101 protein-coding genes and 2 pseudogenes (2 of these 103 running past the window's edge) are annotated in these 115,343 nt (G+C 62.8%); 51 read left to right on the forward strand and 52 right to left on the reverse strand.

Features of this window, described 5'->3' with window-relative positions:
* The 3 genes from hisD to hisC form a co-directional block, all read left to right on the forward strand.
* Positions 1-202, forward strand: the final stretch of a protein-coding gene (gene hisD, locus HG800_RS06050; protein ID WP_169974835.1) for a histidinol dehydrogenase. Its footprint begins 1,190 nt before the window's first position; the window shows 202 of its 1,392 coding nt (coding positions 1,191-1,392); its start codon lies off the left edge, out of view; the stop codon is at positions 200-202.
* A 213-nt stretch (positions 203-415) separates the two neighbouring features.
* Entirely contained in the window at positions 416-916 is a 501-nt protein-coding gene (locus HG800_RS06055; RefSeq protein ID WP_169974837.1) for a GNAT family N-acetyltransferase, read from the forward strand.
* A 77-nt stretch (positions 917-993) separates the two neighbouring features.
* Positions 994-2,046 (forward strand): histidinol-phosphate transaminase, encoded by a 1,053-nt coding sequence (gene hisC / locus HG800_RS06060; protein WP_315851981.1) that lies wholly within the window; start codon positions 994-996, stop codon positions 2,044-2,046.
* A 7-nt stretch (positions 2,047-2,053) separates the two neighbouring features.
* Here hisC and HG800_RS06065 read toward each other — a convergent pair whose 3' ends face one another.
* The 9 genes from HG800_RS06065 to HG800_RS06105 form a co-directional block, all read right to left on the reverse strand.
* Positions 2,054-2,980: a DUF1559 domain-containing protein gene (locus HG800_RS06065; RefSeq protein ID WP_169974838.1), complete on the reverse strand. Its 927-nt coding sequence runs from the start codon at positions 2,978-2,980 to the stop codon at positions 2,054-2,056.
* 2 nt (positions 2,981-2,982) lie between these two features.
* Positions 2,983-3,411: a hypothetical protein gene (locus HG800_RS06070; protein WP_169974840.1), complete on the reverse strand. Its 429-nt coding sequence runs from the start codon at positions 3,409-3,411 to the stop codon at positions 2,983-2,985.
* On the reverse strand, positions 3,408-3,938 hold the full coding sequence (locus HG800_RS06075; RefSeq protein ID WP_169974842.1) for a hypothetical protein: 531 nt from the start codon (positions 3,936-3,938) through the stop codon (positions 3,408-3,410). Before HG800_RS06075 ends, HG800_RS06070 begins: the two co-directional genes overlap by 4 nt.
* Complete coding sequence (locus HG800_RS06080; RefSeq protein ID WP_169974843.1) at positions 3,935-4,408, reverse strand: type IV pilus modification PilV family protein; 474 nt, start codon at positions 4,406-4,408, stop codon at positions 3,935-3,937. Before HG800_RS06080 ends, HG800_RS06075 begins: the two co-directional genes overlap by 4 nt.
* Entirely contained in the window at positions 4,405-5,547 is a 1,143-nt protein-coding gene (locus HG800_RS06085; RefSeq protein WP_169974845.1) for a type II secretion system F family protein, read from the reverse strand. Before HG800_RS06085 ends, HG800_RS06080 begins: the two co-directional genes overlap by 4 nt.
* Before the next feature lie 129 nt (positions 5,548-5,676).
* On the reverse strand, positions 5,677-6,786 hold the full coding sequence (locus HG800_RS06090) for a type II secretion system F family protein (RefSeq protein WP_169974848.1): 1,110 nt from the start codon (positions 6,784-6,786) through the stop codon (positions 5,677-5,679).
* A 238-nt stretch (positions 6,787-7,024) separates the two neighbouring features.
* Positions 7,025-8,092: a type II secretion system F family protein gene (locus HG800_RS06095; RefSeq protein ID WP_169974850.1), complete on the reverse strand. Its 1,068-nt coding sequence runs from the start codon at positions 8,090-8,092 to the stop codon at positions 7,025-7,027.
* A 169-nt stretch (positions 8,093-8,261) separates the two neighbouring features.
* Positions 8,262-9,497, reverse strand: coding sequence for a GspE/PulE family protein (locus HG800_RS06100; protein WP_169974852.1), 1,236 nt, complete (start codon positions 9,495-9,497; stop codon positions 8,262-8,264).
* Positions 9,498-9,505: 8 nt separating this feature from the next.
* Complete coding sequence (locus tag HG800_RS06105; protein WP_169974853.1) at positions 9,506-9,856, reverse strand: phasin family protein; 351 nt, start codon at positions 9,854-9,856, stop codon at positions 9,506-9,508.
* A gap of 210 nt (positions 9,857-10,066) precedes the next feature.
* Here HG800_RS06105 and HG800_RS06110 point away from each other — a divergent pair, with 210 nt between their 5' ends.
* Positions 10,067-10,612, forward strand: coding sequence for a PaaI family thioesterase (locus HG800_RS06110; protein WP_169974855.1), 546 nt, complete (start codon positions 10,067-10,069; stop codon positions 10,610-10,612).
* A gap of 9 nt (positions 10,613-10,621) precedes the next feature.
* Here HG800_RS06110 and HG800_RS06115 read toward each other — a convergent pair whose 3' ends face one another.
* The 3 genes from HG800_RS06115 to HG800_RS06125 form a co-directional block, all read right to left on the reverse strand.
* Positions 10,622-12,451, reverse strand: coding sequence for a MutS-related protein (locus tag HG800_RS06115; RefSeq protein WP_235963355.1), 1,830 nt, complete (start codon positions 12,449-12,451; stop codon positions 10,622-10,624).
* Positions 12,452-12,686: 235 nt separating this feature from the next.
* Positions 12,687-13,379: a TIGR04283 family arsenosugar biosynthesis glycosyltransferase gene (locus HG800_RS06120; protein WP_169974859.1), complete on the reverse strand. Its 693-nt coding sequence runs from the start codon at positions 13,377-13,379 to the stop codon at positions 12,687-12,689.
* Positions 13,379-14,698 (reverse strand): hypothetical protein, encoded by a 1,320-nt coding sequence (locus tag HG800_RS06125; protein ID WP_169974861.1) that lies wholly within the window; start codon positions 14,696-14,698, stop codon positions 13,379-13,381. The genes HG800_RS06120 and HG800_RS06125 overlap by 1 nt, the downstream gene beginning before the upstream one ends.
* Before the next feature lie 102 nt (positions 14,699-14,800).
* Here HG800_RS06125 and HG800_RS06130 point away from each other — a divergent pair, with 102 nt between their 5' ends.
* Positions 14,801-15,718 (forward strand): UvrB/UvrC motif-containing protein, encoded by a 918-nt coding sequence (locus HG800_RS06130; RefSeq protein ID WP_235963357.1) that lies wholly within the window; start codon positions 14,801-14,803, stop codon positions 15,716-15,718.
* An 84-nt stretch (positions 15,719-15,802) separates the two neighbouring features.
* Here HG800_RS06130 and HG800_RS06135 read toward each other — a convergent pair whose 3' ends face one another.
* The 8 genes from HG800_RS06135 to HG800_RS06165 form a co-directional block, all read right to left on the reverse strand.
* Complete coding sequence (locus HG800_RS06135) at positions 15,803-16,696, reverse strand: dihydroorotate dehydrogenase electron transfer subunit (protein ID WP_169974863.1); 894 nt, start codon at positions 16,694-16,696, stop codon at positions 15,803-15,805.
* Between the two features lie 263 nt (positions 16,697-16,959).
* A complete protein-coding gene (locus HG800_RS26905; protein WP_206352146.1) occupies positions 16,960-18,276 on the reverse strand; it encodes a pseudouridine synthase in 1,317 nt (438 codons plus the stop codon).
* A gap of 5 nt (positions 18,277-18,281) precedes the next feature.
* Entirely contained in the window at positions 18,282-18,533 is a 252-nt protein-coding gene (locus HG800_RS28155; protein WP_206352147.1) for a hypothetical protein, read from the reverse strand.
* Positions 18,534-18,835: 302 nt separating this feature from the next.
* A complete protein-coding gene (locus HG800_RS06145) occupies positions 18,836-19,012 on the reverse strand; it encodes a YegP family protein (RefSeq protein WP_169974865.1) in 177 nt (58 codons plus the stop codon).
* 105 nt (positions 19,013-19,117) lie between these two features.
* Complete coding sequence (locus tag HG800_RS06150) at positions 19,118-19,951, reverse strand: hypothetical protein (RefSeq protein ID WP_169974867.1); 834 nt, start codon at positions 19,949-19,951, stop codon at positions 19,118-19,120.
* A gap of 35 nt (positions 19,952-19,986) precedes the next feature.
* Positions 19,987-20,160: a DUF1328 domain-containing protein gene (locus tag HG800_RS06155; protein WP_169974869.1), complete on the reverse strand. Its 174-nt coding sequence runs from the start codon at positions 20,158-20,160 to the stop codon at positions 19,987-19,989.
* A 159-nt stretch (positions 20,161-20,319) separates the two neighbouring features.
* Positions 20,320-20,706, reverse strand: a complete 387-nt coding sequence (locus tag HG800_RS06160; protein WP_169974871.1) for a hypothetical protein — start codon at positions 20,704-20,706, stop codon at positions 20,320-20,322.
* A gap of 202 nt (positions 20,707-20,908) precedes the next feature.
* The gene (locus HG800_RS06165) at positions 20,909-21,586 is read right to left on the reverse strand and encodes a DUF7901 domain-containing protein (RefSeq protein WP_169974873.1); all 678 of its coding nucleotides are present in this window, start codon (positions 21,584-21,586) and stop codon (positions 20,909-20,911) included.
* Between the two features lie 297 nt (positions 21,587-21,883).
* On the opposite strand from HG800_RS06165, the gene HG800_RS06170 reads away from it, so the two are divergent.
* Positions 21,884-24,010, forward strand: coding sequence for a serine/threonine-protein kinase (locus tag HG800_RS06170; RefSeq protein WP_169974875.1), 2,127 nt, complete (start codon positions 21,884-21,886; stop codon positions 24,008-24,010).
* Between the two features lie 68 nt (positions 24,011-24,078).
* Here the strand turns inward: HG800_RS06170 and HG800_RS06175 are convergent, their stop codons facing one another.
* Positions 24,079-24,687 carry an RNA polymerase sigma factor gene (locus HG800_RS06175; protein WP_169974877.1) on the reverse strand — a complete coding sequence of 203 codons (609 nt, stop codon included), beginning with the start codon at positions 24,685-24,687 and terminating at the stop codon, positions 24,079-24,081.
* 394 nt (positions 24,688-25,081) lie between these two features.
* Here HG800_RS06175 and HG800_RS06180 point away from each other — a divergent pair, with 394 nt between their 5' ends.
* The 4 genes from HG800_RS06180 (at position 25,082) to HG800_RS06195 (ending at position 28,657) form a co-directional block, all read left to right on the forward strand.
* Positions 25,082-25,618, forward strand: coding sequence for a peroxiredoxin family protein (locus HG800_RS06180; RefSeq protein ID WP_169974879.1), 537 nt, complete (start codon positions 25,082-25,084; stop codon positions 25,616-25,618).
* A gap of 168 nt (positions 25,619-25,786) precedes the next feature.
* On the forward strand, positions 25,787-26,971 hold the full coding sequence (locus HG800_RS06185; RefSeq protein WP_169974881.1) for a Re/Si-specific NAD(P)(+) transhydrogenase subunit alpha: 1,185 nt from the start codon (positions 25,787-25,789) through the stop codon (positions 26,969-26,971).
* 3 nt (positions 26,972-26,974) lie between these two features.
* Positions 26,975-27,256 carry an NAD(P) transhydrogenase subunit alpha gene (locus tag HG800_RS06190; RefSeq protein ID WP_169974883.1) on the forward strand — a complete coding sequence of 94 codons (282 nt, stop codon included), beginning with the start codon at positions 26,975-26,977 and terminating at the stop codon, positions 27,254-27,256.
* Positions 27,257-27,259: 3 nt separating this feature from the next.
* A complete protein-coding gene (locus HG800_RS06195; protein ID WP_169974885.1) occupies positions 27,260-28,657 on the forward strand; it encodes an NAD(P)(+) transhydrogenase (Re/Si-specific) subunit beta in 1,398 nt (465 codons plus the stop codon).
* Positions 28,658-28,777: 120 nt separating this feature from the next.
* Here HG800_RS06195 and HG800_RS06200 read toward each other — a convergent pair whose 3' ends face one another.
* Entirely contained in the window at positions 28,778-30,886 is a 2,109-nt protein-coding gene (locus tag HG800_RS06200) for a thioredoxin-like domain-containing protein (protein ID WP_169974887.1), read from the reverse strand.
* Between the two features lie 255 nt (positions 30,887-31,141).
* On the opposite strand from HG800_RS06200, the gene HG800_RS06205 reads away from it, so the two are divergent.
* From HG800_RS06205 to HG800_RS06215, 3 genes are all read left to right on the forward strand, one after another.
* Positions 31,142-32,206 (forward strand): ribose-phosphate diphosphokinase, encoded by a 1,065-nt coding sequence (locus HG800_RS06205; protein WP_169975455.1) that lies wholly within the window; start codon positions 31,142-31,144, stop codon positions 32,204-32,206.
* A 109-nt stretch (positions 32,207-32,315) separates the two neighbouring features.
* The gene (locus tag HG800_RS06210) at positions 32,316-33,743 is read left to right on the forward strand and encodes a sigma 54-interacting transcriptional regulator (RefSeq protein WP_169974889.1); all 1,428 of its coding nucleotides are present in this window, start codon (positions 32,316-32,318) and stop codon (positions 33,741-33,743) included.
* A gap of 57 nt (positions 33,744-33,800) precedes the next feature.
* On the forward strand, positions 33,801-34,943 hold the full coding sequence (locus HG800_RS06215) for a VWA domain-containing protein (RefSeq protein WP_169974891.1): 1,143 nt from the start codon (positions 33,801-33,803) through the stop codon (positions 34,941-34,943).
* A 17-nt stretch (positions 34,944-34,960) separates the two neighbouring features.
* Here the strand turns inward: HG800_RS06215 and HG800_RS06220 are convergent, their stop codons facing one another.
* The 12 genes and pseudogenes from HG800_RS06220 to HG800_RS06275 form a co-directional block, all read right to left on the reverse strand.
* Complete coding sequence (locus HG800_RS06220; RefSeq protein WP_182830352.1) at positions 34,961-36,364, reverse strand: hypothetical protein; 1,404 nt, start codon at positions 36,362-36,364, stop codon at positions 34,961-34,963.
* 70 nt (positions 36,365-36,434) lie between these two features.
* Positions 36,435-37,520, reverse strand: coding sequence for a selenide, water dikinase SelD (gene selD / locus HG800_RS06225; RefSeq protein ID WP_390622619.1), 1,086 nt, complete (start codon positions 37,518-37,520; stop codon positions 36,435-36,437).
* 78 nt (positions 37,521-37,598) lie between these two features.
* Positions 37,599-37,793, reverse strand: a pseudogene (locus HG800_RS06230) (Rdx family protein); the annotation flags it as partial.
* A gap of 108 nt (positions 37,794-37,901) precedes the next feature.
* Entirely contained in the window at positions 37,902-39,050 is a 1,149-nt protein-coding gene (locus tag HG800_RS06235; protein WP_169974896.1) for an AI-2E family transporter, read from the reverse strand.
* A gap of 206 nt (positions 39,051-39,256) precedes the next feature.
* A complete protein-coding gene (locus HG800_RS06240; RefSeq protein WP_169974898.1) occupies positions 39,257-39,853 on the reverse strand; it encodes a nitroreductase family protein in 597 nt (198 codons plus the stop codon).
* 106 nt (positions 39,854-39,959) lie between these two features.
* Positions 39,960-42,098 carry a LamG domain-containing protein gene (locus tag HG800_RS28160; RefSeq protein WP_169974900.1) on the reverse strand — a complete coding sequence of 713 codons (2,139 nt, stop codon included), beginning with the start codon at positions 42,096-42,098 and terminating at the stop codon, positions 39,960-39,962.
* A gap of 24 nt (positions 42,099-42,122) precedes the next feature.
* Positions 42,123-43,169, reverse strand: coding sequence for a hypothetical protein (locus HG800_RS06250; RefSeq protein ID WP_169974902.1), 1,047 nt, complete (start codon positions 43,167-43,169; stop codon positions 42,123-42,125).
* 33 nt (positions 43,170-43,202) lie between these two features.
* Positions 43,203-45,092 (reverse strand): hypothetical protein, encoded by a 1,890-nt coding sequence (locus HG800_RS06255; RefSeq protein WP_235963361.1) that lies wholly within the window; start codon positions 45,090-45,092, stop codon positions 43,203-43,205.
* 150 nt (positions 45,093-45,242) lie between these two features.
* Positions 45,243-46,235 carry an AAA family ATPase gene (locus HG800_RS06260; protein ID WP_169974904.1) on the reverse strand — a complete coding sequence of 331 codons (993 nt, stop codon included), beginning with the start codon at positions 46,233-46,235 and terminating at the stop codon, positions 45,243-45,245.
* A 141-nt stretch (positions 46,236-46,376) separates the two neighbouring features.
* A complete protein-coding gene (locus tag HG800_RS06265; RefSeq protein WP_169974906.1) occupies positions 46,377-46,856 on the reverse strand; it encodes a DUF4404 family protein in 480 nt (159 codons plus the stop codon).
* A gap of 58 nt (positions 46,857-46,914) precedes the next feature.
* Positions 46,915-48,150 (reverse strand): FG-GAP repeat domain-containing protein, encoded by a 1,236-nt coding sequence (locus tag HG800_RS06270; protein ID WP_169974908.1) that lies wholly within the window; start codon positions 48,148-48,150, stop codon positions 46,915-46,917.
* A 155-nt stretch (positions 48,151-48,305) separates the two neighbouring features.
* The gene (locus HG800_RS06275; RefSeq protein WP_169974910.1) at positions 48,306-48,512 is read right to left on the reverse strand and encodes a carbon storage regulator; all 207 of its coding nucleotides are present in this window, start codon (positions 48,510-48,512) and stop codon (positions 48,306-48,308) included.
* Between the two features lie 297 nt (positions 48,513-48,809).
* Between HG800_RS06275 and HG800_RS06280 the strand changes: the two genes are divergently transcribed.
* The 3 genes from HG800_RS06280 to HG800_RS06290 all read left to right on the forward strand — a co-directional run bounded on the left by HG800_RS06280 (position 48,810) and on the right by HG800_RS06290 (position 53,009).
* Positions 48,810-51,347, forward strand: a complete 2,538-nt coding sequence (locus tag HG800_RS06280; RefSeq protein ID WP_169974912.1) for a hypothetical protein — start codon at positions 48,810-48,812, stop codon at positions 51,345-51,347.
* Between the two features lie 50 nt (positions 51,348-51,397).
* The gene (argC, locus tag HG800_RS06285; protein WP_169974914.1) at positions 51,398-52,420 is read left to right on the forward strand and encodes an N-acetyl-gamma-glutamyl-phosphate reductase; all 1,023 of its coding nucleotides are present in this window, start codon (positions 51,398-51,400) and stop codon (positions 52,418-52,420) included.
* Between the two features lie 142 nt (positions 52,421-52,562).
* Entirely contained in the window at positions 52,563-53,009 is a 447-nt protein-coding gene (locus HG800_RS06290; protein WP_169974916.1) for a hypothetical protein, read from the forward strand.
* Positions 53,010-53,176: 167 nt separating this feature from the next.
* Here HG800_RS06290 and HG800_RS06295 read toward each other — a convergent pair whose 3' ends face one another.
* The 7 genes from HG800_RS06295 to polA all read right to left on the reverse strand — a co-directional run bounded on the left by HG800_RS06295 (position 53,177) and on the right by polA (position 62,853).
* Complete coding sequence (locus HG800_RS06295; protein ID WP_169974918.1) at positions 53,177-53,911, reverse strand: sulfite exporter TauE/SafE family protein; 735 nt, start codon at positions 53,909-53,911, stop codon at positions 53,177-53,179.
* A gap of 63 nt (positions 53,912-53,974) precedes the next feature.
* Positions 53,975-55,393 (reverse strand): 30S ribosomal protein S1, encoded by a 1,419-nt coding sequence (locus HG800_RS06300; RefSeq protein WP_169974921.1) that lies wholly within the window; start codon positions 55,391-55,393, stop codon positions 53,975-53,977.
* Between the two features lie 138 nt (positions 55,394-55,531).
* Positions 55,532-56,203: a hypothetical protein gene (locus tag HG800_RS06305; RefSeq protein WP_169974923.1), complete on the reverse strand. Its 672-nt coding sequence runs from the start codon at positions 56,201-56,203 to the stop codon at positions 55,532-55,534.
* 85 nt (positions 56,204-56,288) lie between these two features.
* Positions 56,289-56,786, reverse strand: a complete 498-nt coding sequence (ribH, locus tag HG800_RS06310; RefSeq protein WP_169974925.1) for a 6,7-dimethyl-8-ribityllumazine synthase — start codon at positions 56,784-56,786, stop codon at positions 56,289-56,291.
* A 96-nt stretch (positions 56,787-56,882) separates the two neighbouring features.
* On the reverse strand, positions 56,883-58,682 hold the full coding sequence (rho, locus tag HG800_RS06315) for a transcription termination factor Rho (protein WP_169974927.1): 1,800 nt from the start codon (positions 58,680-58,682) through the stop codon (positions 56,883-56,885).
* A 214-nt stretch (positions 58,683-58,896) separates the two neighbouring features.
* Positions 58,897-59,712, reverse strand: coding sequence for a dephospho-CoA kinase (coaE, locus tag HG800_RS06320; protein WP_169974928.1), 816 nt, complete (start codon positions 59,710-59,712; stop codon positions 58,897-58,899).
* Positions 59,713-60,147: 435 nt separating this feature from the next.
* Complete coding sequence (gene polA, locus HG800_RS06325) at positions 60,148-62,853, reverse strand: DNA polymerase I (RefSeq protein WP_169974930.1); 2,706 nt, start codon at positions 62,851-62,853, stop codon at positions 60,148-60,150.
* Positions 62,854-63,246: 393 nt separating this feature from the next.
* On the opposite strand from polA, the gene HG800_RS06330 reads away from it, so the two are divergent.
* Entirely contained in the window at positions 63,247-63,993 is a 747-nt protein-coding gene (locus HG800_RS06330; protein ID WP_169974932.1) for a carbohydrate-binding family 9-like protein, read from the forward strand.
* Positions 63,994-64,011: 18 nt separating this feature from the next.
* On the opposite strand, the gene HG800_RS06335 is transcribed toward HG800_RS06330, so the two are convergent.
* A complete protein-coding gene (locus HG800_RS06335; RefSeq protein ID WP_169974934.1) occupies positions 64,012-64,824 on the reverse strand; it encodes a DUF1186 domain-containing protein in 813 nt (270 codons plus the stop codon).
* A gap of 80 nt (positions 64,825-64,904) precedes the next feature.
* On the reverse strand, positions 64,905-66,296 hold the full coding sequence (locus tag HG800_RS06340; protein WP_169974936.1) for a DUF1501 domain-containing protein: 1,392 nt from the start codon (positions 66,294-66,296) through the stop codon (positions 64,905-64,907).
* Positions 66,297-66,530: 234 nt separating this feature from the next.
* Here HG800_RS06340 and HG800_RS06345 point away from each other — a divergent pair, with 234 nt between their 5' ends.
* The 3 genes from HG800_RS06345 to HG800_RS06355 all read left to right on the forward strand — a co-directional run bounded on the left by HG800_RS06345 (position 66,531) and on the right by HG800_RS06355 (position 69,764).
* Positions 66,531-67,415, forward strand: a complete 885-nt coding sequence (locus HG800_RS06345) for a phytanoyl-CoA dioxygenase family protein (RefSeq protein ID WP_169974938.1) — start codon at positions 66,531-66,533, stop codon at positions 67,413-67,415.
* A gap of 304 nt (positions 67,416-67,719) precedes the next feature.
* Positions 67,720-68,781: a glycosyltransferase family 2 protein gene (locus HG800_RS06350; RefSeq protein WP_206352149.1), complete on the forward strand. Its 1,062-nt coding sequence runs from the start codon at positions 67,720-67,722 to the stop codon at positions 68,779-68,781.
* A 26-nt stretch (positions 68,782-68,807) separates the two neighbouring features.
* The gene (locus HG800_RS06355; RefSeq protein ID WP_169974940.1) at positions 68,808-69,764 is read left to right on the forward strand and encodes a sulfotransferase family protein; all 957 of its coding nucleotides are present in this window, start codon (positions 68,808-68,810) and stop codon (positions 69,762-69,764) included.
* A 78-nt stretch (positions 69,765-69,842) separates the two neighbouring features.
* Here HG800_RS06355 and HG800_RS06360 read toward each other — a convergent pair whose 3' ends face one another.
* Positions 69,843-70,805, reverse strand: a complete 963-nt coding sequence (locus HG800_RS06360; protein ID WP_169974942.1) for a fumarylacetoacetate hydrolase family protein — start codon at positions 70,803-70,805, stop codon at positions 69,843-69,845.
* Between the two features lie 241 nt (positions 70,806-71,046).
* Here HG800_RS06360 and HG800_RS06365 point away from each other — a divergent pair, with 241 nt between their 5' ends.
* The 3 genes from HG800_RS06365 to zigA all read left to right on the forward strand — a co-directional run bounded on the left by HG800_RS06365 (position 71,047) and on the right by zigA (position 73,506).
* On the forward strand, positions 71,047-71,391 hold the full coding sequence (locus tag HG800_RS06365; protein WP_169974944.1) for a hypothetical protein: 345 nt from the start codon (positions 71,047-71,049) through the stop codon (positions 71,389-71,391).
* Positions 71,392-71,614: 223 nt separating this feature from the next.
* The gene (locus HG800_RS06370; protein ID WP_169974946.1) at positions 71,615-72,253 is read left to right on the forward strand and encodes a hypothetical protein; all 639 of its coding nucleotides are present in this window, start codon (positions 71,615-71,617) and stop codon (positions 72,251-72,253) included.
* A complete protein-coding gene (zigA, locus tag HG800_RS06375; RefSeq protein WP_169974948.1) occupies positions 72,250-73,506 on the forward strand; it encodes a zinc metallochaperone GTPase ZigA in 1,257 nt (418 codons plus the stop codon). Before HG800_RS06370 ends, zigA begins: the two co-directional genes overlap by 4 nt.
* Here zigA and HG800_RS27935 read toward each other — a convergent pair.
* Entirely contained in the window at positions 73,498-73,626 is a 129-nt protein-coding gene (locus HG800_RS27935) for a hypothetical protein (RefSeq protein WP_261345894.1), read from the reverse strand. The two genes, zigA and HG800_RS27935, sit on opposite strands and share 9 nt — an antisense overlap.
* 286 nt (positions 73,627-73,912) lie before the next feature.
* Here HG800_RS27935 and HG800_RS06380 point away from each other — a divergent pair, with 286 nt between their 5' ends.
* A complete protein-coding gene (locus HG800_RS06380) occupies positions 73,913-74,548 on the forward strand; it encodes a PDZ domain-containing protein (protein WP_169974950.1) in 636 nt (211 codons plus the stop codon).
* Between the two features lie 185 nt (positions 74,549-74,733).
* Here HG800_RS06380 and HG800_RS06385 read toward each other — a convergent pair whose 3' ends face one another.
* On the reverse strand, positions 74,734-75,591 hold the full coding sequence (locus HG800_RS06385) for an oxygenase MpaB family protein (protein ID WP_169974952.1): 858 nt from the start codon (positions 75,589-75,591) through the stop codon (positions 74,734-74,736).
* Between the two features lie 313 nt (positions 75,592-75,904).
* Here HG800_RS06385 and HG800_RS06390 point away from each other — a divergent pair, with 313 nt between their 5' ends.
* The 6 genes and pseudogenes from HG800_RS06390 to HG800_RS06415 form a co-directional block, all read left to right on the forward strand.
* Positions 75,905-76,876: an RNA polymerase sigma factor gene (locus HG800_RS06390; RefSeq protein ID WP_169974954.1), complete on the forward strand. Its 972-nt coding sequence runs from the start codon at positions 75,905-75,907 to the stop codon at positions 76,874-76,876.
* Positions 76,877-77,347: 471 nt separating this feature from the next.
* Complete coding sequence (locus tag HG800_RS06395; protein ID WP_169974956.1) at positions 77,348-78,553, forward strand: hypothetical protein; 1,206 nt, start codon at positions 77,348-77,350, stop codon at positions 78,551-78,553.
* A gap of 114 nt (positions 78,554-78,667) precedes the next feature.
* Positions 78,668-78,931, forward strand: a complete 264-nt coding sequence (locus HG800_RS06400) for a UPF0175 family protein (RefSeq protein ID WP_169974958.1) — start codon at positions 78,668-78,670, stop codon at positions 78,929-78,931.
* On the forward strand, positions 78,928-79,452 hold the full coding sequence (locus tag HG800_RS06405; RefSeq protein WP_169974960.1) for a DUF3368 domain-containing protein: 525 nt from the start codon (positions 78,928-78,930) through the stop codon (positions 79,450-79,452). The genes HG800_RS06400 and HG800_RS06405 overlap by 4 nt, the downstream gene beginning before the upstream one ends.
* Before the next feature lie 95 nt (positions 79,453-79,547).
* A complete protein-coding gene (locus HG800_RS06410; RefSeq protein ID WP_169974962.1) occupies positions 79,548-79,829 on the forward strand; it encodes a DUF433 domain-containing protein in 282 nt (93 codons plus the stop codon).
* A gap of 36 nt (positions 79,830-79,865) precedes the next feature.
* Positions 79,866-80,198, forward strand: a pseudogene (locus tag HG800_RS06415) (DUF5615 family PIN-like protein); the annotation flags it as partial.
* 613 nt (positions 80,199-80,811) lie between these two features.
* Here HG800_RS06415 and HG800_RS06420 read toward each other — a convergent pair.
* Entirely contained in the window at positions 80,812-81,963 is a 1,152-nt protein-coding gene (locus HG800_RS06420) for a Gfo/Idh/MocA family protein (protein ID WP_169974964.1), read from the reverse strand.
* Positions 81,964-82,118: 155 nt separating this feature from the next.
* On the opposite strand from HG800_RS06420, the gene HG800_RS06425 reads away from it, so the two are divergent.
* The 11 genes from HG800_RS06425 to HG800_RS06475 all read left to right on the forward strand — a co-directional run bounded on the left by HG800_RS06425 (position 82,119) and on the right by HG800_RS06475 (position 93,670).
* The gene (locus tag HG800_RS06425; protein ID WP_169974966.1) at positions 82,119-83,243 is read left to right on the forward strand and encodes a cellulase family glycosylhydrolase; all 1,125 of its coding nucleotides are present in this window, start codon (positions 82,119-82,121) and stop codon (positions 83,241-83,243) included.
* Positions 83,244-83,820: 577 nt separating this feature from the next.
* Positions 83,821-84,909 carry a hypothetical protein gene (locus HG800_RS06430; RefSeq protein ID WP_169974969.1) on the forward strand — a complete coding sequence of 363 codons (1,089 nt, stop codon included), beginning with the start codon at positions 83,821-83,823 and terminating at the stop codon, positions 84,907-84,909.
* Between the two features lie 56 nt (positions 84,910-84,965).
* The gene (locus HG800_RS06435; RefSeq protein ID WP_169974972.1) at positions 84,966-86,054 is read left to right on the forward strand and encodes a DUF1559 family PulG-like putative transporter; all 1,089 of its coding nucleotides are present in this window, start codon (positions 84,966-84,968) and stop codon (positions 86,052-86,054) included.
* Between the two features lie 147 nt (positions 86,055-86,201).
* Positions 86,202-87,317, forward strand: a complete 1,116-nt coding sequence (locus HG800_RS06440) for a ferrochelatase (protein ID WP_169974974.1) — start codon at positions 86,202-86,204, stop codon at positions 87,315-87,317.
* A gap of 140 nt (positions 87,318-87,457) precedes the next feature.
* A complete protein-coding gene (rfbB, locus tag HG800_RS06445; RefSeq protein WP_169974977.1) occupies positions 87,458-88,525 on the forward strand; it encodes a dTDP-glucose 4,6-dehydratase in 1,068 nt (355 codons plus the stop codon).
* The gene (gene rfbA / locus HG800_RS06450; RefSeq protein WP_169974980.1) at positions 88,522-89,418 is read left to right on the forward strand and encodes a glucose-1-phosphate thymidylyltransferase RfbA; all 897 of its coding nucleotides are present in this window, start codon (positions 88,522-88,524) and stop codon (positions 89,416-89,418) included. Before rfbB ends, rfbA begins: the two co-directional genes overlap by 4 nt.
* Positions 89,415-89,978 (forward strand): dTDP-4-dehydrorhamnose 3,5-epimerase, encoded by a 564-nt coding sequence (gene rfbC, locus HG800_RS06455; RefSeq protein ID WP_169974982.1) that lies wholly within the window; start codon positions 89,415-89,417, stop codon positions 89,976-89,978. The genes rfbA and rfbC overlap by 4 nt, the downstream gene beginning before the upstream one ends.
* A gap of 40 nt (positions 89,979-90,018) precedes the next feature.
* Positions 90,019-90,912, forward strand: a complete 894-nt coding sequence (locus HG800_RS06460) for a hypothetical protein (protein ID WP_169974984.1) — start codon at positions 90,019-90,021, stop codon at positions 90,910-90,912.
* A 110-nt stretch (positions 90,913-91,022) separates the two neighbouring features.
* On the forward strand, positions 91,023-92,102 hold the full coding sequence (locus tag HG800_RS06465; RefSeq protein ID WP_169974987.1) for an NHL domain-containing protein: 1,080 nt from the start codon (positions 91,023-91,025) through the stop codon (positions 92,100-92,102).
* A gap of 75 nt (positions 92,103-92,177) precedes the next feature.
* Positions 92,178-93,353, forward strand: a complete 1,176-nt coding sequence (locus HG800_RS06470) for a YheT family hydrolase (protein ID WP_169974989.1) — start codon at positions 92,178-92,180, stop codon at positions 93,351-93,353.
* A 17-nt stretch (positions 93,354-93,370) separates the two neighbouring features.
* Positions 93,371-93,670, forward strand: coding sequence for a hypothetical protein (locus HG800_RS06475; protein ID WP_169974992.1), 300 nt, complete (start codon positions 93,371-93,373; stop codon positions 93,668-93,670).
* A 36-nt stretch (positions 93,671-93,706) separates the two neighbouring features.
* Here HG800_RS06475 and HG800_RS06480 read toward each other — a convergent pair whose 3' ends face one another.
* On the reverse strand, positions 93,707-94,972 hold the full coding sequence (locus HG800_RS06480; RefSeq protein ID WP_169974995.1) for an MFS transporter: 1,266 nt from the start codon (positions 94,970-94,972) through the stop codon (positions 93,707-93,709).
* A 242-nt stretch (positions 94,973-95,214) separates the two neighbouring features.
* Here HG800_RS06480 and HG800_RS06485 point away from each other — a divergent pair, with 242 nt between their 5' ends.
* The 5 genes from HG800_RS06485 (at position 95,215) to HG800_RS06505 (ending at position 101,715) form a co-directional block, all read left to right on the forward strand.
* On the forward strand, positions 95,215-96,813 hold the full coding sequence (locus tag HG800_RS06485) for a DUF4070 domain-containing protein (protein WP_169974998.1): 1,599 nt from the start codon (positions 95,215-95,217) through the stop codon (positions 96,811-96,813).
* A 242-nt stretch (positions 96,814-97,055) separates the two neighbouring features.
* The gene (locus tag HG800_RS06490; RefSeq protein WP_169975000.1) at positions 97,056-97,820 is read left to right on the forward strand and encodes a hypothetical protein; all 765 of its coding nucleotides are present in this window, start codon (positions 97,056-97,058) and stop codon (positions 97,818-97,820) included.
* A gap of 215 nt (positions 97,821-98,035) precedes the next feature.
* On the forward strand, positions 98,036-99,037 hold the full coding sequence (locus HG800_RS06495; RefSeq protein ID WP_169975003.1) for an ABC transporter ATP-binding protein: 1,002 nt from the start codon (positions 98,036-98,038) through the stop codon (positions 99,035-99,037).
* Positions 99,024-99,974: an ABC transporter permease gene (locus HG800_RS06500; protein WP_235963363.1), complete on the forward strand. Its 951-nt coding sequence runs from the start codon at positions 99,024-99,026 to the stop codon at positions 99,972-99,974. The genes HG800_RS06495 and HG800_RS06500 overlap by 14 nt, the downstream gene beginning before the upstream one ends.
* A 73-nt stretch (positions 99,975-100,047) precedes the next feature.
* Positions 100,048-101,715, forward strand: coding sequence for an N-acyl-D-amino-acid deacylase family protein (locus HG800_RS06505; RefSeq protein ID WP_235963365.1), 1,668 nt, complete (start codon positions 100,048-100,050; stop codon positions 101,713-101,715).
* Here the strand turns inward: HG800_RS06505 and hisG are convergent.
* The 3 genes from hisG to hisS all read right to left on the reverse strand — a co-directional run bounded on the left by hisG (position 101,700) and on the right by hisS (position 105,455).
* Positions 101,700-102,749 carry an ATP phosphoribosyltransferase gene (hisG, locus tag HG800_RS06510; RefSeq protein WP_169975007.1) on the reverse strand — a complete coding sequence of 350 codons (1,050 nt, stop codon included), beginning with the start codon at positions 102,747-102,749 and terminating at the stop codon, positions 101,700-101,702. The genes HG800_RS06505 and hisG overlap by 16 nt on opposite strands.
* A complete protein-coding gene (locus HG800_RS06515) occupies positions 102,746-103,993 on the reverse strand; it encodes an ATP phosphoribosyltransferase regulatory subunit (protein ID WP_169975009.1) in 1,248 nt (415 codons plus the stop codon). Before HG800_RS06515 ends, hisG begins: the two co-directional genes overlap by 4 nt.
* Positions 103,994-104,060: 67 nt before the next feature.
* Positions 104,061-105,455, reverse strand: coding sequence for a histidine--tRNA ligase (hisS, locus tag HG800_RS06520; protein WP_169975011.1), 1,395 nt, complete (start codon positions 105,453-105,455; stop codon positions 104,061-104,063).
* A gap of 255 nt (positions 105,456-105,710) precedes the next feature.
* Between hisS and HG800_RS06525 the strand changes: the two genes are divergently transcribed.
* From HG800_RS06525 to HG800_RS06545, 5 genes are all read left to right on the forward strand, one after another.
* Positions 105,711-107,039: a metal-dependent hydrolase family protein gene (locus HG800_RS06525; RefSeq protein ID WP_169975013.1), complete on the forward strand. Its 1,329-nt coding sequence runs from the start codon at positions 105,711-105,713 to the stop codon at positions 107,037-107,039.
* Positions 107,040-107,339: 300 nt separating this feature from the next.
* Positions 107,340-108,899, forward strand: a complete 1,560-nt coding sequence (locus HG800_RS06530) for a formylglycine-generating enzyme family protein (RefSeq protein ID WP_169975015.1) — start codon at positions 107,340-107,342, stop codon at positions 108,897-108,899.
* Between the two features lie 341 nt (positions 108,900-109,240).
* Positions 109,241-110,917: an energy-dependent translational throttle protein EttA gene (gene ettA, locus HG800_RS06535; protein WP_169975017.1), complete on the forward strand. Its 1,677-nt coding sequence runs from the start codon at positions 109,241-109,243 to the stop codon at positions 110,915-110,917.
* Positions 110,918-111,122: 205 nt separating this feature from the next.
* Entirely contained in the window at positions 111,123-113,744 is a 2,622-nt protein-coding gene (locus HG800_RS06540) for an amino acid adenylation domain-containing protein (protein ID WP_169975019.1), read from the forward strand.
* A 16-nt stretch (positions 113,745-113,760) separates the two neighbouring features.
* Complete coding sequence (locus HG800_RS06545; RefSeq protein ID WP_169975021.1) at positions 113,761-114,483, forward strand: class I SAM-dependent methyltransferase; 723 nt, start codon at positions 113,761-113,763, stop codon at positions 114,481-114,483.
* 9 nt (positions 114,484-114,492) lie between these two features.
* On the opposite strand, the gene HG800_RS06550 is transcribed toward HG800_RS06545, so the two are convergent.
* A protein-coding gene (locus HG800_RS06550) for a quinone oxidoreductase family protein (protein WP_169975023.1) crosses the window boundary here: on the reverse strand, positions 114,493-115,343 show its 3' portion. The gene runs 151 nt beyond the window's last position; the window shows 851 of its 1,002 coding nt (coding positions 152-1,002); its start codon lies beyond the right edge, outside the window — the gene reads right to left on this strand; the stop codon is at positions 114,493-114,495.

Consider the following 115,343-nt stretch of genomic DNA (forward strand, 5'->3'; position numbering starts at 1 on the left):
CCCGACCGGCGGCACGGCTCGATGGGCCTCGGGCCTGGCGTCCAACGATTTCCTGAAGCGGACGAGTCTCATTCACGTCGATCGTCGAGGCCTGGAACGACTCGCCCCTGATGTTCGACTGCTTGCCGACAAGGAAGGACTCACCGCCCACCGCTACAGCGTCGACGTTCGTCTGAGTGATGAGAATCCCGAAGCTCCGTGACCACCTTTCCGTGGGTGTCGTGTCCTTCGATCAACCCTTTTGTCCGCTGTTGTGGTGCGGGAGCGGCCGGTGAGTCCACTTCTCCGTCTCGAAACCGAGACCGGAATCCGGGTATCATCTCCTCGTCAAACGCGAGATCGAGTACGGCAACCTTCCTGAGACGATCGCGTCCGACCGAATTCCTCCCTCCTTCCTTGGTTCGATCGACCCCCCATGACCGCCACCATCCGACCCGCCCGACCCGACGACTGTGAGACGATTGTCGAATTGATTCGGGAACTGGCCGACTACGAGCAGTTGCTTGAACATGCCAAGGCAACCCCCGAGGATGTTCAACGCGGTCTGTTCGGGCATCGCCCCTTTGCCGAAGCCCTGATCGCCGAGTGGGATGGGCATCCGGTCGGCCTGGCCTTGTTTTTCCACACCTTCTCGACGTTCCGAGGGCAAGCGGGCGTGTATCTGGAAGACCTGTTCGTTCGGCCGAGCCATCGCGGGAGGGGGATCGGCAAGGCCTTGCTCTCCTCGCTCGCAAGGCTGGCCGTCGACCGAGGGTGTGGCCGCCTGGAGTGGTCAGTCCTGAACTGGAACGAGCCGGCCATCGGGTTCTATCAGGCGATGGGAGCCCGACCGATGGATGAGTGGACCGTCTACCGGATCGACGACGAACCGTTGCGGCGGCTCGCTTCGCACACGACAACCCCTTCCGTCGTCTGATCTGACTCGACTTCACTTGACATGATCTGTGTTCTCGACCTCGGACCCGTACGTCTCGACCTTAAAGGACCCCTCCCGTGCTGCCGCACATCGACCGGATGGCCGGCTACATTCCCGGAGAGCAGCCGCGCGATCCGGGCGGCATCATCAAGCTGAACACGAATGAGAATCCCTACCCACCCTCTCCCCGGGTGGCCGAGGCGATTCAGACGGGCCTCGCCGACGGTCGTTTGCGGCTCTATCCCGACCCGTCCGGAACTGCCTTTCGCCAGGCGGTGGCCCGGCGTCACGGGGTCACTCCCGACATGGTCCTGGCCGGCAACGGATCCGACGATTGCCTGACGATCCTGACCCGAGCGTTTGTCGGACCGGGCGATCCGCTAGCTTACCCGACTCCCAGCTACATCCTCTATCGCACCCTGGCCGAGATCCAGAATGCCCAGCCGGTCGAGGTCCCGTTCCTGCCCGATTGGACCCTCCCGGCCGACGCCTTTTCCTCCACCGGCGCCCCGCTCGCCTTCCTGGCGAACCCCAACAGCCCCTCCGGCACGATGCGACCCCCCTCCGAGGTTGCCGCGATTGCCCGCCAGTTTTCGGGCACCCTGGTTGTTGACGAGGCCTATGCCGACTTCGCCGACGAGGATTGTATCGGTCTCGTTTCGGAACTGCCCAACGTGATCGTCTCCCGGACCTTGAGCAAGGGCCTGAGTCTCGCCGGTTTGCGGATTGGCTACCTGATCGCCCGGCCCGAGGTGATTGAAGGATTAAACAAGGTCAAGGATTCGTATAACTGCGATGCCCTCAGCTTGCTCGGAGGGACCGCGGCAATCGACGATGCGGAGTACACCCGGTCGATCAGGAGCCGTGTCGTCACCACTCGCCGTCGCTTGACCGAAGCCGTCCGGGCACTCGGTTACTCGGTTCCCGAGAGCCAGGCCAACTTCGTCTGGTGCGAGGGTGGACCACCGGCCGAAGAGATGTACGAATCCTTGAAAGCGCAAAAGATTCTCGTCCGACTGATGCGTTATTCCGGTCACCAACCCGGTCTGCGAGTGACCGTCGGGACGGACGAGCAGATCGACCGCTTTCTGGAAGTCATCGGCACAATTCTCGGAAAGCGTTCCCGCTGAACATCAATTAATAGGAATTGTCGCTGATCACCTCGCCATCAGCCCGATGGCCGAGGTAACGGAATACCGATCGATCGATGGTGTCCTTGACGAACCGGACCGATCCATCGCCGAAGGCAAAATTTGCTCCCCCGGGGTGGTTGCTCCCGAATCCGCCGACGAGGAACGCAGCGGGCGGAATGTTCTCCGGGAGATCGAGTTCCGCTGGCTCCTCGATCGGATCGAGACCCTCGTCATCCAGTCCATCCGGGTTCATGCCCACGGGGAAACGAGCTGACCAGTTCGGCGGAGTCCCTGTATTGCGCAGAGTCGCCCGCGTACCCGAGGCCCATCCGAGTGTGGGGACCCCGGTGCCTCGAAATTCACCGAAGAAGATCGTGTTCGAGAGACCGTCGGGAATTCCCTGATGGCTGATGGCACTATTTAAAAAAAATGCTCCGTGGTTCGTCTCGTCGATCGGCGCTTCGACATCATGATGGCACCCGGCATAGCTGGACTGTCCCAATGGGGAGGGGCCGCCGGAGCCAATTCGCCCATCGGAGGGACACAGGAAGATGCGTTTCTCAATCGCTCGGATCGTGTCGTTGGCTGGAGCATAAAGGCCAGTCTCAAAATTCAGCTTGGCAAAGGCATTCCGCTCCTCAATGAATGGGAGAATTTGCGTGGCCCACCCATAATGCTTGCCGATTGGGAGATTCGGGATCGGTCCCGAACCCGGATCGTCGAGCACACCGGGGGGAAACACCTCGTGCGACGATGCATAATTCTGCGAGGCCAAGATGATCTGCATCAGGTTATTGGTGCACTGCACCCGCCGGGCCGCCTCCCGGGCGGATTGAACCGCGGGCAGCAAGAGCGCGATCAAAACCCCGATGATCGCGATCACGACCAGCAACTCGATGAGCGTAAACGCATGTCTCTGAACCAATCGCATGTTCACTCTTGTGTTCCTTTGTTCAAGATGGAATGCGTGATTCTGAAGGTCTTGCTGCGGCGGACCCGGTCATCGGGTGGGCCATCGGACGGGTAATCCGCTCGGACGTGAACGCGACTCGAATCACCCTCACCCTCCGCGACGGTTTGGACCGAGAGAACCACGGTGGCTGGTCGACGTCCCAACGACTCGGCCGGAATCGTCCAGATCTCCCCGTTGTAGCTCGGGTCGGTTGTGATTCGGGCAACTGCACGTTCGAGCCCCGCCTCAACGAGCCAGTCAGCCTGACAGCCCCGCTCGATCAGGCGGAGTTGATCAGCCCGGGCCTTACTCACTCGCAACAGACCCACGAGGACCACACCGATCACACTCAGGCACACCAGAGCGATCAGGGCGGCTCCTCCTCGACGGCGATCTGCCTGAGCCTTCATGAGTTGTCCTCCTCGAAGCGATGGTCGCGACCAAGAGTCGATTCGATCCGAACGGACCTCCGATCCCCTTCAATCGTCCCCGGAACCTCGAGCACCAACGAAATCACAGGGAACACATCCGAGTCCTCTCGCTCCCAGCGAACGACTGTTCCAGGACGGAGACGATACCGTTCACGCCGCTCGGGCTCGTCAGGCCAAAGCGCTTTACGGATCAACGAACGTTCCTGCCTTCGATAGGTCGTCTTCCGATCGCCAGGTCCGATCAGGACGATCTGATCAGGATCGTCTTCTTCCACTTCTACGCGTGTCGCCGCATGAACATCCGCTCGGAAGTCCGAGGCAAGGGTTCCCTCGGTCATGGTTGCGGCCAGGTCATCACGGCCGAGTCGTTCGAGACGGAACATCAGGGCGGTCAGGCTCGCCGTGGTTCCGAACAGAACGGAGATCACGGTCATCGCGGCGAGAACCTCGATGAGCGACGCCACGCCCGATCGTTGACCCCTGCGACGGTTCAGCCGGGAGATCATGGTGCGGGCTCCCCAGAGGATGAGTCCTTGGACTCCTTGTTTCGCACGATCCAGGTACTCAGTCGGACGGCGGAGGCAGGTACACCGGGGCGGTCTTGATAGCGAAGGGTCACAGTGATGTGTTGCATTGTCACGCCGCCCTGCGCTTCATCGACCCGATCGACCAAGATCGTCCCATCGGGAAGTGCCTGTTCTCCTTCCGAAGAAAGGACAAGGGGAACATTCGGATTGGCACCGGATCGGACCAGACGATCCAGCAGGTGTTCGGTTTCCCGGATCGCCATCGCGCGGCGGTCGAGCGACTGACGCTCCCGAGCGATCCACGAAACAGCTTGCAGCGTGGTGGTCATGGCCACCATCAATAACACCACGGCAACCGTTGCCTCGATGAGGGTAAACCCCCTCCGATGACACCCCAATTGGTGACACACAGGTGACGCGGTCCGACCGTTGAAAAAATCATGCGTCATGAACCCATCGCCTGAATGATGGTCACGAGGGGAAGAAAATAGGTGAGCACGAATACGACAACAGGAATCGCAAGCGCGATTACAGCGACGGGATAAAGCAACTGACACCAGACCATGACACGGTATCCAAACCGACGGTCGAGTCCGTTTGCCTGATGCTCAAGGCACCACGCAAGATTCCCCGCCCGCGAGGCCGCATCGAGAACCGCGCCGTCACTCGGCCTGATCAACCCTGTCGACATCAGCGATTGTGTCCACGGCTGGCCTCGAGCGACACGAGCCGCCGCCCATCGGAGGCGTCGTTGCACTGATCGACTCGGATAAGCCTGGGCGATCCGCTCCAGGGCCTCCGGCATCGGTCGGTTCAGCGCCACTTCGCCAGCAAGGGTTCGTAGCACAGTCGCCCCGTGCCGCTTCATCAAGAGCCGATCGACCGGAGCGAAGCCCCAATCCAAGGGATCAAACGCAACGACAGCCAGGAACGGCAAGGCGGCCAGTTGCAGGAGAAACATGCCCGCAACCATCGGTCCGAAGGCAGGATGCCGGGTCAGGCCGAAGGTCCACTGGGTGATCGGCGGGAGTTCGACACCAAAATCCAACGAGATGGCTTCAAGTTTCGGACCGACCCATCCCATCATGAAAAGAACTACGACCTGGATCATCAAAAGCGTCCAGATCAAGTAGGTCAACCTTGATCCGATCAGTGCCTGGAATGGTTGCCACTCCGAACGGCGGAGACTCAAGGCCCGAAGTGCTTGCCCGAGCACCGGGCCATCCCATCCCATGCGCAGATACACCAAACCCGATTTTGGGAACGATCCTGGAATACGAGCAAAGGCCTCAGACATGGGCACGCCTTGCTCCATGAGTGAGGCAACTGCCTGGGATCGCCGACGCAAGGAACCTCCGCAGAGTGCGCCGCAGGCCTCGATGCCGGGTTCGAGAGGTAAGCCACGCTCAACGGCATACGAGACGACCCGGAGCATCGGTTCCGCTCGAATCGATCGGCCCCGGACAAGCATGGCGATTCCCCCTACCATGCCCGCCAGAACGGCCACGATCACGAGGAGAATCACGATCCCCAGGCCTGCCGGGATGGCAAGCCGAACCACGACCGCAACGACCACGATGAGGATCATCGCGTCTCGTAACGTCATTGTCCGTGATTGAGGAAGAGGTCGTCCCGGTTCGTCCGTCGGGATAAGCCCTGGCGGAAGTCGCTTCGCCTCTTGAGATCCTGGGTTCGAAAATCTGCTCATCTGTGCAAATCACCACAACGCGCTAAATGGTCCGCCTGTCAATGCCGAAAGCAATTTCAACGACGGGAGGTAGAGGCCGAGCACGATGAGAATCACACCGATCAGGACAAAGCCCACGACTGCCGCCGAGAGAAACACGCCCAGGAGCGTGGTCTGCGACCGGGCTCGTGCCAGGTAGATGTCTGAGGCGAGTCGGAGCGCGTCGGGGAGGACCTGATGAGTCTCGGCCCAGGTGAGCAACCGGTCGAAGCCGGTTGGGAACAGTCGGTATTGGCGAGCGGCGTCGAGGAGCGATCGGCCTTGCTCAACCTCATGTGATGCGCCAAGACATGCTGACATCAGATCAGGATCGCAGACCCCCCGCGCCGCTAGGAGAAGTGCCTCGGGCATGGTCAGTCGCCCTTCGAGGAGAATCGCCAACAGCCCCGAGAACTCGGACATTGCAGCGTTCCTCCAGATTCTCCCAAACAGAGGAATGCCGTTGGCAATTCGCTTTCCGCCGCGAAGGCCGGCCCCTTGCGCGAATCGCCAGACCAGCAGGATCATCAAGAGCGTTCCCATGGGAAGCGCCCATCCTACCGAATTAATCCATCGAGAAAGTTGAATAAGTGTTTCGGTCAGGGCAGGGAGTCGAACGCCAAAGTCTTCGTAAACCGCCACAAGATCCAGGGTGACGAATCGGGCAATCACCTGGAAAACGATGGCGAAGGCGCAGAGAAGGATCGTGGGATAGGCCAATCGGATGAGAAGATGCCGGGCCAATTCGTGATGGATCCGTTCGAATCGAATCGCCTCCAGAAGGAGTTCCTGCGGGCGGCCGGAGCGCTCTGCGGCAATCACGATCCCTGGGAGATGAGCCGGCATGTGATCACGTTCGGCCGTGACCGCTTCTCCGAGCGATGCACCTTGATCGATGCGCTCGGCCAATCGAGAAAGGCTGCGTTGGACGCGGGCCGACTCGGATTCATCGGCCAGAGCTCGCAGTCCTTCTGGCAAGGCAATCCCCGCCCCGACCAACCCGCTCACGGCCTCAGCAAGTTCGGCCGCCTCGCGTCCGCTCAACGGTTTGCGCGTTGCGGGAGAGTCGGGATCGAGGGGATCGGAGCGGGGGTCAGTCATGCATCGTGTCCGAAAGGGACGTCTTGATTCAGGCCAGCGAGGGCGGCCGTACGACAAAGACTCGGAAGTGATGATCTCTGGATTTGGAGCTCGCTTGCGAGTCCGGAGCGAAGGAACTGGCTTCGAATGATCAAAGGCTCTGCTCCGCGTTCCGACGCAAGCAAGGGCGAGAATTGCGTGCTGGAGCTATGCATGTCTCCGTTTCCCGAGCTGATAATGCGGCCACACAAGAACCGCATTACTGGACGGTTTCCAGGAGTTCCGTGAACGGTACGAATAACGTCAACCCGTAAAGGAGAACCGCGGTTCCTCCAATCCCGATAAGTAAAAATGTGGGAATGATGAGACGTTGGAGTTCAACTCGCGAGGCCGCTCGCTCTCGATAGTTCCGGGAGGCACTACGGAGGGCCTGGGACAGATCTACCTGGATCGATCCCGAACAGATCAACCAACGCAGCATTGGTGGAAACGTTTGAGAGATCTCCGGAGAGAATGCATTCTGCAATCGCTCGCCGCGTTGAATGGAATCGGCCAGCAGGTTGCTTGCCTCCCGCATCTTCGAATCCCCAATCACCCGGGATGAGAGGCGCAGCGCGTCGGGCATCGGAACTCGGTTCTCAAGAAGAAGCGCGAGGAGTTCTGCAAATAATCCGCTTCGGGTCAGTGCGACCACCGTTCCGACCGCGGGAAAGAGGAGTCCTGGCACTCGGTCGCCCCTCGGCTCCAGCACCGACACCCGACCAGATCGCATCCACATCGTGGCGAACATGGCGAGGATTGCAATGCCGATCGGTCCCCAAATCCAGGCCCATTTGCCGATCTTGCTGAGCAATGAAATGGCGGTCGACGAAGCTCCAAGCGATTGAAATTCCGGTGCCAGCCGAGGCGCCAGGACTGTCACAAAGACGATAAACATCCCATAGGCCAGAACCACGAGAATCGCAGGATAGAGCAGGGCAATGGAGAGTGTTCGCCGCAACTCGATCTGAGTTCGAACGAACATGGTCAAACCTTCCAGTGCTGCCGTTAACCGGCCCGAGCGTACTCCTGCTTCGATGATGGCTCGGTAGAGGTCGGGCAACGGGCGGGATTCCTCTGCCATCGCCTCGGACAAAGAACACCCTTCGGCCTCCATCCGATGGCCAATTGCACTCGCAACCCGGCCGAGTCGTCCCTTCCAGTCACCACCCAATCCGATCAGCCCCCGCTCGATCGGCAATCCGGCGCGGACGATCGCCACGATTTCCTCGTTCAGCGCGATCAGTTCCTCAAGCGAAAGCCGATCTACCTCGCCCCTGCTCGACATCGTCGGCAGTCCTCTTCCGATTGGCCGGATGATCGAAACTCATCGGATTCTACGACAGTTGTCACAGGTTGTCGAGGGGGTGACGAGAAATTCTAATTCGGTATCAAGAGGTATCACAATTGCTCTTGTTACGATCTTGCCATCTGTGGGGCAAGCGAGGCAAGGATGCTCAGTCGTTTTCATTGGGAGTCTGCAACCCGAGCACCCGGCGCACTTCGGCGGGGCTGGTCATTCCTGAAGCGACCGCCATGCTCGCTCGATTCCAGAGACGAACCATGCCCGACGACACGGCGGCGGCTTCGATCCGATCCACATCGGCCCGATCGAGCACGGCGCGAGCCACAGCACTCTGACCGGGAAGGAGCAACTCCGCGATCGGGATTCTCCCCTGATAGCCGGTTCCCCGGCACGCATCGCAGCCCAAGGCAACGCGGGCAGATGCAAGCGGAAGGCCCAGCATTTCCGGATCGTCGGCGTGAATCGATCGGGAGCAGACGTGGCAGAGCCGCCGGACGAGGCGCAGTGCGAGGACGGCTCGAAGCCCACTGCGCAGCAGATAGGGCTCGATCCCCATTTCGGCTAGTCGACCGATCGCGCCGCTTGCGGAACCGGCGTGAAGGGTGGTCAGGACAAGGTGCCCGGTGAGAGCCGCCTGGAACGCCATTTCGGCGGTCGAAGGGTCTCGAATCTCGCCGACGGCGATCACTTCCGGGTCCTGTCGGAGCAGCGATCGCAGGCCCGACTCCAGGGTCAAGCCGGCTGTGGGGTTCACCTGGGCTTGCACGACCCCCTCGACGGCGGCCTCGATCGGGTCTTCCAGCGAGACCAGGCATCGGTGCCCGGCAGAAGAGTTCGCCAGCGCTCGCAGACAGGCATACAGGGTCGTCGTTTTCCCGCTCCCGGCGGGGCCGGAGAGGACGATCAAGCCAGATGTTTCCACCAATGCAAATTGGAGCGATTCGAGAAGATCGTCGTGCAGGCCAAGCTGATCGAGATCGAGCAATCGCCCTGGCTCTGCAAAGAATCGCACGACCACCCGTTCCCCCAGGAGCGTCGGAAACGTGCTGACACGACACTCGGCCTGACCCGGCTGGGAGGGGATTCGGCCTTCCTGGGGAACGTCGGTACGGTAGGTGAGCAAATGTGCAAGAACCTTGAGCCGGGCCACGATGTTCGGCGCGACCTTGCTTGGCAAGAGAGCCATCGGCTGTAACACGCCGTCCATTCGATGGCGGATGTCCAGTCCTTCAGCCGTCGGCTGGACATGCAGGTCGCTGGCCCCGACCGACCGAGCGGTCGAGAGCAGCAAGGCGACCGCCTCCGTCGCGAACTGCGGGGAGGCGGGATCGAGCCCTGCAAGGGCCAGGTTCAATTCATACGATCCTCGATGCGAGGAGATGGGCATTGCGGCGATTAGCTATCGTTGTCCGAGCCGGAGTCCAGCTCGTCCGCACTCAGGCGAGCCTCAAGGGCTTCGAGCCGGGCCGACAGGGCCGCAACCTTGGCTGAGAGCGTGGCGGTTTCTTCGGCCCGAGCCAGGCCCAGTCGTTGCGTGACCTGCTCGACGCGCCGGTCGATCTCCGCTTGAAGATCCTCTTGCGCCGTTGACGCTCGATGTTCGAGTTCGGCCTGGAATTTGGCTGCCTCAGCTTCGCTCAGGTCGGCCTGGCGAGCGACCTCCTTGCCGAGTTCTTCGAGTTTCTCCTTGGTCATCGCCGCAAGGCCGACGCCGGTGAACAGGGTTCGCTTCACAAGTTCGAACATCGCTCCATCCTTTCGCGTAATTGTCCGTGGATTGAATCCAAGTCGGTTCAATCCTCCGGCAATGGTCGACCCCGCCGAGGGGCGTGATCGTGGTCCCGAGGCCGCCGAGGCGGATTCCGAACCAATCATGATTGTCTCATTTCGGTACGATCGACGCGAGAGGTTGGTTCCCGACGAGAACGGTGTGAACTCTTCTCGGGAACTCGTAGAATGGCCTCGATCCCCGCCGAACCGCGCCCGACCGACCGCCTCACCAAGGATTCCCTTATGGCGTTTCCCGAGGACTCACCGACTCCCGATCCCTCTGCCTCCCGCGTTCCCTCCGACCTCTCTTACGGAGGGTTCTGGGAGTTGCTCGGAATGGTTCCCCTGGCTCCGTCACGTCCAGGAGGACCGGGGCGAGTGATCCTTCGCGTCGGAGAGCAGCACCTGAGGAGCCTCGGCTTGATGCACGGTGGTGTAACAGCCTCAATGCTCGATTCGTTCATGGGTCGAGCGGCCTTTGCCCACTCTCCGCCGGGGCATCATCTGGTGACCTTGCAGCTCAATGTCCACTTCATCCGCGCGGTTCGAGCGGGAGAGACCCTCATCGCCGATGGCGAGGTCCAGCACAACGGTCGACGGACGGCGGTGGTTCGCAGTGAGCTGCGAACCGATCAAGGAGCGCTGGTTGCTACGGGAACCGGTACCTTCATGCATTTGCCGACGGAGTCTGAGGGAACGTCGAACGACGGCCCCTCCTCAGCCCGGTTGTGAGTGGTTCGATCAGACCTCCAGCCCCACGGCTCGCATTAACTCGAGCGCGTTGCTTTTCTGGACAACACCGGGCCGCATGATGTAATCAAAGCGCATCTGACCGTCTTCGAGATGGTCTTCGAAGTGGACGTTCTCGGCCCGATGGCCGAGTCCAGCGACAATCTCGGCAAGCGCAAGGTCGTGCGTGGTGACCAGACCAATGGCTCCGCGGTCAAGCAATCCTTTGACCACTCCTTGCGCTCCCGATCGCCGATCGTGCGAATTGGTGCCGTGGAGAATTTCATCCAGCAGAAAGAGCAGGGGGGGCGGGGTCGAAGCCAGATCGACCAGGGTCCGCAACCGCGTGATTTCGGCATAGAACCGCGATCGACCCGCTTGAAGCGAGTCCTGGACCCGGAGCGTTGATCCCACGCTCATCGGAGAGAGCCGCAGCTGATCGGCCCGCACCGGCGCACCGGCCAGGGCCAAAACGACGTTCACACCCACGGATCGCAACAAGGTGCTCTTGCCCGACATGTTCGAACCGCTCACGAGCAAGACCCGAGGGCCTTCGGCCCCTCCCAGCGTCACGTCGTTTCGGACGTTCTGGTCGTCCGGGATCAGCGGATGGCCCAGGGCCTTCGCCTCGACGACGGGGCCTTCCGACTCGGAGACAATCTCGGGGAACGGGTCGTGCGGACGTTCGAAGGCGTAGGAGGCCAGCGCGCAGAGTGCTTCAAACTGGCCCACGGCATCGAGCCAGCGCTCGATCGATCGGCCCGATTGGTTCCTCCACCGCTCGATCGCCAGGCCAAGATGGACTCCCCAGAGCAAGAGAAACGCCAGTGGGGCAAACAACTGGTTGCGGCGGAAGTCGAGCAGCATGACCAGGCGGGCCAGCCGGGCAATCTGTTGGGAGGGCGGCTGATGGTCGTTGCTCTGGGTGTCCCGGATCGCCAGAAGACGCGCTGAGGTGAACGGCTCGTGCTCGATCCGAGCAAGCAGCGCTTCGAGGAGGCGGAGCTCCTCGGCCCGTTCGTCCACCGCGCCGAGGATTTGCACCAGGTCGTTTCGAATCGATCGAGAAAAGATCAAGGTCGCCGCAACGGTCGCCATCAGGGGGACAGGCCCCAGACCGACCGTCCAGGCGATCAGGGCGACCATGTTCAAGACGGCCAGCAGGGATGCCCCAATTCGAACGACGCGAGATTGCAAGACGGGCGGCGCGTCTCCCCAGGCAATCAGCGTGGTGGGATGCAATCCTTGCTCAACGTCGTCTCCCAGCAAGGCGAGATCTTCCCGCAAATCGAGCCGGTCTCGAAGCTCTGCCACTGCTTCGTGTCGGGCTCGGATTTCGTCCACGCTGGCCGGATGATGCAGCCAGGATGCAAGCGTGGTTTTTCCGGAGCCGGTCCGAGCGGTGCAAAGCCGCTCGAAGACTGATCCGGGGCCGAACAAATCGAGATCGGCGTCGAAGGGGTGATCGGTCTTGAGGAAGCGATTTCCCGGATCCCCGCGTCCGGCCCAACGGCTTTCGAGCCTTGCCAGGCCAGCCTCGTAGAAGGCCACCCGACGTTCGGCCCGACGATGCAGACGCCCGACCGCGTCGTAGGCAATGACCAGACCGGCGAACACGATCACAGGAACCAGCAACCACCAGGCTGATCCCCATCCCAGGCCCAACGTGCCGACGGCAAGGGCCAGTCCCAGGGCGAAGACCAGCAACCGTCCATCGGCAATCCTTCCATGACGCTCGCTGAGCCGGTTCGCATCATCACGTCGGGCATCTCGGCGTCGGAGGTATTCGGCATGCGGGTCTGATTTCTCGGATGGAGACGAGTCAGAGGGACAGTCGGCCAAGGTGCAAACTCCCAGAGAATGCTGCTCCGAAGCCATGACCCCAACATGACCGGCTCATGCCTGATGCAGCGCAGATGATGAACTCGACCCCGACATCACCCGAATCGTGTCGAGCGACGACAGCAAGAGTCCACTATCTTAACAGGACCAACGATCCCGTGGGATGCCCGCTTTCGCCGTTGCGCTTCGATTGTTTCGCGGTATCATTCGATACTGGTTTGGCTTGCCCGACCGGTCAGCGAACCACAGGATAAAACCGTGCCAGCGTTCTGGTTGAGATCCCCGCCGCGGCCCCGGCCGTCAACGCCCAGTTGCGAACGCTCTGGGCGAGGATCCCTTGGTTTCGCCATCGTCTCGGAGACACCTGGATCGACCTCGGAAGCAGGGCGATCCGTCCCAGCCTCCGCAATCGGAGCATGAGGAACACGTCTTCCATCAGAGGGAGTTCCGGGAATCCGCCGACCCGATCGAACGCCCATCGAGGGACGAACATCCCCTGGTCGCCGTAGGGCACGCCCAGGACCCCCGCACGCAGGTGTGCCGCCGCGTCGATGGCGCGGAAGGCCCATTCCGAAGCATCGACCCGCATCCGGAAGCAGCCGCCTGGAACCTTCGGACACCGAGCGACAAACCGCTTCAATACGTCGATCGCTCCGGTTTCCAGGCGGCAATCGGCATGAAGAAACAGCAAGACGTCTCCCGACGCCTCCGAGGCTCCTCTGTTCTGCTGAACTCCTCGACCCCTTGGAGCGGCCACGACCCGAGCCCCAGCCCGATTCGCCAGCTCAGCCGTTCCGTCAGGGCTCCCGGCATCGGCCACGATCACCTCATCGACCGATTGGCCGGCGAGATGATCGAGGCACGATCCGATCGTCGAGGTCTCGTTAAGCGTCGGAATGACAACCGAGACACGCGGCAGCATGGCCATCAACGCTGCAGGTCGTAGAGGTCCCGGGGAGAGTCGTGCAGGATCTGCTGGAGCAATGCCGGTAGATCCTCCTCTCGGGCAAAGCCGGACTTGACCTGATGAGCCAGGGCCGAGGCAATCGCCCGTTTGATGACCTGCAACTTGCCGTACGCCCACTCAACCGAATATGAGTCGCTCAGGTAAGCGCAGAACTTGGTCATCGGCACGACCTGCGACCGCAACGCGAACTGTCGCTCGATCAAGGACGGAAAGAAGGTGTGCCACCAGTAGCCCGACGTGTACACGTTCGGAAACTGCCGGGCGAGCACGGCGATCTCCTGCGAGAGCACGTCAGACGCCATCATGATGTCGAACCGCGCGGTGCCGAAGTGGTGGAAGGTCCGGGCCATCTCGCTCGTCCAGTTCGGCTGAAACCGCGGGATACTTTTCCCGTCACAGATGAAATATTCGGCACCCACGGCAATTTGCACGGCCTTCTGGTGCTCGTGGTGCCATTCCAGAATTGCCCAGGTCACGGCATCGACCAGGGTGTCAACATCGGCTTCCGTCTGATCATTCGTCGGCTCAATGCGAGAGAGGATGGCGTCAACCGTGGCCGGATCAGGCCGCCGAAAGCGTTGCTCGATGGGAATGAATGTGTTGGTGAACCGGACCGGGCCGGTCACAGTCCGATCGAGCCAATCCTTGACCGATCGCGACAGCTCCGCCGAGGAACCTGGCTGTACACCGAGAACCTGACACAGCGCCTCGAAATAGTCGAGTTTCCGGGTTCTGCCCGTGAAGTACGGGTCGAGGTCGGTGGCCACGCCAGGACAGAACAGGTAGTGCGCATCGAGCATGAACAGCGCATCCGAAGCAATCGTACTCGACGCATTGCCTCGGTTGCCCAGGCTGGTGACAAAGGTCTGAATGTTGCAGCGTTCGCGGAGGACGTGGGCCGGCCATTCCGGGTCCTTCCCCCTGGCCTCGACCCGGTCGAGCAGGTCGCGGTAGTTCGCTTCCGTGACTTCCGGTTCGCTAAACTCGTACAGGTCCCAGAGGATCCGGTAAACGCACCACGACATCGCCGTGTTCCGCATCCGCTTCAGGTACGGAATCATCCGTCGAATGCGCTCGTCGGTCGGCAAGGCCGGGTTGAGGTCTTCCTTCGGCATCCCGACAGCGATCAACTCCGTCTGGACCCAGTGGTAGCCGAACAGGGCGGTCAAATCCGTCGCCGCGGGCCGGTCGCAATGGATGTGCGTGTGAGGGTCGATGATCGGCGTTTTGTCGATCAGGCGTTCAATGGACTGGGCTAAACCGGGAAGGCTCGTGAACATGAGGGCGTTTCCGTGGGATCGGGCCGGCTCGAATCGACATCCGTTGCGAGGGCCGCGAGCATTCTCGGACGATCCCCTTTGCCTGTCAACGAGACCCCGGCGATGCCCCGGGCGAGCCGATCCGCTATAATGCAATGGGAACGCTCCAGCGCCCGCCCACGGACCCGGACCTTTTTCTCAGTCGCCGAACCGGGAGCGATTATGCGGCGCGATATTGACGAGGCCCTTCGGGGCTGGCCCTACGATCCAGAGTTTGACGAGGTCGAAGCCCGAGAAATCCTGGCGCGTGACGGTCGAACCGTCCTCCAGATCCGGGTCGATCTCGGCGTCCTCCAGATGGAACTCGACGGCCGACCCGACGGCGCACGACCCCGCGGCTTCTTGACCTACCTCGATTACCTGCGTCATCGCTCCAAATTCCGGAGGCGACGACGATCACAGGCCGCCGCCGACCCCGGCCCGGTCGGCTGGTCGATGTCGCCCGAACATTGCGCCGAGGCGGACCGCGAACTCGTACAGTTCTATCACCGTCGGGTGGCCTTCCTGACGCTCCAGCACTACGAGCGTGCCCTCCGCGATGCGGAACACAGCCTCAACCTGATGGACTTCATCGCCGATTTCGGCCCGACGCCGGAATACGTCGAGCGTCACGAGCGCCTCCGAGCCGGAATCCTCTTCGACCGGACTCAGGCCTCTGCCGCCCTCGCCTTGGAACGGACCAGCCCCGAGGAAGCGATCGACGCCATCCGGGAAGGGGTCGACCGTCTCGAACGTCACGCCCGGACGCTGTTGGAGATGGACGATCTCGACGACTTCGAGGCGCTCGAACTGCCTCCCGGTGAACTCGAAACGCCGACCGTCGCCTACATCGAGCGCCTTCGCCGCCTGGAAACCGAAGTCCGGCACCACTTCGAGGTGCCGAAAACCCTCCGCGAACAACTCGACGAGGCGGTCGAACACGAAGACTACGAACGCGCCGCCCGGCTCCGTGACCAGATCCGCTCCCGGAGTCGGTCCTGACGCCCGATGCCCAGCAGACCAAGGGGACACGTGGATCGACTGGCGGTCCACTTCTGTCCCCTTGGCCGACGCGATCCGATCCGGTCAATGCGCGCTCCCGAGCGGCCAGGCGACGTCCGCCGCCCGCACAATCGGCCCTTCCACACAGACCCGTTTCAGGTCGACCGATCCATCGGCCTGCCGCATCGGGACAACACAACTGAAGCAGGCACCAAAACCGCACGACATCTGATTTTCGAGCGAAACATCGCACGGAATCCCTTCCCGATCGGCAATTCCCGCCAGGACGGTAAGCATCGCCGGAGGTCCGCACCCCACGAGCTTGCTCGGCCGGTCTCCCGCTTGCAATCGCTGCTCCAGGAGTGTCGTGACGAATCCGTGAAATCCGGCCGAGCCATCATCGGTGGCCAGCGACACACGGATTCCAGCCCGCTCGAAGTCCTCGACCCCGGCGGCGAGCCCCGCATTGCGGACCCCGTAAAGCAGCTCCGTCGAGGAGGCGACCGGCCCGTCCCAGGCAGTTGGCTCGGCTCCATAGGATTGCTGGCCGGTCCACCATCTGCCGAGAGCAAGAAACGGGGTCTGCCCGATCCCCCCCGCCACGAACGTCACCGGGCCACCGTCCTCGGGAGGAGGGCCGAAGCCGTTGCCAAGCGGTCCCCAGACCTCCAGGGTTTCCCCTGCCCGACGCTCGGCGAGGGCGGCCGTCCCCCGACCGATGACGAGGTAGACGATGTCGATTGCCTCATGGGTTCCCGAGGGTCCAGTCACCGTGTCATAGAGCGCAAAGGGTCGGCCGAAGAACGGGTCGGACGTCCCCGGACGCGTCGGACGAATCATCAGGAACTGTCCCGGCAGGATGCAACGCGCCATTTCCGGAGCCAGCAACCGGATGCGATACGTCCCCCGGGCGATCGAGACGTTCTCAAGGATCTCCACTGATCGATGCATCGCACAGGTCGGTACGACCGCGTCCATCTGTCGAATTCCTCCGAACCCTGGCCACCCTGGGCAGCCACCCTGAATCTCGATCCCGCTCCGGGATCCTTCGGGTTTCGTTGTGTCCGCGGCGCGGACCGGTCGATTTGGTGAGAGAATTTCTCACCGCGGAGCCTGAGGAAATCCCAACCCGCTCCTTTCCTTCGGGAGGAGCGGGTGGCCAAAGGCCAGAGGAAGGGCGATGGGCTCGACTCGATCGAAATCACCACGTCAATCGAGTCGATTCCGACCCTCCGCTCCGATCACTCGTTCTCCGAAGACTTCGAGCGTCGCGACTTTGGCAACGGCTTCGGCCGACGCTTGGCCATCTGACCAGGGGGCTTGAGCGCGGGCCGTCGTCCCCCGGAAGGACCATTGCCGCCGCCGACTTGCGGCCCTCCGGGACCTCCGGAACTCCGTCGTTTCGCGCCAGGTCCCGAGGTGCCTCGGTTTCGCGACGGTCCTCCGCTGGCAGAGGGGCGTCCGGCCGGTGGTCGCGATCGAGGCCCCGCGGGTCGAGGCGGCCGCCCGGCAGGAGGAGGCCCGCCAAGGTCGCCGCTGGAGATCGGAGGGATGAGAATCTCATCCGGTCCGTCATCGAGATGAGCGGAACGACGCCCTTTCGATCCGCTCGGGGGCGGAGCGAACGAACCAACGGCTCCTCGCCTCGGAACGCCTCCCGGTCGTCGGCTCCCCTGGTCCCGATCCCGACCGCCCTGCGGTGGAGGCCCGGTCGGGCGTTTGCCCTTCGGTCCACCACCGGCGGATCCAACCAGATGGCCCATGCCCGATCGCGGACCTGCGGAGGCCGGACCTCCTTCAGACTTTCGCCGAGGAGCTTCGCGACGCCTGGAATCGCGGGGCCGCACCGACTCTCCCGACGCCACCCGGCGAAGCATCGCAACTTCTTCCGGTTCCAGGTAGCGCCATTGACCGGCCGAGAGCCCCTTGAGCGTCACCGGTCCGACCGAAACCCGGGTCAGGCGCATCACCTTGTGACCGAGCTTCGCCAGCATCCGCCGCACTTCGCGGTTCTTCCCCTCGGCCAGGGTCAGCTCGATCATCGTGGCTTCGCCGTGATTCGATTTCTCGTTCACGAACCGGGCCGATCGCGCCCTTGCCTTACCTTCGGCGAGCCAGACCCCTTCGACGAGCCGGTCAATCACCTCCGGCCCCGGCTTGCCGGCGACCAGAACGCGATACACCTTCTCGACCCCGAACTTCGGGTGTGCCAGTCGATTGGCCAACTCGCCGTCGTTGGTCAACAGAATCAGTCCCGTGCTGTCCTCGTCGAGCCGACCGATCGGATAGACCCGCTGCGGCAAGTCGGGCACGATGTCGATCACCCGAGGCCGACCAGCCGGGTCGGAATTGGTCGTCACGAATCCCTTCGGCTTGTACACGGCGAGGTAGACGATCTTCTCCTGTCGGATCCGTTCTCCATCCACCGTGATCGTCGCCTGCGTCGGATCAACCCTGGTTGCCAGGTCACGCACGACCTGACCATCGACCAGCACGCGCCCCTGGAGAATCAACTCCTCCACCGCTCGCCGAGAACCAAGCCCGGCTGCGGCGAGCACTTTATTCAGGCGCTCCCCCTCACTCGACGCTCCCGACCGTGATGAGCCACGACCGTCTTCCGACGATCGACGCGGTCCGGACGACGGCCGTGGGCCGGTCGGAAGGCCGGCGGGGCGGGGTTTCCGGTGCGGTTGCGGACCCGAACCGGACGATGAGCCGGCGCGGCGGGGAGGCGGGCCACCGCCTCGGCGGGGTGGTCGAGGGGCCATGAGAAATCACTTCCTGCGTCGGCGGACGCGAATCGAAGGGAAAGCACGATGCGGAGCGCCGCCGAGAAAACCAAAAGACCGGCGGATCGTTCATCACTCGTTGGTGTATCGAGTATACGATCGGTCCGGCCAATGGTTCTAGGGAATTACCGAGAAGTCCCTGGTTTTGATGTCGTCATTGGCGTGGCAAGCCTGAACCTCGTACCGGATGCTCAACGACCCGAAGTCGGACCTCGCCGTGTCCTTGGAAATCGGCGAGATCCCAATCGTTCCGGGGTCGAGCGAAATAGGAGCACGCAGTCGCCCTGGAACGTCTCACTGAGGAGATGAAACCGGACCCGGCCCAGTGTCATTCCTCGACCGTCTCCGCAGTGCCGCAATACTGCTTGACGTCGGCGATCCCGTCGAGGCACTTCTGCTTCGAGGAATACCCCTCACCGGAGTCGGCAATGATCCGTCCGTTCGGAGCCACCAGCCGCCAGCGGAACTCCCCGGCCTGGTCTTTGTAGACGTGAAACTTGCCCATCGAAGCGCTCCTGATTCAAAGGGTTCTGGTGCGTTGAAATCTCTTGAGAAGCGACGAGGCTCGGACGACCGAGTCTCCTGGGATTGGGGGACCGGCGACTCCTCCTCAGCCCGAAGTCAGACCGCCGGTCGGGTCAGCGGCAAAGCGGATTCGGGCTGGATCGCCGGCCTCGGACGGAGGGAGCGACGGCCTCTCGTGATCATCCGTGGTTGGCGGGGAGTAGGAGGTGCTCCTGACTGAGGCCCCAGCCATTCCTTGCTCCAGGCGGACCTGACCGGACCGGCCAATGTCGTCGAAGAAGTGCCCTGTCACCTGCCACGCGTCATTGATCCGGCGGAACTCGAAGGTCGCCGCCCCGGAGAAGCGGCGGGACATAATGCCAATCCCCTCCCGCCGAGGCAGGTCTTCCTCGAAGGTGTACATGAAGCGGAGCGTGACGATGCCGGCCATCATGCCAACGTGGAGGCTCCCCAGGTCGCTGTGGACCCGGACCTGGCCGCCGCTCTCCGCCTCTCGCTCAACCATCACGCTCATCTGTTCCCAGGTCTGGCTGATCTTCATGAAGTAGCCCGTGCGGAAGACCGATCCGGACTCCGACGCCGAGTGCAGCTCGATCGTCCCGTGGTAGTCGCCGGACAGGTCGGTGGGGGCCGGCAGCCCGGCCAGCCGGAACATCCACGTCCCCAGCTCGGTTCGCCAGACGTATGCATCAAAAAGATTGATCAGCACGCCGAAGAGGATCAGCGCGGTGAACCCACCGAAGAAGAGCGCTTTCTCGGCAAGGTCCCAGTTATCCCCCCCGTAGCGTCGAATCAGCACGAGGACACCGTGCTGGGCCAGCGGGGTCAGGAAGGCGGTGATCAGGGCCAGCAGCGCGTACATCCGTGCCCGGCCTCCCGGGCCGCTGCTGTAGATCGTGTAGTCGTGGCCCTCGATCATGGTCCAGGCCTCATCGTTCAGCGGAGTCCAGAAGCTCAGAGCCCGGTCGACGGTCCCTTGCGCCCCAGGATCAGCGAGACGACGAACAGGACCAGGAAGACGAAAAAGAGGATCTTGGCGATCCAGGCCGCATCCTGCGCCAGTCCGCCGAAGCCGAAGACGGCGGCCACAATGGCCACGACGAGGAAGATCAACGCATAGCGGATCATGGGTGCCTCACGGAACGATGGGGAGGATTGGGAACGGGTCGGTAGAACGATTGACGAACGCAACGAGGGCGGAAAAACACCCGATGACCTGGCCTGTCAGGAAGTGAGCGTGGCCAGGCCACCCGGTTGTCGAGCCATTGAGGCGTCCCGCATAGGTTCTCAGCGGTTGCTATCCGGCTCACCCTTGATCGCCTTGCCGGCCCCCTCGACCGCCTTGCCGGCGGCGTCGGTGTCGGAGCGGGCCTCCTCGCCAATTCCCGGGGCTGCGTCCTCGATCTTCTGGCCCGTATCCTCCAGGCCGACGGCCTCGGCCGCCTTGCCGACGGCATCGACGGTGCCCTCGGCGGCGCCGCCAACGGTATCGGCCGAGCCCTCGATGGCCTTGCCGGTCGCCTCGACCGCCCCGCCCATCATGTCGCGGGTCCCGTCGACGGCACCTTCCACGGCCTGCCCGGCCGCGTCCATGTCCGCCTCAAATTCCTCCTTCGAGCAGCCGGCAACCAGCGCCAGCACCATGGCCAGTCCGGCCATCATCGGTCGATTCATCGGAAGATGCTCCTGAGTTTCAAGCGGTCACGACGGGTGGCGAGCACACGCGGCTCGCCTTCCCGTCGCATTGATGATGAGGGATCGTGAGTGGTCACATCAAGCGAAATACTGGGCCGATAATCCAATCCCGGCGCAAGCGAGAACCCCCGGCCACGATGCTGGGGGTGCTCCAGGTGAATCGAGGGTTGGCTCCCTTGCGTCAACTCTGGCTTCGGCGTCGCTGCCGGTACGCGCCGAGCCCGATCAGCACCACAGCCATGCCGCTCATCGCCAGCGTCGAGGGCTCGGGAACCGCCGTCAACTCGAAGGCGCGATCGCCTTCAGAGGAGGTGCCCCAGCTCGGGTTGAGAAGGCTCCGGCCGAAAAGGCTCCCGGTCTGGTTGGCCCCCGCCCACCCCCAAGCGTTGATTGCCGAAGTGTCGTTGACGATGGAAAGGTAGTAAGTGGTCCCCGCGTTCAGCAACACGCCGGCGGATAGGTCGGCGTCGTACCGGTAGATCTGGGTTCCCTCGTCACTGATCAGCCCGGTCAGCGTGCGCGTCAAGTTCACCGGCGAAAGGGTGACAATCGGGTCATCTTCGGGCAGGCCGCTTCCGTTGTCGGCGAAGAAGCGGATGGTGAAGTTGTCGTCCGGTAGAGTGTTGGGATTGGAGGTGTACCCTCCCCACCAGTGGACGTCGGTGATGGTGACAGAGGCCGCGAGGCTGAAGTTGTCCGCCACTTGCCGCTCGGCCTGGTCATCACTCAAGAACGAATCGGTTCCATCGACGGGCGGCTGAGAGTAGACAATCATGCCTGCCCGGGCGACGGGCCCCATGCCCAAAATCATTCCCAGAGCCAGCAACCCGACGACTCTGGCTGTTGCTCGAATGGTCATTTTGCACCGTTGTCGAGAACCAAGGAGGAATCAGCGGGGGCTCGAGAGCCCGTCCCACGCTCTCTCCTTGGGGAGAACGGTCCGAAAGTTAGCACCCACGGTGAAAAATATTTTCGGAGACACTCCTCGAACAGACTTCCAAGCACTAGAATGTGTTCCAATGGGCCCCAGGCAGGATGCAACGAAGCGATCAGCCCCCGATCGCCCGAAATCCCAGTCTTGAAAACCAGATCCGTCAACGAGCCGGGTGAACCCGATGGTCGTGCCGGAGGTTTTTGAGATCTCTGGAGGGACATCGTGAACCCAACGGACACCTGCCCCGATCCGAGCCGCTGGGAACGGTTTCTGGCCGACGCAGTCGACGATCGGGAACGAGACGACCTGGAAACGCACCTCGACGCGTGCGAAACCTGCCGCGATCGGCTCGCTCTGCTGGCCGAATGGCCGTCGGTGGCCGAGGTGACGTCGAAGCCCGATCAGGATCCCTCGCAGTCGTGGCTCGATCGGCTCGAACGCATCGACGGCTGGGCGGCATCAGATGCCGATCGGGAACCGGCCATGCTTCCAACGCTGCCGGGATTCGACGAACTCGAAGAGCTCGGCCGGGGTGGCATGGGGATCGTGTACCGCGCCCGACAGGTGGGCCTGGACCGGTCGGTGGCGATCAAGGTCCTCTCCTCCGCCGGTCGACTCGCACCCAAGGCCCGCTCCCGAGCATTCCGCGAGGCGAGGGCACTCGCTCGACTCAATCACCCGAACATCGTCAAGGTCCACGACATCAGCGAGTTCGACGGCCTTCCCTCCATCGTCATGGAGTGGGTCGAGAGGGGCGACCTGAGCCATCGCCTGGAGCACGGCCCGCTCCCGCCCCGAGAGGCCGCCGAGCTGGCCCGGACCCTCGCCCTGGCCCTGGCCGCCGCCCACGAGCAGGGGATCATCCACCGCGACATCAAGCCCCGCAACGTCCTGATCGCCGCCGACGGCTCTCCCCGGTTGACCGACTTCGGCCTGGCCCGGGACGTCGATTCGACCGATCGATTGACCTCGACGGGGCTCGCCATCGGCACCCCCGGCTACATGGCCCCCGAGCAGATCGACTCGACCCTCGGCCCGGTCGGCCCGCCGGCCGACATCTACGCCCTGGGGGCGACCCTCTACGCCATGCTCACCGGCCGGCCCCCGTTCCAGGCGGCCAACGAGGCCGAGTCGCTCCGCCAGGTCGTCGAGCTTGATCCGGTCCCGCCCCGCAGGCTCGACGACGCCATCCCCCGCGACCTGAACACGATCTGCTCCACCTGCCTGGAGAAGCGGCCCGAACGCCGCTACGCCTCGGCCGATGCCCTGGCGGCCGACCTGGGCCGGTTCCTCGACGGCGTGCCGATCAAGGCCCGGCCGATCGGCCCGATCCGGTCCTCGCTCCGACGAGCCCGGCGGCATCCGAAGCAGGCCGCCTTGGCGTGTTCGGTGGCCATCTTACTGCTGACAATGGCCCTCGGCGGCCTGCTGTTCGCCCGAGAGCAGTCGCGACTCCGCTCGATCGCCGAGGACCGCCGCCTCCTCGCCGTCGAGCGCGAGAGCGACGCCCGCGCCAGCGCCGACCACGCCCGGCGTGTGCTCCAGGTCATGGCCGAGGGCATGGGAGCGTCCGCCAAAGCCATCCGGACGATGAATACCTCGTCGCAACCGGAGCTCCGTCGCATCTCCTCGAAGCACCTGGCCGAGGTCACCTCGATCTATGCCCGCTACTTCCAGGAGCACTCCGCCGAGACGCCCTGGATCGCCAGCGAGGTCCAGATGCTTGAGACGCTCGCCGAGCTTCGCGAACTCGAAGGATCTCCTGACAAGGCCGATCGCCTCCGTCGGAAGTGCCTCGAAGAAGGGCGATTGCTTCTCGATCGGTCCCCCGACGACGCCCCCTTGCGGCGATCGCTGGTCGAATCGGCGACCAAACTCGCCCTGCGGCGGGAACAGCAGAGCGGACCCGAAGCCGCGATGCCCGACTTCAAGGTCGCCTACCAACTCGCCAGGGTGATTGCTCCGGAGGAGGCCAGCGACACCGAGCCTTTCTTTCTCCGGGCGATGGCCGCCAGCAACCTCGCGAGCACCTACTATCGCCTCGGGCACTTTGACAAGACAGCCACGGTGCAGACTGAGGCCCTCGAGTTCTCCCGAGAGGTTCTTGCCCAACGGCCCGACGATACGACTGTCGCGGCCTTTGTGATCGAACACCTTTGCGGGCTCGCGACCGCTCGGATCGACCAGGGCGAATCGGATGAAGCGTCTCGCCTGCTCCTTGAGGCCGATTCCATGCTCGACTCCCTTCGGGACGTCGGAGTCACCTCTCCCGGACGCGATCCGGAAATTCTGCGAGCGTGGATCGAGGAGGAACGGGAACGACTGCCAAAATCCCTTGCCGGCCGATGATCCCTCGCTCGACACCTCACGATCTCCCGAACCGTTGGAGATCAGTCCGAGGACTCGAAGCCGACCACTCAGTTCCTTCCTTCGATCTCGGAACGGGCGATCTCAAGCCTGATGAGCCGCTGGACCTTGCAACGCGCGGCGAAGGCCGAACCCCGCTTCATGCCGAGTCGAACCGCCGCCTCCTGCCCGGACAAACCTTCAAGCGCTAAGAGTCGAAACGCTTCCCAGGTGTGTGGCTCGACCCGAGCCCGAACGCTCCGCATCGCCTGATCGAGTTGTTCCTGATCTGCCTCGGGCTCAATGCGGTCGGAGGATGCGTTCCGATCGGCAATCCGTTCAAGGAGCCGAAGGACCGCCGTGTCCCCCGTCCCCGAGTGCCAGGGCCGCTGCCGCTCAACCCAGTCGCACCAGGCCGCGTGCGTGAGTTTTCTGAGGTAGCCCCGGAATCGTCGAGACGGATCGTAGCGGAATCGCGTGGCCTGTCGGGCGAAGCACAAGAAGACCTCTTGCGTCACATCCCGGGCATCTTGCTCCTGCAGTCCCTTGCCACGGCACCAGTTCAACACCATCGGACCGTAGGTCGTCACGAACTGTGACCAGTCCGACGGGTTGCTTGCGGGTTCGCTCAGCTTCCGGAGGAGGGAGATTCTGGTGTTTGGCTCAAGCGATTGCATCATCACGGTTCCAGAGGTTGGTGCCAATCGCCGACCCGTTAACTTTACCCGCGTTCCCCGAGTCCATGTCAACCAGTGATCGTCATCAGTGTTGAACCTCGTGATCGTCCGAGAACCTTTCCAAGACCGGAATTCGACGCGGAACGGGCTGCTGAGACTTGATGGGTTCAAGGGGCTCCCTCGATTGACATCCCAGGCAAGCCATCGAAAAAAAGACCCTGATCGGAAAATTCTCGCAGATCATCCGGTTGAATCGCCTGCGACGGCTTGATATGACGAGAAGGCCCGGCTCTGTCGGAATCACCGATTCCAAACGGCGCAACGAGAGCCGATCACTCCTACCTCCATTCGATTCGATTCGATCGCACCCTACCCATTCCCAGGGAGTCGACTGCTCATGACACGCATCCTTGCCTCTGCCCTGGCCCTGTTCGGTCTGACCCTCGGCCTCACGTTTTCGGCCGCCGCTCAGGAAGGCTTGAAGGTCGGCGACAAGGCCCCCGACTTCACCCTGAAGGCTTCCGACGGTAAGACCTATTCCCTCTCCGACTTTAAAGGCAAGAAGGCGGTGGTCATTGCCTGGTTCCCGAAGGCGTTCACCGGCGGTTGCACCAAGCAGTGCACGGCCTATGCCGAACAGGGCGATCAGCTCAAGGATCTGAACGTCGCCTACTTCACCGCCAGCACTGATACCGTCGATGAGAACACCCGCTTCGCCCAGTCGCTCAACGCCGATTACCCGATTCTCAGCGATCCCGACGCTTCGGCCGCCAAGGCGTTTGGTGTCCTCATGTCCGAGCGCCCGCTCGCCCGCCGCGTGACCTTCTACATCGACAAGGAAGGTGTCATTCAGGCGATCGACTCACAGATCAACACCGAGAACGCCGGCGCCGACACCGCCAAGAAGCTCAAGGAACTCGGCATCGCCGAGTGACCGCCTCAACCCGAGGCAACGCGACCTGAGTTCACTGACTGATCGAGGGGGAGCGTCCGGTCCAGGCCGGGGCTCCCCCCGTCTCATCCCGGCGGGGTCTTGAGTCGCTCGACCGCTTGGGTGATGCTACGACTTCCAATGACTGCAGGACTCGAAGGCGGAGCAATCATGATCGTTGGCGTCGTCAAGGAAACCTTCCCGGGGGAACGTCGTGTCGCGTTGATCCCCGCGTCGGTGCCCCTGCTGAAGAAGGCCGGCTGCGAGGTCCTGGTCGAGGCCGGCGCCGGCTTCGAGGCAGGCTATCCCGACCTGACTTATGAGCAGAAAGGGGCGACGATCCTCTCGTCACGGGACGAGATCTTCGCCCGGTCCGAGATTCTCCTGCAGCTGCTCGGCCTCGGTGCCAATCAGACCGCCGGGCGCGACGACCTGCCGCGCTACCGACCCGGCCAGACTGCCATCGGCTTCTTCCGGCCGCTCGGTGCCCCCGAAACGGTTCAGGAGGTGGCCGCGACCGGAATCACCGCCTTCTCCATCGAAATGCTCCCCCGAATCACCCGCGCCCAGAGCATGGACGCCCTGTCGTCGATGGCCACGGTCGCCGGTTACAAGGCCGTCCTGATCGCCGCGGACACGCTCCGCCGCATGTTCCCCATGATGATGACTGCCGCGGGCACCATCTCTCCCGCCCGGGTTCTCGTCCTGGGTGTCGGCGTGGCCGGGCTCCAGGCCATCGCCACGGCGAGACGCATGGGGGCGGTCGTCTCTGCCTTCGACGTCCGACCTGCGGTCAAGGAGCAGGTCCAGAGCCTCGGCGCGAAGTTCGTCGAGCTTCCCCTTGAGGCTGCTGACGCCGAGGACGCCGGCGGCTACGCCAAGGCACAGGGTGAAGACTTCCTCCGCAGGCAACGAGAGTTGATGGCCAAGGTCGTGGCCGAGAGCGATGTGGTCATCACGACCGCCAACGTCCCCGGCCGAAAGGCCCCGGTGCTCGTGACCGCCGAGATGGTCGAGGCGATGACGCCCGGCTCGGTCATCGTCGATATGGCCGCCGAACGCGGCGGCAACTGCGAGCTGACCCAATCCGGCGAGGTCGCCATCACCCACGGCGTCAGCATCGTCGGCGCGGTCAATCTGGCCGGGAAGGTCCCGTATCACGCGAGCCAGATGTATTCGAGTAACATCACCACCCTGTTGCTTCATCTGATGAAGGACGGGCAGCTCGTGATCGATCCGAGCGACGAGATCACGCGAGAGACGCTCATCGCCCAGGGCGGCGAGGTCGTCCACCCCCGGGTCCTTGAGGCCCTCGGGATCACTTCCAAAGTTCCAGACGATGCAGGGAGATCGTGATCGATGGAAACCCTTGTCTTCTCCCTGACGATCTTCGTGCTGGCAATTTTCGTGGGTTTCGAGGTCATTACGAAGGTCCCCCCCACCTTGCACACCCCGTTGATGTCCGGGTCGAACGCGATCTCAGGGATCACCCTGGTGGGGGCGATCCTCTCGTCGGGCTTGCAGTATTCGACCCTGACCTCGGTCCTGGGAGTGCTGGCGGTGGCGCTGGCGACGATCAACGTGGTGGGCGGATTCCTCGTCACCCATCGCATCCTCGGGATGTTTCGACGGAAGAGCTGAACCGTGTCCACATCGCTGATTAACCTGGCCTACCTCGTCGCCTCGGCCCTGTTCATCCTGGGGCTAAAAGGCCTCAGTCATCCCCGGACCGCCGTGCGCGGCAATCTGATGGGGGCGACCGCGATGCTCATTGCCGTGGTCGTCACACTGCTCAATCAAGAAATCATCGGCTATGGCGGGATTCTCATCGGGCTCGCCCTCGGCTCACTCGTCGGCGCCGTGTTGGCCGTTCGAATCCCGATGACCGCGATGCCGCAGCTCGTCGCCCTGCTCAACGGCTTCGGCGGGGGCGCGTCGATCCTCGTCGCCGGCGCAGCCCTGGTCGAGGCCGTCGGCCTGACCGATCGGGAAGTCACGTCTCAGCTCACCGTGGCCACGGCCGCCTCGGGACTGATCGGCGCCGTGACGCTCGCCGGGAGCTTCGTCGCATTCGCGAAGCTCCAGGAGCTGATTTCCGGCAATCCGATCCTCTTTCCCGGCCGCCACGTCGTGAACGCGGCGCTCCTGATCGCCACCCTTGGCCTGGCGGCGATGGTGGCGGTTCAGCCTGACGAGCCGCTTGCCTACTGGGGCCTGGTGATCGTCGCCTCCGTGCTCGGCGTGCTGGCGGTCATCCCGATCGGCGGGGCCGACATGCCGGTCGTCATCGCCCTGTTGAACTCCTACTCCGGCCTGGCTGCCTGCGCCACCGGCTTCGTCTTGAACAACACGATGCTGATCATCGCCGGATCACTCGTCGGCGCCTCGGGCCTGATCCTCACTCGAATCATGTGCGACGCGATGAACCGATCGCTCACCAACGTCCTCTTTGGCGGCGTTGGTGCGGTCGCCTCCCAGCCGGGAGGAGGCAAGGGAGACGAGGTCTACGCCGGTCGCGTCAAGTCGGCGGGTCCTGATGAAATCGCCATGATCCTTGAGGTCGCCCAGCGGGTGATGATCGTTCCCGGCTACGGCCTCGCTGTCAGCCAGGCCCAGCATTCCGTCCGCGACCTGGCCAACCTGCTCGAATCACGCGGTGTGCGGGTCGATTTCGCCATCCACCCCGTCGCCGGCCGGATGCCCGGCCACATGAACGTCCTGCTCGCCGAGGCCGATATCCCCTACGAAAAGCTCCTCACGATGGAGGAAGCCAACCCCCAGTTCGAGCAGACCGACGTGGCCATTGTCATCGGTGCCAACGACGTCGTGAACCCCGACGCCCGCACCGACCCTACCGGCCCGATCGCCGGCATGCCCATCCTCGACGTCGACAAGGCTCGCACCGTCATCGTCGTCAAGCGCTCCCTTTCCCCCGGCTTCGCCGGCATTCCCAACCCCCTGTTTGCCGCCGACAACACCCTGATGTACTTTGCCGACGGAAAGAAAGCCCTTGTCGACTTGATTACCGCACTGCAGAGTTGAAGTTCCGCCACCCGTACGATTCTCCAGGTGTTTCTCAGGTGACGAATGATTGGGAAGGCTGGGGTCGTTTCGACCCCAGCCGATGAAGCGATGCCTCTTTCCGTCTGCCAGGGTCGAGACTCAAGGTGTCTCCTCGGCCGATGGCGGGGTCACGAGGATGGCCTCGCCTCCGGCCTCGGCAAACGAGACAGGGACCGTCCACTCATACTGCTTGACGGTGCAGAAGCCGCCGACCTCAGCACAGGCGAATATGGAGGCCGAGACCTTTAAGGTCAGCTCATCCCCCGCTTCGAACGATCGAGCCAGGGGGACAGGGATGGGGATCGAATCCCCCTCGGGCAGTACCGTCTCGCCCGTGTCGGACACACCCTTCGAAAGAGCGTCGGGTGCGTCGGGAGCCTCGACGAGGAAGAGGACGGGAGAATCAGGCTGAAGCTTGAAGCCAGGAATGTTCAGAGCCAGATCGATCGTAAAGGCTTCGCCGGGTCGAATCTCCGCCTTCGGCACGTCGATGGCAGTGGCGTTCGCGAAGGTCGGCTTCTGCTTCGGGGGTTCGGGAGGACCGATCCCCTCGATTGACAGGGTCCGGACCTCCTTCGACTCCAGGTCGTAGGCGCGGATGGCGTGGTTGTTCGTGTCGGCGATGTACAGCGTCGAACCCGCCAGGGCGATGCCACCGGGCTGGTAGAAGTTCGGCTCCGAGTCGGACGACCCGGGCTCCCCTGTCCCCACCAGCGAGGTGACAGAACGATCATCTGGGTCGCATGCCTTGATCTTGTTGTTGTACGTGTCGGCGATGTAGAGCGTGCCATCGTCGTATGCCAGTCCGAGGCAGTGCTGGAGTCGAACCTCGTCACCAGTGCCGTCGATATCGCCGAACTCAAAGAGACCCATGCCGACGACCGTATCGACCTGCGGTTCCTGTTCTCCTGAGAGCGAGACGCGCCGGATGCCCGAGACCTCCGAGTCGGCCACATACAGATACGTGCCATCAGTCGCAAGGCCGCTCGGCTGGGCAAAGGCTCCGGTGTCGTACGAGCCGTCGGTAATGTCCTCGCGGCCCGACCCAGCCCAGACGGACACCGTGTTCGTTTCCAGGTTTAGCTTCCAGAGTTGATGCGGTCCGGCCATGGCGATGATGAGCTCCGACGTCCCGGGGACCTGGATCAGGTCCCAGGGACTATTGAGTCCCTCATCCGTCCCCTGGAATGACCCGTTGCGTCGATACGACTGCTCGCCGTTGCCGGCGATGGTCTCGACCGTCTGGTTCGTCAGGTCCACCTTGCGGATCGCGTGGTTCTCGGTGTCGGCCACGTACAACGCACCATCGACCAGTCGCGTCCCCTGCGGCCGATTGAATCGGGCTGAGGCGAAGTCCCCATCTTCGAGCCCAAGCTGACCATTGCCGATGACGAACTGACCCTGCCCGTTCAGATCGGTGACAACGATCCGGTGGTGACTGGTGTCGGTGATGTACAGTCGGTTGTTCTCGGGATCGGCCGTAACCTTGCCGGGGAAGAGCAGGGGGCCGTCGCTTGGGCGGTCGCTCTCGGCGTAAACGATGAAGGGCGTCTCGTCCAGCTCCCCCTTCTCACGGTGCTGAGCCGCGAGCTTGCCGATAATCTCATCCAGCGTGTCGTAATGCCCCTCGCCGCTGATCGACCCTCGGAAGTTCCCCTTCGCGTCGATGAGAGCGAGCGTCGGCCAGGCTCGTACGCCGAAGCGCCGCCAGATCGCCATGTCGGCATCATTGACGACCGGGTGTTTGACCTGATATTCGCGTACCTTTTGACGGATGTTTTCCGAGTCGCGCTCGGCTTCGAACTTGGGCGAGTGCACGCCGATGACGACCAGCTCGTTGGGGTACTTCTTCTCCAGCTTCTCCAGGTCAGGGATGATATGGTGGCAGTTGATGCAGCAATAGGTCCAGAAGTCGAGCAAAACGATCTTGCCGACAAGGTCCTGCGTGCTGATCGGCTTGGCCGTGTTGAGCCAGTCGACACCCCCCGCAAACAGGTCTTGCGTGGCTCCAGGACCGAGTCCTTTCTCGTCCTGCACTCGCAATGCGGCGGCGTTCACCGTGGCTCCTTGCTCTTGAGGGGGATTGGCTCCCGGAGTCGTTCCGGCCTTCGGGACCGCATAAATGGCGACTCCAGCGGCGATGGCCAGGGTCGCGGCCATGGCCGCGACGGTTCGGGGTGCTGAGCGAATAACTCTCCGTGTGGTCATCGTCTGCGGCCTCTCCTGGTGCTCGGTCTCAATCGGCGACTCGTCTGGCACGTCGCGTGGCCTTCTGTCACCACTTGATTGTAGCGGTTCAGGTCCCAGGTATCATCGGTTTGATCGAGAATCGAGGCCTGGCTCCGCTGGTTCTCCCGGCAGGCCGGGGGTATACTCAAGCCTGTTCGTTCAGCCCCCGTGTCGCTGTATCACCGGGCGGTCTTTGCTCCCTTCGGTCGGCTCTCTCGCGAGGTTCCTCCCGTCATGGACCGCTCCTTGATCTGCACTTCCTCCAAGGACCGCGACCCCTACGGAGAGATGAAAATCTTCGCCGGGTCGGCAAGCCGGGGCCTCGCTCGGGCAATCTGTCGGCACCTCGGCGTCCCGCTCGCTCAGTCCGAAACGAAGATCTTCAGCGAGGGAAACATCTTCGTCCGCGTCCTCGAAAACGTCCGGGGGCGCGATGTCTACATCGTTCAAGGGACCGAGCAGCCCGTCAACGACAACCTGATGGAACTCCTCTTCTGGATCGACGCCTTCAAACGAGCCAGCGCCACGCAGGTCACGGCCGTCATCCCCTTCTTCTCCTACGCCAAGGGAGACAAGAAGGACGAGCCTCGCGTCTCCATCCGCGCCCGGGTGATTGCCGATGCCCTCGAAGCCGTCGGGGCTGACCGTGTCCTGACGATGGACCTACACAGCCCTCAGATCCAGGGCTTCTTCAAGATCCCCGTCGACCACCTCTACGCCGGACCCGTTCTCACCGCCTATTTTCGCAAGCTAAAGCTCCCCAACCTTGTCGTTGCCGCTCCCGATGTCGGATTCGCCAAGGCCGCGCAACGCTATGCCGACATGATGGGGTGCGATCTCGTCATCGGGAACAAGAACCGACCCGACCACGAGGAACGTGCCGAGATCCTCGATGTCATCGGAAACGTCAAGGGGAAGAACGTCCTGCTCGTCGATGACTTTACCATCTCCGGCGGTACCCTGATCGAGATGGCCCATGCCTGCAAGGCCCGTGGAGCGCTCGACGTGTACGCCTGCGTCTCCCACGGCGTCTTCTCCCGAGGATCGGCCGAGAAGATCCGCAACAGCCCGCTCAAACAGCTGGTTCTGACCGACACCATCGGCCACTGGCCCGAGCCCCTGGCCGAGAACTGCCGGCGGATCAGCGTCTCTCGCCTGTTCGCCGAGGCCATCCTCTCCATTCACCAGCGCGAGAGTGTGAGCCGGTTGTTCGATACCGAAGTCGAACCCGAACTGGTTGAGGTCTGCGACGATACCGAGACGACCCTGGACGATCGCTCGATCGCCGGTGCTCGTTGACGCCCCGCGATGCCCTGCCTAGCATGTCCTCTGGGAGTGTTGAGTGTCATCTGAACCCTCCGCCGTCCCGCATCGCCCTCGCTGAGTTGACCTCAAGGACGCAGCATCCATGGCATCTGACCGACCCCGGACCCTGGGCGAGCTGAAGCAGAGCGGTTACCGTGTCGAGTCAGTCAAGGACGAGATGCGCCGCAACCTCATCGCCATGATTCGCAGAGGGGAGCCGCTCTTCCCCGAAATTCTCGGCTACGAGGAGACCGTCGTCCCTCAGATTCAGAACGCCATCCTCTCAAAGCACGACATGCTGTTCCTCGGCACAAGGGGACAGGCCAAGACCCGGATGCTTCGGCAGCTTGTCCGTCTGCTCGATGACACCATCCCGATCGTCGACGGCTCTGAGGTCAACGACCACCCCTATCACCCCGTCAGCCGAGAGGCCCGCGACAAGCTCGATACAATGGGCGACGCCACACCGATCGCCTGGGTCGGCCGCGAGCAGCGTTATCAGGAGAAGCTCGCCACCCCAGACGTCACCATTGCCGATCTGATCGGCGAGATTGACATGATCAAGCACGCCGAGGGGCGCTACCTCTCCAGCGAGCTGACCATGCACTTCGGCCTTATTCCCCGCACCAACCGCGGCATCTTCTGCATGAACGAGTTGCCCGACCTCTCCCCCAAGATCCAGGTCGGCATGTTCAACGTGCTCGAAGAGCGAGACGTCCAGATCCGGGGCTACCCGGTCCGACTGGAACTCGACCTCTGCATGGTCTTCTCGGCCAACCCGGAGGACTACACCAACCGCGGACGCATTGTCACCCCCTTGAAAGACCGGATCGGCTCGGTCATCCGCACGCACTATCCGCTGACGCGGGATGTCGGCATCTCGATCAACGACCAGAACGCCTGGGTCGATCGCGCCGGGGAACAGGTGGCCGTCCCGTTCTTCGTCAAGGAGGTGGTCGAGGAGGCCGCACGCCTGGCCCGCACCTCCTCGCACGTGAACCAGGCGTCGGGCGTCTCGGTCCGCATGTCGATCGCCAACCTGGAGAACGTCGTCTCCAACGCCGAGCGCCGAGCCCTGGTCAACCAGGAATCCTGGGTGGTCCCCCGGGTCGGCGACCTCTCCCACGTCGTCCCCAGCACCCGCGGGAAGATCGAATTGACCATGGCCGATGACGACGGCTCGGAGGATGTGCTCATCGGTCGCATTGTCGGTGAAGCGATCAAGAACGTCTTTTCCGAGCGCTTCAACCCGAAGGAATTTCGCGCCGCCGTCGAACACTTTGATAATGGCGGAGGTGTGGAATTGACCGATGTTTTGCCGACGCGAGAACTGCTCAATCGCATCGAAAAAATTCCCGGCCTGCTCAAGAAGGCTGAGGACCTCGCCAAGGATTCGTTGCCCAACCTCTCCGACCCCGACCTGCATCACGCGGCCATTGCCGCCTCGGCCGAGTTCATTCTCGAAGGTCTTCATGTGCACAATCGTCTGAACAAGAGTGTCAAGGCGGGCGTGGCGTCCTACGAACGTTGATCCGAATCGGCCTGCGTCCCCGACCCTCCCCTTCGGCCACGGTCCATCGAGGCCCTCATGCCCCAGTACGAATATTCCAAATGGGACGGGTCGCAGGAGTTTCGCCCTCAGTCGGCCGAGAAGGCGTTTGACGAACTGAGCGAGTATCTGCTGCACTACGGGGACCAGGTCCTCCGCCAACTTGACCGCTTCGATGACGATGACAACCCGGAAATCGTCGAGTTGCTCCAGCAGGAAGGGTTGATCGAACGGGACCGTGAAGGAAAGTTCGTCGTCGCCCCCAAGGGGCTGCGACGCATCCAGCAAAGTGCGCTCACCGATCTGTTCCAGACCTTCAACCGGGATGCGATCGGCAAGCATGACTCTCCCCACAAGGGGGATGGCACCGTCCGACACGAGGACTCACGTCCTTATGTTTATGGTGATTCGCTGGCCAATTTGAACCTGCACGAGACGATCAAGAATGCCTACACCCGTCAGGGAGGGGGCGTGCCGATCCGGGTCGAGCGCGATGACTGGGTTGTGTATGAAACCGAGCATCAGACCCGTGCCGCCACCGTCGTCCTGATCGATATGAGTGGATCAATGGGGCGGTACGGCAAGTACGGTATGACGAAGAAGGTCGCGCTGGCGTTACAGGCGATGGTCCGGGCGCAGTACCCGACGGATTCGCTGGGAATGGTCGGGTTTTATACGCTCGCGAGCAAAATGACCGAGCGCGAATTATTGAATTCGGCCCCCAAGCCGGTCGGGCTGTTTGACCCTCGCGTGCACCTGCGAATCAGTCTGGATGCTCCACTCCCTCGGCAGGTCCAGCACTTCACCAACATCGACGCCGGCCTAAAGCTTGCGCGCAACATGCTGAACAAGCAGGCGGCCGAGAACAAGCAGATTATTGTCATCACCGACGGCGAGCCGACCGCCTACATCGAAGGACGCGAGGCCGTGCTCATCTACCCCCCCGCTGAGAAGACCGCCGCCGCCACCCTGGCCGAGGCCCGCCGGTGCGCCTCGGCCGGAATTCGCGTCTCGTCGTTCGCCCTGATCGAAGATTACTTTTATCTGGGCCTGGTGAACTTTGTCGAGGAGATGGCCCGCGTGACCCAGGGGGTTGCCGCGTACTGCTCGGCCGACGACCTGGGCAAATACGTCTTCGACAGCTTCGTCGGCGGCCGGAGGCAGCGGAAGATGACCCGCTGACGGATGCTCCGCTGGGATCACTCCCAGGGGTTCGGCTTCGGATTGGCCACGGGGGCGCGGATGAATCCGGAATCCTCGGGGGCCTCGTAATCAATCGCGGCAAGCTCCGGTGTCTCGATCCGCACCGAGCCGCGGATGCGGCTCTCCAGGGCCACGTCGAGGATGCCCCCGGTCAGTTGCGTGCGCTCGGCGGGGTAGGGGGGCTGGCCAGTGCGGAAAAAGTCCTCGATCCGCAGCACGAGCGGCGTGAAAAAGTCGGCGCCGGGTGGGGCAGGAAGATAGACAAGCGTGGACACGTCGGTGGGAATTCCGTCGTTATTCACGACCCGGCTAGCGATGGTTGTGTCATCAACGTGCCCGTTGAGGATCAGGACGGTCCCCTGGAAGCCGTCGGCGTACTCGACCAAGAAGGCGACCGGCTGGAGAAAGGTCGGTCGGCCGGCGGGGTGGACAAAGTCCTTGGTATTCTGCCGGACGTCGCCGGGATTCCGGGTGTAGCTGCGGCTGAGGGCCTCGTCGAGCAGTTCCCAGGACCAGCGGCCTGTGTCTCCGGCCTCCCAGACGGCGTCCCCTTCCAGATAGGTTACGGCCACGACCCCTTGAGGCTTGCCGCCCCGGTCGCGCCGCTCGACCATGCACTGGAGCGTTTCCAGGGCATGAAATCCAAAGATCTCGATTTCTCCCCGAGATGCCACCAGGGCATCCTGCCAGGTCTTGCCGAGCGGGACCTCCAGGTGGGGGATGCGCCAGGTGACCGGCAGGCTCGAACCGGCCATGAGGGGCACGCCCAGCTCGCGGGCGGAGGCGATCATCTCGGCCGCTTCGGACCGATCGTAAGAGAGGTGTTTGTCGATGAAGACCGGCACTCCGCGGCCCGAACGCCGGACCACGTCGAGCACCTCCCGGAAGTAGGCACCCCTCGGATAGCGCTTCTGGAGCTTCTCGTTGAGCGGATAATCGCCGTGCTCGGCGATCAGCAAAATCGCGTCGACGGCCAGGTCTCCCGAGCCGAGCGTCAGCGCGTCCTCGATCGTCGGGCTCAGTCGGACGCCGTGCTCGGCGGCCTTGGCCCGGCCCAGGTCACCGACCCCCGAGGGGGCGACCCCGTCCGGGAACTGTTCGATGTACAGGCTGCTGATCTCGACATCGGGCCGGTAGTGGCCCCGCCCGTCGTGGACGACGAACCCGTCAAGGAACCTTCCGACGATATGATACGCGTGGGAAAGATAATAATACGTCGACGCGAGTGCGGCGACCTTCAGGCGTCCTTGCTTCGGCTCGGGAAGCGGGCCGCCGAGGGCGTGGGGGATGGCGGCCGGGCTGGGGCGATCGGCTGCGGAAACGGCGGCTCCTCCACCGGGCAGCATGACCGACAGGCTCGCGGCGTTCAGGAATCCTCGGCGGGTCAGGTCGTCTTGCATCACCCTCTCCAATCGTCCGGGATCAATCCGTCGTTGTGATTCACGACGATCGGCTCTCGAATCGTCCACGTCAAGCATCGACCGACGGAACGGGAGCGGATTGGCCGAGCCGTAACGCGATTCCCTCGACCCGAGGGATCACTCGGCCAATGACGGCCGCGGCCAGTGTCTCCCGTTGCCTCAATTCCCTGATCAAGGCATCGAGATGTGCCGGATCAACCGCAACGAGCAATCCGCCGGAGGTTTGAGCGTCGAACGCAAACTCGACGCGCTTCGAATTGGCCTCCGGCGCGATGTCCAGTCGTCCGGCCAGGAATGCCCGATTGGTTGCGCTGGCCCTCGTGAAGTTCCTGGGGATGGCCAGCGGCTCCGCCCCTTCGATCACCGGCAGTGCGTCGAGATCCAGCTCAATGGTTACGCCCGATCCATCGGCCATCTCGGCGGCGTGCCCTGCGAGACCGAAGCCGGTTACGTCGGTCAGGGCATGGACGCCCCCGGCGGCTCTCCCCGCCTCGCTCGCATCGGCGTTCAGGCGGATCATGCTCGCGATGGCCCGTTCGAGCACAACGCTCGGACATCGGTTGTTCTTGGCCGCCGTGGTCACGAACCCGGTCCCGAGTGGCTTGGTCAAGACAAGCACATCGCCCGGCCTGGCTCCTGAGTTGGTCAGGACGTCGTCGGGATGGACCAGCCCGGTAACACTTAGTCCGAACTTGATCTCGGAATCTCTCACCGTATGGCCACCTACGACCGACGCCCCGGCCGCCGCCACGCGTTCCCCCGCCCCGGCAATGATTTGCCCGAGAATCTCCAGGGGCAATTGATCGTCGGGGAAGGCGGCGATGTTCAATACCGTCAACGGCCGGCCGTTCATCGCATACACATCTGAAAGCGCATTCGCCGCCGCAATTTGGCCGAAGATGTACGGGTCGTCGACGAGCGGGGGGAAGAAATCGACGGTTTGCACCAGCGCGACATCGGGCGCAATGCGATACACGCCTGCGTCATCGCACGTTTCGGTGGCGACGAGCAAGTCGGCGGGTCGGGGGGGTGTCGGCAAGCCGCGCAGAACCTGCGCGATCCCCTCGGGGGGAAGTTTGCCTGCTCACCCGGCACAGTTGGCGTAGTCGGTCAGGCGTTTCTGTCGTCCGAACATGCTGAACACGGGCTCCGCGGCCGGTCGTTCCGGCTGTGTTGCTGGTGGAGTCTTCTGATCGGCCGCGAGCATCCTGGCTCAGCCCTGAAGCAGGCTACCGATCTCCTCGATCAGCCTGGCCTCGTCCGGGAACTGCCCTGTTTTGAGTTTCGAGTAGACGAGGGTTGTGCCTACCGTCAGCTCGAAACATCCTCCCTTGGAGGGGATCAGGGTGAACTGGCCGATCTTCTGCTTGAATCGAGGAAGGAGTTTTGCCGTCAAACTGACAGCCTGGGGTTCGTAGTTTCAAAGAGCGCAATATTCAAGAGTAATGTCCACTGGACGTATTTCCTGGGTTCGAGAAGGGAGTTAAGCCACCTGCGTTTTGTGTGAATATGTGATTCAGTTCGAATTCGACCTCCTGGCCAAGAGCCATCGGCGCGGAGCAGAGAGCTCTCCTGGTGTTTCCGGTGTCACCGAGGGTTCGGGCGTCGATTCTGCCAGGCTCATGAGATCGGCCCAGTGGCGAAGCGACGGTAAGTGCTGAAAGACCAATTTCAGGCTCACGGTGATCGGAATGGCGAGGATCAATCCCATCAATCCCCAGAGGAACCCCCAGAACAGGCAGGCGATCAGGACCGTCGTCCCGTTCAGGTCGAGCGATCGACCCATGACGTAGGGCATGACCAGATACCCCTCGACGGTCACGATCACCAGGAAAACTGAGGCGACAATCAGGCCGTCGGCGATGGAGCCCCGCTGACCCAGGGTGATCAGCACCGACAACGCCCCGGCTGCGACATTGCCAAGATAAGGGATATAGTTCGTCACCGCGGCGAATACTCCGAGTGCCACGGCAAAATCGATCCCCAGCAGCATCAAGGCGACCGCCGTGGCCACTCCGAGCCCGATGTTCAACACGGTCCGGGCCAGCAAGTAGGCGCGAATCTTGCGGGTCAGGTTCTTCAAGGTCCGCTCGACTGCCTTCGACTCGCCCGACTCGACTGAGATCAGGTGCACCAATCGAGGGACAAGCGAGTCCCCCTCGGCGAGGAGAAAGAGGACCAGGAACAGAACGATCAACCCGTACCCGACCCAGGTTGTCAGGTCCGAGAGGCGATAGTTCAGTGAGTTGACCAGTAGCTCGCGATTCGTGTAGCCGAGGATGTCGATCGTCCCCGGCTCAGGCAGGATGTTGGCCAGATAGGGATGATCTTTACCGGCGTCGTTGACCAGATCGCTGACCTTGGAGGCCAGCCTTTCCACATCGGCAGGGAAGGTGGCGGCGGCTCGAACAAGGCTCTCGGCTGTCAGACTTGCGCCGTAAAGTCCGGCCACGGCGAGCAGGAGAAAGAGAATCACCGCCGCTCCGACCGGACCCACCGGCAACAGTTTTCTCAGCAGATGGGTGGCCGGAGACAGCAAGCAGGTCAACAGAATCGAGAGGGCAATCGTGATCAGGATCGGCTTGAGTAAATAGAGCGCGGCAATCAACCCAAGCGTTGCCAGGATCGTGAGCGATGAACTGGCCGGTTTGGCTGATGATTCCATCCGGCCTCCTCCCGCTCGGACCTTCTGGGTAAGCCACTCGCTGACTTCACAATTCAATCTTCGGGAAGACGGGCCGGCAAGACAAGAGTTCCCTGGAGAGTTCGCAGGTTCTTCCGCGTCGATTGGCCCGATCACCCGGCTTGAATGGACATGGGTAGGTTCTCGCCGAAGATCGTCGTTTTCCTCGCCCGAGGCAGTCTCAGACGTCAGAACGCGAACGGCCCTTCGCAGATGCTCTGTTCAATGGGACGGCGGTTCGAGGGCACCTCGCGCTGACGAAGATCGTCGGGCAAGCGCTCCGGGTCGCCCGGCCTACCGAGGGCGATCATCGCGGCCACCTCATACTCCTCGGGGACATGGAGCGCCGTCCTTGCCGTCTCGTAATCAAACCCGGCCATCCCGTGAACCACCAGCCCCATAACTGCTCCTTGCAAGGCCAGGTTTTGCCAGGCGGCGCCGGCGTCGTACAGGTGAACCGGGTTGGGTGCCCCGGTGTTCGAAAAGAACTTGTGCGCGACCACAACAACAAGCACGGATGCCTTCGTGCACCATCCCTGGTTGCCTGGAACGAGCAGGTCAAAGAACGTCTGCCAGTGCTCCGAGCCCTGATGGGCGTAGAGAAAGCGCCACTCCTGCTCGTTGCGGGTCGAGGGAGCCCAGCGAGCGGCTTCGAAGAGTCGTTTGAGCTCCCCATCGGAGATCGGCTCTCCACTCATGGCACGGGGGGACCACCGCTTGAGGAAGATCGGCTCAATCGGATGATCAGCCTTTCGCACGGTCAACGGGTTCGGATGCTGCCCCATCAGTGGATCGACTCATTCAAGGGGATGGGATGACGAGGAGGCGGGCTCCCTTGCCTCGCCTCATCGTTGGGATTGTACGCGGTTCGTGCCCGAGGGCGTAGGATCGTTAGTCTGCATGCTCCGAAGTCGTTGCTTCAAAGAGGGATCCAGCCTCTTCGGCCGACAAGGCCCGGTCGAACACAGCGACCTCGTCGAGCTTCCCTTCGAGACCGGCGAACCGGTCGGTTCGTCCTCCGAAGACGAGTGTCGCCTTGTGGTCGGGGCGGGTGACGGGCAACTCGGCATCGATGTCTGGCTGAGTCTCGCCGTTCAGGAAGACCCGGACACGATTCCCCTCGCGGACCAGGACAACATGGCACCATTCCCCTCGGGGAAGCTCGCTCCGGCCGACACGAATGTCGTTGGCGTGATAGCCGTTGAAGACGAACAGCCGACCGGGCTGAACATCGTGATGAGTCCCGCCGATCCCCAGGTGATCGCCAGGTGCTTCGGAGTCGCCCTCAGGACCGATCGATGCCAGATAACCGGTCACCGCCCTGGCGTCGGAGGGCAGACCGTTCCAGAACCAGAAGGCGAGACTGTAGGCGTCGTTCAGTTCGATCGCCTCGGCCACGAGTCTCCCACCCGCGCAATGAATTGCGCGGTTCGATCCCTCGTTTCTTCCGACGAGGGCGGGGCGATCGGGGCCAGGCAACGCGAGCGCGACTCCCGGCTCGACGCGAGCGGAAGCCCCCTGCATCAGGTTGGCGGGTTGAGAGCCATCGAGCTCGTCCAGTCGGAAGTAGGCGATGGGACCCAACTCGACGACCGACTCGGCGTAGGAACCCCCTTGAGGACGAATCGGCCGTCGAGATGCTCCTGAAACTTGCTCAAGCAGTTCCACCAGGGCCGCGACAATCTTCGGTTCGGCCTCGACCTCCAGCCCAGCGGTCCGCGCGGGCCACGTGGTGTACCCCCCCAGCGCGTGCTGTTCGGGAGGGGGGATATAGCCATCCGCGCCGTTGGCCAACTCAATGTTCATGGTAATAGGCAGGGGGCTGGCCGCTTTGAGTTTCAGGCCGGTGATCCCGTATACCTCATTCGGAATGGCGGTGATCCCGAGTTCTCCGATCCTGATGGCCTGGAGCTTCAACTCGCGCTCAGGAACGTCGAGCAGGTGGAATTGTTCCAGGGCGTAGACTTCCGGAATGGCACGCGGCTCCTCTCCCTCCATTTGCGATCGCACCGAACGTGCCCAGGTCTGACGCTCCTCGTCGGGCAACCGTCGTCCGAGGGTCAAGGTGGTTTCGGCCATGGCCAGGGTCACATCGTCGCGATAGGTGATGCCTTCGAGGGCACCGAGTGCAACCTCGGCGACAGCATCGGCGTAGGAGATCACATCGCGATCGGGGGCGGGAGCCCCGTAGTCCATCCACATCAGGTCACCGCTGGTCCCCTGCGACATCGAGACGACCAGCCCTTCGCCGCCGCCGAGCGCCTCGGCCACGGTGGTCGAGAACCGGCCGAAATAGTCGGCCGAGATGGCCTCGGTTCCGTAATAGTGCATCGAGTAATTCGCCAGGACACCCATTGGCGAGCCGTCCGCGGCCTGGATGGCGAGGAGCGAGAGCGCCGGGTCGACCGGGCCAGAGGGGCCGATTGTGTCGGGGTTCTGGTGCCCCGGGTGCATGTTGGCCCGGACGGTGCGCAGGCCGAAAGGATCGGTCAGCATCCGATCGGAGCGATAGATCCATCGCCGGCAGAAGGTATGCTCGAAATCGTCGACGACCGCACCACCCACCCTGGCCGGTTCGAGCCGACTGGCCGCCTCGACGATCGCCTCGGCGAGTTTCGAGGGGAGCGAGGCGGCATAGGCCGGGTCGACCGGGCAGCCGAGGCACCCCATCGCCGCCGGGGCCGTATGGGTGTGGGTCGCCGAGACCATCATCCGGTCGGTCGGGATGCCCGCGCGGTCGGAGGCGAGCGCCTTGGCTTCGTCGATCAGCTCGCGAGGCATCATGCACGTATCGACAACGCAAAGCGCGATTCGAGTCTGGCCGTCATCCAGCACGAAGGCCCGGGCGAAGAGCGGGTCGCGTACCTGATCGGCGTCCCTGCGAAGGAACCCGCCATTGATGATGGCAGGGAGGGTCTCCGGAGAGATCTCGACCGCTGCGACCCCAGCCCGGAATCCTTCCGCCCCGGCCTGCGACCGAAGCCCGCCGAGGCAGGCGGCAAGCACCGCGAGAGAAACACCATATCGCACTGTTACGCTCCGATCATGAAAACATCAGCCTGCGATTCCTGGTCGGACGACGGGAACCTCGCCGGGTTCCTCGGAAAAGCTGTCAAGGCATCTGCGTAATTCTGGGGCAAGAGCATCGAATCGCTTCGATTCGAGCGTAAACTTCGTTTCGTAATCGAAACGACCTCCCTGGAAGCGTCGTTCGAGCACTGTCATTGAAAACGAGCCTCGCTGCGTGCGGACGACCGTTTGTACCGCCTTGCCCACTCCGGGCTGGTCAATGACTTCACACGAGAGCACCTCGCAGCCCGGCTCCTCGCGTTGTAACAATTCCGGGATTTCCAGCACCAAGCGATCCGGATCGAACCGAGCGGATGGTCGGGCGATTACCAGGAAGTTGTCCGACCAGATGCCGAAGGCCGGCCCATTGGCAAAGAGCAACGCGAGCTGGCTAGGGGCCAATGCCGGCTGCCAATGTTCGGGGAGATCGATCGCAAAGTTGAATTCATTTTGAATCCAGCGGTTTGCGTCGTCATTCGCGTCTCGGGTCGCCCCGGTGTCGGGCGGGGAGAAGGTGGCCTCGCCGATCATGGACTCGAACGCGACCATCGTCTCCGCATGGGATGGATCTTCGAGATCGAGGTTAATCTTGAAGACATACATCTGCCGATGGGCGACTCGGCGAACGGTGGTTTCTCTCCAGGTGCCTCCGAAGGGAGGGCGGAACTCGGTGACGGTGATCAGGCGGGGCGCTCCCTCATGCTCGATCAGTTCGTTGCGGATCAATTCGCCGGGAATCCTCCCTCGCTCGGCGTTCGCATCGATGCGGGTCCGGTATTCATCGAGCGATTCGGGCGCAAGGGCGAGTTCGCAGCCGACCGCCGCGGGGCGCTCCGGATCGCGTTGGGGAACCCGGGCCACGAAAATCAGGTCGTCTCGCTCGCGGATGACGACGTCCCAGTTTGCGGCAAGAGGACACGTGATTCCATATTTGTCCGAGGAGAACGATTCGTTTGTGGTGTGAGGCTTTCCTTCGTCCGCGATCGTTGCCAAGACAAGAACGACCGCAAGCCCTCCCGTGATTGTCCCCATCTGTTCCCCCTGTTGATGTGGGCTCCGCAGTCCTTACATGTCTCTGATGAAGTCTGCCGCATACGAGCGGACATGTTTGCCATTGAGCACGTGAAACGTACGCAGGCGTTCTAGAAGCTGTCCGCTGAACCGTTTGATCGGGAGATGGATCAGCTTGCGTCCATGACGCCGTGCCAGGCGTCGCCACGAGGCCGGCGGCGGCTTGGGGCTGACCAGCGCGACATGCCGTTCCTTGCTGTGCAAGAGAGCCCCGCCGAGCAAGCGTTCTTCCAGCGTTTCGAGGCGGTCGAGTCGCGGGTCTTCCCAGACGTCCGGGATCAATCGAGGAGGATAGAGGAACAGGGCACCGCCGTATTCCGCCTGGGCGATTCCCGGCCCGATCAGGTTTTGCATCGGGTCGGTCGCGAAGAAAGCCAGGGTCGATTCCTCGGCGTGCTCTGCGAACCAGGTGGCACGATGGACGTAGACTGCGGGATCGGCCGGCACGTCGAACAGGAAGACGACCGCGTCGATCGACCCCCGGCTCGGCGGGATGACCTTGACATAAAGATCACCCTTATGAAAATTTCTCAAGGTTTCGCGAATGTCGATGCCATCGCGGACGCTCGTGGTAAATTTCTCGGAGCGAGCGAGGTCGGCTCCCAGAATGGCCTTCGCTTGCTCGGCTACATGGCGCTGGAAGCTCTCGATGCGGTGGTCTTCCGGAGGCCACGAGCACATCCCGTAGGGGTCCCATCGCTGCTTCCACTTTTTTTGATCCGGCTCGTCGGGTTTCGGGCGCAGTTCGCACGATCGCCAGGAAATCGCCTGACCGGGCAATCGGCTCGTCATGGTCGCAGTGCCCCAGGCCGGGACCTCGGCACGACCGTCTCCCATGCGGAGGTTCGGTTCGTTCCACCACCAGGGGCGTTCACCCCGATCGAACGTGTCGGCGTAGGGATAGTTGCGGGCTTCCTCGCCGATTGCCAGCGCGAAGTCGTCTCCCGCCGTCTGCTTCGCCGCGATCACCAGCGAATAGAGATCCGGCGTCAACCTTCGTTCGATGAGGGAAAGATTGCGGACATAACGGATGTAAACCGAGAGCAATTGCGGGGTGATCCGGTTCGCGACCTTCGGGCGATCCTTCGAGAGCCGTTCCCGAGCGGCCAGGGCCATCTCCTTCACGCCATCGACCGACAGGTTCTCGTCGTCGGTTAACTCGCGCCGACCGCGCTCGTAAAGCCCAGTGATAAAGGGCAACTCCCCGAGCAGGAAGATCAGGGTTTGGGGGTCTACCTGGCAGGTTCTCATCTGAGGCAAGAACCATTCCGGTTGGGGTGACTCGACGTTACGGTGATAAGCGTCCCGCACCCAGGGCCAATCCATGAGCGAACAGACGAACAGAATCGATTCGTGCTGATGTTCCAGTTCCCTGAGCTTCGCCGCCATCCAGGCAAAGCGAGCCGCCTCGGAACTGTCCGGGTCGGGTGGGGGAACTGCCGGAAGCATTGCCGCGGCGAACCCTTCGATGCGGACCCGCTTCAGGGCGTACGGGTCGGGGTAGTCGCCGGTTCGTCCTTCGAACCGAGGAGATTCTCGATCGATGAACGCTCTCGGAATCCGCTCTCCCATCGCCGTCCGGATGGCCGCGATCACCGGCTGGCACGGGTCGATTGGAACATGCGTAAATCCGTCGGACTCACCTTCGGCGTCGCGTTGCAAGACGATCGAGATCGACGGCAGGGCGTCGACCGCCTCCTCCACCTCGTCCCGGAAGGACGGAGGTAATGGAATCGCCACGCAATCATACGGGTGCGCGAGCAATTCTTCCCGGACCCGGATCGCGCAGTCTCCCGAGCCGTGGATGATCGGCAGGGCCCGGACCTTTGGCCCGATGGAAAGCACGTCGTTGGGCAGCGATCGGTCGTCGGGAGGCTTCGTCAACGGGACCGGCTCCGCTCTTGGTGTCGCGTTTCGTGCTGACTCGGTCAAAAATGCACGCAGGTTGAGGAGGAACTCCAGCCGAGAAGAGTCGGTTGGGGGGAGGCCGGGTGGTCCTGATGGTCGTCCGTCGGAGGAAGGTTCGGGCGGGACTTAGTAAGCATCGTCGTCGTCCTCCTCGTCCTCCTCGTCCTCGAAATCGGCGTCGGGGTGGAGCGGATCGTCGGGGGAGAAGAAGAGGTCGCCGAGGCCCATCGGGGTGGCCTGGCCGCCGAGGGAGCGGCGGCGGCGGTGGGCGAGGGCGTCGAGGTCGGCCGCTTCTTCACCAAGAACGCAGAGGATCGACTCGGCCCAGGCGCGATCGCGGCCGAGGGGGTGGTCGGGGTCCTGGGCCATCCGTTTGATGGCGAAGCGGAGGATGTTGATGCCGTCCCTCGGGGAGAAGTCGAGCCGAAGCTCGTGGGCTTTCTGCAGGAAGTCGACGGTCATCTCCAGCAGCTCGGAGGCGGCGAAGGGCAGGTGATACTTGAGGATCGCCATCTCGTCGTCGCGCTCGGGGAAGCCGAGGGCGAGTTGCGGCTGGAGCCGGCTGAGGATGTAGTCAGGGACCTCGTAGGTCGACTCGTCCTCGTTCATCGTCACGCAGCAGCGGAAGTCGGGATGGGCCTTGATGGTGATGCCGGCGATGATGCTCTCGACGTAGCGGCGATGGTCGAGCAGGGGGGCGAGGCTCGCCCACGACTTCTCGTTCATCCGGTTCCCCTCGTCGAGAACGCAGACTCCCCCGACGATCATCGCCGTGACCAGGGGGGAGGCGTGGTAGGCGATCTTCCCTTGCTCGGAAAGGACTGGGGTCACGAGCAGGTCTTCCGGCCGGGTGTCGGCCGTGCACTGGTTGATATAAAGCGGCTGCGTGCGCAGCTTGGCGGCGGCCATGGCCAGCGTGGTCTTGCCAATGCCGGGCGGTCCCACGAGTCGGGGAGATAGGGGGAGATCCTTCGGGTCGACCATCAGCCAGCAAGCCGACAACTGGCGGAGAATCTCGTCCTGGCCGATCCACTCCTGCTCGGTGGCGTCGGGAACGCTCAGGTGCAGGGTCACGCCGCCGATTTCGACTGTTTTGGCCTGCTGGGCTGATGCCGCCATGCGCCGATCGTCCCTTCGTCTCGTCTTGCGGCCGGCCCCGGCCGATTGCCCTATGGTGCGGTGCACGTTGATGCTGAGTTGCAGTCTAACGGAGGATTCCGCGACGGGCGAGCGCCGGGTTCAGGCAAATCGACTCGGCGATCAGATGCCAATCTGTGCCAGGAGATCGAGGAATCGCCGGACGACCTGCGTGGCGAAGGGGGCCTCGGCCTCGGCGTGAGCGGCGGCCTCGTCGAGCCGGGCTCGGGTGGTCGAGAGGAACCCTTCGTCACGGTGCTCGTGGAGGGCTCGGGCCAGGGCCGAGGCGCTGGTGGCCAGATTGGCCGCGGTTTCCGGGGGAGCGTTCGGGTCGAGTGCCTGGCCCAGTTCGTCGATCAGCTCGGCCAGGCGGCCGCGTTCCTCGGGGTCGAGGTGGTGCGCGTCGCGCAGCAGTTTGGCCGATTCCATCAGGTTCGCCCGGAGCTGGTCCAGGTGTTCGGGTTCGGCGGGGGGCGGGGTTTCCTGAGCCATTGCGGGAGCGTCCTCGGAGCGGGGGCAAACCGATGCGGTGGCAAACTCCACCGCCGTTCGCTCCATTATTGATTCATCGCCGGGGATGATGAACCCCCGAGCCGTCGTCATTCCGTCGATCCGGCGTCTCAGGTAGCTCAAGCTGTCCTGAGGGTCGAGCCAACGCGGATCATCTGCGCTGCTGATTCAGACCCGGATTTTCGTACCAGATCACTCCCAGGCCATCGGTTTCTTCACAGGTCAAGACGTCGAGATCGCCGTCGCCGTCGAGGTCGATCAGGCGGACGAGGTCGAATTTCGTCCCCTCCTGTACGCCGCTGATTGTCCGCAGGCGTACTGGGCCTCCGATCTTGTTGCCGGTCCAGGTGATCTGGACGAGGCCATGCTTCCCCCGGGCGTTCTCGGTGGAGACGACCAGGTGGAGCCAGCCGTCGCCATTAAGTTCGCCGACGGCCACCGCCTTGCCGGTCCCGATCGCATCGCCGAGCGGGATGCGATACGATCGCCAGGCCTCATCTCCCTGACGGAAGATCAGGACGCCCCGATCGCGGGTGGCCACGAGGATGTCCTCCCGACCGTTGAGGTCGGCCACGTCGAGGAACATCACCTCGGCGTCCTCGCCGCCGATCGCGTGCTCGACCCACTCGGCCGAGTGCGCCGTCCCCTGGCGTTCGAGCCAGAAGACGCCTCGGCGATCGCCGCGACGGTCGGAGCAGATCAGGTCAAGGTCGCCGTCGAGGTCCAGATCCCTCGCCACGATGGACATGATCCAGCCGACCGGGCGGATCGGGTGCCACCGCCAGGCACTCAGGTCGCGGGCGTTCTCCGGCGCTTCGAGCCAGCCGAGGCTCGCCCCGTCGTTCTTGCCCGCAACGACCAGATCGACGCCGAAGCGGCCATCGACCTGCATTGGCTCGCACCACATCCACTGCTGCTTCCCGACGGTTGCGGGAATCGGTTCGGTAGTCCAGGCGTCGGGATCGAGCAAGGCAGCCGGGTCGCCCGGGTTCCAGTGGACGAAGACGGTCCGGGTGTTCCCCTCGCACGAGCTGACGACATCCGGGAAGCCGTCCCCATCCAGGTCGACGATGACCGCGTCTTCGGGAGTGACAACCTGACCAACGGTGACAGCCGGCCACGGAGCCTTCGCCCGATCGGGACCAGGGTTCAGGTATACGCGAACGATCCCCCCTTCTTCCCAGCCGGTGGCAAGGTCGAGCAGGCCATCGCCGTTGAGATCGGCCAATCGAACGCCGTCGGCCCCCTGTGAGGAGCGGTCGATCGTATGGTGGAGCCAGCCTTCAGCCTCGTAGTCGTACGTTGTGGCAATCGCGATGTCGCCACTGTTGACCGTCAGGCAAATTGTGACGAACCAGGCCAGGGGAAGAGGCATGAGCAAGGGCATGGCGGGTGGTCTCGTCCGGGTAGATCGGTCCTGCCGTCCTTGGGTAACGTCCCCAAGGCGAACGGGGCGTTCGGCTCCGATCCTAACGTAACCGGGACAACCATCTCGATGCCGTGGTGCTCTGGCAGTTCACAATCGTCGGGCGACCCGAGCGATCACGCCCACTGAGTAGAGGAGGACCGGGCGTGCGCGGAGTCCTCGTCCAGCGGCTCGCGGGTGAGCAGTTCTTCCCGATAGATCATCTGACCATCGGGAGCTTCCACACCGATGCGGATGGAGTTGCGGTCGATCCGGACGATGGTCAAGCGGATGTCCTCGCCGATCTGAAAACGCTGACCTTGTTTGCGGCTCAGAACCAACATGGCGGACTCCTTTCCCTCTTTCGGTACGGTTCGCGAGAGGGTGATGGTCTTGGTTGGAATGGGCTTCCTGCCCTTGAACCGAAGCAATTGCAGCCTTCGTGCCGAATTCGAACGATTCCCGAACGTTGACCTGTTTGTGGTTCTAAGTCATTGCTTTATCGTGAGTTTCGCGGGGAGGTCGTTTCGGAAGGCGAGGGATTCGATCCTCGGATCAAGGAACTTGAATCACGACTTACAATCAAGCCGTGCAGGTCGGTGCGTCGATCCTGTAAAGTTTACCGATCATCCGAGAACGGGTTGAGGAGCGGCAATGTGGTCAATGGGATGATCGGATCGGGGATTGCCAGGGGCCTGGGCCCAGTGTTGCTCTGCGCCCTGATGCTGGCGTGGCTCTGGCCGATCGGAATCGGTGGAGCGATGCCGGTCGGCGGCGACGTGACCCAGTTTCAGATGGGCCTGATGAGCGTGCTCGGCGAGGCGATCCGCGCCGGTCGCTTGCCGCTCTGGAACGATCGCTGGGGCTTCGGATTTCCGAGCCTGGCCGAAAGTCAGATGGGGGTTTATTACCCGCCGCACTGGGTCTGCTTCGGACTCTTGCCGGTCGAGGCCGGATACACGGCAAGCATGGTGTTGCACTTGCTCTGGGGAGCCCTCGGAGCCTTCTGGGCGGCCCGGCGATTCGGGGTGTCCTCCTGGGGGGCGACCCTCGCGGGAGGAGCCTGGGGGGCCTCCGGCTTCTTTCTCATTCACCTACCGCACCTCTGGGCCCTGAGTGTTGGAAGCTGGACCCCCTGGATCTGGGGTTTGGCGTGGTCGATCCTCTCGGGGAGAGGTGGACGCGGAGCCCCCTGGCTGCTGGCGGCAGCCGTGACGGTTCAGGTTCTCCCCGGACATTTCCAGCTTGCCTTCTGCACACAGGTGAGCGTGGGGGTGATGGTGCTCGGGGCTCTGGTGATAGGCAAGTCCACGCGCTGGGAAATGACGCTGCGATCGATCCTTGTGCTACTGTCCTTGCTGGCGATCGTGCCAATGGCCGCCTGTCAGATCGTGCCGACGGCGCAACTGGCCCGGCTCGCGGAAACACAACGCGACTTCGAGTACCTCTCCGGCTTTGCGGCCACCCCGGTGCATCTGGTCAATCTTGTCGCTCCTGATCTCTATCACCGTTCTCCGCTTTGGCGGCCGGTCATCTGGGACCCGTTTCACACCTCTCCGGAAGAGCTTCGGCTTTACGTCGGCCTGATCCCCGCCTTTCTGGCCCTGATGGCGCTTTGCCGACCAGGCCCGCACGCCGGGATTATTCGCGTACTGTTCCTGGTGCTGGCGGTCGGTTTGTTCCTGAGCCTCGGCCCGTACGTGCCGGGCTTCCGGGTCTTCAGTCAGTGGCCGGGTTTTTCATTCTTCCGGGCACCAGCGCGATGGGGAATGATCGTCTCGCTTGCCCTGGCAATCCTCGCCGGCTTCGGCTTCGACGCGATCCAAGACGGCCGCCTCCTTCGGCCCGGTCGGTGGCTTGTCGGCTGTGTGCTGGGAGCTGTCCTCTGGATCGGGGCCGTGATCGGCCTGTTCGAGCTTGGCTTGAATGCGACCGGGAGCCCTGGAGCTTCGAGCATCGTCGGCCTGTACGAGCGGGCCTTCGAGCAATTTCCGTGGACCAACGATCCTCCCGTCACCGAGGTCTTCGCCCGGGCCCGACGCCCGCAGGCCGATCTTCGCGTGATTGCTGCCCAGGAGAGAGAGGGACTCGGTCCCGTGCCGACCGGCGGCTTACGGCTCGATCGAGAACGATGGCGAATCTATCGCGCCGAACTGGGAACGACCGTCACCCTGTTGATGAGTGTCGTGCTGCTCGCTCCGCTGGCCAGGCGACGAACGACGCTGATGATCGGGCTCGTCGTGCTGACAATCGTGGACCTTGGCCTGATGGCTCGCCGTCGTCCGGTGGATGCGGCACCAATCCGCCCGCTCACGGAACAGAGTCGCGTCCTGGGACGCCTCGCCGAGCTTCCCCAAGGAACCCGCTCGATCGACCCGATGCGCAACCTGACGATGGTTTCGGGCGCGGCTCCGATCCAAAGCTACCGAACACTCGACTTGCCGATTCATCCCGAACTCCGCGGCCTTGCTGACGCCATCCCCCGATCGGCTCAGGAGGTCGAGGCGATCCTCGACGCTCAACGCAGCCTCGGCGCGCGAGTCCGAGTAATCGGGCCGATCGGCCCCGGCATCGAGCTTCTCCGCGACCGCTTCACCGAAACCGGACGCATCGAGTCCTCCGAGATCCTCGATGACCCCAGCCTGACTTCCTGGCTCCTCGGGCCTGGATTCGCCGAGACCGACGAAGGGCGGGCCGGGCGCTACCTGGTCCTCGATGCCGGGGCGGCTCCTCGGGCCTGGTTCCTGCCGACCGACGCCTCTGATCCGATCGAACGCTTCCGCAACGACCCGGGCGATCCGATGCGGATCCCGGAACTGCTCGACGACGCCCGTCCGCTTGACCTGCTCATGACGGTCCCCGAGCGCCTGGAACTGTCGATTGAGACGGACGGCCCCGGTCTTGTCCTTGTGACGCAGCTCGATTATCCCGAGTGGACTGCCTCGGTCAGCGATGCCGAAGGGGTGGCGAACCCGGCCCCGGTTCATAGCGTCCTGGGGGGATGGCAGGGCATTGCGTTGCCCGGTCCCGGATCGTGGACGATCCGGCTTTCCTACGAGGGACGCTTCGAGCGACTGGGGCTGCTGCTCTCCTCGATGTCCTGGGTGGCCTGGCTTGCCGGACTGCTCATCACTCTGCGTCGTCACCGAGCAACATCGCTCCATCCGATTGAAGGCTGATCGAACCTGCCGCTGACTCTCTCTCCTCGCTTCCGCTCAAGGACCTTCCGATGACCGACGTGGCGATTGTGGGCGCCTCAGGATATACCGCCCGGGAATTGATTCAACTCCTGCTCCGGCATCCTGGTTCCCGGATTCGCATGGCAACCTCTCGGAAGGACGAAGCGCCGAAGCTCGATGCACTTCATCCCTCGCTCGCCGGTCGGATCGACCTTGCCTGCGAACCGTTCGATCCCGATCGCGTGGCCGAGGTTGCTCAGGTCGCGTTCCTTGCCTTGCCTCATGGGGCGAGCATGGCGGCGGTTCCCGAACTCCGACGTCGAGGGCTCCGCATTATCGACCTCAGCGCCGATTATCGCCTGAACGACGAAACCGTCTACGAAGATTGGTACGACCATCCCCATACCGATCCCTCCGGCCTTCGTGAGGCGATTTACGGGTTACCCGAACTCTATCGAGATGCGATTCCTTCCGCCCCTCTGATCGCCAATCCTGGGTGTTACACCTCAACCGCAATCCTCGCCCTGGCTCCGCTCGTTGCCCAGAACCTGATCGAGCGATCGGGCATCATCATTGACGCCAAGAGCGGCGTCTCAGGCGCGGGGCGATCACCGAAGCTCACCACCCACTACCCCGAATGCAACGAAAGCCTCTCGGCTTATGGCGTCGGTCGCCACCGACACACACCAGAGATTGAGCAGATTTTGACGGATGTTGGTCAGGCCGTGTCCAGCGACCCCGTCGAGGTCATTTTCACCCCCCATCTGGTCCCGATGGACCGCGGCATCCTTGCCACGATTTACGCGCAGCCCCGGAGGGCGGTCACCGAGCTCGATCTCCTTGATCTCTACCGCGCGTTTTATCGCGAGTCTCCCTTCGTCCGGGTCCTCAGTCGGTTGCCTGCAACGAAAGACTCAGCCTTCTCGAATTTCTGCGATCTGACCGTTCGAGTCGTCCGAGGAAAGGTCCTCGTCATTGCCTGTCTCGATAACCTGCTCAAAGGGGCTTCAGGGGTGGCCGTTCAGAACTTCAACCTCTTGACTGGCTATCCAGAGACCACCGCACTGCTGTAAGCCGTTGGAACGTCGGCAGCCCGGTGCCCGGTCGACGGCGTGTCGGCAGATCCGATACGATCAAGAAGGAAGGTTCGGCCACCCGCAACGGGTCGTTTCCCGGAGTGCGGGGGGTCAGGTCTGCTGTTGGGGAGACGAGACGATGAACCCGTCGATCCGTACGACCTTGCTCGCCGTGACCTGCCTGGCTGCCCTGGGAATCGTCATCGGCGGTGTCCAGGCGCGTTCGCAGGGGGAAGCACCTCAGGACCGCACGCTTTCCATGTTCATGCAGGCCAAGCTCGACCACTCGAAGGACGTGCTCGAAGGCCTGACTGTGGCGGATTTCGAACAGATCGTCCAGGGTGCCCAGGCTCTCCGGCAACTGGCCGAGAATGAACTCTGGCGCGTCAGTCCGAATATGACCTACGTCCGCTATACCGAGGAATTCATTCGCCTCACCGAAGCCCTCGAAGAACAGGGGCGCGCGAAAAACATTGATGGTGCCACACTCAATTATGTGAACTTAACCATCAACTGTGTCAATTGTCACAAGTTCGTCCGCGATCAGCGCGTGACCTTCCTCGACCCCGAAACCCTCCGCCGCTGATCTGGTGTGAACCGAACACCATACAGAACTTCCGTGGCGTGAGTGGTTCCAGTTTGCTCCTTACCACAACCCCATCCTCGCGCTTCACCCGGCCTTCGTCCACCCTGTCGCCCATCGAGGGGAAGAAGGCCGGGGAGAGGCGCTTCAGTAGGCGATCGAGACCCAGTTCAGGTGATGAACAACCTGATTCCGGCGGCGACGAGCACGACGGCCAGCACCCGGCGCAGCATGGTCGGGTTCAGTCGATCGCGCCCCGCCCGCGCCCCGATCATTCCGCCGACAATCGCTGCCGGTGCCCAGAGCACCAACCCGATTGGCAAGTGCGGCGTCGAGCAAAGGTAGCCGGTCAGCCCGGCGATCGAACTGACGAGCACGAACGGAGCGACCAGCCGAGCGGCTTCCTTCGGGTCTGCCCACCCGAGCAACTGGAGGGCCGGAAGGAGAAAGATTCCTCCTCCGGTGCCGGTCAATCCCGCGGCAAGACCGATGACCGCGCCCAGCGCAATCCCCGCACCGATCGGAATGCGCATTCCGCCGCGATCCTCGCCCTCATCACCGGTCGGCCAGACCAACCGCACCGCCGAGAGAATCAATAGGCTTCCCACGACCGGCAGATAGATTTCAGCCGGTACGTGGATCAATCCTCCGAGGAAGGCCATCGGCACCGCCGGAAGGGCGATCGCCGCAACGGTCTTCAATCGATCCCATGAGCCCGAGTGAAAGACCCAGGTCCCGACCAGGGCGACGAAGCCGTTGAGCAGCAACGACGCCCCTTTCATCGCGAGCGGATCGACCCCGAACAACGCCAGCACCGCCAGATAGCCCGACGCCCCGGCGAGCCCAACACTCGCATACAGGGCGGCGACAATCGCGATGAGCAAGGCCAGCACCACGGGTTCCATCAGCGGTTCCCCCGCAGAGTTGGCCTGCTCGCTCCCAGGGTTTCAGAGGCTTCATGTTGGCGATCAACCGCCGAAGAGCGGCGCGTCGCGATCGCCGAGTCCTCCCTTCAAGGGAACCTTCCGCTCTTTTTTGGGTCGAGGAGCCTCCTCCTCTTCCTCGGCAACGGCGGGTTCGTCCTTGGCGGTCGGCTTGAGTGAGAGGCTCATCCGCTTGGCTTCGGCGTCGATGTCGAGGATCCGGGCCTCAACCTCTTGACCTTCCTGAACGATGTCCTTGACTCGTCGCACTCGTCCGGGGGCAAGCTCGGAGATATGGATGAGTCCCTCGACCCCCGGCTCGATCTCGACGAATGCACCGAAGTCCATCGCCTTGACGACCTTCCCCCGGATCATCTGGCCCCGGCCGTACCGGTGCTCGACCGTGTCCCAGGGGCTGGGGGCCAGTTGCTTCAGCCCCAGGCCGACGCGGTCCTTCTCCTTCTCGATCTTGAGGACTTTGACCTCGACCTCATCGCCGATCTTGACCACGTCTTCGACCTTCGTCCCGCGTGACCACGAGAGATCGGAAACATGGATCAAGCCATCGACACCCCCGAGATCGACAAAGGCACCGAAGTCCTTGATCGATCGAACAACACCCTTTCGAATTTGGCCTTCCTGCAGCTCGGCCCAGGTCTTCTCCCGCATCTCGGCGCGTTGCTGTTCCAGCAGTTCCCGACGGGAGACAACGAGGTTCTTCTCTCTCGGGTTTGCCTCGGTCACGACCACCTGGAAGCGTTGATTGAGGTACGCTTCGGGATCGGCCACGAAGCCGAGCTCGATCTGGCTTACCGGCAGGAAGCCCCGCATGCCGTCGACATCGACTTCCAGGCCCCCCTTGATCCCCTTTGTCACACGAGCCTCGACGACCATCCCCCGCTGAACGCTTTCCCAATCAGCGTCAACGGCCGCCCCTTTCAGGTTCAGGCGGGTCAGGCCGGCGGCAGGGTCGTAGCGATCGACCATCACCTCGATGGAATCACCCACGTTCGGCAAGGGTTTCTTGGCGCCGAACTGCGAGACGGGAATGAACCCCTCGCTCTTGGTGCCGAGGTCCACAATGATCTCGTTCTCACGGACCCGAACCACTCGTCCGACCTTTGGAGCCTTGGCCGTTTCCGTGCCTCGACGGCCGGAAGGAGAGGCCTTCGGCGGTGCGGCTTCCGACCGGGCCCGTCGGTTCATCGAACCGGGAACCGTATCCGGATCAAACCCTTCGAGGGCCTTCTCCAGTTCAGCTTCCAGTTCCTCGTCCCAGTGGCGTTTCAGGTTGAGTTCCGGCCCGACGTCCTGACCGGTTGCCGCGTCAAGTGCGCGATCGATCTCCTGGTCGAGCGGATGCTGGTAAGGGTCCGGCTCAGGCTTGAGGCTCTGGCCAGGGCGGGGCCTCGGCGGCGTGCCGGCAGGGGGTTCGTTCAGGTTGCGAATCGGTTCGTCGGACATGGCCTGACCCCGTTCGGGAGGGTCCTCAGATCGGTTGGATCGGGTCGGAACATTGAATCGAATTGGATCGAATCAAGAAACGTCGAAATGCAAATGGGTGTGAGGTTGTCCTGTGTGAAATATTTCCGGATGTCTCGATCACTCAATCAGTTCCAGGGTGGCCCAGAGGCTCGGGTCTTCCCCGACCGGGAATTCTCTCCCGACGGTCAAGAACTGATCCCCCCGGTCCGGATCGGTCACCCGGTACGAAAAGCCGAGGCGACGGTTCGTTTCCGCGTCGAATCCGTTCAAGACCGACCCCGGCAGAAACACGTCGAGCCGATAGCCCGAACGTATTCGCTGGGCCGTCGATCGGACCGGCTTGAGGTCGGCCAACGGGGCGTCTACGGTCGCCCTCGGAATCCTCAATTGCCGGACCTCCACCTCAAGTCCTTTCCCCTTGCCCGGTACGACTCCGAGGTGAAACCGATGGCAGTGACGGCTGGCCCGGTGGATGTCCCTTGTGTCTCTCGTGTCGATCCAGAGCTGCACGCCGTCGGAATCTTCGGGACGTTCGGGCACATGAGTCAACGGTCCGAACTTGCCCGTCACCTCGACCGAAATGCCCAGCCCCTCGACGTTCCAGGCAACCCGAACCTCGGCCCAGCTTGCTCGACCGTCGATCGCCCCCAGCTCCGGCAAGAGGCACGAGCGGTCCAGGTCGAGGAGCCGAGCCTTGCCCGATCGGGGGATCCCCTCGACCTTCGGGCAGGGCAGGGCAACCCGGAAGTAGAATGCTTGCGGAATCAGCGGCGCGGTGGATGTGGACATCGTGGCTCGACCTCCTCTGTCGCAATTCCCGTCCCGGGTGTGTGACGTCACCGAGACGAGAGGCGAACTCCTCACGATCGCGAGGTTAGCCGCCCGCCCTGGTGTCGGCAACCGGCTCGGCTCGGATTTGCATCAGCAGGTTGACCATCTCGATCGCCGCCATGGCCGCCTCGCCGCCTTTGTTCCCCGATTTCAGGCCCGATCGGTTGAGTGCCTGCTCGACCGTCTCGGTGGTCAAGACTCCGAAGATCACCGGCACGCCGGTCGCCAGACTTGCCGACATCAGGCCACCGGCGGACTGTCCGGCGACGTGGTCGTAATGCCCCGTCTCGCCCCGGATCACGCAGCCGAGACAGATCACCGCTGCATACCGACCCGACTCGGCCATCGCCTTGGCGACGATCGGTAGCTCGAACGAGCCGGGAACCCAGGCTACGTCGATCCGATCGTCGGGCACGCCGTGCCGAACGAACACCTCGCGGCAGCCGCCTAGCAAGGCCTCGGTGACCATCGCGTTGAACCGAGCACAGACCACGGCAAAGCGGCCTGCGGGGGGAGAATAATCGCCTTCGAAGGTGGGCATCGCTGTGTCAAACAGGCCAGAGGATGAAGGAGGGGCGACGATCGATCGAATGAATCGGCCGATCGCCCCCGGGTTCCGATCAAAGCAGGGCTCTGCTTACGCTCCGTTCAGCGCTGACAGGAAGTCCTTGTTCGACTTCGACGTCTTGAGTCGACTCACCAGTTGATTCATGGCCTCAATCGGTCCCAGATCATTCAGTTCGCGACGAAGCTCGTAAATGCGCCGCAACTCCTCATCGGGAAGAAGGTTTTCCTCGCGACGGGTTCCGGAGCTTCTCAGATCGATCGCGGGCCAGATGCGACGATCGACGAGCTGACGATCGAGGAGCAACTCCATGTTGCCCGTTCCCTTGAACTCCTCGAATATCACCTCGTCCATCCGACTGCCGGTTTCGATCAGGGCGGTCGCCAGAATCGTCAGGCTGCCTCCTTCCTCGACCTTTCTCGCGGCGCCGAAGAACCGCTTCGGCTTTTGCAGGGCCGAGGCATCGATGCCTCCGGTCAGCACCTTGCCCGAGTGGGGGGCTTCGGAATTGTAGGCACGGGCGAGTCGAGTAATCGAGTCGAGCAAGATCACCACGTCCTTGCCGTACTCGACCATCCGCTTGGCCTTCTCGATCACCATCTCGGCAACCTGAATGTGCCGCGAAGCCGGCTCATCGAAGGTTGAGCTGATCACCTCGGCCGTCGGGCTGTTGACGGCTCGTTCCATGTCGGTGACTTCCTCCGGCCGCTCGTCGATGAGCAGGACCATGAGGTAGGCCTCCGGATGGTTTTTCAAGACGCTATGGGCAATCTTTTGCAAGAGCATCGTCTTGCCCGTTCGGGGCGGCGCGACGATCAGTCCTCGCTGGCCGAACCCAAGCGGCGTCATGAGGTCAAGGACCCGCATGGTCGTTTCGTCGGCCGTCGTTTCCAGCTTGATCCGCTTGACCGGGTGCAGAGCAGTCAGGTCGTCGAAACCAACCTTCTCGGAGAGCTTGTCGGGATCTTCGTAGTTGATCGCCTCGACCCGGAGCAGGGCAAAGTACCGCTCGTTTTCCTTCGGCGGGCGGATCTGCCCGGCCACGATCGCCCCGGTCTTCAGGCCGAAGCGGCGAATCTGGCTCGGCGAGACGTAAATGTCGTCCGGGCAAGGAAGGTAGTTGTAGTCCGGGCTTCGGAGGAAGCCGAAGCCGTCGGGCAGAACCTCCAGGGTTCCCTCGCCGTACATCAGGCCGTTTTGCTTGACCCGCTCCTTGAGGATCTTGAAGATCAGGTCCTGCTTCTTCAGGCCGGTGTACTCGGTAACCCCTTCGCGCTTGGCGGCGGCGATGAGCTGCGGCATCGTCATCCGTTGCAGTTCGGTCAGATGAATCTCGCCGCGCTTGATGACCTCGTAGCGGTCGTGGATCTCCGAGTCGCCGAACAGGGCCTCGTCATCCGAGAACGATGAGAGGTTGCCCTCCAGGTCGGCCTCGGCAGCCTCGGCTTTGACGAACTCGTCCAGATCTGGATCGAGATCATCCTCAACGAGCGATGCGGTCGAGTGGTTCAGGGGTTCGGGAGCGTCATCGACGTCCAGCCCTTCGCCGAAGGAGCGGCCTGAGCCCTGGTGCTGAATCTCATCCGATTCAGATTCGGCCCGCTGGCGTTCGGCTCGAGCTGCTCGGTCGCGCTGCAGGCGATCGCGAAGCGTTGGCGGGGCAGCGTCGCGCTCGCGATAGGTTTCCCGGTAGCGCACCGGTTCTCGAGCACTTTCGCGGCGCGACGTGCTCGGAGGCCCTTCGCCCGCGGAGGAGTCTGCACCAATCGGGGGTTCTCCAGTCGTCGGAAGATTGGCCTGGTCGGTCTGAGACGACTTGCGGGAGCGAGACGGGGAGGGGCTGGGCTCCCGGCGACGGGTGTCGTTGGCCATGAAGACGATCTCCTGAACTGCTCGGCCGGGCGGCGAGAGCCGTCGGCCGCGACAAGGTGGCGTGATCGGGTGGCGGGTGGCGTCGTCGGACCTGAGAACATGACCAGTCCAGGTGAGAGGTTCGATCGACGTCGCGAGCGATTGAAAACGATTGGTTGGGTTAGGGGATACAGGGAGATTGGTGGTCGTCGTTCGGCAGGTTGCCGGTCAATGCTTATCGTTTCCGACGGTTGCGGCTTCGCGGGCCGTCGGGTCGGCCCTGGCCCGGTCTGAACCGTCGCGTCCGAGCGATCGGACGTTCTGATTCCACGGTCGTTTCGCTCCGGTCGTCCGGGGCGACCGAGAACTCAGGCCGTCGGATCAGCGTCCGCCAGAGTGCATCAAGGCGGGCTGTCAGGTCCTCAGGGGGGCCATGATTGGTGAAGACGTGGTCAGATTGCTCCCGCTTGCGCGTCAGTGGCCACTGGGCCGATTCCCGGGCTGAGAGTTGTTCGGCCGACCAGCCTCGAGATTCCGCGATTCGTGCCCTGCGGACTCGATCCGGGGCGTCGACGAACACGATCGCGTCGCAAAGGTCATCCCAACCGGCTTCAAACAGGACCGCGGCATCGAGGACGACCATTGGAGCTTCGCGTCGTCGGCCGACGCGTCGGATGGCCTTCTCGAACGTCGATCGCATTCGGGGGTGCAAGATCGCCTCCAGGGCCCGCAGCGCGTGCGGCTCGGCGAAGACGATTCCTCCCAGAGCCGCCCGGTCGATCTTTGGCTCCTCCCCCTCGCCGACGGTTGTGTCGAGCACATCGTCACCAAACCGGGCGACCACGGCGTTTCGCGACGGCCGCTGATCGAGCAGGGTATGGCCGATCGTGTCGGCGTCAAGCACTGTGGCTCCTCGAGCGGCGAGTTCCGAGGCCACCCGACTCTTGCCGGCTCCGATCCCACCGACCAGCCCAACGACCGGCATCGGACCGTGTTTCCACGGACCCGGAAGACGACGTTGACCGGAGGGGCGACGTGCGTAACGCGGCATGATCGTCGGACTCGTTCTTGGACCGAGGGGTTCGGTCCCACCAATCCCATCCGAAGATCTGACGGGAACGGCGAGAGCGTGAGGGAACAGGGTGTTTCGGTCAAATCGCGAGGTTCGAAGACTCTCACGAGGTGGGTTCAGGAAGGAGCAAGCGGCCGCCCGCACGACGGGACAACCGGAGAGGACGGCGATGCCTGCGAAACCGATCACCGAACGCCTCAATGCGAAGGCGTCATGGTCGGGGTCGCAATACCCCCCGAAGCTGATCCGCGTGATCGAGTGATTCCATCGCCGCGGCAGGGCTCGCGGGCAGGAAGGGGGCTGGGGTGGTGCGAGTGCGAGAGACCTGCGAACTCTGCGTACATATATACTCGACCTCGGGGCCTCAATCAACGGGATTCCGTCGCTCGTGTCGAAATGTCCCAGGTCGGCGATTCAATCGGCCCGAATCAGGGCATTCACATCCAGCCAGTTCGGACCAGACGCAAGATCGACCTGAAGCGGCACATCGAGCGGTAAGGCCGAGACCATTGCCTCGGCCACCATGCTCGAAAGCCTCGGGAGTTCCTCGGCGGGAGCTTCAAAAACCAGTTCGTCGTGGATCTGGAGCAACATCCGCGCTGACATTCGTTCCGATCGTAACCGTCGATCGACCTCAAGCATTGCCCGCTTGATCAGGTCGGCAGCCGACCCCTGAATGACCGTGTTCACGGCCGTCCGCTCGGCCAGGTTCCGCACCCGGCCGGTCGTGTTCTTGATGCCGTTGATCGCTCGACGCCGACCGAGAATCGTTTCCACCCGACCTGCCGCCAGGGCCTGCTCCAGCGTCTCAGTGATGAACCGATCCACCCCTTCATACTGGCGAAAGTAGGCGTCGATGAAGAGCGCGGCATCGCTTTGAGAGATCCCCAGCCGGCTTGCCAGCCCGAAGGCACTGAGGCCATAGATCACTCCGAAGTTGACGGTCTTGGCCATCCGTCGCTGGTCCTTCGTCACCTCGTCCTCGGCCACCCCGAAGATCTGCGAGGCCACCACGCGGTGAATGTCCCGGTTCTCGGCGAACGCCCGCACCAGTTCCGGATCCTTGCTGAAATGGGCCAGAATCCTCAGCTCGATCTGCGAGTAATCGGCTGTCAGTAAGGACCAGCCGGGCGCTCCCGCGATAAAGGCCTGGCGGATTTGCCGGCCATCTTCGGTGCGTACCGGAATATTCTGGAGGTTCGGGTCCGATGAGCTAAGCCGCCCCGTCGCCGTCACTACCTGGTTGAACGACGCGTGAATCCGGCCATCCTCGTGCACCAGCTCGGGAAGGGCATCCAGGTAGGTTCCCTTGAGCTTGTCGAGCTGTCGGTGCTGAACGATCAGACGAGGCAAGGGATGTTCGACCGAGAGCGCTTCGAGAACTTCGGCATCCGTGCTCGGCTCGCCGCCCGGGGTCTTCTTCGTCGGTTTGAGCTTGAGATCTTCGAACAGCACCTGCCGGAGTTGCTGGGCTGATCCGATATTGAACTCCCGGCCGGCGATCGAGAAGATCTCCCCCCGAATCGTCTCCAGCCGATCGGCGAACTCGCTCGACAGTTGCCGGAGCTTCCCCACATCCACCGCGATTCCGGCCGCCTCCATCCGGGCAAGGACGGTAATCAGCGGACGCTCCACCTCGGCATAGAGCGTCCAGAGCCCTTCCTCTCGTACTTTTTGTGCGAGGATCGCATCGAGCCTCCAGGCGGCGTCGGCGTCCTCCCCGGCATACGCGGCCACGCGATTAATTGCCACCGTATCGATCGTCGTCTGATTCTTACCTTTGCCAATCAGGCTCGAAATCGGGATCATCGTGTGATCGAGCAATCGCCTTGCCAGCTCGTCGAGGTTGTGGTTCCGCTCACCACTTTCAAGCAAGTAGCTCAGGACCATCGTGTCGGTCATCGACTCCGACAATTCGACTCCGAGCCTCCCGAGCATCAGCAAGTCGTACTTCAAGTTCTGACCGACAATTTCCCGCTCCGGGTCGGTTAGGATCGGCTTCAGGGCCGTCAGGGTGGCGGTCCCGTCCAGCGTGTCGCTCCCTTCCGGACCTCGTAGAGGCAGATAAAACGCCGCTCCGGCCTCCCAACAAAACGACATCCCCACAAGTCTTGCCGTCAGAGGATCGAGTGCCGTCGTCTCAGTGTCGAAGCTGAACCTCCGCTGCTCCTGGAGTAAGGTGAGGAATCGATCGAATTTCTCGGGAGTGTCGACCACCTGATACTGATCGACCGGCCAGAGGTCTTCCGGTCGATCCGGTTCGCTCGCGGCGATCTCATCCAGAAAGCGATGGAAGCCACACTCGATGCAAAGCGTTTTCAAGGCCGGGTGATCGATCCCATCCCGGCAAAGGTCGGCCCAGTCGAACGTGATCGGTAGGTCGGTCCGAAGCGCGATCAGCTCCCGGGCCTTCCGAGCCACGTCCGCATTCTTGTACAGATTTTCCTTCCGCTTGACCCCGGAGACCTTCGGGATGTTGTCGAGCAATCCATCCAGCGATCCGAACTGCTGGAGCAACTGCGCCGCCGTTTTCGTGCCGATCCCCGGCACCCCCGGTACGTTGTCAACCGCGTCTCCGGTCAGGGAGAGCAGATCGACGACCTGCTCGGGGCCGATTCCCCAGTCCTTCTTCAACCCGTCGACGTCAAGCACCTGCTGCTTCCGCAGATTGTAGATAAAGACATGATCGCCTAGAAGTTGTCTTGCATCCTTGTCCGACGTGCAAATGAACACGTCCATCCCGTGATCAACCCCGAGTCGGGCGATGGTGGCGATGACGTCGTCGGCCTCGGCCCCTTCGTATTCAAGGATCGGAATGCGAAAGCCTTCGAAGACGCGCCGAATCAAAGGGATCTGCGGCTGCAAGTCGTCGGGCATGGCCGCGCGATTGGCCTTGTACTCCTCGAACAGGTCCGAACGAAAGACTCGCCCCGGACCATCAAATGCCGCGGCCACCGAATGAGGCTTCCGATCGCGATGAAGGTTCAAGACATCCCGCATGATTCCGAAGACGGCGTTCGTCGGTTGCCCCGCCGGTCCCGTCATGGTCGGAATCGCATGGAAGACCTGATAGATGATCGAATACGCATCCAGCAAGTAGAGCGTCGGGCGGTCGTTCATCGTGATCAGGGGCAGAGGTGATGGAAGAAAGGAGGGAACCCGAGGTGGTGGTGGCCAACCCAGGGCTGCACGCGACGGAGGGATTGAACTCGATCGACTATCCCCCGCAACACTCTCGCTGTCAAGCCGGCGACCCGCCTGCGGTCAAGCTCGGCTGAGGACAAGGCCTTCGACCTCGACTCCACCTCAACGGAACCAGGAACCTCCTGATGAACGCTCCTGCGCTTCTGGCTCGCCCCTCGGGAATGACTTCGTTAGATCGTGGTGCTTCAGGAAATCCTTCCGCTCCCGCATCGCGTTCCCCGTCCGGCTTCTCGTACAATCCCCATCCAGGAATCGATCTTTCCGGCCTTTCCGATACGACGATCCGCGCTCGTTGAGGAGTCACTGCTCATGAGAACCGCCGCTCTACTGATGCTCCCCTTGCTCCTGATCTCTCCAGCATTCAGCAATGACGAGCCCCCGATCACTCGCGAAGCTGTTTGCCGACGCGTCGAGACGCCCCCCGTTCTCGACGGCACGCTTGACGACCACGCCTGGACTGCTGCCCAGGCCGATGAGATCAAGCATTTCTCCGCCTTCTGGGCCGGAGAGGCTCGCGGCGAGGGCACAAGCGCCTGGCTCGTCTGGGATGACGACGCCCTCTACTTCGCCGCCACCATGACCGACGCCGAGCTGCGAGCCTTCGGCACTGAGCGCAACGATCGCCTCTGGCTCGGTGATGTCTTCGAGCTGTTCTTCAAGCCCTCCGAAGACGACCCGCGTTACTACGAGTTCCAGGTGAACCCCCGATCCGTCATCCTTGAGCTTGCCTTCCCTCGCCGTGGGTATTCGTTCGAGGAACTTGCCGCGAAGCCTCCGCTGGGCTTCGAGGCCGTTGCCGTCGTCGAGGGTACCCTCGATCATCCAGGCGATTCCGACCGCTCGTGGTCCGTCGAAGGGCGCATCCCGTGGTCCCTGTTCGAGGCCACCGGCGGTCGCCCTGCGATCGGGGATACCTGGCGGTTCGCGCTCTGCCGCTACGACTACGGCCCCGAGGGGACCGAACCCCTTCTGATGAGTTCTGCCCCTCTCGGACAACCGAGCTTCCACCGCTACGAGGATTACGGCCTGCTCCACTTCAAAGGCACAAACGACTAAGCCCGAGGGATCGTTCCCTCAACGCTGCTTTCGTTTCCTTGAGTGAGCCCGAGCCTGTTTCTGCTGTTTCTTTTTCGACTTCAGCTTCTTGAAGTCCGGACGCTTCGAGCCGGGCGACGGCTCCCAGCCGGTTTCGAAACCGAGTGGTGCGAACCGAGCGTTTCGTTTCGGTTTCGGACCAAGACCCAGCTGATACCTGACCTCCGGCCAATCTCCCGCGATTGAAGCATCAATCCGATCTGCCTGGAAGGCCGCCTCGATCACCGGGGCGGCCTCGATCGCTTCCAGATCAATCAGTGCACTGACGACGAATCCGTTCAACTCCGGGTCGTTTTCGGGGTGCGTTGCCAGGAGGTTCGACAGGTAGGCCACAACCCGATCCCGCGATTCGGGATGGGCCTGGGCCACCTTGACGAACGATTCGCTCACTCCAACTCGGTTGAGCGCGTCGTGAGAGTCGTCCGCAAAATAGCGTTCGCATGCCGGCAGAACGTCGGGCCCGAGAATCGCCATGACCTCCGCGAATTCTTCCATCCAGAAATCATGGATGTCGGCGATTTGCCCGTAATTGGCCAGGAGGGGTTCCACACCTTCGACCGCTCCCAACTGCCCCAGTGCCCGAAGCGCATGTTCGCAGGCCCAGGCCTGAGCCTCATCAACACCCTCCTCGTCACACTGAAGTAACAGCTGTGGGTCGGTTGCCAGGCGAACCAGGTCTGAAACATGCTCGGGGCCAATCCCCATCGCCCGGTAATCGGGCCGATCACCCCCCAGTTCGGTTTCGCCGAGGCGAAGCAGTTGGTCAAGCGGCGGAGGATAATTCGCGCTCATCGTTCCCGTTCCGGTTGGTCCTGATCGGTAGCCGTTCTTCCGATGATCACGTGCTCTTGAAAGTGTGTTCGTTCTCGCGTTCAGAACAGCGCATGCAGGGGTGTCCCTTCGACCATTGGGTAAGGGCGATGCTGCAGGTCATGAATCAACGTCTCATGATCAACCCCGAGGCAGTGATAGAGCGTGGCGATCAGATCTCCCGGCGAGACCGGATCTGTTGTCGGGTAGGCCCCGATCGCATCCGAGGCCCCCAGCACCTGCCCCCCTCGAATTCCTCCCCCCGCCAGCACCACACTGAAGCAGTGGGGCCAGTGATCGCGGCCCGCGTTCGCGTTGAATCGGGGGGTACGGCCAAACTCTCCCATCAGGATGACGAGCGTCTCGTCGAGCAATCCGCGCTCAACTAAATCTTCGAGCAAGCTGCTGAAGGCTGCGTCGGTCGGTGGCATCAGTTCGGTTTCCGACCAGCCAAGATGGTTGCGGTGACTGTCGTACCCTTGCCCTCCCTTCCCGCCGTCGTGCCGGACCCAGTTGACATGCACCAGGCGTACCCCGGCCTCCACCATGCGCCTTGCCAGCAAGACCGATTGGCCGAAGACGTGTCGACCATAGCGATCACGCACCTTCTCGGGTTCCGCCTCGATGTCGAACGCGCTCCGGGCTTCAGGAGACGAGATCAGATCGAACGCCGCCTGAGAATAGGCATCGAATTCCGAGATGCCCGAGGCCCGGGTCAGGTGCTCGGCCGTCCGCTCGACGATACTCAATAGTTCCCGACGCCCCCCGAACCGATCCGCTTTCATCCCCGGTGGCGGGCTCACCGCGCCCGGGTCGTAATCAGGCAGGTTCGGATCGCTGTTGATTCGATACGGATCGAACGTCGCCCCGAGGAACCCCGCGTGCTGCCCCGATCGTTCCGGCCCGTTCGGCTGCATCGCCTCGGGAAGAAGCACGAAGGGGGGCACTCCGGCCGTGGGACCGAGCACCCGAGCCAGGGCCGAACCGGGATGCGGCCGGTCGGCTCGGCTCATGAAGCCCGAGTCGCGCACCGGCCGTGCGATGGGGCTGCCAACCATCATCCAGTAGGCCGCCGCGGGGTGATTGGCCTGCGGATGCTGGACCGATCGCACGATCGCGAACCGATCGGCCAGCCTCGCCGTTCGGGGCAACTGATCCGCGATCATCAGGCCTGGCACATTCGTTTCGATCGGCCGAAACGTCCCCCGGATCTCCTCCGGAGCCTCGGGCTTCAGGTCGAACGTGTCAAGATGCGACGGTCCTCCTGACAGAAAAAGGATGATCACAGAGCGTGCCTTGCCCGGTTTCCCGCATTGTGCGCTGGCCTCGTCCTGAGCCCGGAGCAATCGCGGAAGCGTCAACCCCCCCAGGCCAAGGGCCCCAACGCGGATCGCCTCGCGTCGCGATGGTCGAGCGGTCCTGAGGCGATTGCCATCGGCTTCGATCCGGATCATCGCGGTGGTCCCTCTAAGAAGATCAAGGCGGTTCGGCTCCGAAGGCTCGCAAGCTGTTTCGATTCTGGCCGTCCCGCCCACACCACGCAACCGCCAATCACGGTTCCGCCTCAAGGGATGGGTCGAGCAACCAACATCCCCTTGAACCCCTGACCCCGGTCATGATCCAATCAAGTCAGCAAACCGGCCTCGACCTCCTTCCTCGACGTTCCCCGAACCGACCGAGCCTGACTCATGGCCACCGTCACCGACCTTTCCAAGGCCTCTCGCCCCGTCGGCGACCTCTTTGCCGAGGCCCTGCACGCCGACCCCGAACGATTCCGGCTCTCGGACAATCAGGTCCAGTTCTACCACGAGAACGGCTACCTGCCCGGCGTTCGAATCCTCGACGATGTTCAGGTCGAGGCCCTTCGCGAGGAACTGGCCGAGTGGTTCACCCCCGACCATCCGGGGCGCGAGCTTTGGTACGAGTATCACTCGAACGAATCCGCCGATCCCGACCGCGTGCTCTTTCACGCCCTGGGTGCCTGGCGGATCAAGCCAGGGTTTCATGACCTCCTCTGGAATCCCGCCTTTACCGTTCCGGCCTCACAACTGCTCGGCGGCGCCGTCCGGTTCTGGCACGATCAACTGTTTTGCAAGCCCGCAAAGCACGGCGGCGTGGTGGCCTGGCACCAGGACTATTCCTACTGGACTCGAACCGTGCCGATGGCCCACCTGACTTGCTGGATCGGCCTCGACGACAGCACGATCGACAACGGCTGTGTTCACTATGTTCCCGGCAGCCACCGCTGGCCGCTCTTGCCCATCACCGGCCTCGCCGGAGACATGGAGGCCATCCGAGAGGTCCTCGACGACGAGCAATGGGCCATGTTCCAGAACCCCGTGGCCGTCGAGCTAAAGGCGGGCGAGGCCACGTTTCATCACCCGCTGATGGTCCACGGATCGTTTGCCAACCGCACCGCTCGCCCCCGCCGCGCCACTGTCATCAATGTCTTCCGTGACGGCGTTCGCTCCGACACCGACGATGTGCTCCTCGACGGTGTGCCACCGATTCCCCAGGGAGCCTCGATGAACGGCCCGTTCTTCCCCTTGCTCTACGACCCCGCCGGCCGGTGAACTGCGATTCGGCGACGGTGGCCTTGCGTGATCACCGATCGTCTTGCCTCACGTCGGGGCAGGGCGTGCTCGGCAACAACCCTTGGCGATGGTTCGGCCTGGCAAGTTGATGTCGAGCCGAACCAGACCCAGGATTCCACCGTCACACCTCGCACCTTGATCCGTGATACCCTCACAAAGGACCCGAAATTCGGGTGACGGTTCCGTCCGCCCTTGATGGCCTTATCCGGGCCGCAATGGCCGAATTCAGCCATTGGCACTCAGACCCGGCCCTTGAGAGAACGAGGACTCACGAGAGGATCGAGTGAGACGAATTGCGATTGTCATTCTGAATTATCGCACCCCGCTCATGCTGCGGGATTGCCTTGCTTCGCTTGAGGATGAGGTTGATCCGCTCCAGGACCGCGTGGTCGTCGTGGATAATGCGTCTGGTGACGACTCGGTCCAGCAAATTCAGCAGGCTATCGACGAGCATTGCTGGCACGACTGGGTCACGCTGATCGCCTCGGAAGTCAACGGTGGGTTCTCGGCCGGCAACAATCTGGGAATCCAGGCGGTCCATGCGCAGGCCTATCTCCTGCTCAACAGCGACACCATCGTTCGCCCCGGTGCGATTGCCAGTCTGCTCGCAGCGCTCGATGCTCATCCTGAGGTGGGGCTCATCGGGCCTCGTCTTGAATGGCCCGATGGTCGGCCTCAGATCAGTTGCTTCCGGTTTCCCTCCCCCGCCAGTGAACTGATTTCCGCTGCCCGCACTGGTCCGGTGACATCCCTCCTCCGTGCGTTCGAGGTGCCGATCCCCGTCTCGGACGAACCCTTCGAGCCGCAATGGATCAGCTTCGCCTGTGTTCTGGTGCGGCGGGCCGTCATCGATCAGATCGGCCCGATGGACGAGGGCTATTTCATGTACTTCGAGGACATCGATTACTGCCGGCGAGCCCGGCAGGCGGGCTGGGGCATCCTGTCCTGGCCGGATGCCCACGTGGTCCACCTCCGCGGGGGAAGCAGTCCGGTCAAGGAGGAGATGGCCGCCCGCAAACGTCCCCGGCCCTATCTCTATGCCTCGCGGTCACGCTATTTCGCCAGGTTCTACGGGGGAGTCCCGGGATTGTTCCTCGCCAATCTCCTCTGGTATGCTGGTCGGCTTGTCTCCCTCTCCCGAGAATACGTTGGCAACAAGAAACCCCACACGTGCGAGGCTGAGGCAATCGACCTCTGGACCAACTGGCGATCACCACTCCAGCAACAACCCCAACGCCTCAGCCCTTCTGCCAGCCAGCAGCCTCGCAGACGCTCCGATTCCGATCCCAATACCCTTTCCGCTTCCGAGTCGCTCGCCGACCCCGGCCCCCTTCACCATTCATGATCCATTCGTGTTGTTAATGTATCCTCATGAACACTCCGCCTGACTTTATCATCATCGGGGCCATGAAATGTGCGACCAGCACCCTTCATGAGCAACTCGCACTCCAGCCTGGCTTTTTCATGACTGCCCTGAAAGAGCCAAATTATTTCAGCGACGACGACCAGTACGCCCGGGGACGTGACTGGTACCTGAGCCTCTTCGCCGACGCCCGGACCGGAGACCTCCGAGGCGAGTCGAGTACTCACTACACCAAGCTTCCCACCTACCCCCAAACTCTCGATCGCCTGCGCGACCACTGCCCGGACCCAAAGCTCATCTACGTAATGCGCCATCCCATTGATCGGCTCATTTCCCAGTATGTTCATGAGTGGTCACAGCTTGTCATTCCCAACCAGATGGGAATTGACGAGGCCCTCGACGCCCACCCCGAGCTGATCGCCTACAGCTGCTATGCCATGCAGTTGCGACCCTATTTCGAAGCCTTCGGAAGTGATCGAATCCTGCCTGTTTTCTTCGAGCGAATCGCCTCCTCGCCGCAGGCGGAACTCGAACGCATCTGCGAATTCCTTGGCTATCCGCACGACCCGTCCTGGCACCACGACCTCCACGCGCGCAACGTTTCCAATCAACGAATGCGAAAAAATGCCTTGCGTGACGCGATTGTCGAGGCTCCGGTGCTCAGGCAGCTTCGTCGCGCGTTGGTGCCCAAAGCAGTTCGCACCTGGGTCCGGGGGCTCTGGACCCTGAAGCAGAAACCTCGGCTCTCTCCCCGCCAGCTTGCTCGGCTCGTCGATCTCTTCAATGACGACCTGGCAACACTCGGCTCCTGGCTCGGAGTCCCGCTGTCCTGTCCAACCTTCAAGGACACGGTGAAGGCCGGTGGCCTCGAATGGAAGGCCGCCCCCTCGCCGCTCCCCCGATCCTCGATCGCTTCAGCGGTTGTCGAGTCTCCGAGCGGTTCGGATCACTCGTCGCAGGCTTGAACGCAATGAATGGCGAGTGTCGAGCTGAGGTCGAATTGATCGTCTGATCACTCACAGAACGATCACGATCTCACCGAACTACTCCTCGGCCTCGACCGGGTTGACCAGCGTTCCGATCCCCTCGATCTCCGCCGTCACGACCTCGCCGGGCTTCAGGAACCGCCCGCGCCCCTTGCCCGTGCCGCCGGGGGTGCCGGTGCCGATGATGTCCCCCGGCTCCAGCGTCACAAACGAGCTGATGAACGCGATGATCGCCGCGACCGGGAAGATCATCTGCGCGGTGGAGCTATTCTGCATCTCCTCCTCATCGACCCAGAGCTTCAGGGAAAGCTGCTGCGGGTCGGGCAGGCTGTCGGCCGACCGAATGCAGGGGCCGATCGGGCAGAACCCATCGTGCCACTTGCCATGCAGCCAGTCGAAGAAGGCGTCGCGCTCGCGCTTCTTCCTCCCCGGATTGGGGCGGAACCCTCGGTCGCTCACGTCGTTGATGACCGTGTAACCGGCGACATACTTCAAGGCGTCAGCCTCAGAGGCCCCCCGGCAGGTCTGGCCGATGACCACGCCTAGCTCGCACTCCCAGTCGATCCCGTCGGGTGAGATGTTCGGAATCACGATCGGGTCGCCCGACCCGCTCACGGTCGTGCTTGGCTTGAGGAACACGTACGGGAACGTCTCGGCCCGCTCGGCGGCAATATCCCCCACCTCGACGCTATGCTCCGGATAGTTCCTCGCCAGCATGAGGATCTTCCCCGGCCGTTCGATCGGAGGCAGCAGCCTGACCTCCTCCAGCGGTACCGCCAGCTCACTCAGGGCCTCCTCATCGAGCCGCTCCACCCACTTGGACAGCTCCCAGGCCGCCCGGTGCGACCGCCCGCTCGGCGGCAAGAGGCCGATCAGGTCGTCCGTATCGAGGATCAAGAGCTCCAGATCCATCGCCTCGGTAAACGCCTCGATCGCCTGGTCAAGCGGGACCACATGGTCATCCATGAAATAGCCGGTCAACGCCACGTCATCGTCGAGTGCGAAACGGCAAAGTCGCATCGGGCAACCTCATTCCCTGGTCCCGAACGGGAAAGATGACACATCCTTCCAGAAAACGCGTCTTAACTTAACCCCGAGGACCGTTCCCGGCAATGCTCACCTCGCCTCAGTTGCGAACCATGCAGAGGCACCAGTGGTCTCGACCCTTCCGACTGGCCCCACCTTGGTTTGTCTGGTAAAATGATTTTGCAATACGATTCTCAATCAATGAGTCGAGGACTCCTTCCGACATCTTCCTGGCATGACTCTCGCTGTCGGTCGTCTCCTGATCGCCTGGTCGCTGGTCGCCTACGGGGTTGGAGCCCTGGTGGGACCGGCCCTTCATGCCTTGCCCGGCTGTGATCATCACGACTCGGGTGGGTCCTCCTCGAATGCGCCTGAACCGGTCTCCCCGACGCACGACGACTGCCTGATCTGCAACACGATCAACGCCGTCTCGATCCCCCTCGCAATTCCGGCTGCTCCGTTCCCTGAGTCGATCAGAATCGCCGAGGTTGCAACCCCTCCCCTGACCACCTTGGACAGGCCTATCGGGCTTCATGGCCCTCGCGCCCCTCCCGACAAACGGTCAGCCAGCGCCGCCTGATTTGACCGTTCTGTTCTTGAATCCGCCCGAGATCCGATTCTGGGATCACTTCGCGCTGGGCTTGCGTGATCATCCGATGCCACGCCTATCCCCTGCAGGGCGTGTCGTGTACCGGACGAGCACGCGCCCCTCGGTCTTGGTTCCAGGAGTGCTCCCTTTGGCCTTTCGTCCGCCAAGGGTGAAGGGATCCGGGCGCCGGCTCGCACTGGGAGGAGCGTATTTCATGGCTTTGCCCCTGACCAAACGACGACTCCGCACGGGAGGCCCCAAAGCTGGGTTGCCGGTTTCCGCCCCCTTGCGTCGCGAGGCCGCCAACCTGCTCGACCTCCAGTTGTGGTGCTGGGGTCTCGACATCCGACGCCCTCAGGGAAACGCCCTGATCGGCTTCGGCTTCCAGCGCATTCCCGTGGCCGAAGGTGGTCGAGGCACCAGCGCCTATCAAAAACCGCTCGACGAGGGGCGAACGCTCGTGCTCTGGGGTTCGGGCCTTGTCCTGACGGATCCGGTCGTCGGGGCCGTCGCGGTCCGTCGCTTCGAGTTCCGTCTCTCATTCGATCGATCCCCGACGCTGACTTCCGAGCTGCTGGCTGCCGGATCGGTCCCGGAACTCGGCCCGATCCTCGATCCCGACGATTGTGGCCGGGCCCATCGCCTCGTCCTCTCCGTCTTCGAGGCGATCATCGCCTACGAATCCTGGGCGATCGACCACCTTGGCCCAGGCGAACGCCAGCGAGGCATCAACGCCTGGCCGAAACTCCGAATTCCCGCCGAGCAGCTCGTCTCCACCTGGCAAGATATCGCCAACCGCTGGCGCGTTGGCATGCCCTTGCAATCCTCTCCGACCCGGGCCGACCTCTCATGAGCCAATCCCCCCATCGCCTCCCTGTCACGGTCCTTTCAGGATTCCTCGGCGCGGGCAAGACGACGGTTCTGAACCACGTCTTGCACAACCGCGACGGGCTCCGGGTGGCCGTGATCGTCAACGACATGAGCGAGATCAACATCGACGCCCGCCTCGTCCGCGACGGCGCGAGCCTCAGCCGCGTCGAGGAGCGCCTCGTCGAGATGACCAACGGCTGCATCTGCTGCACCCTTCGCGAGGACCTGCTCATCGAGGTCGCCCGCCTTGCCCGCGAAGGCCGCTTCGACTACCTCCTGATCGAGTCCACGGGCATCTCCGAGCCGATGCCTGTCGCAGAAACGTTCACGTTCGAGGATGATCAGGGGCAATCCCTCTCCGAGATTACCCGACTCGACACCATGGCCACCGTCGTCGACGCCGGCGCCTTCCTCCCCGAAATCGAGCGCTCCGACGATCTCCTCGACCGCGGCCTCGCCATCGGCGATCACGACGACCGCACGATTGCCGACCTCCTGCTCGATCAGGTCGAATTCAGTGATGTGATCATCCTCAACAAGACCGACCGCGTGTCCGAGACCGATCTGGCCCGGGTCGATGCCCTCCTGCGACGCCTGAATCCCTCGGCCTCAATCGTCCCCACCCAGTTCGGCCGGGTCCCGCTCGACGCCATCCTCGACACCGGCCGGTTCGACTTCCATCGCGCCGCCGAGGCCCCCGGCTGGCTCGCCGAGCTGCGCGGCGAACACACGCCCGAGACCGAGGAATACGGCATCCGATCCTTCGTCTACCGCTCCCGACGCCCTTTCCATCCCTTGCGCTTTCATGCCTGGATTTCTTCCGATCATCCCGGTCTTCTCCGCGCCAAGGGGACCTTCTGGCTCGCCTCTCGCCCGTCGTTCGTCGGCCTGTACTCACTCGCTGGAGGTGCCTGCCGGACCGAGCCTGCCGGCGTCTGGCTCGTCGACACCCCCAAATCCGAATGGCCCGACGACCCCGTCGAATGCCAGGCTGCACTCGACGACTGGCACCCCGACTTCGGCGACCGCCGCCAGGAACTCGTCTTCATCGGCCTCGACCTCGACCCAGACGCCCTCTACGCCTCCCTTGACGCCTGCCTCCTCACCGACGCCGAGCGATCTCTCGACCCCTCCTCCCTGTCCGACCCCTTCGCTTCCTGGGATCTCGACCCTCCCGCCTGTGACCACGATCATGGCGCGTTCGAGCACCTGTCACCGCCTCGGCCGTCATCGTAACTCGCTCACCAGGACGGGGCAGATCCGCACGTCCCGGTACATCCCGTCCGCGTTCCCAGTGCTCACCGCCGAGCCCATCTCGGCCTCGATCACTGCCCCCACCAGGAATCTTCGAGGCACGCACCAGCCTTCTCACGCGAGTCGCCGCGAGCCAAGGAAGACCCCAGGCGAATTTCCCTCGATTACAACGCGATTCGAACTTTTTCCAAGTTTTTATCCTGTTGTCTTGCAAAAGGTTGTGGCAAATTCCTTTCCTGGTTATTCAGGCGTTTGTGTGTTCTGGCACCAAATGTGGATCACAGGGCTCCACGTCACCTGAGCACGATGCCAAATCGACAACTGGTCAGGTGAGTCAGATCAAGAATGCCACACATTCAGCATCACCTGCGAATTCAGGAGCCCCGACATGTTCTACCGAACGATGATCTCCCTGCCGACCCTCGCCGTGATCTCGGGCATCGTCCTCGCCAGTGGGTCGAACGAGGCTCAAGCTCAGGTCCCGCAACAGTTCGTCAACCAGCTCAAGAAGCAGGTCGCTCCGTTCCTCGTCGGCGGTCAGCCCCCCGTGCAACAGCCCCCGATCCAGCAGCCCCCGATCCAGCAGCCTCCGATCCAGCAACCGGCCCCCGCGTACATTCAGCCGGCCCCGGCGCCGACCAACGGCTACTCGCTGGGCGTTTACACGCAGGTCGTTTCGCTGCCTCCGTCGTTCGGCGCACCCGGCGGTGGACCGGCCGTCGCTTACGTGAATCCGGGGCAGGGGGGCGCTCCTCCGCAGGTCGGCCTGATGATCACCAGCCTGATGCCCGGTGGAGCGGCCCAGCGGGCCGGGCTGGAAGTCGGCGACATCATCGTCTCGGCCAATGGCCAGCCGACCCCGAACGTCGATTGGCTCCGATGGATGCTGAACAATTCCAATGGCTTCGTGAACCTGACCGTGCGAAACGTCCGACCGCCTCACGCGTTCGTCCAGGTGCCCGTCTCCCTCGTCGGAGGGGGATTCCCGATCGGCCAGCCCGCCGCAGTCTCCTATGGACAGTGACTTAACGGACCACGAAGCACCGGCCTGCACGCCACCGGAATTCCAATCCCCTCGGATCGTGCAGTCAAGACCCTCTGTTTTCCTCACCATCGCCTCCCAGGTCGGGGTCAGCCCGATCTCGGAGGCGAGTTGTCGTTCTGAGCATTATTCGATCATGTCTGCGGTTGTTCTGTGCCTTCTCCGCCCTATTCCGTTTGCGTGGAAGGCCTGGGCGGTCCCAGGTCGCTGATGTGATATCCCTTCGGATAGCTTTTCGAGCGCCTCTTGCTGTGAAAGTGCGGCCGACGTCTCGGCGGCATCATCCGTAATCCGACCGCCCGAGCCCTCAAGGCCCCTTCCACCAGTCGCCTCATCGTCTTCGAGGGGCGTGGGAAATCGAACGCCCTGAGAATCGCCTCGTCCATCATCGCGTACATCGCCGGCCGCACCAAGGGGCGGATCGCCTTCGGATACCAGCTCAGGAACAGGTCGAGCGTCGCTTGCCCGATCCTCACGTTCGATTCGGCCAGCCGGAAGTGCTCCCGCTCATACGCGACGTTGTACTGCTCGAATGCCGGATAATCCTCGGGAATATCCTTGATCCCCATCCGCTTGCCCACCTCTCGCCAGAAGTGGAACATCGCCAGCCGTTCCTGCTCCACATACCCCCGCCACCCGAATCGCGCGTTCCACCGGATCGGCTCGAACACGAACGTCGAGAGCACATACAGATAATCGCCATTGTCGATCGCGAATCTCCGATGCATCCCGTTCATCGCCCGTAACGCCTCCTTGCCCCGATCGCTCTCGTACCCGTGTTCCATCAAGATGCTGACGATGAGGTCCGTATCGTCGTACCGCTTCTGTGGCCTCGCCGCGAACTCCCCCGTCCGATCCAGCAATCCCGAGATGCTCGGCACGCAATACGTCCGAAACAGCGCAAACTCCAGGGACCGCGCCACGTCGAACGAGAAATCATACGTGTTGCTTAGACTTACGATCCGCTGACAATCCCTGACCGGATCGAGCTGCTGAATCTCATCAAGTACGGGAGATTTGGCCATCAAGGGAACCCTCTGAGATGAAGCGCGTCTCCCCAATCTACCCCGGTTGTCCCTCCTGAACCACCGACGGCCCGACCTCGCACTCATCCCGGGCCGCGACGGTCCCCGATGGGGCCCAGCGCCACTCTTGCGTACCGATGCGATCGCGACCATCCTGAAACCGCCCAATCCCCCCAACCCTGGGAGCAACCTCCGGCGCCCCGGCCTGTCCCTCGTCCGATTCCCGTAATTCGCGTAACCGATCGCCCCCAACTCCGCCTCTTTCTCCTCGAACAGACCTCCGGACGCCGACCCTTTCCGAAGGACCGCCCTCATGCCCGGCAACCCCCGGACCGCCGGAATCCGCGAGTTCGACCGTCTCTTCCACCAGGGGACGCTCCTCGGCCGTTCCGAGGCCGAGCTGCTCGACCTGTTCGTCTGCTCCCGAGACGAATACGCCTTCGAGGCCCTCGTCACCCGCCACGGGCCGATGGTCCTCCGCACCTGCTGCGCCCTGCTCGCCGACCCCCATGACGCCGACGACGCCTTCCAGGCCACCTTTCTTGTCCTTTCCCGCCGCGCCGGTTCGATCCGCAACGCCAAGCTGCTCGGACCCTGGCTCCACCGCGTCGCCCGACGCGTCTGCTCCCGATCCCTCGCCGAGTCCTCCCGCCGCTCCCGCCTCGAACGCCCCTCGACCGACGCCCTTTCCTCCCTCGCTGCCCCCTGCGCAACCCTCCCCCACGCCGACCGCGTCGCCCTCCACGAGGCGATCGACCACCTCCCCGAACGCTACCGCCGCGTCATCATCCTCTGCGACCTCGAAGGCCACTCCCACGCCGAGGCCGCCGCCCGCCTCCGGTGCCTGATCGGCACCGTCAAGGGCCGCCAATCCCGCGCCCGGTCCCTCCTCGGCCGCCGCCTCACCCGACTCGGCCTTGCCCCCGCCTCCTTGCTCTCCGGCACGCTCCTCTCCCTCCCCACCCGCGCCTTCAGCGTCCCCCACACGCTCATCCACCGGACCTCCCGCACCGCCGCCACCTTCGCCCTCGGCAGTTCCCTCGCCCCCGGGACCGTCCCCGGCGTCGCCCTTTCCCTCGCCACAGGAGTCTTATCCAGCATGGCCACCCACCAGCTCAAATTCACCGCCCTCGTCGGCCTCCTCGCCCTTTGCCTCGGCTCCTCCGGCCTCGCGGCCCTGCGGCACGCGACCGACGACGGCCCTCGATCGGTAAACGCCCCCCGGTGCTCGGGGGCTCGGCTCCCGACGCTCCCGAGGATCTTCCCGACGCGATTCGCTCGCTGATCGGAGCGTGGGAATTCGTCTCGATCAACGATCATCACATCACCGAGGGCACGAGCCGTTTGGGGGTCGCGTTCGTGGGGCGCGTCCAGGGCGGATCGAAGGTGGTCCTCTCGGGCAGTTCGACCTTCATGCCGTTCGAGCTGGTCGATGGTGACAAGCGGGTGACCGCTAAAAATGCTCGGTGGGATCGCCACGTTGTCGTTGATCCCGACGCAACGCCCCTGACGTGGGATTACTGTTCTTTCGAACCCAAGACCGCCTCGGGCCCGATCTCGGAGGACTCCCTCATCATCGCGAACCGGGGGATCTGTCGCCTCGACAAAGAGACCTTGACCCTTCACGTCGCCTCTGCCAACTCCGCCCGGCCCGATGACTTCGATCGTGGGGGGGAGTCCACCACTCGCATCGTCCTCACCCGGCTTCGCAACGAGTCTCCGCGACGCTCGACGCCGAACGCGGGCGGGGTGGCTGATGTCGTCCCAACCCCGGCAGAACATGCGGAAGGCGACCGCCCCGACGGCCTGGATCGTCCCGCCCCTGGCGACCTCGACGCGGCGAAGGCTCCCCCACCCTTCGAAGGCGTGGCGGATCTTCGTGGGGAAATGGCGTCTTCAGTCGATCGAAGGCGATGTGCTCAACAAGGACATGGTCCCAAGGATCGACATCGGACCGATTCTCGACCTCGGTATGCCGAAGAACGGTCCGATCCCGGTGATGGTCGGTGTGCATCATGGGGCGGTTGGTCACGGGATCGGGCCATCCTTCCCCACGAGCGAATACCCGATCTATCTCGTCGATCCGACCGCGACCCCTCCCCGCATTGAACGGTCCACAAGGGAAGGCCGGGAATCCCTTCCCCGGTCCTGCGGCGTCTACCGGATCGAAGGCGATCGTCTCACACTCCAGTTCGTCGATCCTGACGCCCCCCATCCCTCCGGCTTCGAACGAACCGGCCCAGATTCGACCCGCTACATCTACCGCAGGATCAACTTCAGCGGGGTGCCTGGGGTCGTCCCGACCCCAGCGGAACGAGGGGAAGGCGACCGCTTTAACGATCAGGGCCAGGGCGCCAATCAATCCATCGACTCGCTTCTCGGCACCTGGGTGAGCACTCAAGAAAGTGATGGAGCCTATTTTGCTTTGGAGATTCTCCACCCCAATCCGTCCGAGCGGCTCGGCATCGATCAGGAGACGCATCAGCTCCTCTTCCGGTTAAGGATGCAAGCGAACGATCAAATCGTCGCCGAGAGTTTGATGAGTCAACTTGTTGCGACGTTGGACACCTCGGCTACGCCAACCCAGATCAACTGGTTTGATCCTGCCGATTCCGAGTCGATCGAGAACCATATACCATCGAGTGAGGGAATCTATCGACTCGAAGGAGACACGTTAACCATTCACATGAATGGTCACAATCGTGGCCGACCCACAAAATTCGAGGGAGAGTTGGAGCAAGGGTCTTCCTATCTCTGGGTTTTTCGACGATCTGAACTGGATCTGTTCTCACCCACGCTCAACCTTCACAAGCTTCGCAGGGAAGCGCTCACTCGGTCGAACACCCCTCGAAGCCCTACTGAATCACCCGCTCTCCAGACCACCGAAATCGACCAACGCCTCTCCGCCCTCGAAGCCAAGCTCGACCGCCTGCTCGAATTGCTCGAATCACCCGATCGCTGACGCGATACCACGCATCCTCCCCGGCTCGGGCCGAACATCCCTTGCCCCGCGCCGGGGCCGGGGTGGATGATGGAAGCGAATGGACCATCAGCGGACGGGGAGGGGCCGGTTCCGATGACGATTCACTTCGAGATCCCGTCGGAGATTGAAGATCAGGTGCGTTCGAGGGAAATCGACCTGAACGAGAAGGCTCGCGAGGCGTTGCTGGTCGAACTGTACCGCGAGGACCAGATCACCCACGGTCAACTCGGGCGGGCCCTTGGGCTTGATGCGTACGAGACCGACGGTGTTTTGAAACGGTATGGTGTGGGCCTCGATCTCACGGCCGAGGAGCTGCAAGAGGAGGCCCGTTCGCTTCGCCTCGCGAGACCGGAATGATCGTCGTCACCGACGCGACGCCCCTTCGCTACCTTGTGTTCATCGGCGAAGTCGGTGTGCTCCCCGCGTTGTTCGGGACCGTGTTCACCGTCCCCGAGGTGCTGGCCGAACTGGGGCGCTCGACCAGCGCTCCGCTCGAACCGGTCCGACGATGGGCCGCCGACCCTCCCGCATGGTTGCGGGTTCAGGCCCCGCTCAGGGTCGATGAATCCTTGCGTCGTCACCTGGATCCTGGCGAGGCGGAGGCGATCGCGTTGGCCCAGGAACTGGGAGCGGATCGAATCCTCCTCGACGAAACGCGAGGGCGACGCCTTGCCAAAGAACTCGCGGAGGCCGAGCGGATCGCCGGTCGGTCGTCCTGGCACGTCGCCGGGACCCTGGCCGTCCTCGAAGAAGCTGCCGTCCGGGGCCTGATCGAGATTGAGGCGGTCATCGACACCCTTCGGGGGACGAAATATCGCGCAACCGAGAGCATTTATCAGCAGATGATCGAGCGAGTTCGTGAACGGAAGAACGGTTGAACGTTGTGGGCTCCGCCGACTTGCCCGACACACCCTCTCCCGATCCGTTGCCCAACGCCCCGTGGTCTCGTACGATCATTGCAAAGGAGGTTCCCATGCCCCACGACGTGACGTACGAGCCGATCGGGCGCCTGATCGACGGCCTCGGCGGGGGGATCGAGACGACCCCCGAGATCTGCGGCGGCGAGCCGCGGATCGCCGGCACCCGGATCACCGTGCGGACCCTGGAGCAGTACCGCCGCCAGGGGATGACCGAGGCCCAGCTCCTCGACGCCTATCCCACTCTCCGCGCCACCGACCTCGTCAACGCCTGGGCCTTCGTCACCGCCCATCCCGAAACGATCGAGCGGCTGATCCTCGACGCCGAGGAGGATTGATCCTCTGGCCAAACTGTACGCAGACGAGAACTTGTCCGGGCCCTCCGCGCCCTCGGCCACGACGTCCTCACGGCCCTCGACGCTGGCGAGGCCGGCGTCGGGATCGCCGACGACGTCGTCCTCAACTTCGCCACCGCCCGGGGCCGGGCCGTGCTGACTCACAACCGCAAGCATTTCCGCGCCCTGCACGGCTTGGGTCGTCCTCATTCTGGCATCATCATCTGCACCGAGGACCGCGACTTCGACGCCCTCGCCGCCCGGATCGACGCAGCCCTGTTCTCCTCGGGCGATCCTGCCGGGCTTCTGATCCGGGTCAATCGACCACCACCCGGAGGGGGGCTTCGTTCACTCGACCTACCCGAGGATTGAGGCTCCTCGATCCCATTTTCCCGATCACCTCGATTTCATGTGACTGCTGGCCGCCAAAATCACGATGATTCTGTCGAGGCCGTTTCGACGGAACACCGATCGGCGGATCGACGACCGGCCCGAGTCCGGTTCTTTGGCAACTCGGCTCAAGGGAATAACGGAATCAAGACCGCGCCCGAGCCCCCATGTTCGTGGGCGCGAAACGAAGCCAATTTGAGCGATCAGCAACGCCGACAGCACCTGATCGAACGCTCTGCGCGAAACGAAGCCAATCGACCCTGTGCCATTCCGCGGCGCGAAACGAAACCAATCGCTCGACGCATTACGCGGAGCGAACCCATTTTGCGATGCAACCCGTCGAGACGACTCAATCTCCCGAATGGGTTGCCAGCGCACCGAAGGGCGAGACGTGGTTCATCCCAGCCACGATGGCAGCACTGCTGTTCACTCCCCCCGATCGGCGCGAAACGAAGCCAATTGGCGGATCGCTCGCGCGGAACGAAGCCAAATGGTCGTCGTAAGTCGTTGGGAGGAAACAAACTCGTGGTCCAGGGCGGAGCGCTCCCGGCGGTGCGTCCGCCACCGGATCTGGAGCGCTCCGCGGACAACGACCTCAGAAGGTCGGGATGACGACCTTCTCCCCCTTCTTCAGGGCCGACTCATGGGCGCAGAGGCCGACCATGGTCCAGTTGGCCGAGGTCTCGGCGTCGGGCAGGGCGGGGCGCTCGCCGCGGATGGCCATGAGGAAGGCGTGGGTCAGGTGGGGGTGGCTGCCGCCGTGGCCGGCACCCTGGGTGAAGGAGAGGTGCTCCTCGCCTTCGCCGCCGTAGACGCCTCGGGTGGTGAAGGCCTGGATCGGCTCGGGCAGCAGGTGGGCGTAGTCGGGGACCTTCACCCGCTTCGGGATCTCGGGCTCGGGGACCGGGTTCGCCTCGGTGCTCTTGGTGTGGATGATCGGCTCCTCGTTCTCAATTTGCTGCCACTCGAACGACTTCTTCGAGCCGTAGGCGTCGAAGCTCTCGCGGTACTGGCGGGCGGTGTCGAACAGGGATCGCGTCACCTCGGCGCAGACATCCGAGTCCTTGATCGAGAAGGTGGCCGTTTCGATCGCAAACGGGCTGTTGTACTTGGCAATCAGGTCCTCTCGGATGCGGCCCGATCCGTAACAGGTGACGGCCTCGGCATGCTTGCCCAGGATCGCCAGGCAGGGGCTGACGCAGTGCGTGGCGTACCACATCGGCGGCAATCCCGGCCAGTATTCGGGCCAGCCGTCCATGTCCTGCTGGTGGCTGCCGCGGAGGAATTGCAAGCGGCCCAGCTCTCCCTTGTCGTAAAGCTCTTTGACAAACAGGTATTCGCGGCTGTAAACGACCGTCTCCATCATCATGTAGACGGTGCCGGCCTCGCGCTGGGCCTCGACGATCGCGCGGCACTCGTCGATGGTCGTGGCCATCGGCACGGTGCAGGCGACGTGCTTGCCGGCCTTCAGGGCGGCGATCGTCTGCGAGGCGTGGTCGGGGATCGGCGAGTTGATGTGGACGGCGTCGATCTCCGGATCGGCCAGCAGTTCGTCGTAGCTCGTGTACCGCTTGGCGATCTTGAACTTCTCGCCGATCTCGTCGAGCCCCGCCTGGTTGCGTCGGCAGATGGCGTGCATGTCGGCGTCGGGGTGGCGCTGGTAGATCGGGATGAACTCGGCCCCGAAGCCGAGGCCGATGATGGCGACCCGGATCGGTCGGTCGGTGATCGTCTTGGTGGCGGCCATGATTGGGAGCACTCCCAGGGCGTCGAGATCGAAAGGGTGACCGTCGATTGCCTCGCGTGACGGTCCTTTGGTGTGCGAAGATAGAGTGCCGGCGAATGACTCGCAAGAGGCCACGGGCCGACCGATCGACTCGTTCCCATCCGGGGGGAAGCACCATGAGCCACCGACTCCGACCGATCGTCCTGCTCGCCGTCCCCCTCTCGCTGATCGCCCCGCCCGAGGCCCCCGGTCAATCGCTGGAACGGGTCCGCGTGGCCGACGACACTCAATCGTTCGTCCTCGAACCCTCGGGAAAATCCTTCCGCCCCGTCGGCTTCAACTACGACCACGATGGCCCCGGCCGACTCATCGAGGACTACTGGCATGACGAGTGGCCGATGGTCGAGGCCGACGTCCGGGAGATGAAGGGCCTGGGCGCCAACGTCGTCCGCGTCCATCTCCAGTTCGGCCGCTTCATGAACGCCCCCGACGAGCCGAATCCGGCCCAGCTCGACCGCCTCGGCGACCTGCTCGACCTGGCCGAGCGGGTCGGCCTGTACCTCGACCTCACCGGCCTCGGCTGCTACCACAAGCAGGACGTACCCGCTTGGTACGACACGCTCTCTGAGGCCGACCGCTGGGCCGCTCAGGCCGCCTTCTGGAAGGCCGTCGCCGGTCGCTGTGCGGGCCGATCGGTCGTCTTCTGCTACGACCTGATGAACGAGCCCGTCGTCCCCGGCCGCGAGCGGGATCCCGGCGACTGGCTCGGCCCCGGCTTCGGCGACAAGCACTTCGTGCAGTTCATCACCCTCGACCCCACCGATCGCCCCCGCCCGGAAGTCGCCCGGAGCTGGATTCAGACCCTCACCGAGGCCATCCGAACCGTCGATGCCCACACGATGATCACCGTCGGCCTCGTCCCCTGGAGCCTCGACCGGCCGGGCCTGTCCTCCGGCTTCGTCCCCGAGGCGATCGTGGAGGACCTCGACTTCATCGCCGTCCACCTCTACCCGGAGTCGGGCAAGGTGGACGAGGCCATCGAGACCTTGCGGGGCTTCCAGGTCGGCAAGCCCATCGTCATCGAGGAGACCTTCCCCCTCAAGGCCGGTCCCGAGGACTTCGAGCGCTTTCTCCAGGACGCCGAGCCGATCGCCTCCGGCTTCATCGGCTTCTACTGGGGCACGACCCCGGAAGAACTCCGCCCGCCGAAGACCATCGGCGAGGCCCTCTTGCTGAGCTGGCTCGACCTCTTTCAGGAACACCTCGCCCCCCTGGCTGAGGGCTCCAATCCAAATCCTTGATCAACCCTCACGGATTTGACACTCGCGAGTGTCACGACGTGTTGTTCTCCGGCCAAATCGACACGTTGATTATAGCTTGACACACTTCTGACGGTCTTGTATTCTACATTGCTACATTGCTACATTGCTACATTGCTACATTGCTACATTGCTACATTGCTGCTCCACCGTCCTTCCCTTAAGCCTTTTCTCACGATGGAGACTCATCGAGATGAAAATTCGCAGGCAGGTCGAGCAGGTCTCGTGGATTGCCGCGGTCGTGTTCATGGTCGCCGCGATCACGGTCGTGGTTTCCCGTCCACTTTGGGCTGACGATAGGCCAACCGGTCCGACTGGGAGGGTTGTGGAGTGCGACGATCCATGTGGGAGTAATCGGTGCGGCCTTGATGGCTTTTTTTACTGCATCAACGACGACGAAGTTCCAAACGGCGATTGTTCCTGTGTCGACGATTCGTGCCTCAATCACAGGTGTGGGATTCTTAATCCTGGAAATTTGTGCAATTGTGTGATAGATCAGCCTGGCCCTTGAGATGTGTTTTCTGATCGAATCATGGGGTTCCTTGAGGAGAACTGAGCCGTGAATTTTCTGTCAGGTCGTTTCCTGGGTCGGGCCGTGAGGCCGTCGTCGCTGAGCTTTCCTGGGCTCGCGGCGCAGTGCGTGTTAGCTCTCGCTGCGTTCGTTGCGTTGGGAGCAACGTCCCGGGCCGCCCAGGATGACGACCTGCTCCGCGTCTTTCGCGAGGAATACCCCGAGCATTTCAATCACCTCGTCGAGTTCTATTCCAACCTGAAGATGGAAGGTCGCGAGGAGACCGAGGTTCTCGATCCCGACGCGGCCGCCAGGATGAAGGGGCTGGAGAACCAGAGCACGACCTGGGAGTTCGGGGGCAACGGCGATGCGATCCGAGCGATCGTGACGCCGGACGACGGCCCTGCTCGCGTGCTGGTCTCCGGTCCGGAACTTGCGTTCTCCCTGGAGAAACCTGTTGGATCGAAGGCGTATACGGTCACTCGCTTGTGGTCGGAAGGAGACGACGGGGATTCGTCCGGGCGTGTGCGGAGGAGCGTCCTCGCCTCGATGGCGCCGTTCGGTTTCCTTAACGAAACGATCCTTGAGTTCATTTCCAGGCCCGAATGCAGGTTGATCGCCGCGCGAGCGGTCGATGATCCGGACGGCGAGAGGACCCTGGTCGAGATCGACTGGGAGGTCGCGGCGTCGGAACGCTCGCCGAAGTTTAGCGGTTCCTTCCGATTCGACGCGGCCGCGTCCTGGGTCCTCCGCAGTTACGAGACCCTTCACGAGGGGCTCCGCGTCAGGGACTCGGCCACCGGTGAGTTCAAGCCGGGGAACGGCAAGACCTACGGCCTTATATCGTACGACACCTCTTCGGGTGGGATTCCCAGGCTCCGAGAGGTCCGCACCTGGAGGAGTGGCCCCGCCGGCCGCTCCCCCTTTGACGTCGTCAACACGGTCACCCGTTTCGATGAAGGGCCGATGCCGTCGGACGCCTTCACCCTTGAGGCGTTTGGGCTTGGGACGGCCCCGGCCCCCGAACCCTGGCCAATCGCGATCGTTCTGTTCGCGCTGACGTTCGGATGCGTCGCCCTGGCCCTGGTCCTCCGCACGTTCCGGAGGCGGTCGCGTGCCCCGGAGGCGACGAGATGACTCGTCAATGCTCGTCCTTCTCATCCCGATCCAAGGTTTTTCCAAAGGATGCCGTCATGGATCATGATCGGGGGTCTCGTTCTACGTCTCGCGCTGGCTTCACGTTGATCGAGTTGCTGGTGGTGATTGCGGTCATTTCCCTGCTGATTGCCCTGCTCTTGCCCGCCGTGCAGTCGGCCCGTGAGGCGGCGCGCCGGCTGTCGTGCATGAACAACCTGAAGCAGATCGGGCTGGCCTTGCACCAGTACCACGACCGGGCCGGTTGCCTCCCCCTGGGCAGGCACCTCGCGTACGACCCCCGCTATGCCGGGGGCGGCCCGTCGTGCAGGTATCAGTACGTTGACAAGAGTTTCCTGATGAATCTGCTCCCCGACCTGGAGCAGTCCGCCACCTACAACGCCATCAATCACGATCTCCTGATGTTCGGCTGGGAGAACCGCTCGGTCCTGTCCGTCATGGTCAACGTCTTCGCCTGCCCGAGCGACCCCGGGGCCCGCGTCCGCGAAGCCGACACGACCCGCATGGTCCCGAGGAGCCTCGTGGTCCCCGGGGAGCCGTTCCTAATGTCCTTCACGAGTTATTCCGGCTGCTTCGGCTCGTTCGACGTCTTCGGCCTCCCGCGGCCGGAGTCCGATTGCCTGCCGCATCCCGAATCGTATGCCCAGGCCAACGGGAGCATCGGGGACGTCTCGCCCGTCACGCTGGCCTCGATCACCGATGGGCTCAGCCATACGATCTTCGCGTCGGAGAAGGCCACGGGGCGATTCGAGCAGCTCGACCGGGTTGCCTCGGAACCGATTTCCACGGCCTGGGGCTGGGCACCTTGCGGGAATCTCGGCGACACCCTGTTCACGACCTTCTATCCCCCGAACATGATCAACCGGGTGGCGGCCGTGGCCGGGTTGGCGCACACCAAGGCCGCGTCGAGTTGGCATCCCGGTGGGCTAAACGTCCTGATGGGAGACGGTTCGACCCGATTCGTGAAGGACTCGATCCAGTCGTGGCCCTTCGATCGCATTACGGGACGTCCGTCGGGTGCGATCCGCCTTGAGGGAGGTTCGTGGGACAGGCTCCCTCCTCCTGGGGTCTGGCAGGCCCTCGGGACGCGACGAGGTGGCGAGGTCGTCACCGCCGACGCACTTTGAAACGGTCGTAACCCAGAGGAGCGGGCGACAGGCGATTGAATGCTGACGAAGCGGGGCGCGGATCGACCCCCGACCATGATTGCACGAGGCTCGACGACGGGACTACAACATCAGGGAGAATCCCCTCCCGAGAATCGAGCCCGACTCATGAGCCAAGCGACCCCCGCCGCCGACCCGACCCCCGCCACCGCCGGCCCCCCGGTCAGCGAGTTGCCGTATGACGCCATCCTGCTGGTCAGCTTCGGCGGGCCAGAAGGGCCGGACGATGTGATCCCGTTCCTGGAGAACGTGCTCCGGGGCAAGCCGGTCCCTCGGGAGCGGATGCTCGAAGTGGCCGAACATTACCAGCACTTCGGCGGGGTCAGCCCGATCAATGAGCAGTGTCGGGAACTGATCACCGCGCTCCGGCCCGCGTTGAAGGAGATCGGCGTCGAGCTGCCCATCTACTGGGGCAACCGCAACTGGCACCCGATGCTCGACGATACGATGCGGCAGATGGCCGACGACGGCATCAAACGGGCCCTGGCCGTCGTCACCTCGGCCTTCAGCTCGTATTCGGGATGCAGGCAATATCGGGAGAATCTGCAGAACTCGAGACGCACGGTTGGGGAAGATCAGACGCCGATCATCCAGAAGATGCGGGTCTGGTACAACCATCCGGCCTGGATCGAGGTCAATGCCGATCGGGTCCGCGAGGCCCTGGGGCAGATTCCCGAAGGCCGCCGCGATTCCGCCCGCGTGGCCTTCACCGCACACAGCATCCCGGAGTCGATGTCGAGAAACTGCAATTATGTCACCCAGTTAATGGAATCGTGCCGCCTGGTGGCCGAGGCGGTCGGCCTGCCCGAGGATCGCTGGTCGCTCGTCTATCAGAGCCGTAGCGGTCGGCCGGAAGACCCCTGGCTGGAGCCGGACATCGTCGACCACCTGAAGGCCCTCCACGAGCAAGGGGTTTCTGATGCGGTAGTCCACCCGATCGGCTTTATCTCCGACCACCTGGAGGTGCTGTTCGATCTGGACGAGGAGGCGAAGCTCGCGTGTCAGGAGATGGGCCTGAACATGATTCGATCGGCCACGGCGGGGACCGACCCCCGCTTCGTCGCCATGCTGGCCGAACTGATCAAGGAGCGCATCACCGAAGACCCCGATCGCCGGGCGATTGGCCGCTTCGGACCCAGCCACGACGTCTGCCCGATCAATTGCTGTGCCCCCCCGGTTCGCCCCGGTCGACCCGCAGGAGCAGGGGGGCCTCCGACGCGTTGATGAGGCGGAAGCACATCGAGCGTTGATCGAGGGAAACCCGGTGGGGTTGTTCGGTACGGGTTGATCTGTCAAAATGCCCGCAGTTTCCACGACAGGTCAATCAACCCCGTCCCCAACGACCCCTCGGAGGGCCCGCCCGGATGAGGATCCTCGTGACCGGCGGTGCCGGATTCATCGGCTCGGCCCTGCTTCGCCAAGTGATCGCCGAGACGACCGACGAGGTGGTCAACGTCGATAAGCTGACCTACGCCGGCAATCTCGACTCGCTCGGCAAGGCTCTGGACGACCCCCGACACCACTTCGAGCGCGTGGACATCTGCGACGCGAGCGAGGTCAAGCGGCTTTTCGCCCAGTATCAGCCCGACGCGGTGATGCACCTGGCGGCCGAGTCGCACGTGGATCGCTCGATCGACGGGCCGGCCGAATTCATCCAGACGAACATCACCGGCACCTTCTGCCTGCTGGAGGCGGCGCTCGGCCACTGGCGATCGCTCGAAGGCGAGGCGAAGAACCGATTCCGGTTCCTTCATATTTCGACCGATGAGGTCTTCGGGTCGCTCGGCGCCGAGGGGTTCTTCACCGAGACCACCCCGTACTCGCCCAACTCGCCGTACTCGGCCAGCAAGGCCAGCTCCGATCACCTCGTGCGGGCCTGGCATCATACGTACGGCTTGCCGACGCTCATCACCAACTGCTCGAACAACTACGGGCCGTACCAGTTCCCCGAGAAGCTGATCCCGGTGATGATCCTCAACGCATTGGCCGGCAAGCCCCTGCCGATCTATGGCAAAGGGGACAACATCCGCGACTGGCTCTACGTCGATGATCACGCCCGCGCCCTCCGCCTTGTGCTGGAGAAGGGGACGCCGGGCGAGACGTACAACGTCGGCGGGCACAACGAGAAAACGAACATGGAGGTCGTCCGGACCCTCTGTGCCCTGCTCGACGAGCTGGCGCCGAACTCCCCCCACCGTCCGCACGAGTCGTTGATCACGTATGTGACCGATCGCCCTGGTCACGACAAGCGGTACGCGATCGACGCCTCGAAGATCGAGCGGGATCTGGGCTGGACGCCCCGCGAGACCTTTGAGACCGGCCTCCGGCGTACGGTCGAGTGGTACCTGAGCAACACCGAGTGGTGCGAGCGTGTTTCGTCGGGAGCCTACCGCGAGCGGCTCGGATTGAAGCGGGAGCAGCAGCCGGCATGAGTACCAAGACCCTTGATCGTCGCGGGATCATCCTCGCCGGCGGCCTCGGCACGAGGCTTTATCCGCTCACACGGGTGACCAGCAAGCAGCTCTTGCCGGTCTACGACAAGCCGATGATTTACTACCCGCTGAGCACCCTGATGCTCGCGGGCATTCGAGAGATCCTTCTCATCTCGACCCCCTCCGACCTTCCTCGCTACCGCGACCTGCTGGGAGACGGCTCCCAGTGGGGCCTTCGCCTTGAATACGCGGAGCAGCCGAAGCCGGAAGGCCTGGCCCAGGCGTTTTTGATCGGTCGCGACTTCATCGGCGATCGGCCCTCGGCCCTGGTGCTGGGGGACAACCTCTTTTATGGCCACGGCTTCAGCGAGATGCTTCAGCGGGCCTCGGCCAGGACCGAAGGGGCGACGGTCTTCGGCTATCACGTCAACGATCCCGAGCGTTACGGCGTCGTCGAGTTCGATGCCCAGGGCAAGGCGATCAGCATCGAAGAGAAGCCGAAGCAGCCGAAGTCGAATTATGCTGTGGTCGGCCTCTATTTCTACGACAATCAGATTCTCGACATCGCGGCCAACCAGAAGCCCTCGGCCCGGGGAGAGCTGGAGATCACCGATTCGAACCTCGAATACCTCCGCCGCGGACAGCTTCGGGTCGAGGTGATGGGACGTGGGATCGCCTGGCTCGACACCGGCACGCACGAGTCCCTTGCCCAGGCTTCGGACTTCATCCGGGTGATCGAGCAACGCCAGGGGTGGAAGGTTGCCTGTGTTGAGGAGGTCGCCTACCGGATGGGCTATATCGACCGAGGCCGGGTGCTGGAACTCGCCTCCGGCCTGAAGAATGAGTACGGCGAGTACCTGGTGGATCTGGTCGAGCGCGAGCCGCTTCCATGAATGTGATTGAGACGGAATTGCCCGGCGCGCTGATTCTGGAGCCAAGGGTCTTCGGCGACGATCGCGGCTACTTCATCGAGACCTGGAACCAAGGCCGCTACGCCGAGCTTGGAATGCCGGGTCCCTGGGTGCAAGACAACCTGTCCTTCTCACAGCGGGGGGTCTTGCGAGGGCTGCACTACCAGCATCCGACTGCGCAGGGAAAGCTGGTCAGCGTCTTGCAGGGGGACGTGTATGACGTGGCGGTTGACATCCGGGTCGGCTCGCCGACCTTCGGAAAGTGGGTCGGCGTGACCCTCTCTGCGGCCAACAAGCGGCAATTCTGGGTACCGCCGGGGTTCGCTCATGGGTTCGTGGTCACGAGCGAGACCGCATTGTTCTGCTACAAGTGCACCGACTACTACGCGCCAAAGGAGGAAGGGAGCATTCGCTGGGATGACCCCGATCTGGGCATCCCCTGGCCGATTGCCGATCCGACCCTCTCCCCCAAAGATCTGGCCGGGGTTTGCTTGAAAGACGTTCCGCCCGATCGGCTGCCTCTCCTCGCTCTGACTGGTTGATGCGAACGTCGAGGCGGTTCCGACCGACCGAGGTCCGGCGATGCAACTGCTCGTGAGCTTCCAGCATGTTCGACCCCCCTCCCGGGCCGGACTCGGGTTCCTGGATCTGGGGACCGGCCGGTTTCGGATCGTGCTGGAATTGCCCCCGACAGGAGGGCGTTGCGATGGACTGCTCGGCCTGGCCCGATCGGATCGGATGCTCTTTGTCTCGGCCGCCCCGTTCCGTCATTTGGGAGAGGCGGAGCCGTCGCTCCTGGTCTTTCGGGCCGAGGATCTGATGCCCGAGGCTCGCTACCAGGTGACCGGATTCTCGGACCTGACCGATCTGGAATATCACGAGGGAACACTCTATGTGCTCTCATCCGGGACTGGGCAGATGATCGCGTTCCGGGCCGACCGAGGTCTGATCGATCCGGCGGAACGGTTCCTCTGGCGCCCTCGCTTGGCGGTCGAGGGGAAGGCCGATCCGGCGCTTCACGCGCTGACCTTCTTCCGCAACGAGTTGTACGTCTCGGCCAGTGACCGGGCCAGCTTCGATGCGTTTTTGTTCAATGTGACGCGAGACTCGGTGGCGGCTCGGACGTTGCAGGACCCGGAATCGCTGGCGGTGGTCGGCAACACCCTCTGCTACGCGGCGGGCCGATTCGGAGCGGTCCATCAGCTTGGTGCAGACCTTGCACTCCAACGATCGGCCGGGATCGAGGGACACGTCCAAGGGCTTTGCGAGGCCGACGGTTCGCTGTTCGCTGCCTCGACGAACCAGGGGCGCTGTGTGATCCACCGCTTGAAGGCGGACGATCTGAGTCTTGAGGCGTCGATTCCCATCGATGTCGATGGGGTCGAGGTGGCCTGCATGCTGCCGATCGAGGGGGCCGGAGCGTGGCCCGATCCCCCGGAGCCGATCTGGTTCGAGATGTTCGGCGAGCGAATTTGAGTGCGTCTCCGCCTTTTCAGGGCTGGACCGATTGACCAGAATGAGGGATCGGCCTCCCTCAGGCGGTCTGGCTGTCCGCAAGGCTTTCTCCCCAAAATGAGACGTTTTCCATGTTGCCGACGTTGATCGCCCTGCTGATTCTTCCGGGTTTCGAGCGATCACTGCCGATCATCAGGAGTCCGGTCGGCACCGGACAGTCGGGCTTTTCCGGGGACGGTGGCCCCGCCCTCGAAGCCCGGCTGAACGGCCCGTTCGACGTGACCTTCGACGGTGAGGGGAACCTTTATCTCTCCGACACGTTTAACCATCGGATCCGTCGCGTTGACGCGGAAACCGGGGTGATCACAACCGTTGCGGGGAGCGGTCGACAGGGGTTCTCGGGAGACAATGGCCTGGCCACCGAGGCAAGCCTGAACGAGCCATACGGGATCTGCCTCGATCGCCTGGGAAACCTCTATTTTGCCGACCGCCTGAACCGAAGGGTCCGCAAGGTGGACGCCGCGGGGATCATCACCACGATCGCGGGTAACGGCTCGGAGTTTACCTCCGGAGACGGCGGTCCAGGGGCCTCGGCGGGCGTGGTAGAACCGAATGGCGTGGCGCTCGATCCGACCGAGTCGATCCTGTATATTGCCGACGTTTCCGGGCACCGCGTCCGGTCGGTGAATCTCGCCTCCGGAGTGATCCAGACCGTCGCCGGGACCGGAGAAGGTCGGCACTCGGGCGACGGCGGGCCGGCCCTGACCGCAGACTTGCATGGTCCTCGGGCGGTGGCGGTGGCTGAGGACGGGACATTGTTTATCCTCGAACGCAACGGGAACACCTTGCGGGCGGTTGTCCCCGGTTCGGGCCTGATTCGGACGATCGCCGGCACGGGTCGCAAAGGCTATTCCGGGGATGGCGGTTTGGCCCTCTCGGCGACCTTCGACGGTCCGAAAGAGCTGGCGCTCGCCGGCAATGTGATGCTGATTGTGGATACGGAGAACCACGTGATTCGACGGATCGACCTGGCCAATGGCCGGATCACGACGGTCGCCGGCAGTGGCATTCGGGGAGGGGCTGGCGACGGCAAGCCGGCGACCGATGCTCAGCTTGACCGTCCGCACGGGGTTGCGGTCGGGCCTGATGGGGGGATCTACATCGGTGATACGAATAACCACCGCATCCGTCGCGTGGAACCCATGCCCTGACGCACCCTCGGTTCTCGATTCTACTGGTCGATCCGTGCCTTCCGCTTCCCTCACCGCGTGCCCAGCCTACCGACGATGACCGAGTCCGACACTCAGCCCTCGCTTGCCTCGAACGTCTCCTCGACCGACGTGGAGTTTCCTCCGTTTGAGCCGCACCCGATGTTCCGGGGCGGGCACGCCCAGACGCTCGTCGGCTTCCTCGCCAAAGGGAAGCCCATTGTATTGCCGATGGTCGAGCGGTCGGAGCTGCTGCTGGACGACGGGGACAAGCTTGTTCTGCTCGAAAGTGCTCCAAGGAACTGCACGGTCGATCGGCCGATTGTGGTGCTGGTGCATGGCCTGGCCGGACATGCCGAGAGTGATTACCAGATTCGCTTTACCGATCGGTTGTTACGGCTCGGGCTGCGGGTGGTGCGGGTGAATCTGCGGAGCGCCGGATCGGGGCTTGGGCTGTCGAAGGGGATCTATCACGGCGGTCGAAGCGAGGATATCCGTGCCGTGGCCGAGCATCTGGCCCGCCGGTTCCCTGAGGCGCCGATCGGTCTGGTTGGGCTGTCGCTGGGAGGCAACATCGTCCTGAAGCTGGCCGGAGAGGCGGCGGATCGCCCGGTTCCGAATCTGGATTGCGTGCTTGCGGCCAATCCGCCGATCGACCTGGCGGTTTGCTGCTCGAACATGAGGCGGTTTCCGCTGACCTTGTACGATCGGTTTTTCGTCCGCCAGTTGATCGCCGACATTCAGCGGTTGCACACGATGGTCCCGGATCTGGGACCGGTGGATCTGGCCAAGGTGAGGTCGATGCTGGAATTCGACCAGCATTACACGGCACCTCGGAACGGCTTTTCCGGGGCGATGGACTACTACCGAAAGGCCAGTGCGGCCCCTTACATTCCGCAGATTCAGGTGCCCGGCCTGGTGGTTCACGCACTGGATGACCCGTTTATTCCGGCCGAACCATTTTTTTCGGTAAATTTTCCGTGTCAAATCCGCCTGGAACTTGCCTTGAGGGGTGGACACCTCGGATTCGTCAGTCGGCAGCGTTGGGAAACCGATCGCCGCTGGCTTGACGCCCGGTTCGCCGACTGGTTGGCCCGACGCTGGGGACGATCAGAGGATGCAGCAGGGGTGTTACTGATTCCGCAAGAGAATCCCGAGTCCACGACGATTCCCCCCCGGATCGAGAACCAGGTCCTCCCATGTCCCGATCGGAACACTCAACCGACAAACTCTCCGCGGCCATCGACGTCTTGAACCAGGTGCGCGGGTCGATGCTCGACCAGATGGCGGACCAGGTTCTGACGATGGCCGACGACTTTGCCGAGGGCGGCTTCCAGGTCAACGAGTTCCTGGAGATGCACGGCTCCCGACTGCACTTTCTCTGTCTGATGATCAGTCAGTTCGAGATGCTTCGGGAAACCCGAAACACCGAACTCAAGGCCAGGGCAAAGGCCTCAGAGCGTCCAAAGTCGCCCGAGCGTCGCATGAAGCGACGTGAAGAACCACTCGTCAATCCCGGGACTGAGGAATCTCCTCGGACTTCGGGAGAGGAGAGCGGAACCGACCTTTAGGAATCGGTCCCGCGAGCGACCCGTTCAATCATTTCGTCACTCGGACGACCTCAGGGGTTCCGAAACAAGGACCTGATTGTCTCGAAGTGCAGGTGGAGGCGGCTCAGGGAGGGGCTGACTTCGCCTGGACGCTCGTTTTGCCAGGCCGACCCAGGTCAGCAACAGAACGACGTTGACGGCAAACGGGACGAAAAAGACGACCGCCGTATCGCCCGATTGCCCGACCACAGCTCCGGCAAGCAAGTTGCCCAGCAAGGCACCAAGGCCGGCGGTAATCACGGTATGAAGGCCCTGGGCTCCGGCCCGACGATGCGGAGGGGCCTGTCCATCGAGGAACATCTGGCCGGCAATGCTGAAACAGGCGATCCCGATGCCGTGCAAGGGGATGCCTGCCAGAGCGAGCCAGAGGGGAGGATCGAGCGCGAGGGACCCGTACCGGACGACCCAGGCGGCGATGCCGATCGCCAGGGTCCCCCGATCGCCGAAGCGTCGAAGCATCCAGGGCAAGCCCCAGAGGGCGGCGATCTCGGGCAACTGGCCGAGGGTCATGGCCGGAGCGAGCCAGCGGCGAGGCAGACCGATGCTCTCCAGGTAAGGCGGCTGGACCTGGAACATGTAAGGTAGGGTCAGCGTGACGCCAAAGGCGGTGACGAAATAAAGCCCGACAATGGGCTTGCGTAGCAGCATTCGGGCATCGGTGGCGGCCTCGGCCCATCCCCAGCCCGAGCCCGACGAGGCCAGGGGGGGCGTTCGAGGGAGTTTCAGGCAAAAGATCGCCAGCACAACGGCCAGGATGGCGCCGACCGCGAAGCCCTCGGAGGCTCCTTCTGGCCCGTCGTCAGAGCCAGTCAACGCCATCGTTTGCGCGACGATCCAGCCGGCGACCATCCAGCCGATCGTTCCCCAGAGCCGTACGCCGCCGAACTGAGCCCGAGGTTGATCCAAATTCCGAAGGGCGATTGTGTTACTCAGCCCTGAGGCCGGCGCGACGATGACCCAGTAAATGAAGAAGAGGAGGAAGATCGGACCGGCCCCAGCAGTCGCTCCGGAAGCCATTACCCCCAGGAAGACGGCGGCCAGCGCAAAAATGATGCTCATGAGCCGATCAGCCGCGACCCGTCGATCGGCCAGTTGACCCGCACCGATCGGCGCGGCCAAACTCCCCAGGGCAAACGTGGCGAAGATCCACCCCCGCGCCTCTCCGGAAATTCCAAGATCTTTCAGGTGAACGGCCAGTAACGGAAACCATGCCCCTTGCACGGCATAGAGCAAGCCCATCATGATTGCCAGTTGCCCGCGCACGTTGACTCCTTTCCCCGAGTTCGACCGCTGTCATCACCAGCATCAACCGACATCATAGGAAGAGGGTGAAGTCTGGTCCCGGCCTGGTTATTGCTGCATTTGTCTGTCGGAGCATCCTGGTCTGTCCGATTCCAATCGCAAGGGGGGAGCAAGTTCGTTTGTGTCCGCCTATGATGGGGTGTTTACGCCGCCGGCTCCGCGGGCCGTCGATCTCGGCAACTGTGCCGATTCTGGAGGGACCAATGGCCGACATCGTCCTGATTAATCCCAAGTTCGAGATCTCATACTGGGGTTTGGAGCATGCCTTGCCCTTGATGGGCAAGAAGGCCAACCTCCCGGTCGCCGCGCTGCCCTTGCTCGCCGCCCTGACGCCGGAGGAACATACCGTCACGCTGATCGACGAGAACGTCGAGCCGATCGATTACGAACGCTGTGCCAGAGCCGATCTGGTCGGTGTGACCGGCATGAGCGTCCAGCGGTTCCGGATGCTCGCCATTCTCAAGGAGCTGAGGGCACGCAACTGCTTCACGGTCGTCGGTGGGCCTTATGTCACGGTTCAGGAAGATTACTTTGATGGCCTCGCGGACGCCATCTTCATTGGGGAAGCCGAGCAAACCTGGCCCCAGTTCCTCCGGGAGTGGTCGCAAGGATTACACCAGTACCGTTACGAACAGCTCGAAAAGTCGGACATGACGGCCGTCCCGACTCCGCGATTCGACCTGATGAAGTCGAAGCATTATGCCTTCGGTTCGGTCCAGTTCTCTCGCGGCTGCCCGTTTCAGTGTGAGTTTTGCGACATCATCGTGACCTTTGGGCGTCGTCCGCGGATCAAGACTTCCGAGCAGGTTGTCGCCGAACTGGACGCCGTGCGTCGCGAAGGCTTGAAGATCGCCTTTATTGTTGATGACAACCTGATTGGGAACAAACGGGCGATCAAGCCAATCCTTCAGGCCGTCGTGGACTGGCAAAAGGCCAATGCCTACCCCTTGACCTTCTTCACTGAAGCCTCGCTCGACCTGGCCGACGACCCTGAGCTGATGGAGCTGATGGTCGAGGCCAACATTCTCTTTGTGTTCGTCGGCATCGAGACACCGAACGAGGCTTCGCTCAAGGAAACGAAGAAGCTCCAGAACCTCCGAAAAGGGGGATCGATCGTCGAGAAGGTTCACCGCATTCAGGACGCCGGCATGGGGGTCTGGTGCGGTATGATCATGGGCTTCGACAACGACGACTCCACGATCTTCGAGGCCCAGCGCAAGTTCCTGCACGAGGCTCGGATTACGACCTCGATGACCGGGATGCTCCACGCCATTCCCAAGACCCCGCTCTATGATCGCCTGCAAGCTGAAGGTCGCCTCGATCCCGACGACCGACCGGCCTATGGCACGAACGTCATTCCGCTGAAGCTCTCAAGGCAGGAATTACTCGATGGCTATGTCCGGGTCATGAACGAGCTGTACGAGCCCGACGCCTACTTCGAGCGGATGGAAGACCTGTTTATCCGGGGCAATCTCCAGCTTGGCCAGGGTCGCGTCCGCTGGTGGCGGAAGCACCGTCTGCGACAACTGGCGACCGAGTCGATGTGGCTCGGCCAGGCAATCGGGATGTTTACCTTGCTGATGACCTCGGTCCCCGATCCGAAGCTCCGCCGCGAATACCGCCGCCGGCTTTGGCGATATTTGAAGCACCGGCAAAACCCCGGCATGGCCCTTATTTATCTCACGCACATCGCCATGCACTACCACGCCTATACTCTGGCCCAGTCGCTTCGAGAGGCCACGAGGAAGTCCCGAACCCCCAGTGCGACCGATCGCGAGCCGGTCCTGATCAACTCCTTCTGAGACCGCTCGATAACCGTGGGAAGCTGCGAGGGCGAGTTGTTCCGGACTGTCGGATCGGCTCGCCCTCTCGGTGTTTTTCTTGCGGGATGAAGGAATCGATTGAAGGGGGCCGGGCGATCAGGCCGATGATAGGACTCAAGGCGTTCCGCGCCTCGGGGCTTCCCAGCCGGGTCGCCCGGTCGGTTCGTCGGTTCGCTCCGGTCGTGTGCCATCACGCTTGGAGCCGGAACGGAGGGACGCCCATGCTGCGGCGTTTCCGCGATCGATTGCTTGCTCGGCCTCCCGTGTCCGGCGGTCAACGTCGGGCTGATAATCGTCGTCGACCGAGTCTGGAGGGACTGGAAGGGCGGCAACTTCTTTCCTCGGTCACGCCGTCGGCCTCTGCCGCGGTGTCGAGCCCTCAACCGGGGGCGAACCAGTCGGGAGTGCCCGTGGTGGTGCGCTATACGTCACTGCCGCCGCTCCGGGCCTGGGCGGGTCAGGAATTCCAGGGGGTAGTGGCTTCGTTCATCTCCAACACACAGTTCGCTCCGGATCGCCTCGTGGCCTCGGTGAATTGGGGAGATGGCCAGGCGAGCCTCGGGGCCGTCGAACTCAATCCCTGGGGTGGCTTCAATGTTCGGGCATCTCATACGTACGCCTCGAACGTTCAGGGGCCGACCTGGGTCAGGATCGACCTGGTGGATGTCGAGACTGGCCAGTGGGTAACCGGGGTCGAGCAGCGGGCCTTTGTGTCTCGCCCATCACCGACCCGGACAGCACTGTTTGCCTCGGGAACCCAGGTGCCCGGAACTCAGTTCGAGCCGACGGATCGGGCCCAGCCTGCACGGCTCCGCTTTGTCGAACGTCGCCAGCAATTCCATGACGCGTCCGAGCGCCATTCCCAGGGAACGGCTTCTCCCGAAGATCTGCGTTTCCTGAGACAGGTCAGAAACTTCCAGGAAGAACAAAACAAGGGATTCTTCGAGAAGATTGGCGATAACTTCTCCAACGCCTGGCCCTTCTAAACACGTGCAAATGGAGCGGGGAGCATGGTTCCCCGCGTGTTTCGGATCGTGTGCCTTCGCACACGATCCGGGGCGTTTCGGCCGGGAACCGTCGCTGCCCTCCTGTGCACTCAGTTCCTGCTTCAGGCGGCTCGACTTGATTCCGGAGACCCGACTCTACAATGATGGGGTCTCAATAAACCGGGATCGAAGAGTCGGGAGGTTCCGCCGCTGCCATGCCGATCGTCGAGGTCGAAGATCTGACCAAGACCTACCGGGTCTTCCAGAAGCGTGACGGTCTGGCCGGCGCTATTCGAGGGTTGTTCCGTCGCGAATACCGCGAAGTGAAGGCGGTTGAGGCCATCTCGTTCGCCATTGAACCAGGAGAGATGGTCGCCTTTCTCGGCCCGAACGGCGCGGGGAAGACGACGACACTCAAGATGCTTTCGGGCCTGATCTATCCCTCGGGAGGTTCGGCTCGGGTGCTCGGGTACACGCCTTCGGACCGGGTCGATCGCTTTCGCCGTCAGTTCGCCCTGGTGATGGGGCAGAAGAATCAACTTTGGTGGGACCTTCCCGCGGCCGATAGTTTCGACTTGCACCGCGAAATCTACCAGCTTCCCGTAGCCGAGTACCGGGAGACGCTCGACGAGCTGACGACCTTGCTCGACGTGGCTCGGCTAACGCATCAGCCGGTCCGCGAGCTTTCACTCGGCGAGCGGATGAAGATGGAGTTGATCGCGGCGCTGCTGCACCGCCCGCGGTTGCTTCTGCTCGACGAGCCGACGATTGGTCTCGACGTGGTCGCTCAAATCACCATTCAACGCTGCCTGAAGGAGTACCACGCCCGCCGAGGGGTGACGATGCTCTTGACCTCACACTATATGAGGGACGTGGAAGCGCTCTGCGATCGGGTGCTGGTGATTAATCACGGCCACCTGATCTACGATGGCGATTTGTCGGGCCTGTCGAGCCGTTTCGGCCAGACGAAGCTGATCAAGCTCGAATTTGCCGAGGGGGAAGTCCCGTCGGACCTTGCTCGATTTGGTGATGTCGACCGCAACGAAGGGGGAGAGGCCGAGATCCGGGTCGATCGATCGCGGGTGGCCGAGGTCCTTGGCGCGCTACTTGACCACTACCGGGTGGCCGACGTGGTGGTGCAAGACCCTCCACTCGAACAGGTGATCACCCGGGTCTTCCAGGAAGGCCGGGAAGGGGCAGATCATGACGCCGCCTGACCCCTCCACCTCGAATCCGCAGGCCGTCACTTTGGACGAGGCCTCCGGGGGTACGGAGACGGCTCCCGATCTGGCTGGAATCGGCAGTGGACCGCTCGCCCCCCCGCACTACGGATGGGGGCCCATGCTCCGGAAGTACGGGAAGATTTATCGCGTCTCCCTGGCCGAGCGCATGACGTATCGCGCCGATTTCTTCATCACCACCTTCTTTCGCTTCCTTCCGACGCTGACAACCATTCTGCTCTGGAGCGCGATTTATGATGGATCCGGCTCCTCGACGTTGGCAGGATTTACGTATGAGCAGACCATAGCCTACCTGTTGATTGTCAACATCAGCCGGATGTTCTCCAGCATGCCGGGGCTGGCGGGTGGGATTGCCCGCGAAGTGCGTGATGGGACACTCAAGAAGTATTTGATCCAGCCGCTCGACCTGATCGGCTACCTGCTCTCGTATCGGATGGCGCACAAGTCAGCCTATATCATCGGGTCGGCTTTGCCGTACGCAGTCCTGTTTGGCATCTGCTATCAATTTTTCGTCGGCAACATTCCGACGGACCCGATGATCTGGCTCGCGTATGCGGTTTCGTTGCTGCTTGCCTTCCTGATCGGCTTCTTCTTCGAAGCGTGCGTGGGGATGGTCGGTTTCTGGTTCCTGGAGATTACGTCGATTCTCTGGGTGGTGATGACCTTGAATTTCTTCATCTCCGGCCAGATGCTGCCGCTCGACTTCTTGCCCCCGTTCTGGGCGGGACTGCTCAAGATGCTTCCCTTCCAGTACATGGCCTACTTCCCGGCCGTCATTTTCCTGGGGAAAATGGAGGGCAGCGAACTGGCCGGGGGCTTGCTGCTCGGCCTGTTCTGGGCCGTCTTCTTCGCGGTGCTTTGCCGGTGGCTGTATACGAAGGGTCTGAAGCAGTATGGCGCCTATGGGGGATAAGCGTCGAACCCAAGCACAGTTGATCAGGATCTCGAATTTCAAACAGTAAAGAACTGGCCTTATGGAGATCACGATGGGTGTTCGTACTATTTTTTCTGGATTGGTATGTGTCGCCCTGCTGGTTGTCAATGGTGGAGTACTGTTGGGAGCCATTGGGGAGGATTCAACTTATGACGTCATCATCCACAATGGCCGGGTGATCGATGGGACGGGCAACGCCTGGTTCTACGGAGACGTGGGGCTGAAGGGCGACCGGATCGCCAGGATCACTCCTGCGGGAATGCTCGACGGCGAAGACGCGAAGGAGCGGATCGACGGGACTGGGATGGTCGTCGCTCCGGGGTTTATTGATCTTCAAAGTCACTCGCGAGAGGCAATGCTCACCGGAGATGGCCGGGTCATCGGCAAGGTGACGCAGGGAGTGACGACCGAGATCATGGGAGAAGGAACCTCAAATGCGCCAAGCAAGGAGCCGAAAGAATTCGACGTGCCGGGTGGGTTCGATCGCTGGCTGAAGGCGATGCAGGAGCACGGCGGGTCGGTGAACTTCGGGTCGTTCGTGGGGTCGGGGTCCGTTCGGAGCTACGTCAAGGGGATGACGCAAGGGCCGCCGTCGGCAGCGGAACTGGAGCAGATGCGCGTGTTGGTCCGCGACGCGATGGAAGGGGGGGCGTTCGGCCTGGCATCGGCCCTGATCTATCCGCCCGATAGCTTCGTCGGGACAGACGACCTGATCGAACTGGCCAAGGTGATGGCGCCGTACGGAGGGATTTATATCACCCACCTTCGATCGGAAGCCGACCAGTTCCTGGAAGCGATGGACGAGGCGATCCGGATCGGCCGTGAAGGAGGGGTGCCGGTCGAGATCTATCACCTCAAGGCTGCCGGGACGCGGAACTGGCCGAAGGCCATCCGGGCGATCGAGCGGATCAATGCGGCAAGGGCCGAGGGGCTCGATGTGAGTGCTGATATGTATCCCTACACGGCCGGAGGGACCGGCCTGACCGCGGCCCTGCCGCCGTGGGCGTCGGCCGACGGGAAGCTTTATGAGAATCTCGCCGATCCGGTGATGAGGGCGAAGATCAAGGAGGAGATCCTCAATCCGACCTCAGAGTGGGAAAATCTCGCCGAGTTGTCGGGGCCGGAAAATGTGATCGTGCTGGGCCTGACGAAGCCGGAGACAAAGGGCTACGCCGGGAAACGACTCTCAGAAATCGCTGAGGCCCAGGGGAAAGACTGGATCGACGCAGCCATTGATCTGCTCGTCATCGAAGGACAACGGATCAGTACCATTTATATCATGATGAGCGAGGAGAACGTCGCGCTTCAGATGCAACAGCCCTGGATGAAGTTCGGCACCGACGCGGGAGGGCACGACCCAGAAAAGGCGACTGGCCTGGTCCATCCCCGGTCTTACGGGACCTATCCCCGCATCCTTGGCAAGTATGTGAGGGAGGAAGGGGTAATTTCGCTGGAGGAGGCGATCCGCAAGATGACGTCTGCAGTGGCCGATCGCCTGTCGATCCGCGATCGGGGCTTGCTCCGCGAAGGGATGTATGCCGATGTGGTGATCTTTGACCCGGTGACCATCATCGACCGTGCGACGTATGAAGAACCGCACCAAATTTCGGTCGGCATTCGCGACGTGTTCGTCAACGGCCAGGCCGTGGTAAGGGACGGGGTTCATACCGGGGCCAAGCCGGGGATGATCGTTCGGGGACCGGGTTACCGAGGGGATTGAGTGGCGAGCTGTTCCTGAAGTCTGTCAAAGGTCGAGGGGGGGCCTTCGGCATCAAAGAGAAATCGCGTGGGCATGCCGACCACGCGACGGGCACCGAGGCGGATCAGCTCGCGTTGAAACGAGGCGATTCGCCCGGCAGGGGCCAGGGCTGTCACTCGCCAGCAGGATCGGCCACGCTCGTCCCAGGCTTCCCCCCGCACCACATGCTGAGCGCCTTGATGGGCCAGGAATGCCGAAACGGCGGCAGCCTGGTGCCCTTCCTCGGGTCCGCCGACGACTTCGAGAAGAAGCTGACTTTCCGAGGCTCGGACCCCATCGAGTCCGTCGAGCAAGAGGGCAAGCGGCCCGGTGTCCCCCTCATTGATCAGGCGCTGAAGGCTCGGGGCGTGGCCGATCAGGCAGGAGGCCGAGTCAAGGACCTTGCCCCCTTCAATCTCTCGGAGCCGGTTGTCTTTCAGGGTCGTCCCTGAGCTGGTCAGGTCAACGATGATGTCGGCGATACCGAGCGTCGGGTGCAGTTCCAGCGCTCCGTCGGAGTGGATGATCTGGTAGTGGTAGATCCCCCAGCGGCGGAAGTGAGCTTCGGTGAGGGTGCCGTACTTGGTCGAGACGCGGAAGGCTTTGCCCGAGTCCTTGAACTCGGTGGTCAAGTCGACCAGGTCGAGCATGTGGGTTACGTCAATCCAGCTCTCGGGGACGGCGACGACCAGGCGGCAGCCACCGTAGCCGAGGTCGGCCTCAACAACGACGGCGTCGGTGGCTTCGTCCTGATGCTCGGCGAAGACGTCCATACCGGTGACGCCCAGGTGGCATCGGCCTTCCTGGACCTGCACGACGATGTCCGTCGGCCTCATGAAGACGACATGAAAGCGCGGGTGGCCGCCGATGGTGGCCTCGTACTGCCGATCGCTCGCGCGCCGGACCTTGTAGCCGGCAGCCTTGAGCAGATCGACAGCCCCCTCGTACAGGTGCCCCTTGGAAGGAAGGGCGATGCGGATGGGGTTGATCACGGCGTTTCCGTTCTCCAGGCTCATTGGGAGCGAGCCTCCAGCACGTGATAGAGCCGTTCGACGCCGAAGGCGAACCCAACGCCGTGGGGGTCGCGGTCACTTCCGAGGACCCTGGCGAGTCCGTCGTACCGGCCACCGTGGCAGACACCCAGAGGCCCGGAGGGGGTCGAGATCGAGAGATCAAAGATCATTTGCGAATAAAACCCGATACCGTGTCCGAAGCCCAGGTCCATCTCGATCCGTTCGGGAGGAATGCCGCGGGCTTCCAGCAGGTCGAGCATGGCGTAAAAACTTCGAATCGTGCCAGGAGCGAGGGCGGCGTAGCCTTGCTCAAGGCCCTGAAGGACATCGACGGCCGGTCCTCGAAGGTCGGCCAGGGCGTGGACGCGTTCGCGAACCCGTTCGAGCGTGGCACCGAGCGAATGGCCGAGCGCCCATTTCTTTCGCAAGCGGCCGACGATCTCGTGACCGGTGCGGCGGCCAGTCACTCGGGGGACCAGGTGACGAAAGAGCCGATCGACGCCGGGATCGTCGGCGCGGTCGATGGCGGGCAAGACCGACTCGGCTTCTTGCTCAGCGTCTCCCTGGAGCCATCCGGAAAGGCGTTCGAGGGCCGATTCCAGGGCCCGGACGTTGCGGCCTTCGGCGGCGGCATCACTCAGGTGCTCGACGAGCGAGGAAACGGCCGCGGTGGGGAGCCCGCAGCGTTCCAGAACCTCGACGATCAGTCCCGTATGACCGACTCTCACGGTGACATCGTCAAGCCCGACGGATGTTGCCGCGTCGATGGCCAGGGCGATGACCTCGGCATCGGCCTCAGGCCCGGGGGCGCCGAGCAATTCGACTCCGGCCTGAGTGAATTCACGGTATCGGGTCGGTCCCGGGTCGCGCTCGAACCGGAAAACGGGTCCCGAGGAGCAAATGCGCCAGGGAATCGAAACAGGCTCGGGAGCGTCGATATACGCTCGGACGACGCTGGCGGTGAGCTCGGGTCGGAGACAGAGGCGGCCGGGTCCGTCGGCCAGCTCGAACAGTTTCGAGACAATCGAGGCGCCGCTTTTGCGCTCATGGAGTTCGGTGACTTCGAGGATTGGGGTGCGAATCGCCTCGAATCCGGCGGCGGCGAAGTGATCCATCAGGGTCCGTTCGAGCCGGGCAATGGCGGCGAAATCGCTCGGCATCCAGTCTCGGGTGCCGCGGACCTGAGCGATCGGGGCCTCGCGGTGAGCCACCGGGCCAGGGGCGGTTGAGGAGGGTTCAGCGGTCATGGCGGGTCTGGGGGTCCGGAATCGGTCGAGTTGGGGACGTTCGCCGCGCGAATCATGGCAAAACGGTTCAACCCGTCGGGCCGGGCGGGGTGGGTTCGTGTGCTTCGTGTTGTTCGAGGATGCCCAGAGCGCTTCGAATCGAGTCTTCAAGGGTTGACCAGGCGAGCCCTTTGTCTTCGTGTCGGGTGGCGAGCATCCGGAGGTTGAAGACCTGATTTGCGTCCTCGTCTGGGCCGACAATGACGGCGAGTTTGTGGCCTCGGTTCGAGCCGTAGCCCATCTGCTTGCCGATCGAGATGGGTTCGGGGTAAACCTCAGCCCCGATCCCGGCCGCTCGGAGTCGGGCGGCGAGGCGCACCGAGGTCCCTGGGTTGACCCCCGGAAACTGGGCGACGAGGACCGGCACCGTGGTGGCTGATGTAGGGAGTCGCTTCGCCTCTTCCATCAAGGCGATCAGGCGGTCGAGGCCGATCGAGGCCCCCACACCTGGCAATCGCCGCTTGATATAGAGGCTCGCCAGATCGTCGTAACGGCCTCCGGAACTGATCGAGCCGAAGCGTTCCCAGCCGTCTACCGTCGTTTCGAAGACGATCCCGGTGTAATAGTCGAGTCCTCGGGCGAGACCGAGGTCGATCGTCACACGGTTCTGAGGAACCCCGGCGGCATCGAGCAGCTCAAGCACCTGGCGGAGGTTGGCGATCCCCTCGGCGGCAGTTGCGTGGGAGCTGAGGCGGTCCTCGGCCATCGTGAGGACGGTCTCACCGGAGCCTTTTCCCTGTTCGACGAAGTCGAGAAGAGCGCGGGCGTGATCGTCGGAAAGGGTTGCGCCGGTCGATTCGGTGGCAGTCAGTTCACTGAGCACGCCTTCCCGGCCAATCTTGCCAAGCTTGTCGAGGGCTCGAAGCACGGCACTTTTGCGGTCGATCACACCGAACGAATCGAGCAAGCCATCGAGGATCTTGCGATTGTTCAGGCAAAGGGTAAACCCGTCGAGTCCGATGGCCGCCAGCGAGTCGTGAATGACCTGCGCGGTTTCGGCATCGGCGACGACGCTCTCGGTGCCAACGGTGTCGAAGTCGCACTGGGTAAACTCGCGGAAACGCCCCTTGGCCGGACGCTCGCCGCGGAAGACCGATCCGATCGCGTAGCGCTTGAACGGGGTGCCGAGCTGATCGACGTGCCGGGCGACGAATCGGGCGAGGGGTACGGTCAGGTCGAACCGCAAGGCCAGCTCGCCGGGGGTGCCGCCTTTGTTTGTGACCTCGAAAATCTGGCGGAGGACTTCATCGGAGCCGGCCCCCTTGCCGGTGAGGACCTCCATGCGTTCGATATGGGGTGTCTCGATCGGCACGAAGCCGAACGAAGCGAACGTCTTGCGCAAGGTCTCCAGCATTCGCTCGCGCGGGATCATGGCCGAGGGGGGGATGTCCCGCAACCCGCTGGCAACGCGGGGATCGATCATCGGTCGGAGGTCCTGAAGGGGTCGGAATCGGCAATCGAATGGGCAGCATTGTAGCAAGGAACGCCGGAGATTCCCAACCGAACGATCATCGCGTGACCTTCGAGGCTCGGGCGTTGATCCCGGATGCAGACCGGGACACACTGAGAAGCACAGGTCGTTTTTTCTGAACAAGGGCATCGGTCGCAAGAAGCCTGTGCTCACCCCCTTTGTGACCGGTCGAAGCACGCCCCGGAATCGACGTGAGGAGCCGTTTCGATGAAGTTTGCGCAAAGCTGGACGGTCATTGAGAACGGGCAACTCATCGACGGCACCGGAGCCCCGGCCGTGCCGGATGCTGCGGTGGTGATCGAAAACGGTCGGATCGTGTACGCCGGTCCCCGATCGGCCATGCCATCGGACCTCGTGCCGCCGAATGCCGATCGTCTCGACGCCAAAGGCGGAACGATCATGCCAGGCCTGGTCGAGGCCCACTTTCACCCGACCTATTTCAATGTGGCCGAGCTGGCCGATCTCGACATCAAGTATCCGGTCGAATATGTGACGATTCTCGCCTGTGCTAACGCGAAGCTCGCCCTGGAATGCGGTTACACCGCGGCCCGGAGCGGCGGCAGCCTGCACAACATCGACGTCTGGATGAAGAAGGCGATCGAGGAAGACCTCATTCCCGGTCCTCGACTGGCCGCCAGCGGTCGGGAAATCTGCGGAGCGGGCGGCTTGATGGACTGGAACCCAGACCACATGAAGCTTGGGATGGAGGGTCTGATCCTTCTCATCAATGGTCCTGAGGAAGGACGCAAGGCGGTCCGAAAACTCGTCAAGGATGGGGTCGAGTGGATCAAGACCTATCCGACCGGAGACGCCGCCGCCCCCGATACGGCCGACCATCACACCCTTTGCATGACCTTCGACGAGATGGCCGCGGTGGTCTCCGAAGCCCACAACTACCGCCGTAAAGTCACCGGCCATTGCCGGGCGACCGAAGGGATCAAGAACGCCCTCCGCGCCGGCTTCGACTGCCTAGAACACGGGACGTTCATGGATCAGGAAGCGCTCGATCTGCTCCTCTCGCGAGACGTTCCGGTCGTGCCCGCCTTGCAGTTCGAATATGCGAGCGTCGTCAAGGGGCCGGAGCTCGGCATGCCGCAAGCGGTGGTGGACGGCCACCAGGAGACGCTCGACGGCGGGGCCGAGAGTGCCCGGATGATTCTGAAGGCCGGGGGGCGGATCGGCATGGGGGGCGACTACGGCTTCGCCTGGAATCCGCATGGCGACTACGCGAAGGAGCTGACCTTCTTCGTCGAGCACGTCGGTTTCTCGCCGTTGGAGACGATCACCTGCGCCACGAAGACCGGGGCCGAGATCATGGGCCGCGCCAAGGAATTCGGCACGCTCGAACCCGGCAAGCTGGCCGACGTGCTCGTGGTCGAGGGGGACGTGCTCGGCGACATCAAGATCCTCGAAGACCGCTCCAAACTTCTGGCCGTCATGCAAGGTGGCCTCATCAAAGCCGGTCGCATGTTCGGCAAATCGGCCCTGCCGCTCTCGCCGGCCGACCAGGCCGAGGCGGCCGGTACGGCCTCCTGATTCTGGGCCATGAGGCCGTGCGAGGCCGGCCAGCCGCGTCGGGTGCATCGAGTCTGCGAAGACGCACCGCCGCATTTCGGGGCAGATCGGTGCGTCTTCGCGGACTCGACGCACCATACAAAACCCACATCCGCATCCGCTTCCTGAGGTCGATGTGATCGGACCGATTCCGTCTCGTCATATGCGACAGCGGAGAAATATTCTTTCGCGAAAAACGAATACTCTGTGGTAAATGTCCAGAGTGGCCCGGGAACGATCGTTCCTGGCGGCGTCTCGTCGTGTTCATCCCGAGGAAGCATCATGCGAACGATGATTGCGATCGGAGCGTTCTGCCTCGCTGGCCTGTCGGCTCACGTCGCCAGGGCCCAGGTTCCGGTCGAATTCGACACCCGCCGCGTGTTCGCGTGTACGGAAGTGGAACCGCCGCAACGGGCCGACTCGGCCCGCAAGGTGGTCCTGGTCGTCATCCCCATCTCGGCCAACTTCAACGTCCCGGAGCACACGGTCGAGTCGCTGCGCTACGAGTTGAATCTGCCGGATTCCCTCACCCTGCTCGACCACCTGCCGCGGACCCAGACCGGGAGCAACGTCCTCGTCCGGCGCGAGCAACGGCAGGAACATGAGTTGACGGACCTCAACGTCTCGTTCGGCGGCGGGGGCCGGGTCGGCTTCAGCGCCTTCGGCCTGGACGTGGGCGTCGGGGGCGAAGGGCAGCGGACGAGGCGGGACCTCAACGAGGTCCGCACCAAGGTCCAGGTCGACCGCCTCCCTCCCCGCGATCAGGTCATCGTCACCGGCACGCACAACGAGGGCCAGACCCTCTACTTCGACCTCAAGTGGCACGATCAGACGACCCGCGAGGGCCAGACCGATTTCGCCCTGCTGGCCGAGGTCCCCTCGGACTGGACCGGTGACCTCGTCACGCTGACCTGCACGGCCCGGCGGGACAGCACGGTTGTCGGGAGGCTGACCAAGTCCATCGGCTTCTACCTGGGCGGGGATAACGCCGCTCGGCAGAAGCTGGAAGAGCAGTTCCAGGACCCGACGGAATCGTATGCGGGCGTGAATGCAGGCCAGACCCGGTCCGACAACGGCCTGAACCTGGAACTGGTCTGGTGTCCGCCGGGGACCTTCTCGATGGGGAGTCCGAAGGATGAGCCTGATCGAGTGGATGACCGCGAGGGCCCGGTGGAGGTGACGCTGTCGAGTGGATTCTGGCTGGGGAAGTACGAGGTGACGCAAGAGGAATATCGTCGGGCGATGGGGGAGAACCCCAGCGCGTTCGCCTCGACCGGGTCGAAAAAGGAGAAGGTCGCCGGGATGGACACGGGGCGGTTTCCGGTGGATTGGGTCTCGTGGGGGGAGGCGCTGGCGTTCTGCCGGAAGCTGACGGACCAGGAGCGTCGAGCGGGTCGGTTGCCTGCGGGCTGGGAGTACAGTTTGCCGACGGAGGCCCAGTGGGAGTATGCGTGTCGTTCGGGGACGCGGACGGCGACTGCGTTTGGCGATTCGCTGAGCAGCCGTGAGGCGAACTTCAATGGTTACTTACCTTACAACGGTGCGTCGGAGGGCCCGTTCCTTGACCGTCCGACGGCGGTGGGGAGTTACCGTCCGAATAATTGGGGTCTGTACGACATGCACGGGAACGTGTTGGAGTGGTGCTTGGACGAACAAAGTGACACCTTGCGTGGAGGCGTGGATCCATCAGTGCCATCCTTGTTCTCGAGCAGCGTGCTCCGCGGCGGCAGCTGGAGCACCTTCGGCGAGTCCTGCCGGTCGGCGAGCCGCGGCAGGGGTAACCCCGAGTTTCGGTTCATGAACGTCGGATTCCGCGTGGCTGCGGTTCCGTCTCCGCGGTGACACGCATGCAGCCGCGTTGTCCCCCGAATCGGAGGCCCGTTCGGGGGCGCACGGCGCCGCCCCCGGACGGTGCTGGAGCGGGCGCGGTTCGTGTCGTTCCTCGGGTTGATCTCGGGGCGTCAGTTTTTATGGGGCGTGTTGAGGCGTAGAGGAGGCAGCCTGGACGAACCCCAGATTCGCGGATGCTCGGGCGCGGGCGACCGGCGACTGGGCTTTACGGCGGCCCATCGCATTCGATCTAATCGAAGGTTCCAGGCGGCCCTGAATCGGGCCGTTTGGTGGCCTCGGGGCGAGTCCGTCTCGGGCCTCTCTTTTGTTGAGCCTCGCACCCGGGATCGTCGATGCCGCCTCAGTACATTTTCTCCATTGAACGTCTGTCGAAGAACCACGGGAAGAAAGAGGTCCTGAAGGACATCACCTTGATGTTCTATCCCGGGGCGAAGATCGGCGTCCTCGGTCCGAATGGTGCAGGCAAGAGTACCTTGCTTCGCATCATGGCCGGCGAGGAAACCGAGTATCTCGGCGTGGCCCGGCCTGCTCCCGGCGCGACGATCGGCTACCTGTCCCAGGAACCGATGCTCAATCCCGACAAGGACGTGCTCGGCAACGTTGAGGAAGCCGTTGCTCCGCTTCGGGCCTTACTGAAGCGGTATGATGAAATCAACATGCGACTCGGTGAAGGGCCCGATGCCGACGAGATGGACGCCCTGCTCAACGAACAGGCCGACGTGCAAGACGGCATCGAAGCCACCAACGGCTGGGAGCTGGACCGACGCCTCGAAATCGCCATGGACGCCATGCGACTTCCGCCGAGCGATGCCGACGTCTCAACCCTCTCGGGGGGCGAGCGCCGCCGCGTCGCACTCTGCAAGATCTTGCTCCAGCGACCCGACATCCTCTTGCTCGACGAGCCCACGAACCACCTCGACGCCGACAGCGTGTTGTGGCTCGAACGGGCGTTACAGGAGTATCCGGGGATGGTCGTGGCCGTGACCCACGACCGCTACTTCCTCGACAACGTCGCGCAGTGGATTCTGGAACTCGACCGTGGCCGGGGCATCCCCTTCGAAGGGAATTACACCGGCTGGCTCGAACAGAAGCAGGCTCGGCTCGAAAAAGAGGAGAAGCAGGACCGCTCGCGCAGGAAGACGTTGGAACGCGAGCTGGAGTGGATCCGGATGTCTCCCCGAGCCCGGGTTTCCAAGAATCGTGCCCGCATTCAACGCTATGAGCAACTGGCCGCCGAGGAGGCCGAACGACGGGATGAGCCAGTCACGATCCAGATTCCTCCGGGGCCTCACCTGGGTGATCTCGTGGTCGAGGCCGAAGGGGTATCCAAAGCCTTCGGCGATCGCATCCTGTTCGAGAACCTGAATTTCCGGCTCCCCCCCGGTGGTATTGTCGGAGTGATCGGTCCCAACGGAGCGGGCAAGACGACCCTGTTCCGGATGATCGTTGGTCAGGAGAAACCCGACTCTGGGAGGCTCCGGGTCGGTGACACCGTCAAGCTCTCCTACGTCGACCAGAACCGCGATGCGTTGGACGCGGACAAGACGATCTTTCAGGAGATCAGCGGCGGACTCGACCAGATCGAGCTGGGCAAGCGCAAGGTGCCGTCTCGGGCGTATGTTTCCTGGTTCAACTTCCGGGGGCCGGATCAGGAAAAGAAGGTCGGCCGGCTTTCCGGTGGCGAACGAAATCGTGTTCACCTGGCGAAGCTATTGACCACGGGCGGCAACCTGTTGCTGCTCGACGAGCCGTCGAACGACCTGGATGTGGACACGTTGAGGGCCCTGGAAGACGCCTTGCTTGATTTCTCCGGCTGTGCCGTGGTCATCAGCCACGACCGCTGGTTCCTCGACCGGATCGCCACCCACATCCTCGCCTTCGAAGGGGAGAGCCAGGTGGTCTGGTGCGACGGAAATTATGAAACCTACCTCGATCAGCGTCGGGAACGGCTTGGCATCGAGGCCGACCAGCCCCACCGAATCAAGTACAAGAGTCTTGTCCGAGGCTGAGTCAGCTTGTGATTGCCTTTGCAGACGGGAGACGCTGGCTCCTCGGGGTCTCTTGACTGAGCTCCGAGGCTCGTCGACCGGCTCAAGAAGGCCTACAACGCTCAGAGGGATTGGGGGCAGCTCAATCGTTGCCCCGTTTGGTTTCCGTTGAACGCCTCCGGAGAATTGCTCCGAAGCGCGTGGGAGCTTTGCCGAGACCGCCACTGTGATCGCTCGTCAGAACGCTCTTGAAGGGGCCGATGCGGGCCGGTCGTGCCTCGCGACCGGTCATGCGATGGGATGGACTCCATCCCTGTTTCGCCGTCGGGTGGCCCTGAGCGGCTCCCAGATCGCGATCGAAGAGGGCTCGCGTTCACTAACCTATGCGGAGCTGGACGATCGAACCGATCAACTCGCCATTGCCCTGTCTCGTCTCGGGGTAGGCCGCGATGTGTTGGTGGGTCTGGCGTTGCCAAGATCGGTTGAGGCCATCATCGCGATGCTCGCGGTTATGAAAGCGGGAGGTGCATTCCTCCCGATTGATCCCGATTACCCGACCGCTCGGCAAGCGTTCTTCCTGAAAGATGCCGACGTTCCCCTCGTCGTGTCGTCCGCCGACATTGCACCCAACCTGCCCATTTCCGGGGCCAGCGTGGTAACTATTGATGAGTTGGAACGGGTTCGCGAATCGATCGTCCCGGAATTGCCTGTGGGACGTTCCCATGATCTTGCCTATGCGATTTACACTTCTGGATCAACCGGTCGCCCGAAGGCCGCGCTACTGACCCATCAGGGAATCGGTCCCCTGTATGAAGCCCAGGCACCTGCCTTTGGCATCGGCGAAGGAACGCGTGTGCTGCAATTTGCGGCGCTCGGGTTTGATGCAATGATCAGCGAGGTCTTCGTCACCCTGCTTGCAGGGGGAACGGTCTGCCTGGCCGAGGCCGAGAATCTCCTTCCGGGAGAGGCTCTGGCCCGGACACTCAGGGAGCGTCGAATTGCCGTGGTAACCTTGCCACCCACGGTCCTCGGCCTCTTGCCTCGGGAAATCTACCCTGATCTGCATACATTGATCGTCGCGGGTGAGGCCTGCTCTTCGGCCCTGGCATCGGAATGGTCGGTGGGACGTCGCTTGATCAATGCCTATGGCCCAACCGAAGCGACCGTGTGTGCAACGCTTTATCGCTGTCCGGAAGGTCCTCAACCGGCTCCTCCGATCGGGAAACCGCTAGCTCATGTCGAGACTCTGATCCTCGATGATCTCGGCCAACCGGTTGCCGATGGGGTTGAAGGAGAGTTGTACCTGGGTGGACCTGCTCTGGCCAAGGGCTATCTTCGACGTCCCGAACTGACGGCCGAACGGTTTCTCGTTCGTTCCGATGCGGATGGAATTACGCGACGCTGGTACCGCACGGGTGATCGAGTTCGAAGGCAACCGGAAGGTCACTTTGAATTTCTTGGACGAATTGATGATCAGGTGAAGATTCGTGGTATTCGAATCGAGCCGTCCGAGGTTCGGGACGTTCTCGAACGCCACCCATCCGTGCGGGCTGCGGCGGTTTTGACCGAAGGGCAGGGGGCCGATCGCCGGCTCGCAGCCTTCGTCGTACCCGAGGATGAGGACCTGTTTTCGTTGGATGATGTTCGTGATTATTTACGAGCCAATGTTCCTATCCATCTGATCCCCGGTCGGCTGGATCTGGTTGATGATTTTCCAAAGACGGCTCATGGAAAGCTCGACCATCGTGCCTTGCTCAACGTGGGCATGAATGGCCCGAGGGTGTCGATTCCGAGACGCGTACGCAACCGACCCTCAGTGCCTCGGGATGCGATGGAATTCCTCGTGGCGAAGGTCTGGAACGACGTATTCGGTCGTGAAGTCAATATCAACGCCGACTTTTTCGAGATGGGTGGTGATTCGCTCGCAGCGATGGATCTGCTGAGTCGGCTTCATCGACAGACCGGCGTGGCCCTCTCGATCGGAGCCATGATGCGGCGGCCGACCATCGCAGGACTGGCAGCAGCCCTGTCTCGAGGTCGAGCATCGGACGAATGGTCCCCGCTGGTCCCGATCCAATCCGGTGGAAGCCGCCCACCCGTGTATTGTATTCATCCGGGTGGCGGGAACGTCCTCTGTTATGTTGAACTGGCTCGAGCACTCGGGCAAGACCAGCCGCTTTACGGACTCCAGGCTCCGGGGGTCGACGACGATCGACCGCCGTTGACCTCGGTCGAGGCGATGGCGGATGCCTACCTTCAGGCAATCAAACACGTCCGGCCCGAGGGATCGCTCCGGCTTTGCGGCTGGTCGTTCGGAGGAGTGGTCGCGTTCGAAATGGCGAGACGACTGGCGGAGGAGGGAAATCCACCCGACCGTCTACTCTTGATCGATGCCGGTTTCCTGCACTCGTTTGCCATTCTCAGGGCCTTGATTCCGAGCGACACGCCGTTGTTTCAGTTCCTCGGAGCCAAGCGAGCCGGAATTTTCCCGGAGTTTCGACAGCATGCCGAAACATCGATGATTGTTCCTCCAGGGGCTTCAGAGCGCCAGATTCGACGGATTTTCGAGGTGTTCATGGCCAACGTCGAGGCGCTCTACTCCTATCGGCCCGAACCATATCGGGGAGGGCGGATTTCCCTGCTGATGGCGGAGGAACTCATTACGGATCGGCGGCGTGATCCACTCGACGAGTGGAGACGACTGACTGAGGATCTGGACATCGTCTCTGTTCCCGGCAACCATCTGACGATGATGCGGCAGCCTCATGTCCAAGCTTTGGCTCAAGCATTGGCTGATCGAATCGGCTTCCCATCACTCAAAATGTCTTTCGATCCTCGCAATCTTTGATCAGGACCAACCCTGAATGTGCCCCTCGGCTCCCGATGTCCCCTCAGGTGGGTTTGATCGCACTGCCTGGTTTTATGAGCCGCTGGCGCGGTTGTATTCGCTTGGTCAGATCGAGGCGGCCAAGGCATCGCAATTGTCGTTTCTGAACAGCGGTGATCGGGTCCTTTATGTCGGAGTCGGGGCAGGGGAAGACGCTGTGCGCGCGGCGTCTCGGGGTGTTGAACTGACCTGTATCGACCTATCAGATCAAATGTTGCGCCGTACTCGATCGAAAATCGAGCGTGCCGGTCGGTCCGCTGAATTGATTCGCGGGGATGTGTTCGAACATGACAGAAAGGGATACTATGATGTTGTCGCTGCGAATTTTTTCCTGAATTGCTTTGAACGCGGACCGATGCGACGTATGCTTCGCCACCTTGCCAGTCTGGTCCGGCCAGGGGGAAGGCTCTTGATTGCCGATGTCGCGGTCCCCTCCGGACCGTTCATTCATCGTGCGATTCACCGGGTGTACAACGGGGTCGGTATCGCGCTGTACTGGGCGATGGGATTGGTGCCACTTCATCCGATCTATGACTACCGTCGATACTTCGATGAGGCAGGGTTGCGTTGCCGATCCGTACAGGACTTCCGTGTCCTTTCGTTCGGACCGGTCAGTTTTCAGGCAATCGAGGCGGAACGGATCGAGCAAGCCACCCAGCCGCAGTGCTCCTATTTCGAGAAACAGTCATCGACTGACTAAGTCAAATGTTCAATTGTCGTTGACAGTAATCACAACCTTCCCCACAAGGGTGCCCGCACCCCCGACGGTGTTGTCTTCAAGGAATTGCTGGGCCTCGGCGGCCTGGTCGAGGGGAAACGTGCGTCCGACGATGGGCCGCAAGCGGTCCTGCGTGATCCAACGGATCATGTCCTCGGCACAGGTCAGCTGATCGTCGGGTTCATAATTGAACATAGCGAAACCAAGAATTGAACAATTGCGCGGATAAAAGGAGCCCAGGGGGAAACATGGCGTGGCGTCTCGACCGGCCATTAGGATGGCTCGCCCTCGCTTGCGCAGCAAGGGGACGATCGTCATCAGGTCCGGTTCTCGCTGGGTTTCGTACCAAACGTCAATGCCTTCCTCAGACCACTCGCGAAGGCGGGCGGGGACATCGTCCGTCTTGTAGTTGAGGACGAGGTCCGCGCCGAGTGATTGGCAGAGTTCGAGCGTGGGCTCATGGCCGGCCGTCGTTGCGACGCGAGCACCGGTTGCCTTGGCCATCTGGATGACCATGGAACCAACTCCTCCGCCACCTCCCGAAACATAAACGGTTTCGTGAGGTTTCAGGTGTCCTCGTTCGAACAGGCCGAGGTGAGCGGTGATTCCGACCAGCGCGATCGAGGCCGCCTCGATGTCAGAGAGTCTAGGAGGTGTCGAATAGAGCCATCGTTCGTTCGTGCAGATGTACTCTGCAGCGGACCCTTGACGGCCGAGAATCCCCTGGTTCGAACCCCAGACACGATCCCCCGGACGAAAGCGAGTGACCTCAGGGCCGACCGCCTCGACGGTGCCGGCGACATCGGTACCGACCACATAAGGAAAGCTCATTGGCATGGCAA

The sequence above is a fragment of the Tautonia rosea genome, assembly GCF_012958305.1.
Classification (GTDB): Bacteria; Planctomycetota; Planctomycetia; order Isosphaerales; family Isosphaeraceae; genus Tautonia; species Tautonia rosea.

Coding starts and splice junctions, on each gene's coding strand:
- HG800_RS06055 (WP_169974837.1), top strand. CDS start 416: ATGACCGCCACCATCCGACCCGCCCGACCCGACGACTGTGAGACGATT.
- HG800_RS06065 (WP_169974838.1), bottom strand. CDS start 2,980: ATGCGATTGGTTCAGAGACATGCGTTTACGCTCATCGAGTTGCTGGTC.
- HG800_RS06070 (WP_169974840.1), bottom strand. CDS start 3,411: ATGAAGGCTCAGGCAGATCGCCGTCGAGGAGGAGCCGCCCTGATCGCT.
- HG800_RS06075 (WP_169974842.1), bottom strand. CDS start 3,938: ATGATCTCCCGGCTGAACCGTCGCAGGGGTCAACGATCGGGCGTGGCG.
- HG800_RS06080 (WP_169974843.1), bottom strand. CDS start 4,408: ATGACGCATGATTTTTTCAACGGTCGGACCGCGTCACCTGTGTGTCAC.
- HG800_RS06085 (WP_169974845.1), bottom strand. CDS start 5,547: ATGATCCTCATCGTGGTCGTTGCGGTCGTGGTTCGGCTTGCCATCCCG.
- HG800_RS06090 (WP_169974848.1), bottom strand. CDS start 6,786: ATGACTGACCCCCGCTCCGATCCCCTCGATCCCGACTCTCCCGCAACG.
- HG800_RS06095 (WP_169974850.1), bottom strand. CDS start 8,092: ATGTCGAGCAGGGGCGAGGTAGATCGGCTTTCGCTTGAGGAACTGATC.
- HG800_RS06100 (WP_169974852.1), bottom strand. CDS start 9,497: ATGCCCATCTCCTCGCATCGAGGATCGTATGAATTGAACCTGGCCCTT.
- HG800_RS06105 (WP_169974853.1), bottom strand. CDS start 9,856: ATGTTCGAACTTGTGAAGCGAACCCTGTTCACCGGCGTCGGCCTTGCG.
- HG800_RS06110 (WP_169974855.1), top strand. CDS start 10,067: ATGGCCTCGATCCCCGCCGAACCGCGCCCGACCGACCGCCTCACCAAG.
- HG800_RS06120 (WP_169974859.1), bottom strand. CDS start 13,379: ATGGCCATGCTGCCGCGTGTCTCGGTTGTCATTCCGACGCTTAACGAG.
- HG800_RS06125 (WP_169974861.1), bottom strand. CDS start 14,698: ATGTTCACGAGCCTTCCCGGTTTAGCCCAGTCCATTGAACGCCTGATC.
- HG800_RS06130 (WP_235963357.1), top strand. CDS start 14,801: ATGCCCCGGGCGAGCCGATCCGCTATAATGCAATGGGAACGCTCCAGC.
- HG800_RS06135 (WP_169974863.1), bottom strand. CDS start 16,696: ATGGACGCGGTCGTACCGACCTGTGCGATGCATCGATCAGTGGAGATC.
- HG800_RS06145 (WP_169974865.1), bottom strand. CDS start 19,012: ATGGGCAAGTTTCACGTCTACAAAGACCAGGCCGGGGAGTTCCGCTGG.
- HG800_RS06150 (WP_169974867.1), bottom strand. CDS start 19,951: ATGATCGAGGGCCACGACTACACGATCTACAGCAGCGGCCCGGGAGGC.
- HG800_RS06155 (WP_169974869.1), bottom strand. CDS start 20,160: ATGATCCGCTATGCGTTGATCTTCCTCGTCGTGGCCATTGTGGCCGCC.
- HG800_RS06160 (WP_169974871.1), bottom strand. CDS start 20,706: ATGAATCGACCGATGATGGCCGGACTGGCCATGGTGCTGGCGCTGGTT.
- HG800_RS06165 (WP_169974873.1), bottom strand. CDS start 21,586: ATGACCATTCGAGCAACAGCCAGAGTCGTCGGGTTGCTGGCTCTGGGA.
- HG800_RS06175 (WP_169974877.1), bottom strand. CDS start 24,687: ATGATGCAATCGCTTGAGCCAAACACCAGAATCTCCCTCCTCCGGAAG.
- HG800_RS06180 (WP_169974879.1), top strand. CDS start 25,082: ATGACACGCATCCTTGCCTCTGCCCTGGCCCTGTTCGGTCTGACCCTC.
- HG800_RS06185 (WP_169974881.1), top strand. CDS start 25,787: ATGATCGTTGGCGTCGTCAAGGAAACCTTCCCGGGGGAACGTCGTGTC.
- HG800_RS06190 (WP_169974883.1), top strand. CDS start 26,975: ATGGAAACCCTTGTCTTCTCCCTGACGATCTTCGTGCTGGCAATTTTC.
- HG800_RS06200 (WP_169974887.1), bottom strand. CDS start 30,886: ATGACCACACGGAGAGTTATTCGCTCAGCACCCCGAACCGTCGCGGCC.
- HG800_RS06205 (WP_169975455.1), top strand. CDS start 31,142: ATGGACCGCTCCTTGATCTGCACTTCCTCCAAGGACCGCGACCCCTAC.
- HG800_RS06210 (WP_169974889.1), top strand. CDS start 32,316: ATGGCATCTGACCGACCCCGGACCCTGGGCGAGCTGAAGCAGAGCGGT.
- HG800_RS06215 (WP_169974891.1), top strand. CDS start 33,801: ATGCCCCAGTACGAATATTCCAAATGGGACGGGTCGCAGGAGTTTCGC.
- HG800_RS06220 (WP_182830352.1), bottom strand. CDS start 36,364: ATGCAAGACGACCTGACCCGCCGAGGATTCCTGAACGCCGCGAGCCTG.
- HG800_RS06235 (WP_169974896.1), bottom strand. CDS start 39,050: ATGGAATCATCAGCCAAACCGGCCAGTTCATCGCTCACGATCCTGGCA.
- HG800_RS06240 (WP_169974898.1), bottom strand. CDS start 39,853: ATGGGGCAGCATCCGAACCCGTTGACCGTGCGAAAGGCTGATCATCCG.
- HG800_RS06250 (WP_169974902.1), bottom strand. CDS start 43,169: ATGGGGACAATCACGGGAGGGCTTGCGGTCGTTCTTGTCTTGGCAACG.
- HG800_RS06260 (WP_169974904.1), bottom strand. CDS start 46,235: ATGGCGGCATCAGCCCAGCAGGCCAAAACAGTCGAAATCGGCGGCGTG.
- HG800_RS06265 (WP_169974906.1), bottom strand. CDS start 46,856: ATGACGACGGCTCGGGGGTTCATCATCCCCGGCGATGAATCAATAATG.
- HG800_RS06270 (WP_169974908.1), bottom strand. CDS start 48,150: ATGCCCTTGCTCATGCCTCTTCCCCTGGCCTGGTTCGTCACAATTTGC.
- HG800_RS06275 (WP_169974910.1), bottom strand. CDS start 48,512: ATGTTGGTTCTGAGCCGCAAACAAGGTCAGCGTTTTCAGATCGGCGAG.
- argC (WP_169974914.1), top strand. CDS start 51,398: ATGACCGACGTGGCGATTGTGGGCGCCTCAGGATATACCGCCCGGGAA.
- HG800_RS06290 (WP_169974916.1), top strand. CDS start 52,563: ATGAACCCGTCGATCCGTACGACCTTGCTCGCCGTGACCTGCCTGGCT.
- HG800_RS06295 (WP_169974918.1), bottom strand. CDS start 53,911: ATGGAACCCGTGGTGCTGGCCTTGCTCATCGCGATTGTCGCCGCCCTG.
- HG800_RS06300 (WP_169974921.1), bottom strand. CDS start 55,393: ATGTCCGACGAACCGATTCGCAACCTGAACGAACCCCCTGCCGGCACG.
- HG800_RS06305 (WP_169974923.1), bottom strand. CDS start 56,203: ATGTCCACATCCACCGCGCCGCTGATTCCGCAAGCATTCTACTTCCGG.
- ribH (WP_169974925.1), bottom strand. CDS start 56,786: ATGCCCACCTTCGAAGGCGATTATTCTCCCCCCGCAGGCCGCTTTGCC.
- rho (WP_169974927.1), bottom strand. CDS start 58,682: ATGGCCAACGACACCCGTCGCCGGGAGCCCAGCCCCTCCCCGTCTCGC.
- coaE (WP_169974928.1), bottom strand. CDS start 59,712: ATGCCGCGTTACGCACGTCGCCCCTCCGGTCAACGTCGTCTTCCGGGT.
- polA (WP_169974930.1), bottom strand. CDS start 62,853: ATGAACGACCGCCCGACGCTCTACTTGCTGGATGCGTATTCGATCATC.
- HG800_RS06330 (WP_169974932.1), top strand. CDS start 63,247: ATGAGAACCGCCGCTCTACTGATGCTCCCCTTGCTCCTGATCTCTCCA.
- HG800_RS06335 (WP_169974934.1), bottom strand. CDS start 64,824: ATGAGCGCGAATTATCCTCCGCCGCTTGACCAACTGCTTCGCCTCGGC.
- HG800_RS06340 (WP_169974936.1), bottom strand. CDS start 66,296: ATGATCCGGATCGAAGCCGATGGCAATCGCCTCAGGACCGCTCGACCA.
- HG800_RS06345 (WP_169974938.1), top strand. CDS start 66,531: ATGGCCACCGTCACCGACCTTTCCAAGGCCTCTCGCCCCGTCGGCGAC.
- HG800_RS06355 (WP_169974940.1), top strand. CDS start 68,808: ATGAACACTCCGCCTGACTTTATCATCATCGGGGCCATGAAATGTGCG.
- HG800_RS06360 (WP_169974942.1), bottom strand. CDS start 70,805: ATGCGACTTTGCCGTTTCGCACTCGACGATGACGTGGCGTTGACCGGC.
- HG800_RS06365 (WP_169974944.1), top strand. CDS start 71,047: ATGACTCTCGCTGTCGGTCGTCTCCTGATCGCCTGGTCGCTGGTCGCC.
- HG800_RS06370 (WP_169974946.1), top strand. CDS start 71,615: ATGGCTTTGCCCCTGACCAAACGACGACTCCGCACGGGAGGCCCCAAA.
- zigA (WP_169974948.1), top strand. CDS start 72,250: ATGAGCCAATCCCCCCATCGCCTCCCTGTCACGGTCCTTTCAGGATTC.
- HG800_RS06380 (WP_169974950.1), top strand. CDS start 73,913: ATGTTCTACCGAACGATGATCTCCCTGCCGACCCTCGCCGTGATCTCG.
- HG800_RS06385 (WP_169974952.1), bottom strand. CDS start 75,591: ATGGCCAAATCTCCCGTACTTGATGAGATTCAGCAGCTCGATCCGGTC.
- HG800_RS06390 (WP_169974954.1), top strand. CDS start 75,905: ATGCCCGGCAACCCCCGGACCGCCGGAATCCGCGAGTTCGACCGTCTC.
- HG800_RS06395 (WP_169974956.1), top strand. CDS start 77,348: ATGTCGTCCCAACCCCGGCAGAACATGCGGAAGGCGACCGCCCCGACG.
- HG800_RS06400 (WP_169974958.1), top strand. CDS start 78,668: ATGACGATTCACTTCGAGATCCCGTCGGAGATTGAAGATCAGGTGCGT.
- HG800_RS06405 (WP_169974960.1), top strand. CDS start 78,928: ATGATCGTCGTCACCGACGCGACGCCCCTTCGCTACCTTGTGTTCATC.
- HG800_RS06410 (WP_169974962.1), top strand. CDS start 79,548: ATGCCCCACGACGTGACGTACGAGCCGATCGGGCGCCTGATCGACGGC.
- HG800_RS06420 (WP_169974964.1), bottom strand. CDS start 81,963: ATGGCCGCCACCAAGACGATCACCGACCGACCGATCCGGGTCGCCATC.
- HG800_RS06425 (WP_169974966.1), top strand. CDS start 82,119: ATGAGCCACCGACTCCGACCGATCGTCCTGCTCGCCGTCCCCCTCTCG.
- HG800_RS06435 (WP_169974972.1), top strand. CDS start 84,966: ATGGATCATGATCGGGGGTCTCGTTCTACGTCTCGCGCTGGCTTCACG.
- HG800_RS06440 (WP_169974974.1), top strand. CDS start 86,202: ATGAGCCAAGCGACCCCCGCCGCCGACCCGACCCCCGCCACCGCCGGC.
- rfbB (WP_169974977.1), top strand. CDS start 87,458: ATGAGGATCCTCGTGACCGGCGGTGCCGGATTCATCGGCTCGGCCCTG.
- rfbA (WP_169974980.1), top strand. CDS start 88,522: ATGAGTACCAAGACCCTTGATCGTCGCGGGATCATCCTCGCCGGCGGC.
- rfbC (WP_169974982.1), top strand. CDS start 89,415: ATGAATGTGATTGAGACGGAATTGCCCGGCGCGCTGATTCTGGAGCCA.
- HG800_RS06460 (WP_169974984.1), top strand. CDS start 90,019: ATGCAACTGCTCGTGAGCTTCCAGCATGTTCGACCCCCCTCCCGGGCC.
- HG800_RS06465 (WP_169974987.1), top strand. CDS start 91,023: ATGTTGCCGACGTTGATCGCCCTGCTGATTCTTCCGGGTTTCGAGCGA.
- HG800_RS06470 (WP_169974989.1), top strand. CDS start 92,178: ATGACCGAGTCCGACACTCAGCCCTCGCTTGCCTCGAACGTCTCCTCG.
- HG800_RS06475 (WP_169974992.1), top strand. CDS start 93,371: ATGCTCGACCAGATGGCGGACCAGGTTCTGACGATGGCCGACGACTTT.
- HG800_RS06485 (WP_169974998.1), top strand. CDS start 95,215: ATGGCCGACATCGTCCTGATTAATCCCAAGTTCGAGATCTCATACTGG.
- HG800_RS06490 (WP_169975000.1), top strand. CDS start 97,056: ATGCTGCGGCGTTTCCGCGATCGATTGCTTGCTCGGCCTCCCGTGTCC.
- HG800_RS06495 (WP_169975003.1), top strand. CDS start 98,036: ATGCCGATCGTCGAGGTCGAAGATCTGACCAAGACCTACCGGGTCTTC.
- HG800_RS06500 (WP_235963363.1), top strand. CDS start 99,024: ATGACGCCGCCTGACCCCTCCACCTCGAATCCGCAGGCCGTCACTTTG.
- HG800_RS06505 (WP_235963365.1), top strand. CDS start 100,048: ATGGGTGTTCGTACTATTTTTTCTGGATTGGTATGTGTCGCCCTGCTG.
- hisG (WP_169975007.1), bottom strand. CDS start 102,749: ATGAGCCTGGAGAACGGAAACGCCGTGATCAACCCCATCCGCATCGCC.
- HG800_RS06515 (WP_169975009.1), bottom strand. CDS start 103,993: ATGACCGCTGAACCCTCCTCAACCGCCCCTGGCCCGGTGGCTCACCGC.
- hisS (WP_169975011.1), bottom strand. CDS start 105,455: ATGATCGATCCCCGCGTTGCCAGCGGGTTGCGGGACATCCCCCCCTCG.
- HG800_RS06525 (WP_169975013.1), top strand. CDS start 105,711: ATGAAGTTTGCGCAAAGCTGGACGGTCATTGAGAACGGGCAACTCATC.
- HG800_RS06530 (WP_169975015.1), top strand. CDS start 107,340: ATGCGAACGATGATTGCGATCGGAGCGTTCTGCCTCGCTGGCCTGTCG.
- ettA (WP_169975017.1), top strand. CDS start 109,241: ATGCCGCCTCAGTACATTTTCTCCATTGAACGTCTGTCGAAGAACCAC.
- HG800_RS06545 (WP_169975021.1), top strand. CDS start 113,761: ATGTGCCCCTCGGCTCCCGATGTCCCCTCAGGTGGGTTTGATCGCACT.